Origin of the sequence: Photobacterium sp. CCB-ST2H9, from assembly GCF_023151555.2 — a bacterium.
GTDB lineage: Bacteria > Pseudomonadota > Gammaproteobacteria > Enterobacterales > Vibrionaceae > Photobacterium.
Window position 1 is genome coordinate 1,094,737 of record NZ_CP100425.1, and the last position, 115,343, is coordinate 1,210,079.

114 protein-coding genes and 3 tRNA genes (2 of these 117 only partly in view) are annotated in these 115,343 nt (G+C 51.5%); 91 read left to right on the forward strand and 26 right to left on the reverse strand.

The genetic code is table 11. The features are described 5' to 3' along the window. The 8 genes from sdhC to sucD form a co-directional block, all read left to right on the forward strand. A protein-coding gene (sdhC, locus tag L4174_RS05300; protein ID WP_248143818.1) for a succinate dehydrogenase cytochrome b556 subunit crosses the window boundary here: on the forward strand, positions 1–348 show its 3' portion. It extends 33 nt beyond the left edge of the window; the window shows 348 of its 381 coding nt (coding positions 34–381); its start codon lies off the left edge, out of view; its stop codon occupies positions 346–348. Further along, the gene (gene sdhD, locus L4174_RS05305; protein WP_248143819.1) at positions 342–689 is read left to right on the forward strand and encodes a succinate dehydrogenase, hydrophobic membrane anchor protein; all 348 of its coding nucleotides are present in this window, start codon (positions 342–344) and stop codon (positions 687–689) included. Before sdhC ends, sdhD begins: the two co-directional genes overlap by 7 nt. Then, on the forward strand, positions 690–2,456 hold the full coding sequence (sdhA, locus tag L4174_RS05310) for a succinate dehydrogenase flavoprotein subunit (protein ID WP_248143820.1): 1,767 nt from the start codon (positions 690–692) through the stop codon (positions 2,454–2,456). It abuts the gene before it with no gap. Positions 2,457–2,470: 14 nt separating this feature from the next. Continuing rightward, complete coding sequence (locus L4174_RS05315) at positions 2,471–3,184, forward strand: succinate dehydrogenase iron-sulfur subunit (protein ID WP_248143821.1); 714 nt, start codon at positions 2,471–2,473, stop codon at positions 3,182–3,184. A gap of 99 nt (positions 3,185–3,283) precedes the next feature. Further along, positions 3,284–6,097 (forward strand): 2-oxoglutarate dehydrogenase E1 component, encoded by a 2,814-nt coding sequence (gene sucA / locus L4174_RS05320; RefSeq protein WP_248143822.1) that lies wholly within the window; start codon positions 3,284–3,286, stop codon positions 6,095–6,097. Between the two features lie 32 nt (positions 6,098–6,129). Then, the gene (odhB, locus tag L4174_RS05325; protein WP_248143823.1) at positions 6,130–7,344 is read left to right on the forward strand and encodes a 2-oxoglutarate dehydrogenase complex dihydrolipoyllysine-residue succinyltransferase; all 1,215 of its coding nucleotides are present in this window, start codon (positions 6,130–6,132) and stop codon (positions 7,342–7,344) included. A 128-nt stretch (positions 7,345–7,472) separates the two neighbouring features. Then, a complete protein-coding gene (sucC, locus tag L4174_RS05330) occupies positions 7,473–8,639 on the forward strand; it encodes an ADP-forming succinate--CoA ligase subunit beta (protein ID WP_248143824.1) in 1,167 nt (388 codons plus the stop codon). 2 nt (positions 8,640–8,641) lie between these two features. After that, positions 8,642–9,514: a succinate--CoA ligase subunit alpha gene (gene sucD / locus L4174_RS05335; protein WP_248143825.1), complete on the forward strand. Its 873-nt coding sequence runs from the start codon at positions 8,642–8,644 to the stop codon at positions 9,512–9,514. 136 nt (positions 9,515–9,650) lie between these two features. Here sucD and L4174_RS05340 read toward each other — a convergent pair whose 3' ends face one another. Together L4174_RS05340 and L4174_RS05345 are read right to left on the reverse strand one after the other, a co-directional pair. Then, the gene (locus L4174_RS05340) at positions 9,651–10,199 is read right to left on the reverse strand and encodes a hypothetical protein (protein WP_248143826.1); all 549 of its coding nucleotides are present in this window, start codon (positions 10,197–10,199) and stop codon (positions 9,651–9,653) included. 189 nt (positions 10,200–10,388) lie between these two features. Continuing rightward, the gene (locus L4174_RS05345) at positions 10,389–11,381 is read right to left on the reverse strand and encodes a 2-hydroxyacid dehydrogenase (RefSeq protein ID WP_248143849.1); all 993 of its coding nucleotides are present in this window, start codon (positions 11,379–11,381) and stop codon (positions 10,389–10,391) included. A 177-nt stretch (positions 11,382–11,558) separates the two neighbouring features. On the opposite strand from L4174_RS05345, the gene L4174_RS05350 reads away from it, so the two are divergent. Together L4174_RS05350 and L4174_RS05355 are read left to right on the forward strand one after the other, a co-directional pair. Then, entirely contained in the window at positions 11,559–12,878 is a 1,320-nt protein-coding gene (locus tag L4174_RS05350) for a DUF945 family protein (RefSeq protein ID WP_248143827.1), read from the forward strand. A 150-nt stretch (positions 12,879–13,028) separates the two neighbouring features. Beyond that, positions 13,029–13,445: a CBS domain-containing protein gene (locus L4174_RS05355; protein WP_248143828.1), complete on the forward strand. Its 417-nt coding sequence runs from the start codon at positions 13,029–13,031 to the stop codon at positions 13,443–13,445. A gap of 149 nt (positions 13,446–13,594) precedes the next feature. Here the strand turns inward: L4174_RS05355 and L4174_RS05360 are convergent, their stop codons facing one another. Together L4174_RS05360 and L4174_RS05365 are read right to left on the reverse strand one after the other, a co-directional pair. Then, positions 13,595–14,590, reverse strand: coding sequence for a tyrosine-type recombinase/integrase (locus L4174_RS05360; RefSeq protein WP_248143829.1), 996 nt, complete (start codon positions 14,588–14,590; stop codon positions 13,595–13,597). Further along, the gene (locus tag L4174_RS05365) at positions 14,587–15,354 is read right to left on the reverse strand and encodes a S24 family peptidase (protein ID WP_248143830.1); all 768 of its coding nucleotides are present in this window, start codon (positions 15,352–15,354) and stop codon (positions 14,587–14,589) included. Before L4174_RS05365 ends, L4174_RS05360 begins: the two co-directional genes overlap by 4 nt. A gap of 112 nt (positions 15,355–15,466) precedes the next feature. On the opposite strand from L4174_RS05365, the gene L4174_RS05370 reads away from it, so the two are divergent. The 21 genes from L4174_RS05370 to L4174_RS05465 all read left to right on the forward strand — a co-directional run bounded on the left by L4174_RS05370 (position 15,467) and on the right by L4174_RS05465 (position 29,344). Further along, positions 15,467–15,703 (forward strand): hypothetical protein, encoded by a 237-nt coding sequence (locus L4174_RS05370; protein WP_248143831.1) that lies wholly within the window; start codon positions 15,467–15,469, stop codon positions 15,701–15,703. Positions 15,704–15,714: 11 nt separating this feature from the next. Further along, positions 15,715–15,903, forward strand: a complete 189-nt coding sequence (locus L4174_RS05375) for a hypothetical protein (protein ID WP_254589102.1) — start codon at positions 15,715–15,717, stop codon at positions 15,901–15,903. Continuing rightward, a complete protein-coding gene (locus tag L4174_RS05380) occupies positions 15,903–17,684 on the forward strand; it encodes a replication endonuclease (RefSeq protein ID WP_254589114.1) in 1,782 nt (593 codons plus the stop codon). The genes L4174_RS05375 and L4174_RS05380 overlap by 1 nt, the downstream gene beginning before the upstream one ends. Next, the gene (locus L4174_RS05385) at positions 17,684–17,992 is read left to right on the forward strand and encodes a hypothetical protein (RefSeq protein WP_254589115.1); all 309 of its coding nucleotides are present in this window, start codon (positions 17,684–17,686) and stop codon (positions 17,990–17,992) included. Before L4174_RS05380 ends, L4174_RS05385 begins: the two co-directional genes overlap by 1 nt. Beyond that, positions 17,985–18,479, forward strand: a complete 495-nt coding sequence (locus tag L4174_RS05390) for a hypothetical protein (protein WP_254589116.1) — start codon at positions 17,985–17,987, stop codon at positions 18,477–18,479. Before L4174_RS05385 ends, L4174_RS05390 begins: the two co-directional genes overlap by 8 nt. After that, positions 18,445–18,957: a hypothetical protein gene (locus L4174_RS05395; protein ID WP_254589117.1), complete on the forward strand. Its 513-nt coding sequence runs from the start codon at positions 18,445–18,447 to the stop codon at positions 18,955–18,957. The genes L4174_RS05390 and L4174_RS05395 overlap by 35 nt, the downstream gene beginning before the upstream one ends. Next, on the forward strand, positions 18,920–19,702 hold the full coding sequence (locus L4174_RS05400; RefSeq protein ID WP_254589118.1) for a hypothetical protein: 783 nt from the start codon (positions 18,920–18,922) through the stop codon (positions 19,700–19,702). The genes L4174_RS05395 and L4174_RS05400 overlap by 38 nt, the downstream gene beginning before the upstream one ends. A 130-nt stretch (positions 19,703–19,832) precedes the next feature. Continuing rightward, positions 19,833–19,958 (forward strand): hypothetical protein, encoded by a 126-nt coding sequence (locus L4174_RS24030; RefSeq protein WP_256549311.1) that lies wholly within the window; start codon positions 19,833–19,835, stop codon positions 19,956–19,958. Beyond that, the gene (locus L4174_RS05405; RefSeq protein ID WP_254589119.1) at positions 19,949–20,860 is read left to right on the forward strand and encodes a major capsid protein P2; all 912 of its coding nucleotides are present in this window, start codon (positions 19,949–19,951) and stop codon (positions 20,858–20,860) included. Before L4174_RS24030 ends, L4174_RS05405 begins: the two co-directional genes overlap by 10 nt. A gap of 9 nt (positions 20,861–20,869) precedes the next feature. Next, on the forward strand, positions 20,870–21,136 hold the full coding sequence (locus L4174_RS05410; RefSeq protein WP_254589094.1) for a hypothetical protein: 267 nt from the start codon (positions 20,870–20,872) through the stop codon (positions 21,134–21,136). 2 nt (positions 21,137–21,138) lie between these two features. Further along, positions 21,139–21,321: a hypothetical protein gene (locus L4174_RS05415; protein WP_254589093.1), complete on the forward strand. Its 183-nt coding sequence runs from the start codon at positions 21,139–21,141 to the stop codon at positions 21,319–21,321. After that, a complete protein-coding gene (locus tag L4174_RS05420; RefSeq protein ID WP_254589092.1) occupies positions 21,318–21,590 on the forward strand; it encodes a hypothetical protein in 273 nt (90 codons plus the stop codon). The genes L4174_RS05415 and L4174_RS05420 overlap by 4 nt, the downstream gene beginning before the upstream one ends. Before the next feature lies 1 nt (position 21,591). Then, positions 21,592–22,050: a hypothetical protein gene (locus L4174_RS05425; RefSeq protein ID WP_254589091.1), complete on the forward strand. Its 459-nt coding sequence runs from the start codon at positions 21,592–21,594 to the stop codon at positions 22,048–22,050. 3 nt (positions 22,051–22,053) lie between these two features. Then, positions 22,054–22,875 (forward strand): hypothetical protein, encoded by an 822-nt coding sequence (locus L4174_RS05430; RefSeq protein ID WP_254589120.1) that lies wholly within the window; start codon positions 22,054–22,056, stop codon positions 22,873–22,875. Then, positions 22,868–23,365 (forward strand): hypothetical protein, encoded by a 498-nt coding sequence (locus L4174_RS05435; protein ID WP_254589121.1) that lies wholly within the window; start codon positions 22,868–22,870, stop codon positions 23,363–23,365. Before L4174_RS05430 ends, L4174_RS05435 begins: the two co-directional genes overlap by 8 nt. After that, positions 23,362–23,709, forward strand: a complete 348-nt coding sequence (locus L4174_RS05440; RefSeq protein WP_254589122.1) for a hypothetical protein — start codon at positions 23,362–23,364, stop codon at positions 23,707–23,709. The genes L4174_RS05435 and L4174_RS05440 overlap by 4 nt, the downstream gene beginning before the upstream one ends. Next, complete coding sequence (locus tag L4174_RS05445) at positions 23,660–24,091, forward strand: structural protein (protein WP_254589123.1); 432 nt, start codon at positions 23,660–23,662, stop codon at positions 24,089–24,091. Before L4174_RS05440 ends, L4174_RS05445 begins: the two co-directional genes overlap by 50 nt. Then, the gene (locus L4174_RS05450) at positions 24,091–24,507 is read left to right on the forward strand and encodes a hypothetical protein (protein WP_248139363.1); all 417 of its coding nucleotides are present in this window, start codon (positions 24,091–24,093) and stop codon (positions 24,505–24,507) included. The genes L4174_RS05445 and L4174_RS05450 overlap by 1 nt, the downstream gene beginning before the upstream one ends. 384 nt (positions 24,508–24,891) lie before the next feature. Then, complete coding sequence (locus L4174_RS05455) at positions 24,892–25,971, forward strand: hypothetical protein (RefSeq protein ID WP_248139364.1); 1,080 nt, start codon at positions 24,892–24,894, stop codon at positions 25,969–25,971. Beyond that, positions 25,971–26,534 (forward strand): hypothetical protein, encoded by a 564-nt coding sequence (locus tag L4174_RS05460; protein WP_248139366.1) that lies wholly within the window; start codon positions 25,971–25,973, stop codon positions 26,532–26,534. Before L4174_RS05455 ends, L4174_RS05460 begins: the two co-directional genes overlap by 1 nt. A 332-nt stretch (positions 26,535–26,866) precedes the next feature. Further along, entirely contained in the window at positions 26,867–29,344 is a 2,478-nt protein-coding gene (locus L4174_RS05465; protein ID WP_248139368.1) for a zinc/cadmium/mercury/lead-transporting ATPase, read from the forward strand. A gap of 171 nt (positions 29,345–29,515) precedes the next feature. Here L4174_RS05465 and L4174_RS05470 read toward each other — a convergent pair whose 3' ends face one another. Further along, positions 29,516–30,793, reverse strand: a complete 1,278-nt coding sequence (locus L4174_RS05470; protein ID WP_248139369.1) for an MFS transporter — start codon at positions 30,791–30,793, stop codon at positions 29,516–29,518. A 546-nt stretch (positions 30,794–31,339) separates the two neighbouring features. On the opposite strand from L4174_RS05470, the gene udp reads away from it, so the two are divergent. Further along, positions 31,340–32,107, forward strand: coding sequence for a uridine phosphorylase (udp, locus tag L4174_RS05475; protein WP_248139371.1), 768 nt, complete (start codon positions 31,340–31,342; stop codon positions 32,105–32,107). Between the two features lie 77 nt (positions 32,108–32,184). Here the strand turns inward: udp and L4174_RS05480 are convergent, their stop codons facing one another. Continuing rightward, a complete protein-coding gene (locus L4174_RS05480; RefSeq protein ID WP_248139372.1) occupies positions 32,185–33,351 on the reverse strand; it encodes a Card1-like endonuclease domain-containing protein in 1,167 nt (388 codons plus the stop codon). 272 nt (positions 33,352–33,623) lie between these two features. On the opposite strand from L4174_RS05480, the gene treR reads away from it, so the two are divergent. From treR to treC, 3 genes are all read left to right on the forward strand, one after another. Continuing rightward, positions 33,624–34,580 carry a trehalose operon repressor TreR gene (gene treR, locus L4174_RS05485; protein ID WP_248139374.1) on the forward strand — a complete coding sequence of 319 codons (957 nt, stop codon included), beginning with the start codon at positions 33,624–33,626 and terminating at the stop codon, positions 34,578–34,580. 311 nt (positions 34,581–34,891) lie between these two features. Then, complete coding sequence (gene treB / locus L4174_RS05490) at positions 34,892–36,325, forward strand: PTS trehalose transporter subunit IIBC (protein WP_248139376.1); 1,434 nt, start codon at positions 34,892–34,894, stop codon at positions 36,323–36,325. Positions 36,326–36,374: 49 nt separating this feature from the next. Beyond that, positions 36,375–38,075, forward strand: a complete 1,701-nt coding sequence (gene treC, locus L4174_RS05495; protein WP_248139377.1) for an alpha,alpha-phosphotrehalase — start codon at positions 36,375–36,377, stop codon at positions 38,073–38,075. Positions 38,076–38,147: 72 nt separating this feature from the next. Here the strand turns inward: treC and L4174_RS05500 are convergent, their stop codons facing one another. Next, positions 38,148–38,786: a LysE family translocator gene (locus L4174_RS05500; protein ID WP_248139379.1), complete on the reverse strand. Its 639-nt coding sequence runs from the start codon at positions 38,784–38,786 to the stop codon at positions 38,148–38,150. A 139-nt stretch (positions 38,787–38,925) separates the two neighbouring features. Then, positions 38,926–41,106, reverse strand: coding sequence for a YccS family putative transporter (gene yccS / locus L4174_RS05505; RefSeq protein WP_371929377.1), 2,181 nt, complete (start codon positions 41,104–41,106; stop codon positions 38,926–38,928). A 152-nt stretch (positions 41,107–41,258) separates the two neighbouring features. Between yccS and helD the strand changes: the two genes are divergently transcribed. After that, positions 41,259–43,343: a DNA helicase IV gene (gene helD / locus L4174_RS05510; protein ID WP_248139380.1), complete on the forward strand. Its 2,085-nt coding sequence runs from the start codon at positions 41,259–41,261 to the stop codon at positions 43,341–43,343. A gap of 24 nt (positions 43,344–43,367) precedes the next feature. Here helD and L4174_RS05515 read toward each other — a convergent pair whose 3' ends face one another. From L4174_RS05515 to L4174_RS05525, 3 genes are all read right to left on the reverse strand, one after another. Continuing rightward, a complete protein-coding gene (locus L4174_RS05515; protein ID WP_248139381.1) occupies positions 43,368–44,348 on the reverse strand; it encodes an alcohol dehydrogenase catalytic domain-containing protein in 981 nt (326 codons plus the stop codon). A gap of 303 nt (positions 44,349–44,651) precedes the next feature. Then, a complete protein-coding gene (locus L4174_RS05520; RefSeq protein ID WP_248139383.1) occupies positions 44,652–45,110 on the reverse strand; it encodes a methylglyoxal synthase in 459 nt (152 codons plus the stop codon). Positions 45,111–45,264: 154 nt separating this feature from the next. After that, on the reverse strand, positions 45,265–46,065 hold the full coding sequence (locus tag L4174_RS05525) for a hypothetical protein (RefSeq protein ID WP_371929395.1): 801 nt from the start codon (positions 46,063–46,065) through the stop codon (positions 45,265–45,267). 279 nt (positions 46,066–46,344) lie between these two features. Between L4174_RS05525 and L4174_RS05530 the strand changes: the two genes are divergently transcribed. Then, complete coding sequence (locus L4174_RS05530) at positions 46,345–46,788, forward strand: RNA-binding S4 domain-containing protein (protein WP_248139387.1); 444 nt, start codon at positions 46,345–46,347, stop codon at positions 46,786–46,788. Positions 46,789–46,961: 173 nt separating this feature from the next. Here the strand turns inward: L4174_RS05530 and L4174_RS05535 are convergent, their stop codons facing one another. Further along, positions 46,962–47,303: a hypothetical protein gene (locus L4174_RS05535; protein ID WP_248139388.1), complete on the reverse strand. Its 342-nt coding sequence runs from the start codon at positions 47,301–47,303 to the stop codon at positions 46,962–46,964. A 323-nt stretch (positions 47,304–47,626) separates the two neighbouring features. After that, entirely contained in the window at positions 47,627–48,133 is a 507-nt protein-coding gene (mobB, locus tag L4174_RS05540) for a molybdopterin-guanine dinucleotide biosynthesis protein B (protein ID WP_248139390.1), read from the reverse strand. Between the two features lie 120 nt (positions 48,134–48,253). On the opposite strand from mobB, the gene L4174_RS05545 reads away from it, so the two are divergent. The 24 genes from L4174_RS05545 to L4174_RS05660 all read left to right on the forward strand — a co-directional run bounded on the left by L4174_RS05545 (position 48,254) and on the right by L4174_RS05660 (position 64,931). Next, entirely contained in the window at positions 48,254–48,763 is a 510-nt protein-coding gene (locus L4174_RS05545; protein ID WP_248139392.1) for an O-acetyl-ADP-ribose deacetylase, read from the forward strand. A 246-nt stretch (positions 48,764–49,009) separates the two neighbouring features. Beyond that, complete coding sequence (locus tag L4174_RS05550) at positions 49,010–49,504, forward strand: hypothetical protein (protein WP_248139394.1); 495 nt, start codon at positions 49,010–49,012, stop codon at positions 49,502–49,504. Between the two features lie 79 nt (positions 49,505–49,583). Then, the gene (locus L4174_RS05555; protein WP_371929378.1) at positions 49,584–50,705 is read left to right on the forward strand and encodes an endonuclease/exonuclease/phosphatase family protein; all 1,122 of its coding nucleotides are present in this window, start codon (positions 49,584–49,586) and stop codon (positions 50,703–50,705) included. Positions 50,706–50,719: 14 nt separating this feature from the next. Further along, entirely contained in the window at positions 50,720–51,334 is a 615-nt protein-coding gene (locus tag L4174_RS05560; protein WP_248139395.1) for an alpha-ketoglutarate-dependent dioxygenase AlkB, read from the forward strand. A 94-nt stretch (positions 51,335–51,428) separates the two neighbouring features. Further along, positions 51,429–52,556, forward strand: coding sequence for a DUF3541 domain-containing protein (locus tag L4174_RS05565; protein ID WP_248139397.1), 1,128 nt, complete (start codon positions 51,429–51,431; stop codon positions 52,554–52,556). A gap of 71 nt (positions 52,557–52,627) precedes the next feature. After that, positions 52,628–53,245, forward strand: a complete 618-nt coding sequence (locus L4174_RS05570) for an NUDIX hydrolase (protein ID WP_248139399.1) — start codon at positions 52,628–52,630, stop codon at positions 53,243–53,245. Positions 53,246–53,295: 50 nt separating this feature from the next. Beyond that, positions 53,296–53,892, forward strand: coding sequence for a DUF2238 domain-containing protein (locus L4174_RS05575; RefSeq protein ID WP_248139401.1), 597 nt, complete (start codon positions 53,296–53,298; stop codon positions 53,890–53,892). A gap of 2 nt (positions 53,893–53,894) precedes the next feature. Further along, positions 53,895–54,209, forward strand: coding sequence for an NIPSNAP family protein (locus tag L4174_RS05580; RefSeq protein ID WP_248139403.1), 315 nt, complete (start codon positions 53,895–53,897; stop codon positions 54,207–54,209). After that, the gene (locus tag L4174_RS05585; RefSeq protein ID WP_248139405.1) at positions 54,206–54,673 is read left to right on the forward strand and encodes a GNAT family N-acetyltransferase; all 468 of its coding nucleotides are present in this window, start codon (positions 54,206–54,208) and stop codon (positions 54,671–54,673) included. Before L4174_RS05580 ends, L4174_RS05585 begins: the two co-directional genes overlap by 4 nt. A gap of 324 nt (positions 54,674–54,997) precedes the next feature. Beyond that, positions 54,998–55,321 carry a hypothetical protein gene (locus L4174_RS05590; protein ID WP_254589124.1) on the forward strand — a complete coding sequence of 108 codons (324 nt, stop codon included), beginning with the start codon at positions 54,998–55,000 and terminating at the stop codon, positions 55,319–55,321. 201 nt (positions 55,322–55,522) lie between these two features. Beyond that, on the forward strand, positions 55,523–56,377 hold the full coding sequence (locus L4174_RS05595; protein WP_248139408.1) for a hypothetical protein: 855 nt from the start codon (positions 55,523–55,525) through the stop codon (positions 56,375–56,377). A 325-nt stretch (positions 56,378–56,702) separates the two neighbouring features. Further along, positions 56,703–57,188 (forward strand): DUF4260 domain-containing protein, encoded by a 486-nt coding sequence (locus L4174_RS05600; RefSeq protein WP_248139409.1) that lies wholly within the window; start codon positions 56,703–56,705, stop codon positions 57,186–57,188. Positions 57,189–57,259: 71 nt separating this feature from the next. Continuing rightward, positions 57,260–57,817, forward strand: a complete 558-nt coding sequence (locus L4174_RS05605) for a GNAT family N-acetyltransferase (RefSeq protein ID WP_248139411.1) — start codon at positions 57,260–57,262, stop codon at positions 57,815–57,817. 179 nt (positions 57,818–57,996) lie between these two features. After that, positions 57,997–58,413, forward strand: coding sequence for an ester cyclase (locus L4174_RS05610; protein WP_248139413.1), 417 nt, complete (start codon positions 57,997–57,999; stop codon positions 58,411–58,413). Between the two features lie 164 nt (positions 58,414–58,577). Then, the gene (locus tag L4174_RS05615) at positions 58,578–59,015 is read left to right on the forward strand and encodes a hypothetical protein (protein WP_248139414.1); all 438 of its coding nucleotides are present in this window, start codon (positions 58,578–58,580) and stop codon (positions 59,013–59,015) included. A gap of 123 nt (positions 59,016–59,138) precedes the next feature. Further along, positions 59,139–60,095, forward strand: a complete 957-nt coding sequence (locus L4174_RS05620; RefSeq protein ID WP_248139416.1) for a PHB depolymerase family esterase — start codon at positions 59,139–59,141, stop codon at positions 60,093–60,095. Positions 60,096–60,098: 3 nt separating this feature from the next. After that, positions 60,099–60,347 carry a hypothetical protein gene (locus tag L4174_RS05625; RefSeq protein WP_248139417.1) on the forward strand — a complete coding sequence of 83 codons (249 nt, stop codon included), beginning with the start codon at positions 60,099–60,101 and terminating at the stop codon, positions 60,345–60,347. Positions 60,348–60,419: 72 nt separating this feature from the next. Continuing rightward, positions 60,420–60,860 carry an acetyltransferase gene (locus L4174_RS05630; RefSeq protein WP_371929379.1) on the forward strand — a complete coding sequence of 147 codons (441 nt, stop codon included), beginning with the start codon at positions 60,420–60,422 and terminating at the stop codon, positions 60,858–60,860. Between the two features lie 268 nt (positions 60,861–61,128). Then, positions 61,129–61,425, forward strand: a complete 297-nt coding sequence (locus L4174_RS05635) for a hypothetical protein (RefSeq protein WP_248139419.1) — start codon at positions 61,129–61,131, stop codon at positions 61,423–61,425. Between the two features lie 15 nt (positions 61,426–61,440). Next, positions 61,441–61,980: a phage tail protein gene (locus L4174_RS05640; protein WP_248139421.1), complete on the forward strand. Its 540-nt coding sequence runs from the start codon at positions 61,441–61,443 to the stop codon at positions 61,978–61,980. Positions 61,981–61,994: 14 nt separating this feature from the next. Further along, positions 61,995–62,516 carry a phage tail protein gene (locus L4174_RS05645; protein ID WP_248139422.1) on the forward strand — a complete coding sequence of 174 codons (522 nt, stop codon included), beginning with the start codon at positions 61,995–61,997 and terminating at the stop codon, positions 62,514–62,516. A gap of 12 nt (positions 62,517–62,528) precedes the next feature. Next, positions 62,529–63,059 carry a phage tail protein gene (locus L4174_RS05650; protein ID WP_248139424.1) on the forward strand — a complete coding sequence of 177 codons (531 nt, stop codon included), beginning with the start codon at positions 62,529–62,531 and terminating at the stop codon, positions 63,057–63,059. A 37-nt stretch (positions 63,060–63,096) separates the two neighbouring features. Then, on the forward strand, positions 63,097–64,386 hold the full coding sequence (locus L4174_RS05655; RefSeq protein WP_248139426.1) for a S8 family serine peptidase: 1,290 nt from the start codon (positions 63,097–63,099) through the stop codon (positions 64,384–64,386). A 17-nt stretch (positions 64,387–64,403) separates the two neighbouring features. Further along, a complete protein-coding gene (locus L4174_RS05660; protein WP_248139427.1) occupies positions 64,404–64,931 on the forward strand; it encodes a GNAT family N-acetyltransferase in 528 nt (175 codons plus the stop codon). Between the two features lie 9 nt (positions 64,932–64,940). Here the strand turns inward: L4174_RS05660 and L4174_RS05665 are convergent, their stop codons facing one another. Next, complete coding sequence (locus tag L4174_RS05665; protein ID WP_248139429.1) at positions 64,941–66,227, reverse strand: sulfotransferase; 1,287 nt, start codon at positions 66,225–66,227, stop codon at positions 64,941–64,943. A gap of 121 nt (positions 66,228–66,348) precedes the next feature. Between L4174_RS05665 and L4174_RS05670 the strand changes: the two genes are divergently transcribed. Both L4174_RS05670 and L4174_RS05675 read left to right on the forward strand, forming a co-directional pair. Then, entirely contained in the window at positions 66,349–67,389 is a 1,041-nt protein-coding gene (locus tag L4174_RS05670; protein WP_256549381.1) for a TIGR03032 family protein, read from the forward strand. A 254-nt stretch (positions 67,390–67,643) separates the two neighbouring features. After that, a complete protein-coding gene (locus tag L4174_RS05675; protein WP_254589125.1) occupies positions 67,644–78,458 on the forward strand; it encodes an Ig-like domain-containing protein in 10,815 nt (3,604 codons plus the stop codon). Between the two features lie 70 nt (positions 78,459–78,528). Here L4174_RS05675 and amrA read toward each other — a convergent pair whose 3' ends face one another. Together amrA and amrB are read right to left on the reverse strand one after the other, a co-directional pair. Further along, positions 78,529–79,143, reverse strand: a complete 615-nt coding sequence (gene amrA, locus L4174_RS05680) for an AmmeMemoRadiSam system protein A (protein WP_248139435.1) — start codon at positions 79,141–79,143, stop codon at positions 78,529–78,531. Then, entirely contained in the window at positions 79,097–79,900 is an 804-nt protein-coding gene (amrB, locus tag L4174_RS05685; protein ID WP_248139436.1) for an AmmeMemoRadiSam system protein B, read from the reverse strand. Before amrB ends, amrA begins: the two co-directional genes overlap by 47 nt. Positions 79,901–80,040: 140 nt before the next feature. Here amrB and amrS point away from each other — a divergent pair, with 140 nt between their 5' ends. From amrS to L4174_RS05705, 4 genes are all read left to right on the forward strand, one after another. Beyond that, the gene (amrS, locus tag L4174_RS05690) at positions 80,041–81,159 is read left to right on the forward strand and encodes an AmmeMemoRadiSam system radical SAM enzyme (protein WP_248139438.1); all 1,119 of its coding nucleotides are present in this window, start codon (positions 80,041–80,043) and stop codon (positions 81,157–81,159) included. 89 nt (positions 81,160–81,248) lie between these two features. Then, the gene (locus L4174_RS05695) at positions 81,249–81,557 is read left to right on the forward strand and encodes a glutaredoxin domain-containing protein (RefSeq protein ID WP_248139440.1); all 309 of its coding nucleotides are present in this window, start codon (positions 81,249–81,251) and stop codon (positions 81,555–81,557) included. 66 nt (positions 81,558–81,623) lie between these two features. Beyond that, a complete protein-coding gene (locus L4174_RS05700) occupies positions 81,624–82,076 on the forward strand; it encodes an OsmC family protein (protein ID WP_248139441.1) in 453 nt (150 codons plus the stop codon). Between the two features lie 47 nt (positions 82,077–82,123). Beyond that, entirely contained in the window at positions 82,124–82,762 is a 639-nt protein-coding gene (locus L4174_RS05705; RefSeq protein ID WP_371929380.1) for an MOSC domain-containing protein, read from the forward strand. A gap of 56 nt (positions 82,763–82,818) precedes the next feature. Here the strand turns inward: L4174_RS05705 and L4174_RS05710 are convergent, their stop codons facing one another. The 3 genes from L4174_RS05710 to L4174_RS05720 all read right to left on the reverse strand — a co-directional run bounded on the left by L4174_RS05710 (position 82,819) and on the right by L4174_RS05720 (position 84,528). Further along, complete coding sequence (locus tag L4174_RS05710; protein ID WP_248139443.1) at positions 82,819–83,019, reverse strand: hypothetical protein; 201 nt, start codon at positions 83,017–83,019, stop codon at positions 82,819–82,821. A gap of 173 nt (positions 83,020–83,192) precedes the next feature. Then, the gene (locus L4174_RS05715; protein ID WP_248139444.1) at positions 83,193–83,843 is read right to left on the reverse strand and encodes a LysE family translocator; all 651 of its coding nucleotides are present in this window, start codon (positions 83,841–83,843) and stop codon (positions 83,193–83,195) included. A gap of 16 nt (positions 83,844–83,859) precedes the next feature. Beyond that, entirely contained in the window at positions 83,860–84,528 is a 669-nt protein-coding gene (locus tag L4174_RS05720; RefSeq protein WP_248139446.1) for a hypothetical protein, read from the reverse strand. Between the two features lie 123 nt (positions 84,529–84,651). On the opposite strand from L4174_RS05720, the gene L4174_RS05725 reads away from it, so the two are divergent. Beyond that, positions 84,652–85,566 carry a LysR family transcriptional regulator gene (locus L4174_RS05725; protein ID WP_248139448.1) on the forward strand — a complete coding sequence of 305 codons (915 nt, stop codon included), beginning with the start codon at positions 84,652–84,654 and terminating at the stop codon, positions 85,564–85,566. A gap of 74 nt (positions 85,567–85,640) precedes the next feature. On the opposite strand, the gene L4174_RS05730 is transcribed toward L4174_RS05725, so the two are convergent. After that, positions 85,641–86,915: an amino acid deaminase gene (locus L4174_RS05730; RefSeq protein ID WP_248139450.1), complete on the reverse strand. Its 1,275-nt coding sequence runs from the start codon at positions 86,913–86,915 to the stop codon at positions 85,641–85,643. 169 nt (positions 86,916–87,084) lie between these two features. On the opposite strand from L4174_RS05730, the gene L4174_RS05735 reads away from it, so the two are divergent. The 6 genes from L4174_RS05735 (at position 87,085) to L4174_RS05760 (ending at position 93,313) form a co-directional block, all read left to right on the forward strand. Further along, positions 87,085–87,948 carry a MurR/RpiR family transcriptional regulator gene (locus tag L4174_RS05735; protein ID WP_248139452.1) on the forward strand — a complete coding sequence of 288 codons (864 nt, stop codon included), beginning with the start codon at positions 87,085–87,087 and terminating at the stop codon, positions 87,946–87,948. Positions 87,949–88,004: 56 nt separating this feature from the next. After that, positions 88,005–89,441 carry an amidohydrolase family protein gene (locus tag L4174_RS05740; RefSeq protein WP_248139454.1) on the forward strand — a complete coding sequence of 479 codons (1,437 nt, stop codon included), beginning with the start codon at positions 88,005–88,007 and terminating at the stop codon, positions 89,439–89,441. Positions 89,442–89,505: 64 nt separating this feature from the next. Continuing rightward, positions 89,506–89,898 (forward strand): RidA family protein, encoded by a 393-nt coding sequence (locus L4174_RS05745; protein WP_248139456.1) that lies wholly within the window; start codon positions 89,506–89,508, stop codon positions 89,896–89,898. 257 nt (positions 89,899–90,155) lie between these two features. Beyond that, complete coding sequence (locus L4174_RS05750; protein ID WP_248139458.1) at positions 90,156–91,646, forward strand: sodium:solute symporter family protein; 1,491 nt, start codon at positions 90,156–90,158, stop codon at positions 91,644–91,646. Between the two features lie 125 nt (positions 91,647–91,771). Beyond that, a complete protein-coding gene (locus L4174_RS05755; protein WP_248141597.1) occupies positions 91,772–92,665 on the forward strand; it encodes a sugar kinase in 894 nt (297 codons plus the stop codon). A 15-nt stretch (positions 92,666–92,680) separates the two neighbouring features. Continuing rightward, on the forward strand, positions 92,681–93,313 hold the full coding sequence (locus tag L4174_RS05760; protein ID WP_248139459.1) for a bifunctional 4-hydroxy-2-oxoglutarate aldolase/2-dehydro-3-deoxy-phosphogluconate aldolase: 633 nt from the start codon (positions 92,681–92,683) through the stop codon (positions 93,311–93,313). Between the two features lie 5 nt (positions 93,314–93,318). On the opposite strand, the gene L4174_RS05765 is transcribed toward L4174_RS05760, so the two are convergent. Then, positions 93,319–94,131 (reverse strand): hypothetical protein, encoded by an 813-nt coding sequence (locus L4174_RS05765; RefSeq protein WP_248139461.1) that lies wholly within the window; start codon positions 94,129–94,131, stop codon positions 93,319–93,321. Between the two features lie 347 nt (positions 94,132–94,478). Between L4174_RS05765 and L4174_RS05770 the strand changes: the two genes are divergently transcribed. From L4174_RS05770 to L4174_RS05785, 4 genes are all read left to right on the forward strand, one after another. Further along, positions 94,479–94,552: transfer RNA gene (locus tag L4174_RS05770), tRNA-Cys, on the forward strand. Positions 94,553–94,555: 3 nt separating this feature from the next. Continuing rightward, positions 94,556–94,631: transfer RNA gene (locus L4174_RS05775), tRNA-Gly, on the forward strand. Between the two features lie 70 nt (positions 94,632–94,701). Continuing rightward, positions 94,702–94,788: transfer RNA gene (locus L4174_RS05780), tRNA-Leu, on the forward strand. Between the two features lie 359 nt (positions 94,789–95,147). After that, on the forward strand, positions 95,148–95,741 hold the full coding sequence (locus L4174_RS05785; protein ID WP_248139462.1) for a cysteine dioxygenase family protein: 594 nt from the start codon (positions 95,148–95,150) through the stop codon (positions 95,739–95,741). Between the two features lie 97 nt (positions 95,742–95,838). Here the strand turns inward: L4174_RS05785 and L4174_RS05790 are convergent, their stop codons facing one another. Then, entirely contained in the window at positions 95,839–96,525 is a 687-nt protein-coding gene (locus L4174_RS05790; protein ID WP_248139464.1) for a hypothetical protein, read from the reverse strand. Positions 96,526–97,154: 629 nt separating this feature from the next. Here L4174_RS05790 and L4174_RS05795 point away from each other — a divergent pair. Together L4174_RS05795 and L4174_RS05800 are read left to right on the forward strand one after the other, a co-directional pair. Beyond that, complete coding sequence (locus L4174_RS05795; protein ID WP_248139466.1) at positions 97,155–97,898, forward strand: hypothetical protein; 744 nt, start codon at positions 97,155–97,157, stop codon at positions 97,896–97,898. A gap of 27 nt (positions 97,899–97,925) precedes the next feature. Then, a complete protein-coding gene (locus tag L4174_RS05800; RefSeq protein WP_248139468.1) occupies positions 97,926–98,531 on the forward strand; it encodes a hypothetical protein in 606 nt (201 codons plus the stop codon). A gap of 170 nt (positions 98,532–98,701) precedes the next feature. Here the strand turns inward: L4174_RS05800 and L4174_RS05805 are convergent, their stop codons facing one another. After that, entirely contained in the window at positions 98,702–99,688 is a 987-nt protein-coding gene (locus L4174_RS05805; RefSeq protein ID WP_248139469.1) for a zinc-dependent alcohol dehydrogenase family protein, read from the reverse strand. Between the two features lie 85 nt (positions 99,689–99,773). Next, entirely contained in the window at positions 99,774–100,199 is a 426-nt protein-coding gene (locus L4174_RS05810; RefSeq protein ID WP_248139471.1) for a hypothetical protein, read from the reverse strand. 548 nt (positions 100,200–100,747) lie between these two features. Here L4174_RS05810 and L4174_RS05815 point away from each other — a divergent pair. The 7 genes from L4174_RS05815 to L4174_RS05845 all read left to right on the forward strand — a co-directional run bounded on the left by L4174_RS05815 (position 100,748) and on the right by L4174_RS05845 (position 108,336). Next, positions 100,748–101,995, forward strand: a complete 1,248-nt coding sequence (locus L4174_RS05815; RefSeq protein WP_248139472.1) for an SGNH/GDSL hydrolase family protein — start codon at positions 100,748–100,750, stop codon at positions 101,993–101,995. A 378-nt stretch (positions 101,996–102,373) separates the two neighbouring features. Continuing rightward, positions 102,374–103,231, forward strand: coding sequence for a glutathione-dependent disulfide-bond oxidoreductase (gene yghU / locus L4174_RS05820; protein WP_248139474.1), 858 nt, complete (start codon positions 102,374–102,376; stop codon positions 103,229–103,231). A gap of 253 nt (positions 103,232–103,484) precedes the next feature. Next, positions 103,485–104,399: an alpha/beta hydrolase gene (locus tag L4174_RS05825; protein WP_248139476.1), complete on the forward strand. Its 915-nt coding sequence runs from the start codon at positions 103,485–103,487 to the stop codon at positions 104,397–104,399. Between the two features lie 66 nt (positions 104,400–104,465). Then, positions 104,466–105,392: an alpha/beta hydrolase gene (locus L4174_RS05830; RefSeq protein WP_248141600.1), complete on the forward strand. Its 927-nt coding sequence runs from the start codon at positions 104,466–104,468 to the stop codon at positions 105,390–105,392. 80 nt (positions 105,393–105,472) lie between these two features. Then, the gene (locus L4174_RS05835; protein ID WP_248139478.1) at positions 105,473–106,147 is read left to right on the forward strand and encodes a flavodoxin; all 675 of its coding nucleotides are present in this window, start codon (positions 105,473–105,475) and stop codon (positions 106,145–106,147) included. After that, a complete protein-coding gene (locus L4174_RS05840) occupies positions 106,137–107,057 on the forward strand; it encodes an AraC family transcriptional regulator (RefSeq protein WP_248139479.1) in 921 nt (306 codons plus the stop codon). The genes L4174_RS05835 and L4174_RS05840 overlap by 11 nt, the downstream gene beginning before the upstream one ends. A gap of 142 nt (positions 107,058–107,199) precedes the next feature. Beyond that, positions 107,200–108,336 carry an NADH-dependent flavin oxidoreductase gene (locus tag L4174_RS05845; protein ID WP_248139481.1) on the forward strand — a complete coding sequence of 379 codons (1,137 nt, stop codon included), beginning with the start codon at positions 107,200–107,202 and terminating at the stop codon, positions 108,334–108,336. Positions 108,337–108,368: 32 nt separating this feature from the next. Here the strand turns inward: L4174_RS05845 and L4174_RS05850 are convergent, their stop codons facing one another. Next, positions 108,369–109,277: an AraC family transcriptional regulator gene (locus tag L4174_RS05850; protein WP_248139483.1), complete on the reverse strand. Its 909-nt coding sequence runs from the start codon at positions 109,275–109,277 to the stop codon at positions 108,369–108,371. A 366-nt stretch (positions 109,278–109,643) separates the two neighbouring features. Here L4174_RS05850 and L4174_RS05855 point away from each other — a divergent pair, with 366 nt between their 5' ends. The 4 genes from L4174_RS05855 (at position 109,644) to L4174_RS05870 (ending at position 115,098) form a co-directional block, all read left to right on the forward strand. Beyond that, positions 109,644–110,903 carry an efflux RND transporter periplasmic adaptor subunit gene (locus tag L4174_RS05855; RefSeq protein WP_248139485.1) on the forward strand — a complete coding sequence of 420 codons (1,260 nt, stop codon included), beginning with the start codon at positions 109,644–109,646 and terminating at the stop codon, positions 110,901–110,903. Between the two features lie 13 nt (positions 110,904–110,916). After that, on the forward strand, positions 110,917–114,096 hold the full coding sequence (locus tag L4174_RS05860; RefSeq protein WP_248139486.1) for an efflux RND transporter permease subunit: 3,180 nt from the start codon (positions 110,917–110,919) through the stop codon (positions 114,094–114,096). Next, a complete protein-coding gene (locus L4174_RS05865) occupies positions 114,093–114,440 on the forward strand; it encodes a hypothetical protein (protein ID WP_248139488.1) in 348 nt (115 codons plus the stop codon). The genes L4174_RS05860 and L4174_RS05865 overlap by 4 nt, the downstream gene beginning before the upstream one ends. A gap of 226 nt (positions 114,441–114,666) precedes the next feature. Continuing rightward, a complete protein-coding gene (locus L4174_RS05870) occupies positions 114,667–115,098 on the forward strand; it encodes a MerR family transcriptional regulator (RefSeq protein WP_248139489.1) in 432 nt (143 codons plus the stop codon). Positions 115,099–115,153: 55 nt separating this feature from the next. On the opposite strand, the gene L4174_RS05875 is transcribed toward L4174_RS05870, so the two are convergent. Continuing rightward, positions 115,154–115,343: the 3' end of a type 1 glutamine amidotransferase domain-containing protein gene (locus tag L4174_RS05875; RefSeq protein WP_248139491.1), read on the reverse strand. It continues 533 nt past the right edge of the window; only the last 190 of its 723 coding nucleotides appear in the window; its start codon lies off the right edge, out of view; its stop codon occupies positions 115,154–115,156.

The window sequence follows — 115,343 nt, forward strand, 5'->3', positions numbered from 1 at the left end:
GACCTACAGACGATTCGCTTTCCGCTGACAGCGATCTCGTCTATCCTGCACCGTGTATCGGGCGTGATCACTTTTATTTCCCTTGCCATCCTGCTATGGCTGCTAAACCTCTCTTTATCTTCTCCTCAGGGATTTGCGGAAGCCGCTGAAATTGTCGACAGCTTCTTCGTCAAATTCGTCCTTTGGGGTGTGCTGACAGCACTGTTCTACCACATTGTGCTGGGCGTACGTCACCTCATCATGGACATGGGATATTTTGAAGAGCTTGAATCGGGAACCACGAGTGCGAAAATCAGTTTTGCAATTGTGGCGGTTCTGGCCGTATTTGCAGGAGGCCTGGTATGGTAAGCAACGTTTCCACTGTCGGACGTAATGGTGTTCACGACTTTATCCTTGTTCGTGCAACTGCGATTATCCTCACTCTTTACACCATTTATATGGTGTGCTTTTTCGCTTTTGGCCCTGAGCTGAACTATGAAACCTGGACGGCGTTCTTTTCACAACTGAGCACCAAAGTCTTCACGATGCTGGCTCTGGTATCTGTGTTGATTCACGGTTGGATCGGTATGTGGCAAGTGCTGACAGACTACATTAAACCTGCGCTGCTGCGTGCTGGTCTGCTGCTCGCGATTGTCGCTGTGCTATTTGGTTATCTGTTTTCTGGTTTCTTTATTTTGTGGGGTGTGTAAGTGAGCATTGCAGTTCGAGAGTTTGATGCCGTAGTCATCGGTGCTGGTGGTGCAGGCATGCGTGCAGCACTACAAATTTCTGAGCAGGGCCTGAAATGTGCGCTGCTTTCTAAAGTATTCCCAACCCGTTCTCATACCGTATCTGCGCAGGGTGGTATCACCGTTGCGCTGGGTAACTCCCATCCGGATAACTGGGAATGGCATATGTATGATACCGTGAAAGGTTCTGATTACATCGGTGACCAGAACGCGATCGAGTACATGTGTAAGAATGGTCCTCAATCTGTGATTGAGCTGGAGAAAATGGGATTACCTTTCTCCCGTTTTGACAATGGCCGTATTTATCAGCGTCCATTCGGTGGTCAGTCGAAAGAGTTCGGCGGCGAGCAGGCTGCACGCACAGCTGCAGCGGCTGACCGTACCGGCCACGCATTGCTGCATACGCTGTATCAGCAAAACATTAAGCATAAAACAACCATTTTCTCTGAGTGGTATGCCCTGGATCTGGTGAAAAACCAAGATGGCGCAATCCTGGGTTGTACAGCTCTGTGCATGGAAACCGGCGAGATTTGTTATTTCAAATCGAAAGCGACAATTCTGGCAACTGGTGGTGCAGGCCGTATCTACCAGTCAACGACGAACGCGCATATTAACACCGGTGATGGCGTGGGTATGGCACTGCGTGCAGGTGTTCCTGTTCAGGACATTGAAATGTGGCAGTTCCACCCAACCGGTATTGCAGGCGCTGGTGTTCTGGTGACTGAAGGTTGTCGTGGTGAAGGTGGTTATCTTCTGAATAAAGACGGTGAGCGCTTCATGGAGCGTTATGCACCAAATGCGAAAGATCTGGCGGGTCGTGACGTGGTGGCACGTTCGATGATGGTTGAGATCCGTGAAGGTCGCGGTTGTGATGGTCCATGGGGCCCGCACATTAAACTGAAACTGGATCATCTGGGTAAAGATGTTCTGGAATCACGTCTGCCGGGTATCCTGGAACTGTCCCGTACCTTTGCACACGTTGACCCTGTGAAAGAGCCGATTCCGGTCATTCCAACCTGTCACTACATGATGGGCGGTGTACCGACTCAGGTTTCCGGTCAGGCAATCAAGCAAGATGCAAACGGCCAGGATGTTGAAGTTCAGGGTCTGTTCGCCTGTGGTGAAATTGCATCGGTATCTGTACACGGTGCTAACCGTCTGGGTGGTAACTCCTTGCTTGATCTGGTGGTCTTCGGCCGTGCAACTGGTTTGCACCTGGGTGAAACACTGGCGGCACAAGCGGAAGCACGTCCGGCAACTGAATCTGACATCGAAGCTTCTCTGTCACGTCTGAATCGTTGGAACAACACTCAGAAAGGTGAAGATCCAGTTCAGATCCGTAAAGACCTGCAATCTTGCATGCAAAACAACTTCTCGGTCTTCCGTGAAGGTGCAGCAATGGCTGAAGGCCTGAACCAGCTGAAAGAAATCCGTGAGCGTCTGAAAGAAGCGCGTCTGGATGATACGTCTTCTGAGTTCAATACACAGCGTATCGAGTGTCTGGAGCTGGATAACCTGATGGAAACCGCTTACGCGACGGCTGTTGCAGCGAATTACCGTACTGAAAGTCGTGGTGCTCATGCACGTTTCGACTTCCCTGAGCGTGATGACGCGAACTGGCTGTGTCACTCAATTTACAACCCTGAGACTGAGCAAATGTCTAAGCGTGACGTAAATATGACCCCGGTTCATCGTGAAGCATTCCCGCCGAAAGCGCGGACATACTAAGGGAGGTAAACAACATGAAACTGAATTTCTCTATTTACCGTTATAACCCTGACGTAGATAACGCGCCACACATGAAAGGGTACACGCTGGAAGTGCCAGAAGGTTCCGACATGATGGTACTGGATGCGCTGATTCTGCTGAAAGAGCAGGATCCGACACTGGCATTCCGTCGTTCTTGCCGTGAAGGTGTTTGTGGTTCTGACGGTATCAATATGAACGGTAAGAACGGACTGGCTTGTATCACGCCGTTGTCAGCACTGACAGACAAGAAAACAATTGTCATTCGTCCGCTGCCGGGTCTGCCTGTCATTCGTGACTTGATCATTGATATGGACCAGTTCTATACCAACTATGCCAAGGTGAAGCCGTTCCTGATTAATGAAAGCGAGCATCCGCCAGCACGGGAAAACCTGCAATCGCCGGAAGAACGTGCGCATCTGGATGGTCTGTATGAGTGCATCATGTGTGCTTGCTGCTCGACATCGTGCCCGTCTTTCTGGTGGAACCCGGATAAATTCATCGGTCCGGCTGGTCTTCTGGCAGCTTACCGCTGGCTGATTGACAGCCGTGATACGGCGACTGAAGAGCGTTTGTCTGATCTGGATGACGCATTCAGTGTATTCCGTTGTCACAGCATCATGAACTGTGTCAGCGTTTGTCCGAAAGGACTTAATCCGACGAAAGCGATTGGTAACATCCGTTCGATGCTGCTGAAGCGCGCGGTGTAATTCAAAAGAATTATCGATATGCCAGCTGAGTTTCAGCTGGCTTTTCAGCCCGGTGAACGACCGGTGCAAGTGGCGATAACAAGTGGTTAAGGGAAAACAATGCAGAACGGCGTTATGAAGGCTTGGCTCGAGTCTTCACATCTGGCTGGCGCCAACGCAACTTATGTAGAAGACCTCTACGAGTTGTATCTAAGCGACCCAGAATTAGTTGACGAAGAATGGCGTCACGTTTTTAGTGAATTGCCTGTTGTGAATGGTGTTGCCGTCGAGCAGCCGCATTCACGTGTTCGTGATTACTTCCGGCGTTTAGCGAAAGAAACGACCTTTTTAAGTGCTAGCGTCAGCGATCCTGATGTTGATGCCAAACAGGTGAAGGTATTGCAGTTGATTAACGCATACCGTTTCCGTGGCCATCAGCATGCAAACCTGGACCCGCTGGGATTATGGCAACAGGAACGAGTTCCGGACCTGGCTCCTGCTTTCCATAACCTCACAGCGGAAGATTTTGATCAAAGCTTCAATGTCGGTTCGTTTGCCTTAGGCAAAGAGACAATGAAGCTTTCTGAGATCTATGAGGCGCTGAAAAAAACCTATTGTGGTTCGATTGGTGCTGAGTATATGCACATTACCGACACGGAAGAAAAACGCTGGATTCAGCAGCGTCTGGAATCTGTGATTGGTCAAGGCACTTTCACTCAGGAAGAGAAATTAACGTTCCTGGACGAACTGACTGCCGCTGAAGGTCTTGAGCGTTATCTGGGTGCGAAATTCCCGGGTGCCAAACGTTTCTCGCTGGAAGGTGGTGACGCGCTGATCCCGATGATGAAAGAACTGATCCGCAGTGCTGGTAACAGTGGTGTGCGTGAAGTTGTCATCGGAATGGCCCACCGTGGTCGTCTGAACATGCTGGTGAACGTTCTGGGTAAAAAGCCACAGGATCTGTTTGATGAGTTCGCGGGCAAACACGGTGAGTCCTGGGGGACCGGTGATGTGAAATATCACCAGGGTTTCTCTGCAGACTTTGCAACACCAGGCGGTGATGTACACCTGGCTCTGGCCTTTAACCCTTCTCACCTGGAAATCGTCAACCCTGTGGTTGTTGGTTCTGTGCGTGCCCGTCAGGACCGCCTGGGAGACAGAGACGGTTCTATGGTTCTGCCAATCACCATTCATGGTGACTCTGCGATCGCGGGACAGGGTGTGGTTGCTGAGACGTTCAACATGTCTCAATCACGCGGCTACCGTGTTGGCGGTACGGTCCGCATTGTGGTGAATAACCAGATTGGTTTCACAACCTCAAATCCTCATGACACCCGCTCAACTCAGTACTGTACTGATATCGCGAAGATGGTTCAGTCACCAATCTTCCACGTCAATGCAGACGATCCGGAAGCTGTTGCATTTGTGACCCGTCTGGCGCTGGATTTCCGGAATGAATTCAAGCGTGATGTTGTAATTGATCTGGTCTGTTACCGCCGTCATGGCCACAACGAAGCGGATGAGCCGAACGCGACCCAGCCGCTGATGTACCAGAAGATCAAAAAACACCCGACACCACGTAAGATCTATGCTGATGCACTGGTTGATGAAACGTGTATCAAAGCAGAAACTGCAACTGCACTGGTGAATGAATACCGTGATGCACTGGATCGCGGTGAATGTGTGGTGAAAGAATGGCGTCCGATGACGCTGCACTCTGTCGACTGGTCTCCATATCTGGGTCATGACTGGACGAAAGAGTGGGCAAATAAAGTCGGCAGCCAGCGTCTGCATGAACTGGGTCAGCGTATTTGCCAGTACCCTGAAAGCCATAAACTGCATAGTCGTGTACAGAAACTGTACAACGATCGCCAGTCAATGGTTGCCGGCGAGAAAGACGTCGACTGGGGTATGGCTGAGACTCTGGCCTACGCAACACTGGTTGATGAAGGCCACCGCATCCGTATTACGGGTCAGGATTCTGGCCGAGGTACCTTCTTCCACCGTCATGCGGTTCTGCATAACCAAACGGATGCCAGTACTTACATGCCGCTGGCGAACATCCATGACAAACAAGGTCCGTTCCAGGTTTTCGACTCCGTCCTGTCGGAAGAAGCTGTACTGGCCTTTGAATATGGTTACGCAACGGCTGAGCCTGGCGGTCTGACAATCTGGGAAGCACAGTTTGGTGATTTCGCCAATGGTGCGCAGGTTGTGATTGACCAGTTCATCAGTTCCGGTGAGCAGAAGTGGGGCCGTATGTGCGGTCTGACCATGTTGCTGCCTCATGGTTATGAGGGACAGGGTCCAGAGCACTCCTCTGCACGTCTGGAACGTTATCTGCAGCTTTGTGCTGAGCAGAACATGCAGGTCGTGATTCCTTCCACACCAGCGCAGGTTTATCACATGATCCGCCGTCAGGTACTTCGCCCGATGCGTCGTCCGCTGATTGTGATGTCTCCGAAGTCGCTGCTGCGTCATCCGCTGTGTACATCCACCATGGATGACTTGTCTGAAGGTAATTTCCAGCCGGCGATTGGCGAGATTGATGCGTTGGATCCGAAACAAGTAAAACGTGTTGTCCTGTGCTCAGGCAAGGTGTATTACGATCTGCTGGAACAACGTCGTAAGCGCGAGCAGACGGATGTTGCCATTATCCGAATTGAGCAACTGTACCCATTCCCGAAAGAGGATGTGGAAGCTGCTCTGGCTGATTATCAGCATGTGACTGACTTCGCATGGTGTCAGGAAGAGCCGCAAAACCAGGGTGCCTGGTACAGCAGCCAGCATAACTTCCGTGCCGCTCTGCCTGCAGGCGCGCAATTAGAGTATGCCGGCCGCCCAGCGTCAGCTTCACCTGCCGTTGGTTATATGTCAGTACACTTGAAACAACAGAAAGCGTTGATTGACGACGCTCTGAACACAGAACAATAAGCCCAGAGCTGGAACAAAAAGGACAAACTGAGATGACAATCGAAATTCTGGTTCCTGATTTACCTGAATCAGTAGCAGACGCAACCGTAGCAACCTGGCACAAGAAGCCTGGTGATGCAGTCAGCCGTGACGAAGTTCTGGTCGATATCGAAACTGACAAAGTCGTACTGGAAGTGCCAGCGCCTGAAGATGGCATCCTGGAAGCGATTTTTGAAGAAGAAGGTACTACGGTACTGACCAAGCAGCTGCTGGGTAAAATCAAAGCCGGTGCTGTTGCCGGTGAACCGACGAAAGATGTACCGGCCAGTGCTGAAGCTTCTCCGACTAAACGTACAACCGCGTCGCTGACAGAAGAAACCAATGATGCCCTGAGCCCAGCGGTTCGCCGCCTGATCAGTGAGCATGGTATTGATGCTTCTGCAGTGAAAGGTACTGGCGTGGGTGGCCGAATTACCCGTGAAGATGTTGAAGCTTTTGTGAAAGGCGGAAAATCTGCATCTGCTGCTGCACCAGCTGCTGAAGCGAAGGTTGAGGCACCACTGGCTCATCGCAGCGAAAAACGTGTTCCGATGACTCGTCTGCGTAAGCGTATCGCCGAGCGTCTGCTGGAAGCGAAAAACAGCACAGCGATGCTGACAACGTTCAACGAAGTCAACATGAAACCAATCATGGATCTGCGTAAGCAGTACAAAGACATCTTCGAAGAGCGCCACGGTATTCGTCTGGGCTTCATGTCTTTCTACGTGAAAGCTGTCGTTGAAGCGCTGAAGCGTTTCCCTGAAGTGAATGCGTCGATTGATGGTGATGATGTTGTTTACCACAACTTCTTCGATGTCAGCATTGCAGTATCGACGCCACGTGGTCTGGTTACTCCGGTTCTGCGTGACTGTGACAAGCTGAGCCTGGCTGAAATCGAGAAGGGCATCCGTGAACTGGCGATCAAAGGCCGTGACGGTAAGCTGACTGTTGATGAGCTGACCGGCGGTAACTTCACCATCACAAACGGTGGTGTATTCGGTTCTCTGATGTCTACACCAATCATCAACCCGCCACAGGCTGCAATTCTGGGTATGCATAAGATCCAGGATCGTCCAATGGCGGTAAATGGTCAGGTTGAAATCCTGCCGATGATGTATCTGGCCCTGTCTTACGACCACCGTCTGATTGATGGTAAAGAGTCTGTAGGCTATCTGGTGACCATTAAAGAGCTTCTTGAAGACCCAACACGTCTGCTTCTGGACGTGTAATTACTGTGCTTGACTCCGCCATCCGCATGGGTGGCGGAGTCAAGCCAGAATGACTGAAGAAGAAATGCCCAAGAGCATTTCAATGGATATAACACGTCCCACAGGGATTAGAGAACGGATAGAACATAATGAATCTGCACGAATATCAGGCAAAACAACTGTTTGCTGAGTATGGCCTGCCAGTTCCTGAAGGCTATGCATGTGATACCCCACAAGAAGCTGCTGAAGCAGCAGGTAAAATCAACGGCAACAAATGGGTTGTCAAATGTCAGGTTCACGCTGGCGGCCGTGGTAAAGCGGGCGGCGTAGAACTGCACGACACCAAAGACGGTGTTAAAGAATTTGCTCAAAAGTGGCTGGGTAAAAACCTGGTAACTTATCAGACAGATGCGAATGGTCAGCCTGTCACTAAGATTCTGGTTGAAGAAGCGTCGAACATTGCCAATGAACTGTACCTGGGTGCAGTAGTCGACCGTGCAACCCGCCGTATCGTTTTCATGGCATCCACTGAAGGTGGTGTTGAAATCGAGAAAGTTGCCGAAGAAACACCGGAACTGATTCATAAAGCTGCCATCGATCCGCTGGTCGGACCGCAGGCTTACCAAGGCCGTGAACTGGCATTCAAACTGGGCCTGAAAGGCGACCAGATTAAGCAGTTTGTCAAAATCTTCATGGGTCTGGGCGAAATGTTCGTTCAGTACGATCTGGCCCTGCTGGAAATCAACCCGCTGGTCATCACTGGCGAAGGTAACCTGTTGTGTCTGGACGGTAAAATCAACATCGATTCCAACGCACTGTACCGTCAGCCAAAACTGCGTGAAATGCATGATCCTTCTCAGGAAGATGCCCGTGAAGCCCACGCTGCACAATGGGAACTGAATTACGTCGCTCTCGACGGTAATGTTGGTTGTATGGTGAATGGCGCAGGTCTGGCCATGGGTACCATGGACATCGTGAACCTGCACGGCGGTAAACCAGCAAACTTCCTGGATGTTGGTGGCGGTGCAACCAAAGAACGTGTCGCAGAAGCATTCAAGATCATCTTGTCTGACGACAACGTCAAAGCTGTTCTGGTGAACATCTTCGGCGGTATCGTACGTTGCGACATGATCGCAGAAGGTATCATCGGCGCTGTGAAAGAAGTCGGTGTGACCGTGCCGGTCGTTGTTCGTCTTGAAGGTACTAACGCTGACCTGGGTCGCGAAGTACTGGCTAAGTCTGGTCTGGATATCATTGCTGCTGAGTCGCTTACGGATGCAGCTCAGAAAGTTGTTGCTGCTGCGGAGGGCAAATAAGAATGTCTGTATTAATTAACAAAGACACCAAAGTAATCTGTCAGGGTTTCACCGGCGGTCAGGGTACTTTCCACTCTGAGCAGGCAATTGCATACGGAACGCAGATGGTTGGCGGTGTATCTCCGGGTAAAGGCGGTACAACTCACCTGGGTCTGCCAGTATTTAATACAGTTCGTGAAGCCGTTGAAGCTACAGGTGCAACGGCATCTGTGATTTATGTACCGGCACCTTTCTGTAAAGATGCAATTCTGGAAGCGATCGATGCAGGTATTCAGCTGATCGTGACGATCACTGAAGGTATCCCTACAACTGATATGATCGACGTGAAAGTGAAGCTGGAAGAAACTGGCGTTCGCATGATCGGTCCAAACTGTCCGGGTGTGATCACGCCTGATGAATGTAAGATCGGTATCATGCCGGGTCACATTCACAAGAAAGGTAAAGTAGGCATCGTTTCCCGTTCAGGTACGCTGACTTATGAAGCTGTGAAACAAACCACTGACGAAGGCTTCGGCCAGTCAACTTGTGTTGGTATCGGTGGTGATCCAATCCCAGGTTCTAACTTCATTGATATCCTGAAACTGTTCCAGGAGGATCCTGAGACAGAAGCGATCGTGATGATTGGTGAAATCGGCGGTACTGCTGAAGAAGAAGCAGCTGCATTCATCAAAGAGAACGTGACCAAACCAGTTGTTTCTTACATTGCGGGTGTTACTGCACCTCCGGGTAAACGTATGGGTCATGCGGGCGCTATCATCTCTGGCGGTAAGGGTACAGCAGACGAGAAATTTGCTGCACTGGAATCCGCGGGTGTGAAGACTGTGAAGAGTCTGGCCGAGATTGGTAAAGCACTGCGTGAAGTCACTGGCTGGTAATCAGCGAGTCCTTACGGAAGATGAAACCCGCCAAATGGCGGGTTTCTTTTTGTCTGCGGCTCAGGAAGTCGCTTGCTTTAAAACAAAAGACTCAGCCATTGGCTGAGTCTTTTTGAAAAAGAGGTGACAGTGTTTCTTAGTATTTGAAGCGCGTGGTCAGCATGATCTGATCGCCGTAGACATCGTTGATACGGCCTTCTGCACCAACAGAGAACAGTTCGGTCGCATGGAAACGTCCATAGATGGAACCAAATGTCTCTTCAATTTTGTGGACGTTGATGTGACCAACTTTCGCACCGACTTCAAGCTGCGGACCTAACCATTGACGTACGCCCAGGTTTACTTCCATACCTGTTTTACCAACGGTCTCGTCAAAGCGGTCACGGTTCTTGATGTTGCGCGCTTTCAATTCACCGGTCAGATCTGCCCAGTTGTTTATAGGAGCATGGAAGCCGACGCCTAAGGCGATATCCCAGTCGTTTTCGAACTCAGAATCTACGTGGCCAGTTAAATGAGCATTCGGATGGATAGACTTGCTGAAGCCTGCACCATAGGTCAGCGGGCTCATACCAATGCGCACTTCAGTATAGTCATAGCTGAAGTTGCTCATTGTATTTGCTGGATTTGCTTGTGCTGCAGAAATGCATGACAACATCAGTGCAGCAGCGGTTAACGTTTTACGCATGAATCTTGATCCAAAGGACAAAAATGAATTGGATTATTTTAATCAACTCGTCCCTGCAATAACAGGTTGGCAAGGGCATAACTGCTGTATTCCAGGGACAATAGAGCAAAAATGTAGCAAAAATCACATATTTGTGATCGTTGACAAACTTTTCAAAAACGGAATCACCTGCACAGATACAGGATTTTTTTATTGTACAAGTTCGTTGCCCGACTGTTCTCCATTTGCAAAACGACTGAGATTCGTGAGCGTCGTATCGGCAATATTCGCCAGTGCTTCTTCGGTCAGGAAGGCCTGGTGTCCGGTGAACAGAACGTTGTGGCATGAGGATAGGCGACGGAAAACATCATCCTGAATCACGTCATTGGATTTATCTTCGAAGAACAGATCTTTTTCGTTTTCGTAAACATCCACACCCAGAGCGCCGATTTTCTGGCTCTTCAGAGCTTCAATCGCATCTTTGGAGTTGATCAGTTCGCCGCGGCTGGTGTTGATGATCATGACACCATCTTTCATTTTGCCGAACGAAGCAGCATTCAGCATATGATAGTTTTCTTTGCTCATCGGGCAATGAAGGGTAATGACATCTGCTTTGCTGTAAATGTCTTCAAGCGTGGTATAGGTTGCGCCCAGTTTTAAAGCTTCCGGATTCTCGAATGGATCGTAGGCCAGAAGGTTCATCCCCAGTCCTTTCAGGATATGCATGGTGGCGATACCAATCCGGCCGGTACCGATGACACCAACGGTTTTACCGTAGAAATTGAAACCGGTCAGGCCATCCAGCGAGAAATTTGCATCCCGGGTGCGCTGGTAAGCACGGTGAATTTTCCGGTTCAGACTCAGCATCAGGCCGATAGTGTGTTCTGCAATGGCCTGAGGCGAATAGGCCGGTACACGCACAACCTGAACACCATACATTCGGGCTGCATCTAAATCGACTTTATCAAATCCGGCGCAGCGCATGGCAATGATACGCACACCCAGCAGAGACAGCGCTTCAATCACAGGTTTACTCAAATCGTCGTTCACAAAAGCACAGACGGCATCGTAGCCGTGGGCCAGTTTAACCGTTTGAAGATTCAGCTGAATGTCAAAGAAGTCGAGGTCCAGGTTAAATTGCTGGTTACTTTTATTGAATGAAATCTGGTCGTACTTTTTTGCACTGAACACGGCGACTTTCATCATGGTCTCCCGGAGAAGTAAAATTGTGATCCAACCGCAACTTTCCCACAGTCAATGGCGTAAGACAAGCAGAATAGTCGTGTCGTTAGGGCGATAAAAGTCCTTGATCCATAGAGCAAAGATAGGGTTTGTAATACACTCTTTGCATTCAACCCGAAATAATCATTGGAAACAGATATGTTAGGAAAAGTTGGTGCGGTTGCCGGTGCGGTGGCTGTCGCATTGTGCTGGCCATTAGCCGTCGGTCAGATTGGTGAACGTATTTATCAGGACACAGTCGGAGAGTACGACAGTCCTTATGTTGAAGTGACAACGGAAAGCTACGATCGCGGTTATCTGAGTTCGCATGCCATTTCTAAAATTGCGCTCAAATCCAGTTGGAAAGATCTGTTTGAAGAGCAGGGCTGGCCAACTGAATGGCACATTGCCCATGACATCCGGCATGGTTTGTTTGGTCTGTCGTCTGACAGTACGCTGGTCGTTGATGACGCCGTGGCGCCTCAGGTGACAGCTTGGTGGGGAAGTGATGCTGTACCACTGACACTCAAGACAACCACATTACTGACCCGAAAAACGGACCTCAGTTTAACGCTGAATCCTTTCGTCTATCAGGATGAGGAAGGCAATACCTTCAAGTCTGAGCCCTGGACTTTCACCGGAGAAGTCTCTGCTGACGGTAACGGTCATTTCAGCTATGCCCTGAAAGATGCACAATTGAAAACAATCACCGATGAAAGCATGCATGTGTCTGGCCTGCAGGGCGGCGGTCAAGGCCGATGGGATGGTGGTTTCTGGATTGGTGATCAGCACCTTCAGCTGGATAAGCTGCGGTTTACGAATCACCTGACCGAACAGTCTGTTGACCTGGACACCATCAAAGTGTCTTCGGTTAATACATTGATGCAAGGTGAGCAAGCGGCCGAAGAGAAGGCAACCACCAATACGACACTGAATAACAGAAACCAGCTGAGTGTGTCTTCTCTGCTCAGTCTGGACGGTAAGCAGTACCAGAATTTCAATGTGGATTTGCTGCTGGCGGATCTGAATTATGACGCAGTGACTCGCCTGAGTGTCATGGGTGAAGATCTGGACGGGGAGCTCACGCAGGAGCAAGCTCAGGATGTCATACTGGCGCTGGATTTACTGATTGCCAAAGGGTTGATGGTGAATCTGAAGGACATCAGCATTGAGGCACCGGAAGGGCCGGTTGCCGGGCATGTCCGGCTAACCGTACAGCCCGGTTTAGCGAGAGCTTCTCAAAATCTGTCGCAAATTTCTTCAAAACTGGATGGTGAATTCTATTTGGAATTTCCGTCTGTGTTGTTGAATACCGTTGAAGGCATGGAAGCGCAAACTGAACGACTGGTGCAGAGTGGTGTGCTCACCCTGAAAGAAGACAGAGCTTATCTGTCGCTCAAACTGGAAGGTGACAAGGTGATTCTGGGGAATGGTGACCAGTTGCCATTGACCATGTTCATGAGCCTGCTTCTTTCTTAAGACCGATTCATCGGCAACAGCAATGCATAAAATAGAATGTTTCGATTTAGACATTTTGCTGAGATCGACGACACTTAAGTTATCGGCGCAGGGATAAGAAGTAAGTGAACGTCCTGCCTGCGAGTCTAAGAAAATCATTCAGGGGGATGCATGGAGTCTATCAAAGTCAGAGATTACATGAATACACGGCCAGTCACTTTCGAAGCTGGTATGTCACTGTCTAAAGCTTTGGACAAAATGCTGACATCCAAGCAGATTGGCGGGCCTGTAATTGATGAATATCGAAGAGTCGTGGGCTTTGTGTCAGAACAGGATTTTATTCAGAAACTGTTGAAGGTCGGTTATCACTGTCAGGATACTCATACCGTTGGTGATGTCATGCGAACGGAGGTACTGACGGTCACTCCGGACACCAGCATCATCGAGCTGGCGGACACTATGTCCGGTCAGAAACCGAAGCTTTACCCGGTCGTTGAGGGCGGGCGTCTGGTTGGCATTATTACCCGCCGGGATGTGCTGTCAGCGATTAGTGATCAAATCAGTGACTGTTTCAAGCATCCGGTTTAAGAACTGACAGTTTACACATCAACAAGGCGCCTCCGGGCGCTTTTTTATATGGTTCACGATGGTCTGTTGTGGTTTAACAGATTGATTTTGATTGGTTTTTGTTGGGTTTGTTTGTCGTGGAAGTCCATAAAAGGCTATGTTTGTGGACATTATGTGGACGCCATATTCTCTATTTTGCTTAATGGATTGAGGTGTACCGCATCAAGAAGGTGATCGGGGGCTAAGTGTGCGTATGTCATTGTTTGCGATATATTCGCATGACCGAGAATGTCACGTAGAGTTAGGATGTTACCGCCTCCCATAACAAAGTGGCTTGCAAAGGTATGCCTTAGCACATGTGCTTTTTGTCCTTTAGGTAAGCCGAAATCAAGCTTATCCAATATGTCATACAGTTCTGCCTGTGGATCGTATGAAAAAACATCACTTCCTGTTTTAGGATATATGCGTTCATACAGTTCTTTACTGATTGGAACTGTTCTTGGTTTTCCTGTTTTAGTATTAGTAAACCGGATACGGTACGGGGATAGATTTGTTGCTTTTAACGTGACAGTTTCTCGCCATCTTGATCCTGTTGCTAAACATATCTCGACAACTTTTCTCAGTTCATCATTGTGGTTCACTGCACTAAGCAACTGATTAATTTGGCTATCAGTTAAGAATGTCATTTCACACGGAACTATTTTTGGAAGTTTAAAGCCTTTGATAGGGTGTTTGCCTGTGTAGTCTCCAGTAGAAATAAGAACAGTGAACACATTACTCACGGTACTTATCAAGCGTCGGACGGTTGAAGCTTTATTTCCTTTTTCAAATCGGAAGTGCACCCAGTCGGAAAGTAACTTAAAGTCGATTTTGTCCGCTGTAGGGTCACCTAATTCAGAACATATTAACTGAAGCTTTTCTAAGTAGTTATCAGAAGTTCTTTTAAATTGACCTGATTTTTTCCACCATATATCAATCAGTTCAGATAACTTTCTGTTATCGACTGGAAGGCCAAGCCACTCTTTGTTATGGGCCTTTGCAAGAATATGTTTTTCGTAAGCTAATGCTTCGGATTTCTTATCAAATTTCCGTCTGAAGCGTTTGCCATCCCTCCCGGCTGGTCTGATATCGACCAGCCATTTATCCCCATCTTTTTTGATGCTCATAGAGACCTCATCACCATTGCAGCACGGCCGATGACTTTAAGGCGTTTAAGATCATCACCTGCCATTTCAAAGCTTTCGTAGTTCGGGTTGTCTGATACTACGGTGTAGCTTTGCTTTAAAATGTTCCACTTTAGTCGTTTCACATAAACCATTTCATCAATTCGGATGACATAGACCCCGTCTTTGACAGGTTCAGTTAGTTCTCTGGTGTCAACAAGAATTCGATCACCATCGTCCATTGTCGGCAACATGCTTTCACCCGAGCAAAAGACGATTGCGGAATATTCAGGGAGAAGGCCAAGGCTACGAACAAGGGCTGTAGATACAGTAAACACGCTAGTTTGATACTCTGTATTGCTAAGACAGCCAGCACCAGCGGCTGCTTGTACGTTAAATTCTGGAATGTCTATGGTGTCTGCTTCATGAACAGGTAAAGCTTCAAAAATTGCTGAAGCGTTGGGTTCTTTTGAATCAAAAAGTGAAGGCTTCTTGTACTCAAGCTCTCTGTACTTGTCACCTGTTTTCCTTAGGCTGTTTATTGTTTCCGGTAAGTGGTTTTTTTCATACTCTGAACCATGCAAGTCAATTAAAGTTTTTTGCGCATTCTCATGAAAGTTAGAGATATGGTACTCCACCGCGCTACCTTTACCCTGAGCTTTTCTTTTTAACCAGTTGTTTCTATTTGCCTTTACGCTTACTCCTTGTCGGCTGCTTGGCATGCCTTCTATCTCAACTAGTTCTGTTGACAAAAACCACTCACGCATAATTCACAATCCTTTTTTGTTGACTTCTGTTTTCCTTAAGATCTATTATGAATGGCAACTAAGGAAAACAAAGTGACTTTATTGGCAATAAAGGTCAATGATAGGTGAAAAAATGAAATCAGAAAACAACATCCGTCAACATTCTGCGCCATTTGTTACCCCTCAGATGTATGCAGAGATAACCGGGCAGACCCTTGATGCTGTTCGCGGCCAGATAAAACGGGGCATGTTGCCTTTATTGAAGCGTGAAAGACACGAACGAGGCTTGAACTTCATCAACATGAGAGCGCTTGAGTTATTGGCTTTAGAGCAGGCTGAACAATATCAAGATTGGAAGTCAGCAATTTAAGGAGGGTAGTCATGGATCCGATTCACGCCCCTTGCCCCGACATGGCTGGGATGGTCAATCCTGACCCGAAGAAACGCCAGCGTGCCCGGTTCCTGCTGGGAAAATTGCGGGAAAAGCACGGGATACGAAAGCGCACCTACACACCCCGCCCGCTGAATTACAAATGTACGCCGTCCGGCTGTTATGAGGTTCAAGAGTAATGCAACACGGTACTGTTTTTACTCGTCATTTCTTAAAGCGACTTCCGCAAATCGTCCGTCAGGATATCCGCACCAAAATAGCCAGCCGCCAGCAGCGCGGCGGGGCTACCCGTGACAATCTCGACCGCTTCGCCGATGAGGCGGTCAAGTTCGGTCTGAAAGTCGCGCCCTTCATTGAAGACAAGTTTTCCTTTGTGGACTTCCGCAACCGGGTCAAGTCCGAGCGCCTGACCCACCACATCCTGATGAAAGATGAGGCGGTGCGTAAGCTGGCCCGTCTGGTCGCTGATGAGAATATGCAGGCAATGCAGGACATTGACCCGCAGGTTTTTGACAGCTTTCTGTCTGCCATGAAGCACATCTATTCAGTCTTGGCTGAGAACCTTCGCGCCATTTCCGTCAACCCGCCAGTCATGCCGGGCGACAAGATGGAAGAAGAACGGGCCGAGCAAGAACTCACGGCTTCAGTGCTGAAAATGCAGTCTGAAGAATGGATTGAGCGCCGCCTGATGCACCTGCGTTCCCAGTACATCGAGTACGCACAGATTGCCCTTGAGCGCGTTGGCGACAAGGGGCACCAGTCGAAATACATTTCCTATCCGTCGTTCCAGAACTGGAAGAACAAGCAGCGTGAAGCGGAGCGGTTCATCCAGAACACCGTCGTTTACAACGAGGCCACCGGGGAGCACTTCGACCTTGAAGAAGTGATCAAACGCACCACGGCCAACCCGGAAAACCGCCGGATTGAAATGATGGTGCGCTCCCGCGGCTTTGAAGAGCTGGCGCTGGATTTAGGTTATACGGCGTTGTTCCTGACATGGACGCTGCCAAGCAGATATCACCGCAACTCGAAGAAGTGGAACGGCGCGAGCGTCAAAGAAGGCCACGGTAACCTGATGCAGCAGTGGGCGCAGGCCCGTGCCCTGATTGCCAAAGAAGATATTCACTACTTCGGCTTTCGCGTGGCAGAGCCGCACAAGGACGGCACCAGTCACGGCCATTACTTCCTGTTCTGCCATCCGAAAGACAAAGACACCCTGATTAACATCATTTCCGGCGTCGCAACCGCTGAAGACCGGGACGAGCTGGGACAGGATATTTCCCCGCGCTTTGACGTCAAGGAAGCTGACCCGGTCAAGGGCGGCGCGACGGCGTACATCGCGAAGTACGTTTCCAAAAACATCAACGGTCAGCACATGCCGGAAACCGAAGCCGAAGAAAGCGCGTTTCGGGTTCGGGCGTGGGCGTCCGTGCACCGTATCCGCCAGTTCCAGCAGTTCGGCGGCGAACCTGTGTCCCTGTGGCGTCATCTGCGCCGGGCTACTGAAGAACAAACCCGCATTGATCCCAAACTCGAAGCCCTGCGACAGGCGGCGGATTCCTCCAAGTGGTCGCTGTTTTGCCAGCTCGCCACCGATGCCCGGCTGGCCTATGAAGAAAAACAAAACCAGTACGGCGAAACCGTGAAGAAAGCCATCGGCTTTCACTGGTTCTCTGAAGGGGTGAGCACCTTTATTGCGACCTGCAGCGAGACTTACCGATTAGTGAAAAAGTCTGAGTTGGGGGCGCTTTTAGAGTCGCGGAGCGGCTCCCCTTGGAGCACTGAAAATAACTGTAACTCCCAGCTCGGAGAGCACCTTCAACGGGTGACCGGATGGAGCCTTGCCGGGGTGCAGTGCCTGATAAATCCCCTGTTGGCCGGGGCCAAAGTGCCAATTGATAAAGACTGCCAGCTCAAGCTGGCAAACAACCGAATCGTGATGACCAGAGGAGAACTGTGATGATTCAAACCATGACCGCCGAGCAGCTACGCCACGCAGAAAAAGCCATTGAGACCGCTGAAGCCCTGTCAGTGGAGGTGAAAGCGGAGATAGAAAAGCTCAAGGCACTGGATATGAAAGTGCTGGTGAAAAAGGTCTCTGCCGTGATGTTCAGCGGCGGCTCCCTGAGCTTGGAGGCGATCGGCCTGCCGGGTGATTTCTTCGAAAAGCTGGAAATGCTCGACGGGATCAGCGCGAAAGCTCGTGCTGGCTATCGGGCCGAAGTGCAAGCCCGCTTGGCACAAATGGCCGGGGGCGAAGATGAGTAAGAACCCGACCCGCGGCTATATCCGCTGCACCGTGCCGGACTGTGGCGAGGTCTGCACGGTTCACATGACCGGGGAGCACCGCCTGATGGAATCCGGCGAGCCGCCGAAGAACCCCCGCAACATCGGCAAGCTCTATTATCGCTGCCCCCGGTGCGGGAACAGTACAAACAGCAGTGCCATGCATGAATACATTGAAAAGCACAAAGTGGAAACGGTTCAGGAACTGGGGGAAACACCCATTGAAACAGTCAGGGAAACCGTTCCGGCTTCGGTTCAAACTGTTCACGAAACGCTCCCCGTGAGCGTTTCCCAAACCAGTGATGACGGGTTTCCAGCGTTAATGGAGCCTGAGAAAAACACCCCGAAAATCCACTGGAAAACCCTGTATCCGTGGTTCATCGGGTTATTTGTACTGGTAATGATTTTGATTGGTCTGAGTAAAGGAAAGAAAGATGACAGCGACAGCGGAAAACTTGCAACAAACTGAGATGTTCGATCTCCCGGAAGAGCAGCCCACAGTGGATGATTGGTCGGACTGGGGCGCGGCGATTCAGCAGCTTGAATCACAGGAAACCCCGGAGCCGGATGACGTGGCGCAGGACGCCGCCAACGATGACGACGCGGCAGAAGCGGCGGTTGATTTGCTGGACTTGGGTTTTGTCCTGTCTGAGCAGGCGATCAGCTTTGCCATCGGCATGGACTTTGAATACGACGAGAAGGCCAAGGGCAAGGTGCTCAAAGCCGCCGGGCCTTTGATGCAGAAACACGGGGCAACGTGGCTGAACTGGCTCGGCCAGTACAAAGAAGAAATCCTCTTCTTGGTGGCCGTGGTCGGTCTGGGCGGCGTCACGGCCCGTCAGGTGAAAGGGCTTCGGGCGGAGAAGCGCGCCCAACTGGCCGCAGCGCAGGAACAGCAGGAGGTGGACGATGGCGAAAAAGCCGATCCTGAACTTGCCGCGGCCTAAGAACTCGAACACCCATCTTGACCCGTTGCACCGGGTCATTATCGGCGGCACGGGTAGCGGAAAAACCTCACTGGTCAAGCACGGGAAATTCATCACCGCCAAGGCGCAGGCGGTGTTCTTTGACCCCTATGAGAATTACGCCGGAAAACCCTTTCAGGGCCAGCAGGTGCGGGGCTACCACTCGAAAGCGGATTTCCTCAAGGCACTGGTCAAAGCCCGTCAGTGCCACCGCGCATTTAAGATTGCCTACATCCCGGCGGACTTAGTGTTTGAGGAGCTGGAATTCTTCTCGGCGGCGGTGTGGTCGGTGCTGGATGGCCGCAAAGCCTCCCTTGAAATCTGCATTGAAGAACTGGCGTCCTGCTCGCCCACGGCGGGCACCCTGAAGGGGAAAACCGGGGAGCTGTTGCGCGGTGCCCGTCAGTATGGCGGCATCGTCACCACGGTATTCCAGCGAGGGCAGGAGGTGCCGAAAACCATCACCACCCAGTCCCCGACATGGTACCTGTGCGCGGTCAATTCGATGAATGATGCGAAGTATTTGTCGGATGCGAAATCCGTGCCTGTGGCAGATATTGCGGCCTTGCGCTCGGCCAAAATGAACAAGCTGGAAATCAACAAACCGATCGCTGATTTCATCCACGTTGAGGACGGGGTGGGCAACTACCGCAAAGGGGCATTGAACTGCCAGACAGGCCGGAAAGTTTCCCTGACCTACCGAAAAAATAGCCCAAAAGCTGAGTGACCTCACTCACATCTAAACCTATAGGTTAAACGCCCAACCTATAGGTTTCTTCTCATTTTCAACCCTGCCGAAAGTCGTTTTCATAGCCCTGCCAATACGGCGCTATCTTCCAACCACACAAAGGAACGCTATGAAAAAAGAGCACAAAGTGTTGCTGATGACAGTACTGGTCACGCTGGTGATTATCGCAGTGATCAACAACGTCTCCAGTCTGAAAAAAATCAAAGAAACAATCTACGGTAACGGGTGGTTTTAATCATGAGTGTTGTTGCAGTAACGCCAGAAGCGCAGGCGCAAGCTATTGCCAATTACAAATACCAAGGGGTCAAGAAACTGAAGCTGTCGAGCTTCAGCGGCGTGACCTATAACGGTCGCTCAACGCTGACGGTGCCGACAGGACAGACGTTTGATGCGTTCATGTTTAACACCAACCTGCCCCTTGAACGGCTGGAAATCACGTTTCGCCTGAACAGTAACGCCTTTATCAGCGGTATTCCGGCGACCTTCTTCCAGACGCTGGAGCAGTACAAGCAGATGGACGTTCCCGCAGCCCTTGCACCGCAGGGTGAGCAGGTCTTCATCGTGTCTTTTGCCGACCTGTCCCTGAAGCTGAAAGACGGCCAGCAACTGACCTCACTGGTCACCATGCTGGGCGAGTCCCTTCAGATTCAAGTGGATATCGGCGCGAAGCAGGACGGCGACCCGGAAATGCCGACCCTCGAAGTGATCGCTGAGGTGAACACCCCGCAGGCGGTACGCATGTACCTGCCGCGTATCGAGCGCTTGCAGATTGATATGCCAGCGCAGGGCACCAACACCTTTAACACCCTGCCGAACGACATGAAGCGCAGCATTCGCCGCATGCACTTCATGACCGACGCCATCGAAGAGCTGGAAATCAAGCGCGATGACAACGTGGCCTATGAGACCACCGCATGGCGTGAGTGCTACATGGCGAACCGTAATGATCTGATGTGGCAGCAGGGCATGTTCCATCTGGACTTTCTGATGCGCGGTTTCATCCGCAATGAAATGTTCCCGACGGCACGGGCCAAAGAGCTGCTGTTCACCTTCAAGACCAGCAAGCCTGCGGGCAGCGTGACCGTGATTACGGAATATCTGGACGTTGAGCGCACGGCGGCACAGGTCGCGGGCTAAGGGGGCTGAATGCTGGATTGGCTGAATAATGCTGTCGATAAGGGCAGTGAAATGCTGGGCGGTGCATGGGACGACACGACGGACTTTGCGGGCAATTGGTGGAATGAATACCTTGCCAGCAAACCGACCCCGAACAGCACCCAAGACCCGGTTGCAAACGAGACGGGCAATACGGCCAAAATTACCCAGCCCCAACCCCAGTCAATGTCTTATGGCTGGATCATCGGCGGGGCGGTTGTCCTGCTGTTGGTCATCGTTCTGATTATGCGGAGGTAGACATGCCATTAGTCCCTTTATTAATCGGCGGTGGGGTGTTGTGGGGCAGCGGTGCCCTTGTGGGGGGCTCCCTCGGGTATACCGCCGCCGACGGAACCAAGTACTTGAGTGCAGGTGTTGTGGCCGTGGGGGTCATCGTGCTGGTACTGGCGTTTATTTATTTTCGTAAGAAGGGGGTGTTGTGAGTGATGCATCTTCAGGAGGCGGTTTAGCCAGTCTGGCCGGGACGGCCGCCGGGGCCAGTATGGGCTTTCCCGGCATGGATATGTCCGGGGCGTTTGGTGCGCTGGAGTCGGTAAGTGACAGCGGGCCGATGACTACGACCAACGGCCCGGTTGAAATGAACTTTGAGGCGGGGGGCGTGACCTTCGGGGCCAAGTCCACGAACTACACCCTAATTGTGGTCGCGATTGCCGCCATGGTGCTGCTGTTTTTCTACATGAAGGGGCGCTGATATGGGTCTCCTCAGTTCAAAAAAGAGTACCAACCAGAACATTAACCAGAGCACCAACACCTCCAACAGCATGGGCGTGAGCGGTGACAACAGCGGGATGATGCTCAGCGGTATCAGTGGCACCTTGACCATGACGGATCACGGTGCCATGGAAGCGGCGGGGGAAATGGCCAGTGATGCCATGACCCTTGGCTCGAATGCGTTGGCGGCGAACAGCTCCGCGTTGAATGATGCCTTCACTTTCGGGCTGGAAACCTTCAACGGGGCGCTGAATTCCCTCGGCGGCATGGCATCCAACCAGAGCAATCTGGCGACACAGTCCATGCAGCTGGCGAACAGTATCAACGCCAGCGCGAACACCGGGGGCGCCAGTGATATCGGGCAACTGAACACCCGCGTCATGATGGCCTTTGCGGCGGTCATTGGCTTGGTGCTGCTGGTTGTTTTGCTCAAGAGGTAACGGATGTATCAGACACAGAAAATCATCGAAGTACAGCTACAGGCCGGAGAGAAAATTATCTCGGCTGTCAGTCAGTACCTGCTCATTCGTGACTGCTCCCACACCGTCACCTTGCTGGCGAAAACCCAGAACCGGGAAGTGGGCACCGAGCTGAAGAAAAATGATGTGGTGCCGCTGGGTGGCTTCGAGACCATCGAGCTGTACAACCATCATCAGGCAGCGGTCACCCTCAAGTATCAGCTGACTGATATCCCGGTGAACACCCAGTCTGACGCGGTGGCAATCAGCGGCGCGGTGGAAGTGCACAGCATTCGCGAACCCGTGACGGTCGATGCCATTCAGCAGACGGTGCCCGTGTCGTTTTCAGCCCCGGTGTCCGTTGGGAACTGGCCCGCGGTGCAGCCTGTGAGCGGAAAGGTCATCGTAGGCAATTTGCCGGATGTGCAGGCGGTGCAAGGGGAGGTGGCAATCACCAATCTTCCCGACGTGCAAACCGTCAGCGGTCAGGTGGATATTGGGAATCTGCCAAAGGTGCAGCAGGTCAGTGGGCTGGTTGCGGTAGCGAGCAGTGACAGGCTGGTCAGTGCCGCAACCACGTTAGACCCGGCGGCCAGTACCCAACTGATTGACGCAGACAGCAAGCGTCAGTCGGTGCTGGTTCAGACCGACCGGGGCTTGTATATCGGCGGGGAAGGCGTGGACAACCAGAGCGGGATTTATATCGCCGCGGGGGAGTCCATGACGCTGGAGACCGGGGCGGCGGTGTTCGCCTATGCGGTGGAAGGGGCCACTGTCCGGACACTGGCGGAGGTGCACCATGGCTAGGTTACACGGTGGCAGCGGCGGGAGCTGGAAAAGCGGCGATATCAAGATTCATAACGGCACGCTTGAATCTATCCCGCTGGGCTGGGTGCTCTGTGACGGTGAAAACGGGACACCGGATATGTGCGACCGGGCGGTCGTCGGGGCGGGCCGGGCTTACAGCCCGAACCAGACTTTTGGGGCGGACAGCCGGGCGACAGGAAATCACACCCTGTCATCCACCCAGTTGCCCAGCTCGTCCATGACCTATCAGCGCACCAGTAACTTTCAAATCTCCGGCATCACCAATGCGGGGGTTGCCAATCGGTCGATCCCGAATAACGGCTGGAGTGTGTACGCGGAGACCGGGCGTTCATCGCCCCGGACACTGGGTTTACGGCTGCACAATGCCAGTACCCAAGTGAGCACACCGGGCGGCGGGCAGTCTCACAACCACGGCAACGTCGACGTGCGTCAGCAGTCGGTGGCCGTCATCTGGATTATGAAGTTATGAGAATTACAGCAATTACACAGGATCAGCTCATCGTCATTGATGGCGTGCCCGCGTTCCTCGGTCAGATGGGCGGCTTTGCCATGCGCCAGGGCGAGTGGGCGATTGATTACAACACCCTGACCGGGCTGGGTCATATCGAATACACCGATAACCGCCCGAACCAGACCATTAACAGCGCCGTGTTTGATGCGGCCTATGCGTGGCTGATTGACGAGCACACACGCTATGTCGCGGCCATAGCCGAACAGGAAGCAGCAGAGGAAGCAGCACGCAATGAGCAACAGCAAGATCCTATTGATACTGAGTTTGATTCTACTGGGGATGGGAACCATGACGTTTTATAAGCCGCGCGGCATTCGTAACAACAATCCGGGCAACATCGAGGACAACGGCACCGCATGGCAGGGCCGGGTCGGCAGCGATGGTCGCTTTGTGATTTTCGATTCACCACAGAACGGCATCCGGGCACTGGCCCGGACGCTGAAGACCTACCGCAACCGTCACGGCCTGACGACGGTGCGGGGCATTATCAACCGCTGGGCGCCGCCTGTGGAGAATGACACCACGGCCTATGTGAACCACGTCGCCGGGGCGCTGGGTGTGTCTCCGGATATGTCGCTGTCAGAGGCGGAAACCATGGCCTTAGTGCCCCTGATTATCCGCCATGAAAACGGCATGCAGCCCTACAGCGACCGGGTGCTGAAGGCTGGCATTCAGGCCGCGTAATGCTGGGTGCATTGATGAGCCTCATCACGGGTGGCGTGGCAGCTTGGCAGCAGCACAGCCAGAACAAGGCGGAGGCCCTGAAGCGTAAAGACGAGCTTGAGCAGGCCAAGCACGCCGCCCGGCTCAAGCGGCTGGAGTACGGCGACGAGCAGGCGGCCAATCTGGATGAGCTGAGTCTCAAGAGCCGGGGCTGGAAAGATGAATTCATCCTGCTGGTTGTGTTCACGCCCTTGGTGCTGTGCTTCGTGCCGGATTATGCGGTGTACGTGGATGCAGGCTTTCAGGCGCTGCGAAGTATCCCTGAGCCTTACTGGTACGTCGTCGGGGCCATCGTCGTGGATGTACTGGGGATGCGCTCTATGGTGCGCTACCTGCTGGAATTCTTCTCAAACAAATTCAGAGGGAAACCGACTTGATAGAAATACTGCAACAACTAACGGCAATGGGCTTACCGCCCACCATGATCGCGCTGCTCATCGTCCTGTACAAGCAGGACAAGCGCTTAACAATATTGGAAACGAACGTACAACTGGGGAAAAAGAATGGCTAAGACAGGACTAAAAAGTAACGGCACACTGAAGAAAGGCTACCGCTTCGCGAAAGGGGGCAGGGTGGTGAAAGCGAAGAATGCGACGGTTAAGCGGAAAAAAGCACGTAAGTAAAGACACAGCCCGTTAGTAATTGCGGGCATCATTTTTAGATAAATGCTAACTAAAATCTAATAATTTGATATCAACTAAGCCCACTCTCATAATGTATGTTTTAATATAATTAAAAATCGGTGAAGTGTGGAGGCAAGGATGAGCTTTCTTCAGCAGAGTGATAGACGAACAGTCTCGTTTTGGGATGTTACAGTTAAAGGTTACTCACGGAAAAGAAAAGTTAATGTGGCTGAACCTTTGGATTTGAAAACGTTGTTCCTGCAACTTCAGAAACTTAGGATATCAAATTTTCGCACTGGTCCACTTGAATATGAAGTGAAAAGTAAAAGAATTTCTGTATGGCTTGATGCAATAAGTTTTGATAAGGACATGGTTACATTGCTATTTTTGATAATGGACGATAAAGCTGCTAAACAGACTTATCGAAACTTGAAAACAAAAAGAGTACGCCAAGCTATAAGGTATGAGGATGAAAAGAGTGAGTTTTCTGCTCATGTTATAATATCCTTAAATTCAGACCCAAATGTTCCTCATATGTACCCTTGTATAGTTGAAGATACTCCTAATGCCTCCATGAATCTATTGATTTCAGCGCTGAATCGATTTCTAAAAGATACTGCATTGAAATATGAGAAACATTTTTTGCAAACTCATCCTGATGGTTCCTTTGATTCAAAAGGTCAGCCAGTTATGATGAAGACATATTCAAAGTTGAGTGCTACGGGTCATCCGGGGGAAGATTTTAAAAAATCTTTAAGAGAAGGGAAAATTTCAGGATTGTTTGCAATAACTAAATTTGAAGTTGACAAATCTATTGATTCAACAAACATAGTAAAACCGATAAGAAAAGAATTAGCGTTTTCAGTGTCTAAAGGAGTGGCTGATGTTGACAATTACACATATCTCGAAAGAGTTAGAAATTATTCTTTTAATGAAAAGTGTGATGTGTTGAAAGTTCAGTTTAAAGATCAAGATGAAAATTCATATACTTTAAATGTTGATCCTGCTTCAGGTGGGTTATTAGATGAGAGAAAGTTTATAAAAAGATGTGTGTTAACAGGTTTTAGTTCTGAGTTAAATACATCAATTAATGGTCAGTTTAATTTTGAATTAATTAGAAAAGCAAAAGAACTATTGATTGGTGAAATAGATGTGGCTGTTGGCGACATAGATGACCTAGATTTAGGTCCAGATGCATTATCAGTAGGGGTAGTGTAATGAGGCTTAAATATATTGCCTATCAATTGCTTAGGCCTTTTTCTTATCTTGAAATTAGTCACAAAGCAAAAGTGGTATATGATTGGTATATTCCAATAACTCTATCGTTGATTTCTTTGGTTTATGGATACTACTTTATTGGGTTGAATGATATTTATCGAAATAATTCTAGCTTAATATTGGAACTAATATCTTTTGTGGGAAACTTGCCGGGATTTTATATTGCAGCGTTAGCGGCAGTTGCAACATTTAATAGAGCTGATATGGATCTAAGCTTGCCAGAACCAGCTCCTGAAATAAAGACATTGATGAGAGGTGGAGAAGAAACAATAAAATTAACAAGAAGAAGATACCTATGTCTACTTTTTGCATTTTTAACAAGTGAGAGTATATCGCTTATTGTGCTATCTAAAATAGCTCTTTCATCAAATTTCAATTTCAACAATGATGTTGTTTACTGGATCGGGATAGGATTTTTCTTTTTGTTTTTTTGGCAGTTATTGACAGCAACACTTTATGGGCTGTTTTATATGGGAGATAAAATGCATGAACCTAGACCCTAAAAATATCCCTACCAGAGCTTAATTGATTACACCTCGGCTCTGATTCGGTCGAGTAAGAGTAACCCAATGTAGTTTGTTGAAGGTTTACAAGACTCTTAAGACTAAGTAACAAGGCTAACTGTGGGCGATTTGTGGACACATCTGGAATTAAATCCTTTTAAATCAACCTTTTAAGCTTAAATAAAAAGCGCCTCCGGGCGCCTTTTGTGTCTTCGGCCGGAAATAGCCGTGCACATAACTTCAGAGAAAAAACAGACTTGACCTTGGAGTCGCCTCCAAGGTTTATAGTGAAGTTAACACAAACCAGCATTGAGTCTTTGAAGGAGAAAAGCATGTGTCATCAATGTAATAACAAAAAAATGCATGTTCACAGCGTCAAGCCTGCAGGTAACAAAACCAGTGTCCGCATTGAGCAAGGAATGGCCTCTGCATCAGCAGTCTCAAGCAGCACCTCAGTGTCTGCCGGGACGGACGACTGTTGCGGCGGAGCCTGTGGCTCAGGTGATGCTGAGGACAGTGACCCCGCCAGAGGTCCCAGTCAGCATCAGCCTGTTCGAGTGACTGAACCGAAAGTTTCGTCACTGTCTAGAATCAACCATCTCAAACCCGCCCGTTTAGCACCAGACTCAGCTATTTTGAGTCCGGACCTTCGCTTCGAACGTATTACGGATGACGCTGCCGAGACATCAGCCTTTGATGACATCCCATCAGGCTCAGATCTGCAATTGAGCTGGCAAATTCAGGGCATGGACTGTCCGAGCTGTGCCGGGAAACTTGAAAAAGCCGTTCGTTCGGTCGAAGGTGTCAGACATGTCTCTGTTGCTTTCGCCACGGAAAAACTGCTTGTGTCAGGGGCATCTGCCAGCCTGATGGCGGATGTTGAAGCGGTAGCAAAAGCTACCGGATTTCCTTTGTTGCGGCCGCAGGAGAAAGAGGCTGAATCGGGAAGTATTCTGAAAACATACGGTATGTTGATTCTGACGACGGTACTGGTTGTTCTTTCCTATCTGATTTCGACACAGTCTGAGTTGTTTGGCCTGGCGGCATTTACGGCCACTACCCTGGTGGGATTAGCGCCGATTTTGCGTAAAGCCTTTCAACTGGCAAAAAATGGTTCTCCTTTCTCAATTGAAACTCTGATGAGTGTGGCAGCTGTCGGTGCGCTGTATCTCGGGGAAACGGCTGAAGCGGCAATGGTGTTGCTCTTGTTCCTGCTGGGTGAGCAGTTGGAAGGTTATGCGGCCTCCCGCGCTCGCAGCGGTGTGAAGGCACTGATGGCATTGGTGCCGGAAACTGCAAAACGGGTCAATGCTGACGGCACGATTCAGGACGTCGCGGCAGATCAGCTGCAGCCGGGTGACGTGATAGAAGTTGCACCTGGAGCAAGATTACCTGCGGATGCGGTCTTGATGGATCAGGCGGCCAGTTTTGATGAGAGTGCGATGACCGGAGAATCCGTACCGGTGGAGCGTTTTTCAGGAGAAACCGTGCTGGCGGGTTCCTTGTCGGTGGAGCATCTGGTTCGCCTGAAAGTTGTCTCTGAACCGGGCGAGAACGCCATCGACCGTATATTGCATCTGATTGAAAATGCAGAAGCCAGTAAAGCACCGATCGAACGTTTTATTGACCGTTTCAGCCGCTGGTATACGCCGGCGATGATTGTGCTGGCAACCCTGATTGTGCTGATCCCGACACTGTTCCTGGGACAGTCCTGGGATGAATGGCTGTATAAGGGTCTGACTTTACTGTTGATTGCCTGCCCTTGTGCTTTAGTGATCTCCACACCGGCTGCAATCACGTCGGGGCTTGCCGCAGCGGCACGACGTGGTGCTTTGATCAAAGGCGGGGCAGCTCTGGAGCAGTTAGGGCAGGCTCAGGTGGTGGCATTTGATAAAACCGGTACCCTGACTCAGGGCAGACCTCATGTCACTGATATCCTTGCCTGGAAGGGAGAAACCTCTGATGTGCTGGCGCAGGCGGCAGCCGTGGAAACGGGGTCTTTGCACCCGCTCGCGAATGCCGTGATCGAGAAAGCACAACAAAACAGTGTGCCTGTGATTGCCGCAGAAAATCGCAAGGCACTGCCGGGTCGAGGTATTCAGGGGATTGTGAACGGCCACACCATTCAGCTGCTGGCACCGGATCGTCTGGATGATGACATCATGTTATCCCAGTCACATCTCGACGATATCGCGCGACTGGGTGATGAAGGGAAAACGCTGGTGGTTGTACTGCGCGATCAGGTGCCTGTCGGACTGATTGCCTGGCGGGATAATCTGCGTGAGGATGCCATGGATGCCGTGAAGCAGCTGGCCGCGATGGGCGTGAAGTCCTTGATGCTGACCGGGGACAACATGCTTGCCGCCCGGGCGATTGCCGCTGAAGTGGGGGTGGATTTCAGAGCCGGGCTCATGCCGGAAGATAAAGTCAGAGAAGTGGCTGAGTGGAGTCACCATCAGCGGGTGGCAATGGTGGGCGACGGCATTAATGATGCCCCAGCCATGAAGATGGCACATGTCGGCGTCGCCATGGGCAGCGGTACGGATGTTGCTTTGGAAACCGCAGATGCAGCGCTGACGCATAACCGCCTGAGTGAACTGCCCGAGATGATCAGTCTGTCCCGTAAAACACTGGCCAATATTCGCCAGAATATTACGCTGGCCCTGGGGCTGAAGCTGATCTTCCTCGTGACGACCTTGTTCGGCTGGACCGGCCTTTGGCTGGCTGTACTGGCAGACAGCGGGGCAACCGCGTTAGTGACGGTGAATGCGCTGCGGCTGTTAAGGTTTAAGCCGGCCCCGAAAGAATGAGTATTCACGAGTGCTCCCAGGCGTGATGGCTGAATTCAGCCTGCTCAATGGAACCAACCAGCTGTCCGGAGTTCGGCTCTCCGGACAGCTGTCGTTTGTATCAATCCGACAGTTTCAGCATGTGATTGTCCGGTGCTAAGGGGAAATAATAAAACCTCAAACCTGAGAGGGTTACACTGCGATTGTTGCGCGTTGTTTTTTGTCTAAACAGATGAAGAGCAGAATAACCAGGCCGCATAAACCACTCATGATCTGAAAAACAGCCGGTCCTCCCCAGTGATCCAGCATGATTCCGCCGATGTAAGGCGCGCAAACATAGCCCAGAGCGTTCAGGGCGGCTGCCCCATAGTAGGTGCCTTTCAGGTGTGCAGGTGCGATGTTATCGATCTGAATCGTCATGAGCGGGAAGATGATGGTCTGGCCAAAGCTCATGGTGACAGCGACGGCAATCCATCCCCAGTACATTGTCACCGAATTGTACGCACAGAGTATTTGAGCGAATGCGAAGAAAACAATCCCAATGATCATTTTCAGATGGATCGAGAGTGACGCAAGCTTTTTCATGAAAATAAACTGGAATGCAATGGTAACGAATGAATTCGCTGCGACCATCATAGAAACTAAAGACATCAGGTTGTCTGCATTTTCAATGGTCAGGTACTGAATTAAAGTCGAGTCTTGCTGACCATAAATAAAGAGTATGATGATGTTTGAAATGATTATGAGCAATAATAATTTATCATGCCAGAGCGATTTGAATATTTCTCGTAACGGTGGCTGACGGGAGTGATGAATTTTCTCCGATTTTATATTTTCTTCTTGAGGGGCATTCATCCAACATAAACACATCGCGATGAGAAAAATCAGATATGAAAACGCGGTGATGAAAAAGTTCGAAGGTTCTCCCGCGATACTCAGCCACACTCCGGTTAACGGTCCGATTGCACTGCCGATATTGATGGCAAAATAGCGAATATGGAAAGCAAACTCTCTTTTATTTTTATCATGGATAACATCGCTGAATAATGCGGAAATGGTGGGTTCCCACATTGCACGGCCAATGGATGAAAGTCCAATCGCAATCAGATATCCCCATACAGAGTCGAAAACAGCTAACATGCAAAACGCAATGATGTTCAGGATTCCGCTGAGTAATAAAATTAATTTTCTTCCGATGAAATCAGAAATAACACCAACAATCAGCCCAAGGCAGACAGAAATAATGCCTGCGATTGATAAAAACGTACCGACTTCACTCGCGGAAAGGTGGTGTTTCTGAATCAGGATGATCGATATATACGGCCATACCATATAAAAGCTGCCCCGTGTCACGAAGACACCAAAAAGCAGCACCCAAATGAATTTGGGAAGCTTATTTATTTCATTCCACATCGGATTTACCCGTTTCAATGTACTTGTGTTTGTTGATTCAGCACCGGCTGGCGTCACATCGTTTCCATCATGAAAATATTTTTCACAAAGTTGAAGAAACAACCTGAATTTTGCGGGCAAAAACAGTGACTGCCTGAAGCAGTAATAAACTACACTTGTGATACTAAACGCATAACTTAATCAAGTGTTTCTCGAATGTAAATTACAATGAGTGACATTATTTGATGCTGGATGAACTTTACTCAAAATGAGTTCTTTGTTTTCAGTGGCCTAATCGGAAAAAAACAGCCTGAAAACAGCGGAAAAAACACCAAAGGGGCCGGGAAAACATTCGGCATTCAGCAGTATGGCTCAGCATGTTGCGGGTGAGTGTAACGGTTGCTGATGCACAGATAGTTGATGAAACTTACCCCACTTTTACATTCACAATGTGATCTATGATCTCTTTTTCGATTTCGGTTACATTTTGCTGTCATATTGTTGTGATCACCATCAATAATGTTGGTGCGGCAATGGGCTATGGTTAGCGGGTATTCGAGAGTTCAAGTTGTTGAATAAGATCCAGGCCACCACAGAGTGAGCCACACAATAAAGGATAGAATTATGTCTGAGAACGCTGTTTTCCATCTGGGTGTTACGAAATCTGACCTTCAGGGTGCTGAGATTGCCATCATTCCAGGCGATCCGGCTCGTGTTGAAAAAATCGCGAACCTGATGGATGAGCCAGAATTTCTGAACAGTGCTCGTGAGTACACCCTGTACCGTGCGAAGCTGGATGGCCAGTCTGTTGTTGTGTGTTCTACCGGTATCGGTGGCCCGTCTACGTCGATTGCTGTTGAAGAGCTGGCGCAACTGGGTGTGCGTACCTTCCTGCGTGTCGGGACAACAGGTGCAATTCAGCCAAACATTAATGTTGGCGACATGATTGTGACCACAGGTTCAGTTCGTCTGGATGGTGCCAGCCTGCATTTTGCGCCAATGGAATTCCCGGCGGTTGCTGACTTTGAAGTTGCAACGGCAATGAAAGAAGCCTGTGATGCAGAAGATACTGCTGTCCACACGGGCGTGACTGCTTCTAGTGACACCTTCTACCCAGGTCAGGAGCGTTACGACACATTCTCTGGCCGTGTTGTTCGCCGCTTCCAGGGCTCTATGAAAGAATGGCAGGACATGGGTGTACTGAACTTTGAAATGGAATCAGCAACCTTGCTGACCATGTGTGCAAGTTCAGGTCTGCGTGCAGGCTGTGTGGCGGGTGTGATTATCAACCGTACACAGAAAGAAACGCCTGATCACGCGACACTGAAAGAGACAGAAGCCCGCGCGATTCGCGTTGTGGTTGATGCTGCCCGTCGTATGCTGAAAAAATAATTGTTCTGAATTGATTTAGAGCTGAAACAAAAAACCGATGCCTGGGCATCGGTTTTTTTGATCTGGACTGAAAGTGATTACAGCATTCGGTTGGCCTGACCACCTGCAGCTTTGAACCAGGTGTGCAGATGTTGTTCCAGATCGCCCAGCTGTTCAGGGCCGATAATGGCCAGTCCCAGATCTTCAGCACGGACCAGATCGTGATGACGCAGCGGACGGAAGCTGACCAGCATTGCCCTGGCTTGCAGGCCACCGAGCAAATCACGCAGCGATTCCAGTTTATACAGGGTATCATCACCGTCGTCGCGCATGCCCTTGGTTTTACATTCAATGATGTGCAGTTTGTTGTTCACCACGGTTGCGACATCCAGTTCGTTCCGGACTTCACGGTCGCCAATCTGACGGTAAACCTGAACACCAAGTGAGTGATCCTGAATGGTCGGCAGTTTGCTCTGAATGGCTCTTACCGTACTGTGGACCAGGTTCTCCAGCCATTCGCCGTTGGCAAACCGTCGGGCTTCTTCGTGTTTGAACGTCAGGACACCCTTGTCGTAGCTCGCCAGTCCAGTTTCCTGCAGGTCATTGATCAGCTGGGCAAGTTCTTTGTAACCTTGCTGTTTTTCGCTCAGTTCGACGTCCAGTTTCTGTTCTTTCCGGCAGGTGGTCGCCAGATAGTTCAGGGTTGCCAGACCCGGTCCGAGTTCCAGTGCCGAACTGGCCCAGCGCTGTCCTAAATCCCACAGTTGCTGGTTCAGTGCTTCCGGGACCATGGTTTCCGGAAGTTCTGCCCGTGCACCGAAAATGGTCAGATAGTCGGTTAACTGAATCCGGTCTTCGACCTGTTGTTGTTCCCGGTCTGACGGGAACAGCCAGCACATTTCATCGCTGAAAGGCTCAATCACATAAATGGGCCACTGATAACTGCGGAAAACCTCATAGGCAGACAGCAACCGGTGGCGCAGACCGCAGCTGGCATTGAACCAGACTTCGCAGCCGCTTTCTTTCAGGCGGGCAGCCAGTTCATTCAATCGGCTGCGAATCGTTGTGATATTGATAGAGTCGGGAATCGTAAAAAATTCGGTCTGGATATCGCGGGGTGTCAGAATGGAGCTCAGTCGCTCAAAAGTTTCCCGCTGTGATTCGGTACCAATAAAGATCATTTTCCCGGCAGGAACACCGTGGTCTAAAAGCGGGGTGATCAAGCGGACCGGGTCCTGATCAATAATGCCAACATGAGTAATCATAATTATCCTTTTGTGCTTCGGCTGATACCGGCAAAAATGAGGGAACAGAAAACGGCCGGTACCTGCTTCGGAGTAAGCTTTTATTTTATATGGGTGCATGGAAAACTTTTTTCAAGCACTTAAAAAAAGTATCGGTTATCTCAGGAGTTTTTGTTGGCATCCTGTCAATTTGTTGCATTTTTTCTGTAAGGTACTGTTGCAGGTCACTGGCAAGACAGTGACAATACGGCGTTGACAGACAAAGCCTTTTGCATGGCGCACGAAAATATTCTATGGCACAGAAACTCACCATTCTTGATATAGCGAAGCTGGCCGGCGTGGGTAAATCCACTGTTTCCCGGGTGCTGACGCAAGATCCCCGGGTCAAACCTGCGACCCGTAAAAAAGTCGAAGAAGTCATTCGTGATTCAGGCTATGTGCCGTCGAAATCAGCGCAGTCGATGCGTGGAGGCTCCAGCAAAGTGATTGGCGTGGTAGTGTCGCGACTCGATTCACCGTCTGAAAATAAAGCGGTCCGAGGCATTCTGGCCGTGATCTATGCGGCCGGTTATGATGCAGTGATCATGGAAAGCCAGTTCAGCGCTGAGAAAACCCGCGAGCATCTTGCCGTGCTGGAAAAGCGCAATGTGGATGGGGTGATCGTCTTTGGCTTTTCGGGTTTTGACGACACGATCCTGAATGGGTTTGCACAGCGTGCTGTGGTGATTGCCGTCGATACCGATTCGGTTTCATCCGTCAGTTACGACAATCAGGGGATGATCCGTCTGGCGATGCAGCAGCTGGCTGAGCAGGGGCTGAAACAAATCAGTTATATCGGTGTGGATCCCGCCGACCGGACCACAGGACAGTTTCGTCTGGATGCTTATCTGGCCGCCTGCCGGGAGCGTCAGATTGAGCCCTGTTATCAGACAGGCGAACTCAGTTACGACAGTGCCTACAAGCTGACGGATAAAGTCCTGAATGCGCAGACGCAGGCCATTGTCTGTGCCAGTGACACACTGGCGATGGGCGTCGCCAAGCGACTTCAGGAAATTCAGCGGACAGAGGTGATTGTCTCTGGCGTGGGGGCAACGGATCTGCTGAGTTTTATGTTTTCCAACACGTTCAGCATTGACCCGGGTTACTTCGATGCGGGTCAGCGCGCAGCCCAATTGTTATTGCAGCATTTGCAGCAGGGGGCTGCTATTACCCATCTGATCCAGCAAGCCAGCGCACCTTCCAGTTCCTGACGATCAGAAATTCAGGCCAAAGCTAACTCAAGCCAGAGCTAACTCAAGCACACTTTTATCAAGGTCCCTGCGTTCGCATCAGTGGACGCATTCTCGACAAGTCTGCGAACACTGTCGTGAACGTGATCCGGGTTTTATGTCTATCCTCAAACAGGACACAGTTCGTGAGTTGTCACACAGTTTGGGAACATTCCCATTTTCAATTCTTTTTGTCAGGTTCATCATTAGTGGTGTGTTTTGGGAACATTCCCAATTTAATAAAGACGATAACAACATCCCCCTGTGTACCTACGACTTAAACGGATATCGGCATGAGTAAAATCGACCAACAGCAGATAGAACAGCTCGTCGCTCGCATCGGCGGCGAGGCGAACATTGTCAGTGTCAGCCACTGCCTGACCCGGCTGCGCTTTGTGTTACAGGACCCGAAACAGGCCGATACGGCCGGGCTGGAAGCTTTGCCTATGGTGAAAGGCTGTTTTACCAATGCCGGTCAGTTTCAGGTTGTGATCGGAACCGAGGTTGATCAGGTTTACAAGCAAATGAATGCCATGATGGGCGGCAAAGCAGCCAGCAAAGATGAAGCGAAAGTGGCTGCCCGTCAGAACATGAGTTTGTTGGAGCGCGGTATTTCCCATCTTGCCGAAATCTTTGTACCGTTGCTGCCAGCCATTATCACCGGTGGTCTGATTCTGGGCTTCCGCAATGTCATTGGCGACATTGCCATGTTCGACGGCAAGACACTGACGCAAATCAGTCCGTTCTGGGCGCAGGTGCATGCATTCCTGTGGCTGATCGGCGAGGCAATTTTCTTCTTCCTGCCGGTCGGCGTGTGCTGGTCAACCGTAAAAAAACTGGGTGGGACGCCGATTCTGGGGATCGTGCTGGGGGTTACACTGGTGTCTCCTCAGCTGATGAATGCGTATCTGATCGGGAAACAAGTGCCGGAAGTGTGGGACTTCGGCTGGTTCGTGATTGAGAAAGTCGGGTATCAGGCGCAGGTCATTCCGGCGATGCTGGCGGGGATTGCACTGGCCTTTATCGAAACACGGCTGAAGCGCATCATTCCGGATTATCTCTATTTAGTGGTTGTGCCGTTTATCTCTCTGATTACCGCGGTGGTGCTGGCTCACGCCCTGATTGGCCCGTTTGGCCGGATGCTGGGTGATGGGGTGGCTTATATTGCTAAAGCCGCTATGACCGGCGACTTTGCAATTTTGGGTGCTGTACTGTTTGGTTTCCTCTACGCGCCTTTGGTGATCACGGGTATTCACCACACCACCAATGCTGTGGATTTGCAACTGATGCAGGACATGGGCGGCACGCCAATCTGGCCATTGATTGCCCTGTCGAATATCGCACAGGCGTCGGCTGTGGTCGGTATTATCATCATCAGTAAGAAAGAGAACGAGCGTGAGATTTCCGTCCCGGCGGCTATTTCAGCCTACCTGGGGGTCACGGAACCTGCGATGTACGGCATCAACCTGAAATACAAGTTCCCGATGCTGTGCGCAATGATCGGCTCAGCACTGGCCGCAGCGATCTGCGGTGCATCCGGCGTGATGGCGAACGGCATTGGTGTCGGCGGTCTGCCGGGTATCCTTTCAATTCAGCCGCAGTACTGGCTGGTTTATCTGCTGGCGATGGTGGTGGCCATTGTTGTGCCGCTGGTTCTGACGCTGGTGATGTACAAACGCGCTGCGGCAAAAGGTCAACTGAACAATCAACAACCACAAACAGCATAACGTCATTGAACGGCAGCAAAGCTGCCGTTTCTTTTCAAGGCTAGGTCACATGACAAAAACAACTCAACCCTGGTGGCGGACAGCCACGGTTTATCAGATTTATCCGAAAAGCTTTGCTGACAGTGGAGACAAAGGCACCGGCGATCTCAATGGGATCACGCAGCGGTTGCCTTATTTGCAGGCACTGGGAGTTGATGCCATCTGGCTCACACCAGTTTATGCATCGCCGATGATTGATAACGGGTACGATATTTCCGACTACTACAGCATCAACCCGGATTTCGGCACCATGGCCGATTTTGACCGCCTGCTGGATGAGGCCCGTCAGCGGGGTATCCGTATCATCATGGATATTGTTGTCAATCACACCTCCACAGAGCATGCCTGGTTTCAGCAGGCGCTGGCAGATAAACACAGTCCGTACCGGGATTACTACATCTGGCAGGATGCAGTAGACGGCCGGGAACCGAATAACTGGCAGTCGAAATTCGGCGGGAACGCCTGGGAATGGCATGAACCCACACAGCAGTATTACCTGCATCTGTTTGCCAGAGAACAGGCGGATCTGAACTGGGAAAATCCGAAAGTTCGGGAGGAAGTGAAGCAGGTTATCAGCTTCTGGGCTGAAAAAGGGGTCGATGGTTTCCGGCTGGACGTGATCAACCTGATTTCCAAGCAGCAGGATTTCCCCAGCGATGACCACGGAGACGGACGCCGATTTTATACCGATGGCCCCCGTGTTCATGAGTATCTGCAGGAAATCAGCACGGATGTGTTTCAGAAATACGGGTCAGTCACCGTGGGTGAAATGTCATCGACAACACTGGAACATTGCCAGCAGTACTCGGCGAAAGACGGTAAAGAGCTGTCGATGGTTTTTAACTTCCATCACCTGAAAGTGGATTATCCGGACGGTGAAAAGTGGAAACTGGCCCCGATGGATTTTCTTGCGCTCAAGCAGTTGTTCAGCCACTGGCAACACGGATTGCACGATCAGGGCTGGGGCGCACTGTTCTGGTGTAACCATGATCAGCCGCGAGTGGTCAGCCGCTTTGGGCAGGATGGGGTGTACCGCGAACAGTCCGCCAAGATGCTGGCGACCTCGCTGCACATGATGCAGGGCACACCTTATGTGTATCAGGGCGAAGAGCTGGGGATGACCAACCCGGGCTTTAGCCGGATTGAGCAGTATCGCGATGTGGAAAGCATCAATATGTTCCGTATTCTGACCACAGAACAGGGACTGAGTGAAGCGGAAGCCCTGGCGATCCTGGCTCAGCGTTCCCGGGATAACTCCCGGACACCGATGCAATGGGATAACACGAGGCATGCCGGGTTTACTCAGGGAACGCCCTGGATTGATGTAGCAGAAAATTACCCCCGCATTAATGCCGGGCAGGCGCAGGCTGATCCGCAGTCCGTTTTCCATTACTACCGAAAATTGATTGCGCTGAGAAAACAGGTGGCGGTGATTGTTGAAGGCGATTACACCGATTTGCTGCCTGAGGATCAAGCGCTGCATGTATACCGTCGCCGGACCGGGGAACAAACCCTGATCTGCCTGAATAATTACTCGGCAGAGCTGGTGGATTTCGACCTGAGTACTGTCATTGTTGCGGATGGCGCGCTGGATTTCAGCCGGGGGAAAACGCTGCTGTGCAATTATGAGGATGCAGAAGCCTCAACGGTCAGCCTGGCCGGCAAACTGTGTCCTTACGAAAGTCGTGTCTGGCTGTTTGAAACGGCTTGATGCGAGAGGAAAATAGTCTGAATCAAAGAAGAAAGGCCTCCCGGTTGGGAGGCCTTTTTTTGAACAGAAGGTTCAGGCTTGCGGTAACTGGGAAAGCAGCAGCCACAGCGCCAGCAAGATAAAAATACAGCCCATGAACTTGTTCTGGTTCGCCCGGAACTTTGCGTTTCTGAGCAGCGGCTGTCCCAGTGTGCCCGCCAGGACCACCAGCAGTAGATTGAATGCCAGTCCCATGACGTTCAGCACCAGTCCGAGCGCCAGCATTTGCTCTCCTGAACTGGCTTCAATCTGGCCGGAGACAAACTGAGGCAGAAACAGGACGAAAAAAATCAGTGCTTTCGGGTTCAGCAGGTTACTAAAGACTGCACGACGATATAAGGCGCGTGCCAAGCCTTTCTGTGCTTCCACAGTCGGCGATTCTGCCGGCTGGCTGCGCAGGCAATCCCAGCCCATTTTCAGCAGGTAAGCTCCGCCCAGATAGCGCAGTGCTTCCAGTGCGATGGGGCTCATGGCAATCAGTGCCGATACCCCCATGGCGGCCAGAAACGTCAGAATCAGGCCTGATGTGGCATTGCCAAGACTGGCAAATAATCCGACCCTTTTGCCATAGCTCAGGCTTGAACTGGCAATCAGCAGCATGTCTGGCCCGGGCACCAGCAACAGAGCTACCACCGCAGTCAGGTACAGTGGCAGTGTCGTGAAATCAATCATGGTATTCAGTCAATTGAACAGGAACGAGGAATGGGCTGGATTCTATACCATTACAGGCATAACTGAAGATAAATTATGCCTGAAGTGGTTTGATTGGCTGAATATGTATCAGTTTAAGGTTGATATCGCTACTGCAGATTTACTTGCCAGTCATGTCGGCCTGCTGGGTTCTGGCGGCCAGTTTATTGGCCATTGAATGCAGTTCCGGCAGCATCCGCTGGATCAGAAACAGCTGTTGCAAAATCAGGCGGACAGACTGATCGTCGCCTTCTCGCCACGTTGCCAGTGCCTGTTCCAGACTGCTGTCCGTTTCCGGTGGCGGGGCGCAATGTTTGTCTGCCAGTTGCTGTGCCAGCGCTTCCAGCTGGAGATGGATCTGGCTGTGTGCCTGGGCGATCAGCTTGTGAGTTTTGTGTTCATCGAGCTGAGTCCGGTGTGCGCCCAGCGTCGAAATGTAATTCAGCATGGCATGGTTGAGCGTGAGAAAGCGAAAGCATTCTTCGATGGCCAGCCGGTAGCGGCCCGGTTCGGCCAGCATATTGCTGATGGCCGTGCTGAGCTGAGCATCCGTGTTGTGGGCCTCTCGGCGGGCGACCCGGTAGCTCAGGCTGTCTTTCTTCCCAATGCGGTACTGGCCGATGATCTGCGCCAGATAATCCCGGTTGGTGGTGACAGCCGCAGCCATGATTTTGTGCAGCCGGCGGGATTGCCAGTCAGGCAGAATAAAAGTGACCGCCAGTACTGCGAGCACACAGCCGACCAGTGTATCGCCCAGACGGGGCAGCATGACCGCAAACCCGGCGCCTAACTGGTTAAAGCAGAACAGAACCAGCAGGGTGATAAAGCCGGTTGCCAGCGTATATTGCTGATTGCGCAGAATAAAGAAGGCGACCCCGGCAAGAATCATAAGCACCAGTTGTCCTTCCTGACCCGGAAACAGATACAGCAGAGGCAGACCAATGAGCAGACCACCCAGTGTTCCGATGATCCGCTGAGTCAGCTTCTGGCGGGTCGCGCTATAGTTGGGCTGACAAACAAAGAGCGTGGTCAGCAGGATCCAGAAGCCGTGCTTGAGGTCCAACAGCTGGATCACGCCGTATCCGACAGTTAACGCAATGGCGATGCGGATTGCATGGCGGAACAACTGACTGTCGGTATGCAGCTGACTTTTCACCCGCTGCCATAACCCGGCCAGTGTATGGGCTTCAGAGTCTGCCAGCTCAGTGTCTTCCTGTGGCTCGCTGACATCCGGGTTGTTGAGGTTCGTGAGCTGACGTTCGACGGTTGCCAGATTACTGAACAGATAATCCAGCTGAACCAGAAACGATCGCCAGTCCGGATTTTTCTGCGCTTTCAGGTAATCCAGCGATTCCTTCAGTTCATCCAGCGCCAGGCTGTTGTCGAGGCTGTGGCGATAGTGGTGTCCCATCGCCAGGCAGTGGCTGATCTGCCGGCACGCCGCAGCTTGCTGGTGCATCAGATCCTGAAAACGGAACAGGATATCGCTGCGGCGAAACGCTGCGGCTAAATCCTGATAGCGCTGGTGGGAAGAACTGATTCGCTCGTGAATATCCTGAGCGTGAAAGTACAGACTCAGAAAACGATGCCCGCGCTGATTCGGCTGGACGCGTTTGGCCCGGTTCAGCAGCGTCATCTTGACCTGATTCAGTGCGGAAACAACTCTCGCGTTACTGCCGGCAGCCTGAATACGCAACTGCTGGGGATCCAGATTCTCAACCGGCCGGAACCAGCGGCTTTTGTCATCCAGATAATCGGCCAGAGCTTCAAAAACGCTGGCCAGGCTGTGCTGGACAGCCTGATTCGGCCAGAGCATCTGCCAGATCAGGGAAAGCAGCCCGTAGCCACTTGCACCGGCCAGCAATAAGACTGGCTGGAACCATAAATCCTGACTGTTTTCGGCGCCGAGCATGGTGTAAATCGCCAGCAGCAGCGAAGCAAAAGCAATACTGGCATAGCGCGTGCCCATCGCGCCCAGCATCATGAAGGTGAAGCTGGATGTGAACAAACCGATGGCAAAAAGAACGGGCGAGTCAAACAGCAGCTCGACCGACAGGGACGCCACCAGAAAGCACAGCAGCGTCATGGTCAGGGCTTTCAGTCGTCCGGTCAGGTTGTCATCTGTTTCTGCCAGCGCCGATGCAATGATGCCGAGGACTAATGGGGTGACGGCTGTCGTCGCATTTAGATACCAGCAGGGGATAACAGCACAAATCAGGGCGATGGCAACACGGGCACTGAGCTGGAAGCGTTCTTTGGCCCAGTAGCGACGAATGGGCATGAGCAGGGAGCGTTTTATCATTGCATATCCGGTAAGTGCCGAGACAGAACACAGTTTTGAAGCGGCAGACATTTTTGTCTCAAATTTTACGTAAATAAGGTGCTTACCGCTATGGTCTGTGTACAGATCTTGATAATCTTCTCGCTCGGTAAAACAAGGTGTCAGGATACAACATGCGATTAACAGCCAATTGGCTTGCACAATGGTTGGTGCAGGGAGATTTTTGCAGCATTGAACTGGGGGAAGAGCAGGTGCTGCTTGAGAGCCTGGAAGGAAGCGAAGTCCTGTCGTTCGATGACTGGGACGGCTCCGTGACGCTGCACCGCGGAGTGATGTGGGGGGCCTTGGAACTGACCTCAGCCGATCAATCCGCCAGCTGGACCATCCATGGCCTGCCCTGGCAAGCCTGCAAAGACTTCGCTGAACACCTTGTCAGCACTTACCGTCACTGGGCCCGGGGCCGGGTAGAAACGTTAGATCAGCATCTGCCGAAGATGCTGTCTGACATTGATGCTTTTATGACGGAGCCCGGCTATAAGCGCCGCTCTGCTCACCTGAATTTACAGGATTCTTTGCATACGGCTCTGAGAGAAGCCGGACTGACCGATGAACTGGCGGCGTCCTTCCGTCCGATGGCCTTCGAGCGCATTTCTCCCTGGCTGGAAGATGATCCGGCGTGGGTTGAGGAAGCCAACCAAACCTGGATGCAAACGGAAACTGAGAAATGGTCTTCCTGGTTTGACCGCATTGAATCGTCGCCGCTGAATATGTCTCAGCGTCAGGCTGTATTGCTGAATCAGGACCATAACCTGATCCTTGCCGGTGCCGGTTCGGGAAAAACCAGTGTTCTGGTCGCCCGGGCCGGGTACCTGCTTGCCAGCCAGCAGGCGGAGCCGGGTGAAATCCTGTTGCTGGCTTTTGGCCGAAAAGCAGCCGAAGAAATGAGTGAACGACTGACCGAAAAAGTCGGGCGTGGGATCCGGGTGGCGACCTTCCACAGTCTGGGATGCCAGATCATTCAGGCCGTCGAAGGGGAATTACCTGCGGTGTCTCCTCTGGTCCTCGACGAACAGGCGCGTAACGAGTGGCTGTCGGCCTTACTGAAAGATCAGTGGCAGAATGAGGCTGCCGCCAAACGCTGGCAGAAACATCTGACCCAATGGCGTTTGCCGGGTTTCCGGGGGGATAACTCGATGGAGGCGCAGGCCCGGAGCGAAGAGTTACTGAACTGGGTCTGGCGCCACCTTGAACTGATCGGACAGCACGGCGGGAATAAATCCGTGTTGTCGGCGCTGGTGGACAGTGCACTGGGTCATGACGACAAAGCGCAGATGAAAAGTGAACTGGCGCTGTTGTGGCCCTGTTATAAAGCGTACAGCCAGCACCTGAAAGCCAATCGTCAGATTGATTTTAATTCAATGATCCAGACCGCCACTGAATATGTGAAACAGGGTAAGTTTGTACCGGAATGGCGTTTCGTGATGGTGGACGAATATCAGGATATTTCGCCGCACCGGCTGGCGCTGATTGATGCCATTTGCCAGCCTGTAAGGGAAGGCGCACTCGCACCCACGCTGTATGCAGTCGGGGATGACTGGCAGGCGATTTACCGCTTTGCCGGAGCGGATGTCAATCTGACCACGGGATTTGAACAGCGATTTGGTGCCAGTCATGTGATGGAACTGGATACGACTTACCGCTTTAACAATATGATCGGTGAAGTTGCGAATCTGTTTATTCAGCAAAATCCGCAGCAGCTGAAAAAGTCACTCAAGAGTTTCAAAAAACAGAAACGCAAAGCGGTGACGCTGCTGGCGCAGGATTTGCTGGAACAGGAACTGGTTCAGCTGGCTTCAAAAGTGAAGAAAGAAGTCACGGTACTGCTACTGGGGCGGAATCATGACCACCGGCCGGAAAAACTGGCGGACTGGCAATCGCAGTGGCCGCAGTTAAATCTTCAGTTTATGACCTGCCATGCCAGTAAAGGTCGTGAAGCTGATTTTGTGTTCGTGCTCAATGCCAACCGGGGTGTTTTCCCGGCACCGGACAGAGACCGGGGTCTGCTGACCTGCCTGCAATCCGGCGGTAATGAAGGGATTGCCGATGCGGAAGAACGCCGGTTGTTTTATGTGGCAATGACCCGGGCCAAGGAGCATGTGTGGATTTGTGCCAACCCGGAAACCATTTCTCCTTTCATTCATGAAATGATTGAGGATCGTTATCCGGTCAACAATAAGATCAAAAAACCGGGCCGTTAGTCTGCCCACAGGTCAGCACCTGAACTAATCCAGCACCACGACCAGTTTGCCGCTGTGCTGCTGGTTGTACAGCTGCGTCAGCCCGTCTTTCAACTGATCAAAGGGAAACAGCTTATCCAGCATCGGGTCCAGTTTCCCTTCCGCGACCAGATTACTCAGGCTGTTTCCGATATCGGCCAGATGACGGATATCCTCCGGCGCACCATGGGCATAAGTCCCGTGGAGCGCCACTTCGTGCATGCTGATGGCTTTCGTCGTTGCGAGCAAGGGCACCTGGTTAAACTGGTCAGCGACCATCACAATCTGCCCGTTGTATCGGATCAGCGAACTCATCAGACTGCCCGAGCGGGCGGAGACGCAGTCAATTACGGCGTGCAGCAGTCTGTCTTCAGTCAGTTCAATAAGGCGTAATGCGACATTTTCTTTGTCTGCATCAATCACGGCATCCACGCCGTAACTTTGTAATCTGGCATGATGCTGCTTGGCCGCAATGGCATAAACGGTGGCATCGGCCAGCTTGGCCAGTTGTGCCGCAAAGCCCCCGACGCCACCGCCTGCACCGGTGATCGTTATCCGTTGTCCCGGGGCCAGACGAAGCTTGTCATGAACGGCCAGCCAGGCGCTGTAGCCTGCAGAAGGCAGCGCTGCAGCCTGCTCAAAGCTGACGGAGGCCGGTAAACGGCTCAGTGCGTCGGTTTTGCAGCAGACATATTCCGCGAATCCGCCGCACTGGCGCGGGTCGAGGAAGGTAAAGACCCGGTCCCCGGGCTTGTATTGTCTGACCCGGGATCCGACAGACTCAATGGTTCCCGCGATATCCATCCCCATGACCTGTGGATAATCCCAGGTGGCATACCCCCAATGGGCAAGTTTGTAATCGATGGGATTGAGGCCTGCTGCGGCAACCTGAATCCTGACTTCTGCCGGACCGGGTTTGGGGCGGGTTGTTCGGGTCAGTTGCAGACAATCCAGTCCGTTGGGTTCTGTCAGGGTCCAGGCTTTCATAGGCCACCATGAGGTAACAGTTTGTTTTTGGTATTGATTGAAAGCATATACCGAAAAATGGGGCTTTGCCTGCCGGGGAGCCTCGCGCTGAATCGGGAGGATGGGTTCATGTCCGGACAGGAGAAGCTGGAAACTCAGAAACCGGATTGGTGTTGTTGCGGCATGCCCCGGATCCCCGCTTTCGCGGGGATGGCGTTGATTGGTTGAGGAAAACGACTATCTGACGATGTTCAATTAGCTGCCGGTTTCAAAATCGGTATTAAACGTGAAGGGGGCTGAGACCGGACGTATCATGAGCTGAGATTAAGAAAGGCGCTCAGCCAGATAGGCTTCGTAATCCGGGATCTCAATCAGCACTTCCTGATCCATCATGCTGGATTCGATCATGAAGTTGGCGCTGGCACGGTTGGTGGCAACCGGGATATTCCAGACCGCGGCAATTCGAAGCAGGGCCTTGACGTCCGGGTCGTGCGGAACCGCATTGAGCGGGTCCCAGAAGAAGATCATCATGTCGATTTTGCCTTCGCAGATCAGGGCACCCAACTGCTGGTCGCCCCCCATCGGGCCGCTGAGCAGGCAGTTCACAGGCAGTCCGGTTTGCTTGGCTAACAGGTGCCCCGTTGTCCCTGTTGCATAAAGGGTATGCTGAACCAGCTTTGTTTTGTGCTCCTCAACCCAACGCTGCAAATGACTTTTACAGTTATCGTGTGCGACAAGGGCAATGTGTTTGCGGGCCTGCATCTGGCGGGTAGTTGCTTGCATGGGTTACTCCGTTAACTCGGTAAAAACGTCGTTTAAAGAGATACTAAGCGCGCTGTCATTAACTTGTCCAGAGAATATCCGCGACAGGGAGGGCAGCGTCGCAGAAGCCGTCAAAATGAAGGCGATTCCCTTGCCATACCTGAATCATAGCCCGCTAATCATGATGATGAGAGATCAGCTGATCAAAACGTTCATGACCATGAAGGGTTTCAAAATCAGCCTCGTCACGCGCCAGTTCTACCAGAAATGCGCTGCCCTGAATGGCTCGCTCAAGATCCGAGACGGCCTGATCTTCGGCACCCAGACAGGCGTAGGCACAGGCTCTCTGATACAGTGCATTTGCATTCGTACCGTCGACTTCCAGAACCCGGTTACAGATACTCAGCGCCCAGTGGAATTCACGGATTTCCATGGCGGCGTCGGCTTTGTGAGTTAAAGCTTCCAGATCGCCCGGCCGCAGCTTGAGAATTTCATCATAGACTTCCATTTTTTGCTCGGCCGTTTGAGAGCTCTGTGCCCGCAGCCAGAGGTTGTGAACCTCGTTGATGATTTCAATCTCTTTATTGTTCTGCGCGATAATGCGGGTTTTTCTTTTCAGATCTCGTTCCAGCATCTGGAATTTCTTCTCATACTGTTCGGTGATTTCCTGCAGCTGCTGATCGGCCATTTTTTTGGTATTGACCTTGATTTCTTTCAGCGATTGCCAGCCGACCAGGGCAATCAGCGAAGCTGCACCTGCGATCAGATAGAAAAAGTAAGTGACGGTCACGTTCGCGTAGTTGAGCGATTTGTCGGCAACGGCCAGTTCCCGATCGGTGAATGAAACCGTCAGGCGACGTTCCAGATCTTGCTGATCCTGGCGCAGGGATTTCAGCTCATCCATGATGTACCTTTCCATCAATGGCTTATCCAGAGTCGGTTGTTCCGAATAGGGAACCTCTTCTTCTTGCGCCATGGCCGGAAGGGCAAAGAGGAGACAGAAGGCAGTGGTGTACAGCAGTTTCAGCATGATGTTTTCCTTGTCACTGAGTCGCAGAGTGAAAGTTGTTACAAGCATAACTGATTGAGAACGCTATCTCTAATCTGTGGCTTCAAACCAAGATATTCTCTGCGTTTCGAAGATTTTTCATGCACTCACATCGTCCGGAGGGGGTTCCGTTCGTTAAAGAGGGGCTGACTGCGGGCCGGGAATGGTATACTCACGTCATACGCGGTTAATTACAGGCAGAGTGTCGTGAGTCAGGATCAGGAAATTGAAGTCGAAGCCCTTGGGATAGAGGTCTCCGCCCAACCCATTGAGCTGTATAAAGTGTTGAAAATCGCCAATGCTGTGGGTGGTGGCGGTGAAGCCAAAATGGCCATTGCTGAAGGCTACGTGGCCGTGAATGGTGAGCTGGAACAGCGCAAGCGCCGGAAAGTCTATAACGGTGACGTGATTGAATTTAACGAGGAGTTTTACGTTGTGCTGTGTGATCAGCCGGTGACAGAAACGGTCAGTGAGCCGGTTGTGAAGCCGAAAGCAGAGAAGGCTCAGCAACCCGCGAAAAAACGTCCAGCCAGACAGGCAAAAAATAAAGCGGCAAACAAGGGCGGGAATGCAAAGTCCAAAACCCGTCAGCCTGCAAAGATTGGAAAAGATGCCGATCAGCAAACCGGGCGAAAACGCCTGATGTTCTGATTGAGAGCGGCAATATTTTCTGGCTCAGGCCAAATCGGTTGTGCTGAATCAATTGCAGCCGGTTTGGAAATTCCTGAGCCAGTTGTTACAAGCCAATCGAATAAAATCAGCTGTCTCAGACTTTATTACAATTTACTTTTATTTATCCATGTTTGATTTGATTTAATGATGGATTAGTAAATATAGATGTCGTAAATTTTAGGGTGTTTTCCTCCCCAATATTCACCGGATGTACAACCAGCAATCCAGAAACTGACTTTTTTCTGTGCCATATGTGCAGCTAACAGGGCACTGTAAAAACGGTCGCTGGATTTTGAATCATCAAGTTCAGCAATATAGGAACCTGACTTCTCGCAGTTTTCTGTATTGACTATTGGTTGTGAAAAGGTGACCCGGACGAAATTGCTGCCGGGTTTCACATAGAGTTGGGTAATGTATCCCTGAGCCGACATTGCATTTGCTAATGCCATTCCCGGAGTGAATAGCAATAAAAATAAAAAGATCATTTTTTTCATGACAGATTCCTTTGTGAAATAACCAATGTATTTATCAGTAAAATGAAGGCAGGTGGGCAGAATACCGCTGTGTTGTGACAGATTTAAGGTAATCTGGAGCGGGATTCTACATTATGATTACGGAATGAAAAGAAAACTTTTCAATGAGAAATAAATTGAACTCAAGACAGGTTATTTATCTTTGAACGTGACTGTTCAATGTCATCAATATCATTTCAGATGTCCCGAAAAAACAGGCTGGTTGTAAATAAGGCGTGGATACATCGCAACCTGTTTTTTATGGACGTCATTATCTTGATGCATACCTTGATGAAGCCATCCGTTTATTTCATCCACTTCACAATAAAATCCGCGATCGTTTGGGGCTGGTTTAAATCCAGAACCGGCAAGGGATGAACTTCATCTGGCTCACAGGTAGCCAGTGCAATGATGTGATGATCCTGCGGGTAGAGCAGAGGTTTGCCGTAATCCGGACGATGAATTTCGATTTTGGCGATGGGCTGATCACGAAAACCTTCGACCAGAATGATGTCCAGCTGGCTGTGATCCAGCTGCTGTAAACATGCCTCAAGCTGAGGCTCTCTTTGTGCAGGCTCCGGATATTCAAAGAAAAGAATATTCCGGTGGGGTGTCGCCAGCAGTAATTGATCGCTTCCGGCATGACGGAGCCGGTAGCTGTCTTTTCCGGGGGTGTCCGGTTCTACATCATGATGACTGTGCTTGAGCAGGCCGACCCGCAACCCATGCGCTTTCAGGCAGGGGATGATCTGTTCAATGAGGGTTGTTTTGCCTGAGCCGCTGAACCCGGCAAAGCCGATGACAGGTACCATAGTCACTCTTTGGTCTGTTTTTGTATGAGAGACACTAAAATAACATGATAGTGATGGCCGACACAGTCGTGCGTGAGCGGAAATCACGATGGACTGTGACAGATCAAACCGGAGGCACACATGGCGGATTTATTGGTGTGGCAAGGCGATATCACGACGCTGGCTGTGGATGCAATTGTGAATGCTGCCAACAACAGCCTGCTGGGTGGCGGCGGTGTTGATGGTGCAATTCACCGCGCGGCTGGCCCGCAACTTCTCGAAGAGTGCAGGCGTTTACATGGGTGTAAAACCGGAGACGCAAAAATCACACCGGGGTATCAGTTACCTGCCAAGTGGGTCATTCATACGGTGGGTCCGGTCTGGCACGGAGGCGGGCAGCAGGAAGCGGAAATTCTGGCAAATTGCTACAGAAACTGTCTGGCACTCGCCGATGAAGTCGGCGCCGTCACGATTGCTTTTCCGTGTATCAGTACCGGCGTTTATGGGTTCCCGAAGGCGCAGGCTGCTGAAATTGCCGTGGCAACCGTCCGGCAGGTGCTGGAAATTCAGGCCACGCCTGACAAAGTTTATTTTGTTTGCTTCGGGCAAGAGGATACGGCGATCTATCAAAGCCTGTTACGGTTGGGATGAATGTATCATTCCTGCGTCAAGCAAATGAATTGACAGGTAAAGCGGTGAGTGGCGTCTAAAGTTAAACAAGAATAGTGACACATGAAGATAGCCAGCATGGATTCGTTCACAGGGTTCGAACGGCAGGAGCCATGTTGCTGAAACGAAGCAGCGTCCGGGCAGGTAAGCCTGCACCTTTGGTGCGGGTGACGGAAGGAGCCAGAGTGCCGGCAGGCGGACAATAAAATAAGCATCAGGGAGAGTGCAATGTGGGCAACACTCGATTTTGAAGCGTCAGGATTATCTGATCAGTCTTACCCGATAGAAGTCGGATACGTTCTGCCTGACGGCAGTGGCCAAAGTATTTTGATTAACCCGCTGACTGCAGGCGATGTCTGGCAATACTGGGACAGCTATGCAGAGCAGCGAATCCATCAGATCCCCCGTTCTGAGCTTGAGCAGCATGGGATGCAGGTGCTTGAGGTCTGCCAGCATTTAAACAGTGTGCTCGGACAGCTGGATTATGTGTTTTGTGACAGTCAGTGGGATTTATTCTGGCTGGGCCGTTTGTATCATGCCGCACATATGCGGCCGTCATTTATTCTGACGGAAGTCGGTCTCTGGCTGCAGCAGGAAAATGGCATAGAACGCGCCTGTTTTCAGCGTGCGCTGGAAGAGTTGGGGCCGGCCAGGCACCGGGCGATGCACGATGCCCGTCAGATTTATCAGGCCATCAGCAGTCTGGTGAAAATTCCCGGCTGACGTATGCCGCTGGAGCCAGCTTGCAACTCAGCGTACAATTTGAACAGGCTTTTGAATTTCAGTCTGTTGGGAGTACGTTGTGCCGACACCGACCATACGTATCGCTGTTTTGAATGCAGCGATGTCTGACCCCGAACCTGGCCGGATGAGACAAACACTCGCCGAGCCGGGTGATGTCCGGATTTCCCGTCTGGCCGCCATGATTCAGCGCATACAGCCGGATGTATTACTGCTGTGCGAATTCGATCACCCCGGAGAGGGCGGAGATGACGGCAGTCTGGAAGACTTCTGTCGTTATTATCTGGCGGAGCCTCAGCACGGTCAGGTCCCCGTGGATTATCCCTATCGCTATTGTCCGCCATCGAATACGGGCTTGCTGTGCCAGGTTGATCTTGATGGTGACGGAGCACTGACGCTGCCTCAGGACGGACAGGGATTTGGTTTTCATCATGGTCATTTCGGCTTTGTCGTGTTGTCGCGTTATCCCCTGATTGAAGCAGAGCTTCGAAGCTGGCAGACGTTTTTATGGCAGCACATGCCAGAAAACCTGATGCCGGATGAGTATTACAGCGCAGCGGCAATGAATGCGCTCCGATTGTCTTCAAAAAACCATCTGTTGCTGCCGGTTCAGATCGGACAGCAGCGCTTTCAGTTGCTTTGTGCGCATCCGACGCCGCCGGTGTTTGACGGTCCGGAACGGCGGAATGCCCGCCGTAACCATGATGAACTGCGTCTGTTGACGGATATCATCGGGAATGAAAGTTATCTGGCAGATGATCAGGGACGGCGAGGCGGACTGTCTGCCGATGAGCCGTTTGTGCTGCTGGGGGATCTCAATGCCGATCTGCATGACGGTGAGGGAATGGCGCTGGCACTGCATCACCTGCTGTATCACCCCCGGATTCACCGCGCCGTGAGTGAAGGTAAATTGACGCCCAAAAGCCTGGGCGGCCGGTTTTTCCGCCCGTGGAAACTGCGACGTGGCCGAAGCTCGGAATGGACCCATCTGGGCGGCTTGCGACTGGATTATGTGCTGCCGTCCACAGACTTTTCGGTCATGAACAGCGGTGTGTTCTGGCCGGATAAGAAAGATCCGCTTCTGAAGCTGGTGGCAGGGGAAGACGGCAGGGAACGCGCTGAAATCAGCTCGGATCACCGGCTGGTGTGGGTGGATGTGCAATTGCCTGTGAATACAGGCTGATCAAATAAAAGCTGATGATGAATCTGGACTTATTTACCCCGGCACCTTCACAAGGGGAATGGATTGAAATTGATGGCGGCCGTTTGTACTGGGCGCCGGCATTCTTCGAACTGACTGAATCTGACCGGTATTTTGCGGCACTGCGTCAGTCACTGCACTGGAAGCAGGAGGCGATTGCACTCTATGGCAGGCAGGTGTTGCAGCCTCGTTTGCAGTCCTGGTGCGGCGAAGCGCAATACAGTTATTCCGGGTTGACGATGCAGCCAGAACCGTGGACGCCGGAACTGCTGGCAATCAAAATGGCTTGCGAAACTGCGTGTCAAAGCCAGTTCAATTCGGTACTCGCCAACCTGTATCGCAACGGGCAGGACAGTATGGGCTGGCATCAGGATAATGAGCCCGAGCTGGGTCCACAGCCGGTCATCGCCTCAGTGACATTTGGAGAAAGCCGGCGATTTTTACTGAAACATAAACGTACGGCTGAGAAAATTGAATTCCAGCTTGGCCATGGTTCTCTTCTGGTCATGGCTGGCCAGACCCAGTCCAATTGGGCGCACAGTGTGCCAAAAACACAGCAGCATTCAGGTGAACGGATTAACCTGACTTATCGGTGGATTTATCACGTCTAAACGTGCTTTCGTCCGGGCCTGAAATGACATTTGGCTGACTTCAGCTCGCCATAGCTTTGCTATGTTTATGTCATTCATACATAAAGGGATTGTTATGAAAACGGTGCGCAGCTCTATCATCTATCTTCTGATTGCCTTGCTGTCATTGCCGGGGTGGTCGGCAGTACAAATCTATCCTCAGCAGAATCATGCGGTTGTTCAGCAACAGGTGCTGCCTGCTTATGCTGAGGATGCAGCCCTGATTCGGCATACCTTCGAAACCCGGCTTTATATGCTGCCCGCTTTTAAGATGGGCCATTATGGTTTGCGAATGTACCGCCAGACTTTAGACCCAAAATATAAATCGGCGGTGTGGGCAGACATGGCACGGGTGGCGGACCGTCTGAATGAAGTCAGTGAAGACATCTACACACCAGCGCAAGTAAAGGCTTACTCCGATGCGCGTGAAGCCAGATACAGTCAGAAAGAAGGGGCGCGCAGTGAGCTCAGGTACCTGGCGACCCGCAAGTATCCCGAATATTATTTTTTGGGTGTCGATTTACTGGGTTCAATGGCACGGGCGAATGAATACGGTCTGAAACATAAATCTGATCACAAGCTGCGGGAGATTCTCCGCCGTTACGACTTTGCACGGTATGCGACTGATCCGGAGATGATTCGGGCCTGGGCAGCTCAACTGGCGAATCAGGTTTACTGGCTCCGTCAGCTGGGAGAGCAGGATGTGGTGGAGCCTTTTATTACGGCTTTCCGTGCGACCTATCCTGACAGCAAAGACAAGCAACTGAGTGAGCAGCAGTACATGAACAAAATTTATGGGATGACGCATATCCTGTTTGCGGCTTCGTCCTATTATCAGTATCAGCTCAGGGAAAGTGACTTTCAGTGGATTTACGATCACTTTCGTCACAACATCGATCATATCCTTCTGCACACCAAAGAAGATGTGATTGCCGAGGTCGGTATCAGTTTTCTTTTGGCGGGTCTGGAAAAAGATCCGGTTGTTGAAAAAGCGCGAAAAGCCATTCAGAAAGCCATCGACCGAAAAGCGGGTATGGTGCCATCGGTGAAAGGGGAAACCGAGCTTGTGGATAGCGAGCACCGTAACACCCTGGCGATTATGCTGCTGGACTGGCGTGGCGCGCATCCAGCCCCTGTTTACCAGCGGCAGCCCGGAATGTTTACCAATTTACCTTATGGTTTGATGCCCGGAAATCAGGAATAACGGCAGTGCGTGTGCTGATGTAGTGTGTTATTGTGCATATTCTGTAATGAGGCACGAGAACTGAGATAAGAATGACAGACCCGTTGGTATGGGCAATTCAGCTGCAGGCAATCGCCCAGGCGGGTAAAGCTTACACAAAAGATCCGTATGATCTGGAACGGTTTGGCCAGATAGAAGCGATTTCCCAGCAAATGCTGGCTGAACTCAGTCATGAGCCATTGGCAAAAATTCAGAATCTTTTTATTCCGGAAACGGGATATCCGACGCCGAAAGTCGATTTGAGGGCGGGTGTGATTCGTGAAGACCGGATACTGCTCGTGCGAGAGCGGGAAGATGATTGCTGGACCTTACCGGGTGGCTGGGCTGATGTCTGTGAGACACCGTCGGAAGGGATCGTTCGTGAAGTGATGGAAGAATCCGGTCTTCTGGTGGGCAATCCCAGACTGGTTGCAATCAAAGACAGAGCCGTACACCCTTATCAGCCGGCGTATCCTTATCATATTTATAAGTTGTTTTTTCTCTGTGATTATATTTCAGGTGATCCGAGTGAGAATCTTGAAATCTCGGAAGTCGCTTTTTTTGATCGCCATTCCATTCCGCCTCTTTCTCTCAGTCGGGTGCTGGCAGAAGATATTGCCATGATGTTTTGTCATGATGATGATATCCGTTTGCCGGTCCGGACAGATTAATTACACTCCGATACAAGTTTTTATTTCACACTGATAACAAAGGCAAGACGATGAAATTTATCTGGCTGGCTATTTTTGCTGCTGTACTGATCTGGTCGGGTATTGAACCCAAAGATACATTCACCTGGTTTCTGGAAGTCCTTCCGGCCATGATTGGACTGGTTCTGATTGTTTGGACATACAAGACATTCCGGCTGACACCGCTATTGTATGGGCTGATTTTACTTCACTGTATTGTCCTGATGGTCGGTGGTCATTACACGTACGCGGAAGTGCCATGGTTTGACAATCTTTTTGGGGCCGAACGGAATAATTACGACAAAGTCGGACATTTTTTTCAGGGCTTTGTGCCTGCCATTCTGGCGCGTGAGATTCTGATCCGAAAACAAATCATCAACGGGGCATTCTGGGTGAGCTTTGTTTCGGTCTCGATTTGTTTAGCCTTCAGTGCATTTTATGAACTGATTGAATGGTGGGTGGCTCTGGCAACCGGGGAAAATGCAGAAGCATTTCTGGGGACCCAGGGTTATGTCTGGGATACCCAGTCTGATATGGGATTTGCTTTACTGGGCGCACTTAGTGCCATTCTACTTCTTTCTCGCTGGCATAACGGCCAGCTCGCGACAGTCTCTGTGAAAAGGATTTAAATATGGTGACCTGTTATTTACGTTACGTGATTGACCCGTATAAAGTGAAAGAATTTGAAGAATATGCCCGGATGTGGATCCCGCTGGTGAATCAGTTTGGCGGTCAGCATCACGGCTATTTCCTGCCCTCAGAAGGTGCAAGTGATATCGCACTGGCGTTGTTTTCTTTTCCGAGTCTGGCGGCATACGAAGCGTATCGCAATCAAGCCAAAGATGATCCTGAGTGTATCCGCGCGGTTCAATTTGCGGAAGAAACCCGGTGTTTTCTGAGTTATGAACGAAGCTTTTTCAGTCCGGTTTTCGGGGAGAGTCAATGAGTATTCGTATCGCAGATTTGTCTGATGCGAAGGCCATCAGCGAACTGATTCAACCCGCATTACGACAGCATGTTTTGCCAACCGTCGCCCCTCAAGTCCATGAGATGTTGCTGAACACGATGTCGGCGCAAAGTATTACGAATTATCTGAATCAGGGGTATCGTTATCATGTCGCTGAACAGGTGTCGGGTGAGATCATTGGTGTGGTTGGCATGAAGGAAAACAGCCATCTGTATCATTTGTTTGTGCGTGATGATCATCATGGTAAAGGGCTTTCACGCCAGCTCTGGGAAACAGCGAAAAATGCATGCCTGCAGCATGGAAATCCGGGGCAGTTTACAGTGAATTCCGCATTGAATGCTGAACGTGTCTATCAGGCATTCGGTTTTCAACGTGTCGACGGCATCCGTGATCGGGACGGCATGCTGGATGTGCCAATGGTGCTGAATCTCAGTGTTGGATGAAATCGGATACTTCTTATCATCATTGAAGATGTCATCTTAGCCTGGCTGCAGTCTTCCGGCAGACCAGGCTTTAGAAGCATAATTTTGTCCTAATCCACAGATATCTCAAGAAAACTCTAAAGATTAATGAAATTAAGGGCATATCATCTTATTATGCTCGCGATTTCGCATTTGCTTTCGAACTGTAGCGTACTTCGGGAGCGTGAGTATGCACTTTGGCTTGGTGTTCTCTCTAAAAAGAGGACTCAGTTTTTGTGCGGATATGACGCATTCGTGCAAGGTTGTTTTAATGATTTTCTCCGATTGACATTGATTAAGGGCTATATGATGAAAAAAATGATGAAATTGTCACTACTGCTGGCATGCACCGTGTATTCACAGGCAAGTCTGGCTGAAATTTGCTCTCAAAATTATAATGAATTGCCTGGTCTGGTCGGCCTTGATTCTGCATCAGGAAATATTTATGCAACAACAAGATCGAATACGAATGAATGCTCATGCTCTGAAGTTCGTTTTACAAAAGAAAATACAGATACAGATACCGCACTCAGCATTTTGCTGGCAGCCAAAATGGCGAATAAAAAAGTCAGAGTCGATTTAAAAGATAAGAATGACTGCAATACAGCGTATCGGGTTTATGTACATTGATTTAAATTTGAATCAGTGAATATAACATGTAATAAAAATTATGTGTTCTGATTTTTCAGAGCACATATCTATATAATAATGACGATTAAACGTTACTTTAGATAGTCAGTGTGTCTGTTTGTATTATGGTCTGAAACTTTTAAAAGGATGAATAAAAGTATCATGCAGTGATGAAAATCCACACTATGATTTGGAAGTTTTATGCATATTTTTACACTGAAAAAATCTTATGTGAATAGGATAAAATTTGTTTTTTTGCTCAGCTTTTTATTGCTTATTTTAGTGAATCTTTGGCCGTTTCTGCCCGATGAAAAAATTGGTGATCCTGAAGAAACTTTTCAGATGTCTTTATGCGCGAGTATTTTTCTTGTTCTTTTCATGGCCTATGCAGGGTATGAATTCCGGAAGTTATACCAATATGATATTGAGTGTGATGATAATGGCTTATGGCATAAATATAAAGGAAAAGACAATGGTTTTGTGTCTTGGCTGGATATATCAGAAGTAAAAGAAAAATTTATCACGCAACGCTTGGATATACATGATTTTAGTGGGAAGAACATCATTCGTGTTTCCTATGATTTGACTGAATATGATTTATTGAGAAGCCATATTGTCGAAAGCATGCCAGCAGAAGGTGGTGACTACGACAGAGATGTATTCAAAAAAATTTTTGGCTATCATCTTTTCATGATATTTGGCACAGTCTTCGTTTCAGCCCTTATGATCATGTGGGCTGAGACATCAGATTCTATATTTCTTGGTTATACAGGGCTCGCCTTTATTTTGGTGGTTTTTTCTTATGAGTATTTAAAGACACCGACAGGTATCTGCTTGGGCAATCACGCTATCGAAATTCGTTATCCTTTGTCAAAAAAAGAAATGAAATTTCATGAAATTCAGGGGGTTCATCTAGTGGATCAATTTGAGAGAGGTCACCGTATTCCTGAAGTATGGGTTGTCTCAAAGCGTAGAGATAAACCTTTCAAGCTGAGATCATTTGGGGTTGATGCCAATGTGCTGTATAGAGCAATTCTGAAAAGGATACCGTCCTAAGTTCCTTCACTGTTTCTGTTGGCTCAAAAAAACAGAAAAGGTTGATGGCGCAGCGCATGTGAGAAACGATCGGGAACTAGAAACATCAGGCTTTATCGTTTGTTCAGTCTCGCTGGCTCAGGTGTCTGGCCTGTCGGTTGGGAATGGATACTGAGAACACATTCTTGACGTCTGAGTGAAGTTGATAACAGTTTTTATTGTGATCTTCCTGAAATCACAGATGTATTTGTTTCGTATCATGCCGAATTGAAATACGGCATCCGGCATGTGCAGAAAACAGCCCGTGGTGATCTTCGTCAAGTGCAGTTTTATGTATGGATAACGAATGTCGAACAACTTATCGCAGAAAAGTTTCATCAATCACGGTCATACTATACTTCGCCTTTTCAATCGCACAGGAAGATGGGAAATGTCATCAGCAACCGGAAATGTTCGCACATTGCTTCGAATGGAAGGATTGTGCCTTTTTGTCATCTCATTACTTGTTTATGCGCACTTTAACATGTCGTGGTCGACATTTGCCTGGTTCATCTTTGCACCAGATCTTGCCTTGTTCGCTTACCTTTTTCATTCGAAGCTGGGCGCAATTGCTTACAATCTGACTCATTCGCTGGTCGGTGCATTGACCATGATTGCCGTTGGTTATTTGAATGCATCGGATCTGTTGATTCAGGCTGGATTAATCTGGTGCGCGCATATTGGTTTTGATCGTGCGCTGGGTTATGGCCTGAAATATGCGTCGGGCTTTCATTACACACATTTGGGACAAATCGGAAAGCGTCCGATCACAGCGCAGGAGAACCAGCTCTGATGCTGAGATTCAGGTTGATGCTGTCTGGTGAATTGGCCAGTTGAAAACTGTAAATAAATTGGGAGGTTTTCGTGAATATAGAACTTCAATTAGCGACAGAACATCACCTGGATGGGTTCTTTGCTTATTTAGATAGACACCTTCGGGAAAATGGAATCGGTTCGACACCATTCTTTCAGCCGTTATCTGCCGAAGCGTCGAAATTGACGCCAGAGCTGGAGCAGCGTTTCAGGTTGGCAGTGCCTCGTGAGATTGATGAGCTTGGCTGGCGGAAGCTGTTTATCGCAACAGAGGGTGATGCAGTGATCGGTCATATTGATATCAGGCCGTATCCTGACCGCCATACTGAGCATCGGGTGTTGCTGGGGATGGGGGTTGACGCTGCTGTCAGAGGACAAGGTTTAGGAACCCAGCTCATTGCTTTTCTCATCGACTGGGTCCGAACCCATACGGCCATTGAATATATCGATCTTTGGTTTCTTTCTGAAAATCATGCAGCGAAAGCGCTTTACCGAAAGTGTGGCTTTATCAAGTGTGGCGAAATTGAAGATAAGTTCCGAATCGATGGAAAATCACATGCTTACACCATGATGTCCCTGACGGTGAACCGAAATTTTAATGCCGCGTGATCCGTCAGATGACAACTCGCATTAAACCTGGTGATGCGATTCATTGTGTTGCGTGACTGATGGGCTGAAGTCTGTTGATCACCCAATGATTTCAAGAGGGATGTGTAAAAGTGAGTCACCAAAGATCCCTGTGATGGTTCACACTCATAGTCCGGTTTTCTCAAAAATAGGATGTCATTATGAGTGGGTTGGCTGAACAAGCGCTGCAGTTCTTTGATGCGTGTGAAACAGGGAAAGGTTGGGAAGTTTGTAAAACCTATTGTCATTCCGATGCGACTTTTTCAGCGCAGGCTGCGGCGCTTGCTGATATCAGGACAATTCAGGGGTATACCGAATGGACGAAAGGTCTGTTTGGCCCGATACCCGATGGCCACTATGAGCTGCGTTTCTTTGCCGAGGACTCAGAGCGTGCCTGTGTGGCGGCTTATGCGGTCTATCACGGTACAAATACCGGACCGGGTGGCCCGGTTGATCCGACAGGTAAAACGGTGGCGGCGGACTACGTATACGTCATGCAGTTTGAGGGAAACCTCATCCGGCATATGACAAAAATCTGGAATGATGGCTTTAGCCTCCAGCAGCTGGGCTGGGTCTAAAGTTTTTATTCCGGGGCATGCACAATGTGCATGCAGCATACTTCCGTTAAAAAATGGCACGCTTGAACCGCCAAGTGTGCCTTTCTTTATGGATGTGAATTTCCATCATTCATTGATGAATATTGTTGTTCCTATTTCAGGATAGTTTTAAAGAAGGAAAAGAGATGCACCCGAACCGGCACGCGATTGCTTTTGGAAGTCTTGTATTTTTAATGGTTGTGATTGTTGGCAGTATTTTACTGACGCTGTGGGCCTGGCCTCAGTACAAAGTGTATAAGCAGGAAATGGATGGGATTGCGGCGCTGAAAGAAGCGGAATGGAGCAAAAAGATTCTGATTGAAGAAGCAAAAGCGAGAGAACAGGCTTCACTCATGCAGGCAAAAGCCAGAATTACTCTGGCGAAAGCTGAAGGCCAGGCCGATATAGAGCGGGCAAAAGCTGCAGCTGAAGCGAACCGAATTATTGGCGAATCGCTGAAAAATAATGAAGAGTATCTTCGTTATGTGTGGATCAAAGGGCTTCAGGACGGTAAAGGGGAGCGAATTTATATTCCGACAGAAGCCGGTTTACCAATTCTGGAAGCAGGCAAAGCACAAAACTGACAGTCAGCACTTCACCTGAGTTGCTGAGACTGTTCAGATGAACAATACGCCGAATGCTGCATCATATTGAAGCAGAGTTATATTGATGCAGCGTTTAATTGAATCATCAGCATGGAGGAATCAGTGCGTCAGTCAATCTCAGCTTTATTCGTCATCTTTGCCGTGCTGTTCATCCCGGTCGCAGCAAGTGCACCGTCGCTCAACAATCGGGCAGAGAAGGCTTCAGGTGTCGTGCAACAGTCCATCATGATTGATGGATTGCAACGCAGTTATTATGTTCACTTTCCATCGGTTTCCCGGACACCGGCCAGATTGCCTCTGGTGCTGGTGCTCCATGGCGGCGGAAGAGGGAATGGTCTCACGCCTGCCCGCTATATGGGATTTACGGCATTGGCAGACCGCGAACATTTCATTGTGGCATACCCCAATGGTGTAGATGCTTTTTGGCGTGACGGCAGAGACCTGACATTTCGTGGTGATATTGAAGGACGAGTTGATGATGTTGCGTATATTTCTGCGCTCATCGATCGTTTTGTTCATCAATATCATGTTGATCCGAAGCGGGTGTATGTCACCGGCATTTCCAACGGCGGTATGATGACCTTGCGCTTGGGATGTGAACTCAGTGCTAAATTGGCCGCCATTGCCCCGATTGCGGCCAATACTCCCAGGCGCATATACAATACCTGTCAGCCAGCAGCTTCGCTTCCTGTCCTTGTGATGAATGGTACGGCAGATCCTCTGGTACCTTATGATGGCGGGGATGTCCGTTTTTTTCGTCAAAGGCGGGGGAAAGTGGTTTCAACGCAAGAGACAGTGTTGTTTTGGCGACAGCAGAATCAGTGCCGTGGTATGCCAGAAACCCGACAATTACCGGATCGGGACACAGGTGACAGTTCGCGAGTGACCCGGACAATTTATGGAAGCTCATGTCCGGTGGAAATGTATACGGTCATTGGTGGCGGTCATACTCTGCCGGGCAGTGACTTGCCCGATCTTCCCCGGATTTTGGGACAGAAAAACAGAGATATTGACGGAGCAGCAGTCATCTGGACATTTTTTAAAAATCATTCGAGATAATTGATGATGAAGTTCATTGCCATGTTTGGATGGATATTCTTGATTGGTTCGCTTGCCCTGTTTGCCAGTGACTGGTTTCCGGTGAGTGTATCCTCCGAACCATTTACGTCATTCTCCGGGACCGACGACTATGCGCGTGTGGTTTCAGGTCATGACAGCGAATGGGAACTCCTGGCGGAGATGAAACTACCAGCTTTATTCACTGGCCTGCTGATGATTGTTTATGCTTGGTACCGCGGCCGTTCAAAGTAAATTGAAAACTATTTAAATGGTTCTTTGGAAAATAAATGTTGATAGCTTTTTCAATGAAATGGTTTGGTAAGCATGATGATGAAAATAGAACAAGCGAAAAAGAAAGATCATCAGAAATTGATAGAGATTTGGGAATCTTCCGTCAGAGCGACTCACGACTTTCTGAAGGAATCTGATCTGCAGGCCCTGAAGCCGCTCATTCTGAATCAGTATTTCGATGCGGTAGACCTGAAGTGTGTCAGAAACCCGGATGGGGAAATCATGGGATTTTGTGGTGTACATGGTGACAATATTGAAATGCTTTTTGTTTCACCGGATGTCCGGGGCAAAGGTGTGGGTTCTGCATTGGTGCATCATGCCATTCATGTTCAGAGTGTAAAGAAAGTGGATGTTAATGAGCAAAATGAACAAGCGTTAGGGTTTTATCAGCATTTGGGGTTTACGGTGACCAGCCGTTCGCCGCTGGACGGGCAAGGTAACCCTTATCCTATATTGCATCTGGTGCTCTGCTGATCGTCTTTCCTCCTGATTCATTCAATCTCCCCGACATACGCTGCGAACGCTGACGGATACATATCGACTCATCAATCCATTGGTTGCCGGGTCGTTTTTTATCGCGATATCAATACTGTATGTTTTCTCTGTATATCCAGATGTGTTTGTATGATCGAACATCAAGTTTTCATGATCCGTTTTGTTGGAGGGGATTTCTTGCTCTACACCTAATGGGTGGAAACTGAAACATCCATCAGCAGTAAATGTAATTGTGACGGGAGGCGACATGGAGCAGTTTACTTTCGAACGACTGGAAAAAATGGTCGGCGAAAAAATATCAGTGGCATTGGATGACAAGACAACCCGAAATATTGAGATTACCGGTGTGCAACGGACAAACATGCAAAATAAGGCGTGGGATTCTTTTGCGTTGTATCTCAATTGTGGCGATTTAGAGGGTGGTATAGCACAGGGTACTTATTTATTCAGCCACCAGAAATTAGGTGAAGCAGCACTGTTTGTTTCCCCGAATTCTGAAAAAGAGCTGGAAGTGATTTTCTCCCGGAAGGCAGTCCAGTCTTAATCAGCAGAGGTGAGTATGGAACCTTATATCGGTAATATTCAGATGTTTGGGGCATTTTTTGCACCCAGGAACTATGCGTTGTGTAATGGCCAAATCCTGGATATCAACCAGAACCAGGCACTCTATGTGCTCTTGGGAAATACATTTGGCGGCACCCCGCAGTTGAATTTCCAATTACCGGATTTACAGGGGCGAATGCCGGTCAATCCCGGAACCCTCAAACCTTCAAACACGAATCTGAGTCAGGGACAACTTGGCGGCTTGGAGTCCGTTGCCTTGCTGCAATCAGAAATGCCTGCTCATAATCATGTCGTGAATGCTTCATCACAAGTGGGCGACTCGCCAAGACCAAATAATAAAAAGCTGACGCAGCCGACGGTCTTTGCAGCATCAGCCCAGAATACATCTGTTTATTCGTTACCTGCCAATCTGGTGAAGATGAATGGGCTGGCAATCGGTGCAACCGGTGCCGGTACTGCGCATAACAATATGCAGCCAAGTACCGCCGTGAATTTTTGCATTGCTTTGACCGGTATTTTCCCGAATAGAGATTGAAATGGAGATTATTTATGTCTACACGTTTTCTGTCGGAAATTACGCTTTTTGCGGGTAACTATTCACCTGAGCAGTGGGCATATTGCTACGGTGATGTGGTGCCTATTGTGAACAATGAAGCGCTGTATTCGTTGCTTGGAACCACCAATGGCGGGGATGGTCGCACAACATTTGCTTTGCCTGATCTTCGGGGGCGCGTGCCGGTTGGGATGGGGCAGGGCAAAGGGCTGACACTCAGAAATCAGGGGAGTCGGTTCGGAGAAGAATCTGTGGTTCTTGACATTAAAAATCTGCCGGAACATACGCATTCACTCATCGCTTCTTCTGACAGCGCCGTCTCACCTGAACCCTCTTCCTCTTTTGTCCTGGGGAAAGCAAATCAGTATTTTGCCAATCCGGCGGCAGAAGACATGGTTGCTATGAAAACGGACGCGATTGCATCCACGGGCAGCGGCCTGGCGCACAATAATATGGCACCCGTGCTGGCGCTGAATTTTATTATCTGCACAGCGGGTGTTTACCCGCAAAGAAGCTGAGGGGATGGCAAGATGAGTGAAGCATTTTACGGCGAAATCATGATGATGCCTTACAACTATGCGCCTCGTTACTGGGCCGTCTGTTACGGGCAGAAAATGAGCACTGTACAGAACCAGGCTTTGTTCTCCGTGATTCAGAATATTTTTGGTCCATGGGACCCGAACTATTTTTATCTGCCGGATCTCAGGGGCAGGGTACCTATGGGGGCAGGCCGGGGACCGGGGTTAACCCCATATCAGATTGGTAATGTCATCGGGAGTGATCAGGTTTCATTGACCGATCAACAGATCCCGCCTCACACCCATCAGTTGTCGGGTACCTTTAAACCAGGTTCTACAGATGTTGCACAGGGAGCCGTACCGGGTCTGTTGACGGATAGCATCACGGTTGAAAACCGATACAGTACAGGCGATGTTGATACCAAACTGAATCTTGGCAGTCTGGATATGGCGGGTCAGAGCCTTCCGCATGAAAATATGCAGCCGTATCTGGCCATTAACTTTTGCATCTGTATTGACGGGGTTTATCCGGTCCGTTCATGACGATGTTCAGGCTGTGACTGTCATTAAGGTATTTGGAATGCGCACAATCAGCATTTACTGGCTGATTGTGCTGTTTGCGATCTTTGTAGCGGGTCAGGCTGAGGCCCGCAAGATCTGGCCGGCATCGCTGACGGTGCAGTATCAGGGACAACCGGTCAGGTTGTCTTTTGAAAAGCTTCAGCAGGATGAGCCGGTGTATTCGCATCCTGCGATGGGGAACGCAGGTCTCCGGCTGAGCCATCGGGTCTTGTTTCGTCATGATAAATCACTGAATTTCAATCAGCTTGATGCCCTGAAAGACCGGCGAGTGGCCCGGGTGTTTGAGCTGGAGTCCGCCTATTGGTCCGTGGTGTTGACACAGGGGGCGGCAGACTCTCTGAGTCTGGTTGAGTCGTTACGGCATGCAGACGGGGTGACGTTGGCTGAACCTGATTTCCTGCAAGTTCGGCTGCATCGAAACCGGGAACCTGTATTTTCACCCAGCGTTCAGGCGAAAGCTGTCAGAACTCAGCTGTCTCTGACTCATTGGCCTGCGCAGGCGGGGGCGGGGATGCGGGTAGCTGTGATTGATGCGGCTTTCAGTCTATCGGATCCAACGCTGCAGCCAATGTTAGTGCTGTTTCATTACGATGTGGATCATCGTCGTGAACTTCCGCTGAACGCAAAAGCGTTAGCGGCGTTTCAGTTCGATACGCTACATGGCGATGGTGATTTAGCGATGATCTGGTCGCGGCATCCGGATTTTACCGGGCTGGCGCCGGATGCCAGTGCCATTTTATTACGCCGGGATAAAAACTGGACCTCAGATATTCTGATTGCGTTGCAACTGGCCTTTCTGAAGGATGCAGATTTGATTCAGGCAGCCTGGACATTGCCATTCACGCAGCAAGCGCTAACGGATGCGTTGCTCATGCTGAAAGCACAGGGGCGACATGGCAAAGGGCTGGTCGTGGTTGCTGCAGCCGGAAATCAGTCACAGAATCTGGATGCGAGTTTTGCGCTGGCGGCACAACCGCAGGTGCTGGCTGTGAATGCGGTAAGTGCGGGTACACAATGGCCCGCAACGGGCCGCAATCTTGCCACTGCCGTTGAAGTTCCCTATCAGGTTTATTCAAGTGCAACCCAGACATACAGTCTGGCGTATTCAAACACCTCTGCAGCCACGGCGGCAACCACGGGTGTACTGGCTGCCGTGCTGAGTGTTCAGCCCGCGCTGACGGCTGCTCAGTTACATTATTTGGTGTGCCAGTTCAGTCAGCCGGTTCTGGATGCACAAAGCCTGATGCAGCATGTGCAAAGGACGCAGAATCAAAATGTAAGGCTTTGATACAAGGAAGAAAACAGATGCAATTACAGGATTTAAAACTGCCGGGTGGTTTACATGTCCGGCCTTCGAACAGTTCGGCGGCAGACCGTATATTTCTGGAGCAATTACATAACGAGCGACGGGATGATTTGCGTTTGATTGACGGTGAACGTGATTTTATTGAGTCGCTGATCGACATGCAGTTCAAAGCCATGAATCAGGGCTATGGCGATCAGTTTCCTGAAGCTCTTTATTTTGTGATTGAGTATCACAAAGAAGCGGTTGGCAGAGCGGTGCTGGATTTTTCTCAGGGCAAGGTGCATCTCATTGATATTGCTTTTAAACGGGAAGCCAGAGGGCATGGTCTGGGCGAAGCCGTGATCCGGTCATTTATGTATTCAGCGAATCAGTTAAAGGCGCCCATGATGCTCTCGGTTCAGCAGATCAATCAGGGCGCAAGGCAGCTTTACCTGAAACTGGGATTTACCATTGAGCAGGCAGAGCCGCCTTATGAGCGGATGATTTGGTATCCGCCCAGCATGCGACCGGTCTTCGCTGGCGTATAAGCCAGCGGATTAAACCGGGTAACCAAATCGGGCAAACAGTTCCGCATTTGGCTGAAAAAAGGCTTCTGCGACAGCCCGCTCATTGTCCGTCAGCCTGGCGATTTGCGTCGCATTACGATTTTCCAGCGCAGACTTCTGACCCTTCACCCATCGTGGCGGGATGAAGTCGATGTCTTCAAACGCCGGAATAAATTTGCGGATTGTCTGCGCAGTCGCTTCCGGTGAATCGCAGACGTCTTCATAACGAATCAACAGGTGAGGAGATTGGCACTGCTGCAAATTTGCTTCCTGCTGCCGGAAGCACCACAAAACATGTTGTGCTGCCAGGGATTCAACCTCTGGTAAATCCCGTCTGGCCCGGACGACTGATTCAAACATGGCGTATGGATTACGGATCAGAAAGAGGAATTTCGCATCATCAAACTCCTCAGCTAACATCGCCATCCGGGCAATGTTACAGGGCGATTTTTCCACAAAGATACTGGCAGTCCCGGATTGCGGCGTTGCCACGCCGGACCAGAGGTTGCGAATTGCCGGCCAGTCGTAAGCTTTGGAGCACTGAAGTTTATTCAGTGTATTGAATTGGCTCCAGACAAAATGACTGTTATCTCGGTTGGGATTCGGTCCGGCAAACCCGGCAATATAATGACCTTCACCAGGCAGGGTAATGGCATTTTGACAGTCGCTGAGCGCAGCAGACATGAGGGATGATCCGGAATTGTTCGGGCTCAAGATAAACAAGTGGCTGCTGGCGTTTTGAATACGTTTGACGGGCCTGGCATCGAAAATCAGGTGAATCCTGTCTTCATCAGAGGGATTGACCACACGGTGTAATCCAAGATTATTGATGTCGTACATCACCCCGGTTTTAAAATGGAATGGTTGCTGATCCAAATAAAACATGACGGCATCATTGGTCACTATTGGCACATGAACGCGGTGGTACCGGGCAAATATCGGTGCGCTGTCACTGTGTTCCGCAATTTCAGCACCTGCCGGTAATTTGGCAAACATCAGTTTCGCAATATCCAGTTTGGAATAACCATAGTATTGCGCGAAACGGGCAAATATCGGGGCCAGCAAAGGCTGCATGACCGATAATAATTCCGTATTAGTTTCAGTAAATTCATCGGTTTTAAAATACAGCACCAGACTTTCCGTCTGTTTGTGCACTGCATAGGTGTTTTGGCGATAAGTATTTGCCTTCCAGGCGGAATCCGGTAATTGTTTCAAATGCCGGGTGATTTCGGTGATATCGACATCACCAATTCGGATGCAGGCTTTATCGAGACGCATAATTTACCCGTGAAAGTCAGAATGAAATATCTGAGTCTGTATATATTGTAAGCACCATATCTTTATTTCCGGATAAAAATCAATCGCTATGACTGACCAAGAAGTGAAACTCAATTACGTCATGACCAGTTGTGCTCGTTTTCCAATGTTGCTGCATTCTATGAAAAGCAGTTTATTGGTGAGTGCTCATCATCTGGATTGTCTGTTTGTCATCAGCAGTGATGGGGAAACCCTCCGGGTTGAACATGTCCGGGTTCCTCAGTTACTCGGGATTGCATTGCGTGACGATCAGCAGCGGTTATCTCTGGCTGCAGCCCATCAGCTCTGGGAATACCGGCAAGTAATGTCATCTTCGGAACTGGTGATATCTCCGGGTCATTCGACGGCGCGGGATACCATTTTTTATCCCTGTGGTTCCATCATGACGGGTGACCTGAATACACATGATCTAGCCTGGGGAAATGAAGCGCTGTTCATGGTGAACACCAGATTTAATTGTATTGCCAAAGCAGTTTACGGGAAAAGTTTTGAATATGTCTGGCGGCCGCCGTTTATTTCAGAGCTGGTTGCTGAAGACCGCTGCCATCTGAACGGGCTGGCCATGAAAGACGGTTCGCCAGCTTATGTCAGTTATTTTGCAGCTTCGGATGTTCAGTACGGCTGGCGGGAAGGCAGTAGTTTCGATGGTCAGATTATGCGGATTGAGGATAATCAGACCGTGCTCAGTGGCCTGTGTTTGCCCCATTCGCCGAGACTTCATCAGGGATATCTGTATTTTTGTGAATCCGGTACCGGGCGGCTGTGGCGTTGTTTAGAGTCAAGTTTGCCTGCCACGAAAGCGGATCTGGAGCTGGTGGCCGAGTTTGATGGATTTACTCGCGGACTCCGGCTATTTGGTGAAATGGCTTTTGTCGGGTTATCCAGAGTCCGGAAGGCAAAAGACGGTTCTTCCCGGCACACGGATATGCCGCTTCTGGAGAAAAAAAACGAATTACTGTCCGGCGTGAGCGTGATTGATATCCGCAATGGTCATGAAATTGCACGTTTGGTGTTTTCAGGCGATTTAAACCAGATTTATGACGTTGAATTGCTGTTTGGCAGTAATAATCCACTATTCATTGACGTATATTCCGACCAAAGAACGGAATATTTTATGCTTTAAACGTCATTTTTGTGGTGAAATGAAATCATAAAATATTCTGATATGTCATATTTTTGATATGCGCTTCTTGCACATTCATCATCCTCTGTTTCAATAGCTACTAGTTGCACTAATTTCCATATTTTTTTGGTTTGAGTTCTCAACCGGGTTTTTCATTGAGTACTCAGTTGAGTCGCTGTTGTTCGCGCCCATGAATGGAAGATGTGATGCGGACATCACGCTCGTTTTTCGCATCACACTATTGCAGGCAGATTATGAACAACGGACTGATGATGTCGCAATTGGCTCATGCTACGCGACAGTTCTTCGCAGGCTCGGATGAGGTGAGCGCTGAAATACTCTCTCTTCATCCCGTGAAACAAGATAATAAACGCTGGATATCGACGCTGGCTTTAGGTTTGGCTGGCAGTCAGCTCCTTATCGCGAGCGCCTACGCAGAGGCGACACAGCCTGTGCCTTTTGAATCAACTCAAGCGGAACCAACCGCCATTTCTCAGCCGGCCTCTTCCGGGCTTGAATTTGATCTGAACACTTTTTTATCCCAAACCCAAAATCTGAATCCAGGGCTTCAGGCATCGAAACGTGTCGTCGGTGAGCTGTCACCATTTTCGGACGGAGCTTCCGGCTCACAGCCCGGAGAAGCCATGCTTGCGGCCGGGGAATGCTATCTCTATGTCTGTACCAATAATCCCGGCCAGCTCTGTAATACGGATGCGGATTGTAATACGTCACCACCATCCAACAATGCCCCCTCGAATATCAGTCTGACGTCTTCCAACATCAATCAGTCTGCGACGGCTTCCGGCGCGGATGTGGGCACCTTGTCGACGACTGATGCTGACAGCGGGGACTCACACAGCTATTCACTGGTTTCGAAAGGGAGCAGTGCTTTCGGCAGCTGTACTTCAGATGCAGATAACAGTCAGTTTCAAATTAACGGTGCGATACTGGAAACCGGGAGCGCATTGTCTCCTGGTAGCTACAGCATTTGTGTTCAGACGTATGATGGCACGACCACTTACCAGAAACCGTTCACAATTTCCGTTGCCGATGATGTTGCACCTTCAGCACCTTCGACGCCGGATTTATCTTCATCCTCAGATACCGGTACTTCTGACAGTGATAATCTGACCAAGAATGTCACTTTGACCTTTACCGGCACCGCTGAAGATGGCAGTACAGTGGAACTTTTCAGTGATCAGTCAGGCAGTACGCCATTGGGATCCTCGTCGGTGACGGGAGGAAACTGGAGCATCACGACCAGTACGTTATCCTCAGGCGTGACCCATGTGATCACAGCCAAAGCCACAGACAGCAGTAATAACCAGAGTGTGGCGTCATCCGGACTCAGTGTCACGATTGATACGACGTCGCCTACCGGACACAGCGTTGCGCTGGATAAGAGTCAATACAACAGCAGCAATGCCGGCAGTGCCGCTTTTACCTTCTCCGGTGGTGAGGTAGGCACACAATACAGCTATTCCGTTACTTCCAGTGGCGGTGGAACAGCAGTGACCGGGTCAGGAACACTCAGTAGTGGCTCGCAGACGGTCTCAGGCATCGACGTGTCGGGCTTATCCGATGGCACACTCGTTTTGTCCGTCACATTGACCGATGCTGCCGGGAATGCGGCGACGGCTTTGGCCAGTACCGCAACCCTGGATACAACAAAACCTGGTATTACCATTACGAGTGATAAGTTGGCTCTGAAGCTGGGTGAGGCTGCTACGCTCACCTTCACCCTGAGTGAAAGCAGCAGTGACTTCTCGGCCGGGGATGTGATTGTGTCCGGCGGTACGCTGTCGAGCTTTACCGGCAGCGGCACCAGCTACAGCGCCACTTTCACGCCGGATACGAACAGTACCGCAGGGGCGACGGTGGATGTGGCCGCCAGTGTGTTTACGGATGCAGCGGGGAACGGCAACACCGCCGCGTCCCAGCTCGCCATCAGCGTCGATACGCTGCAGCCGATGATCACCATCACCAGCGATAAGTCGGCCCTGAAACAGGGTGAAACCGCGGCACTGACCTTTACCCTGAGCGAAAGCAGCAGCGATTTCGCGGCCGGGGATGTCATTGTCTCCGGCGGCACGCTGTCGAACTTTACCGGCAGCGGCACCAGCTACAGCGCGACCTTTACGCCGGATGCGGACAGTACCGCAGGCGCGACGGTGGATGTGGCCGCCAGTGTGTTTACGGATGCCGCGGGGAACGGCAACACCGCCGCGTCCCAGCTCGCCATCAGCGTCGATACGCTGCAGCCGATGGTCACCATCACCAGCGACAAGGCAACCCTGAAGCAGGGTGAAACCGCGGCACTGACCTTCACCCTGAGCGAAAGCAGCAGCGATTTCGCGGCCGGGGATGTCATTGTCTCCGGCGGTACGCTGTCGAACTTTACCGGCAGCGGGACCAGCTACAGCGCGACCTTCACGCCGGATACGGACAGTACCGCAGGGGCGACCGTGGACGTGGCCGCCAGTGTGTTTACGGATGCCGCGGGGAACGGCAACACCGCCGCGTCCCAGCTCGCCATCAGCGTCGATACGCTGCAGCCGATGGTCACCATCACCAGCGACAAGGCAACCCTGAAGCAGGGTGAAACCGCGGCACTGACCTTCACCCTGAGCGAAAGCAGCAGCGATTTCGCGGCCGGGGATGTCATTGTGTCCGGCGGTACGCTGTCGAACTTTACCGGCAGCGGCACCAGCTACAGCGCCACTTTCACGCCGGATACGGACAGTACCGCAGGGGCAACCGTGGACGTGGCCGCCAGTGTGTTTACGGATGCCGCGGGGAACGGCAACACCGCCGCGTCTCAGCTCGCCATCAGCGTCGATACGCTGCAGCCGATGATCACCATCACCAGCGATAAGTCGGCCCTGAAGCAGGGTGAAACCGCGGCACTGACCTTCACCCTGAGCGAAAGCAGCAGTGACTTCTCGGCCGGGGATGTGATTGTGTCCGGCGGTACGCTGTCGAGCTTTACCGGCAGCGGCACCAGCTACAGCGCGACCTTCACGCCGGATGCGGACAGTACCGCAGGCGCGACGGTGGACGTTTCAGCCAGTGTGTTTACGGATGCAGCGGGGAACGGCAACACCGCCGCGTCCCAGCTCGCCATCAGCGTCGATACGCTGCAGCCGATGGTCACCATCACCTCCGATAAGTCTGCCCTGAAACAGGGTGAAACCGCGGCACTGACCTTCACCCTGAGCGAAAGCAGCAGCGATTTCGCGGCCGGGGATGTCATTGTCTCCGGCGGTACACTGTCGAACTTTACCGGCAGCGGTACCAGCTACAGCGCGACCTTTACGCCGGATGCGGACAGTACCGCAGGGGCGACGGTGGATGTGGCCGCCAGTGTGTTTACGGATGCCGCGGGGAACGGCAACACCGCCGCGTCTCAGCTCGCCATCAGCGTCGATACGCTGCAGCCGATGATCACCATCACCAGCGACAAGGCAACCCTGAAGCAGGGTGAAACCGCGGCACTGACCTTCACCCTGAGCGAAAGCAGCAGTGATTTCTCGGCCGGGGATGTCATTGTCTCCGGCGGTACGCTGTCGAACTTTACCGGCAGCGGCACCAGTTACAGCGCCACTTTCACGCCGGATACGGACAGTACCGCAGGCGCGACGGTGGACGTTTCAGCCAGTGTGTTTACGGATGCAGCGGGGAACGGCAACACCGCCGCGTCCCAGCTCGCCATCAGCGTCGATACGCTGCAGCCGATGGTCACCATCACCAGCGATAAGGCGACCCTGAAGCAGGGTGAAACCGCGGCACTGACCTTCACCCTGAGCGAAAGCAGCAGTGACTTCTCGGCCGGGGATGTGATTGTGTCCGGCGGTACGCTGTCGAGCTTTACCGGCAGCGGCACCAGCTACAGCGCGACCTTCACGCCGGATGCGGACAGTACCGCAGGCGCGACGGTGGACGTTTCAGCCAGTGTGTTTACGGATGCAGCGGGGAACGGCAACACCGCCGCGTCCCAGCTCGCCATCAGCGTCGATACGCTGCAGCCGATGGTCACCATCACCAGCGATAAGGCGACCCTGAAGCAGGGTGAAACCGCGGCACTGACCTTCACCCTGAGCGAAAGCAGCAGTGACTTCTCGGCCGGGGATGTGATTGTCTCCGGCGGTACGCTGTCGAACTTTACCGGCAGCGGCACCAGCTACAGCGCCACTTTCACGCCGGATACGGACAGTACCGCAGGCGCGACCGTGAATGTGGCCGCCAGTGTGTTTACGGATGCAGCGGGGAACGGCAACACCGCCGCGTCTCAGCTCGCCATCAGCGTCGATACGCTGCAGCCGATGATCACCATCACCAGCGATAAGTCGGCCCTGAAACAGGGTGAAACCGCAGCACTGACCTTCACCCTGAGCGAAAGCAGCAGTGATTTCGCGGCCGGGGATGTCATTGTGTCCGGCGGTACGCTGTCGAACTTTACCGGCAGCGGCACCAGCTACAGCGCCACTTTCACGCCGGATACGGACAGTACCGCAGGGGCGACCGTGAATGTGGCGGCCAGTGTGTTTACGGATGCCGCGGGGAACGGCAACACCGCCGCGTCTCAGCTTTCTATCAGCGTCGATACGCTGCAGCCGATGATCACCATCACCAGCGACAAGTCGGCCCTGAAACAGGGTGAAACCGCGGCACTGACCTTCACCCTGAGCGAAAGCAGCAGTGATTTCGCGGCCGGGGATGTCATTGTGTCCGGCGGTACGCTGTCGAACTTTACCGGCAGCGGTACCAGCTACAGCGCGACCTTTACGCCGGATGCGGACAGTACCGCAGGGGCGACGGTGGATGTGGCCGCCAGTGTGTTTACGGATGCCGCGGGGAACGGCAACACCGCCGCGTCTCAGCTCGCCATCAGCGTCGATACGCTGCAGCCGATGATCACCATCACCAGCGACAAGGCAACCCTGAAGCAGGGTGAAACCGCGGCACTGACCTTCACCCTGAGCGAAAGCAGCAGTGATTTCTCGGCCGGGGATGTCATTGTCTCCGGCGGTACGCTGTCGAACTTTACCGGCAGCGGCACCAGTTACAGCGCCACTTTCACGCCGGATACGGACAGTACCGCAGGCGCGACGGTGGACGTTTCAGCCAGTGTGTTTACGGATGCAGCGGGGAACGGCAACACCGCCGCGTCCCAGCTCGCCATCAGCGTCGATACGCTGCAGCCGATGGTCACCATCACCTCCGATAAGTCTGCCCTGAAACAGGGTGAAACCGCGGCACTGACCTTCACCCTGAGCGAAAGCAGCAGCGATTTCGCGGCCGGGGATGTCATTGTCTCCGGCGGTACACTCAGTAACTTTACCGGCTCTGGTGCCTCATATACCGCGACACTGACACCGGGCACAGACGGAAATATCACCCTGGATATCGCCAGCGGACGGTTCACCGATCCGAATGGCAACGCAAATCTGGCCGCGACACAGTTGGTGCTGACCTATGACGGCACTGCACCGTATATCAGCACGTTGAGCCCTGCAGATGATGCGACGGATGTCAGTTATAACAGTCATCTGGTGATTACATTCAGTGAAACGATCCAGGCCGGTGCGGGCAGTCTGAGTCTTGTCGATGCAACGACGTCTGCCACGCTGGCTACTTACGCGATGACGGACAGTGAAGTGAATCTTTCGGGTGACCAGCTGACGGTTTCGCCATCGCAGTCTTTTGTGCCGACACACACGTATTATGTCACCATGACGAATGATGCATTATCGGATGTCGCCGGAAATGCATTTGCCGGATTCAGCAGTGAAACCTTCTTCAACTTTACAATTGCGAATGCGCAGCCAGTTGCGACGGACGACACTGCATCTGTGGCGGAAGATAACCTGATTGCGATTGATGTGCTGTCGAATGACAGCGATACCGACAGCCTGCTCAATCCGGCCAGTGTGACTGTGGTGACCGCGCCTCAGCACGGCAGCACCAGCATCAACACCGGCACCGGGACGATCACTTATACACCGGATGAAAACTTTACGGGTACGGAAACCTTTACCTATCAGGTTGAAGATATTTACGGGGCGGTATCGTCGGCTGCGACGGTGACGGTCACTGTCACACCGGTTGCCGATGCGCCTGTGGCGACGGCGGATGTCGGCAGTACGGATGAAGATACGCTGGTCGAGCTTGATGTACTGGCGAATGACAGTGATGTGGATGTCGGGGATACTCTGCAGGCGTCTACGCTGACGATCGTTACGCAGCCTGCGCATGGTTCTGCCAGTGTTGATAACGGGAAGATTCAGTACCAGCCCGAAGCGAATTATGCGGGTACCGATACACTGACTTATACCGTGGAGGACAGCACCGGGCTGGTTTCTAACGCCGCTTTGGTGACCATTAACGTCGCAGGTGTCAATGATGCGCCTCAGACCGTGGCCGATACGCTGGCAGTCGATGAAGATGAAAGCGGTGTTGTGGATGTGCTGGCGAACGACAGTGATATTGACGGTTCACTGGCGCAAGACACTGTCCAGGTGATTACTCAGCCGCAAAAAGGGCAGGTCAGTGTCGCCACCGATGGCAAGGTGACCTATACACCAAATGCCAATTACTTCGGCAATGATAGCTTCACTTATGTGGTCCAGGATGACCTGGGTGCGACGTCATTGCCAGCGACGGTGACGGTCACTGTGGCCAGTGTGAATGATGCGCCGATTGTGGCAGATGACACGGCCACGTTGCTGGAAGACACGCCGCATACGGTAAATGTCCTCGGGAATGATCAGGATATCGACGGCACGATTCAGGCAAATTCCTTAGTGATTGTCACTCAACCAGCGCAGGGCAGTGTGAGTGTGGGCAGCAACGGGGCCGTCGTGTATACCCCGGCGCTGAATTTCAGCGGTGAAGATCAGTTTACTTATCAGGTAAGCGATGATCAGGGCGCGGTATCGAATATAGCCACTGTGACCATGACGGTTCAGGCGGTGAATGATGCGCCGGTCGCCAATGATGACCAGTCGACGACGCAGGAAGACACGGCTGTTGATATTTCGGTGATTGCCAACGACAGCGATCTGGATGGTTCACTGGATCTGAATTCGATTCAGATTCTGACGCCGCCTCAGTTTGGCCAGTTGCTGGATCTGGGCAACGGCAGCCTGCGTTACACCCCGGATGCCAATCAGTCCGGAGATGACAGCTTTACGTATACGATTGATGATAACGAAGGCAGTGCATCGAATACGGCCACGGTGTCTGTGACGGTGGAAACGGTCAATGATGCGCCAACCATCAGTGGGACACCTTCGCTGAGTGTGGATCAGGACCAGAGCTATGAATTTCAGCCGACAGCATCGGATATCGAAAATGACGGGTTAACTTTCAGCATTACCAATATGCCGGCCTGGGCCAGTTTTGATCCTCAGACCGGACGGTTGTCTGGCGTGCCGGATAATGATGCTGTGGGTCAGTACACCAATGTGATCATCAGTGTGAGTGACGGTGATAAAACCACAGCGTTACCGGCATTTACGATTACGGTGAATAACGTCAATGATGCGCCTGAAATCAGCGGCCAGCCGCAGGACCAGGTCTCAGAAGACAGCGCGTACAGTTTTATTCCGCAAGCAACGGATATCGATCAGGATGCGCTGACCTTCAGCATTCAGAATAAACCGGAATGGGCCAGTTTTGATCCCCTGACCGGGCAGCTGTCCGGTACGCCGGATAACAGTCATGTCGGAACCACCAGCGGGATTGTCATCAGTGTCAGTGACGGACCGGAAACGGCGTCTCTGCCAGCCTTCAATATCACGGTGGTGAACGTCAATGATCCGCCGGAAGGGGAAAACCTGACTGTTTCGCTGGCAGAAGATCAGACGCTGTCGATTGTGCCTTCAATGACCGATGTGGACAGCAGCTCGCTGAGCCTGCTGGTCACTGCATCGCCGCAGCACGGCAGCCTGACGGCACAGAGCGGCCTGACGGCACAAAGTGGCGGCTGGCTGTATACGCCGCAGGCTGACTATAACGGGTCCGATACTTTCAGTTATCAGGTAACGGATGGTGAGCTGGTCTCTGCGACTTACACGGTGGCGATTTCGGTGACGCCTGTGAATGACGTGCCTGTCATTCTCTCGGACAGCTATCAGTTCAAAGCCAATGCGCAGGGCCGGTATGTGCTGGATGTGCTGAGCAATGACAGCGATATTGATCAGGATCCGTTGTCTCTGCTCTGGGCGACAACCGAGAAGGGCACGACCTCCATTGAGAACGGGCAGGTAATTCTGACTACGACTCAGCAGGGGACCTTGTCTCTGAAATATGGTGCCAGTGACGGAGAAGCCGATCAGCAGGTCGGTCTGGTTACCGTGGTGATTGAATCGGCCGACAGTCAGCCGCCGGTGATTCAGGCACCAGCGGATGTTGAGGTGAATGCGACAGGCCTGTTTACCCGGGTCAACCTGGGCGTTGCGAATGCCACGGACAGTCAGGGCAAAGCACTGGCGGTGTCTGTGGTCGACCGGAAACCGTTCTTTAAACCGGGCAAACACACCGTGTACTGGCGTGCCGTGGATGCCAGTGGTCGTGAGTCGCAGGCCAGCCAGCAGGTTGTTGTGCATCCTCAGGTTTCGATTGCCAAAGATGGGAAGGCCACAGAAGGCACGACGCAAAAGGTCCGAGTCTATCTCAACGGTCCTGCACCTGCGTACCCAGTGACTGTGCCTTACACCGTATCTGGTACCAGCGACAGCAGTGATCATACGCTGACCGATGGTGAAGTCGTGATTCAGAGCGGCACCGAAGGGATCATTGAATTCGACGTTCTGAGTGACGCGTTACCGGAAGGGACAGAAACGCTGGAAATCAGCCTGTCTTCGTCGGTGAACCTTGGCAGTAAATCGCACTATTTCCTCAGCATTCTGGAGGAAAATGTTGCGCCCTCAGTATCGACTGAGGTTGCGCAGGACACCGAATCCCGGCATGTCATTGATGCTTCCGGAGGATCAGTGACCGTGACGGCCAGCGTGACGGATCCGAACGCGGCTGACAGTCACAGCTATCTGTGGGAAGCCAGCGACAGCGCCATGGCGAACCTGAGTACTGAAGATCATCAGTTCATTTTTTCACCGGGCGCCTTAACGCAGGGTATGTACACCCTGACACTGACCGTGACGGATAACGGTTCCCCGAATCTGTCGGTGAAACAGGATATTTATCTGGAAGTTGTTGCGCAGCTTGCCCAACTGGGCAGCGGAGACAGCGACGGGGACTTGCTGCCGGATGATCAGGAAGGTTACTCCGACGGAGACTCGGACGGTATCCCGGATTATCTGGACGTTATTACGGACTGTAATGTTGTTCAGGAACAGGCGGTCGTCTCTGATCGTTATCTGGTCGAAGGGGATCCGGGGGTCTGTCTGCGCAAAGGGATGACCGTCGCCGGAAATAAACTGGGCGGTGCGCAGCTGCAGACGGATGAAATTCCGTCAGACAGTGGCGCTCAGAATATCGGCGGTGTCTTTGACTTTGTTGCCCATGGATTGCCGGTGGCAGGACAAAGTTACCAGGTGGTTTTGCCGCAGCGTCTGCCAATTCCGGCCAATGCGGTTTACCGGAAATACACGGAATCGCAGGGTTGGGTGAATTACATTATCGATGCTCAGAACTTTGTCTCTTCCGCGCCGGGTGAAGCCGGTTACTGCCCTCCTCCGGGGGATGTTGAGTGGCAGGCTGGTCTGCACGAAGGGGATTGGTGTGTGCAGCTGACCATTCAGGATGGCGGTCCGAATGATGATGACGGTCAGGTGAATGGCAGTGTGATGGATCCGGGTGGTGTTGGTGTTCCGGTGAGTGCAAACCAGCTGCCGCAAGCGCAGGACGATAGTCTGTTGCTGAACCGGAATGGTGAAATCACCATTGATGTGCTGGCTAATGACACGGATGCCGATCATGATCCGCTGACGTTGATGGCGTCCTCGGTCGATTTCGGGACTGCCACGCTGGTGTCGAATCAGGTGCACTATTCCGCCCCGAACGGTTTCTATGGGGTGGCGACCATCAGTTACAGCATTTCGGACGGCATGGGCGGCACGGCCAATGCCGAGGCGAAAGTCACGGTGCTGAACAGTGATTACCCGGTTGCCGTCAACGATGCGGTTCAGACCGACGATCAAACGGCGGTGGTAATTGCGGTCCTTGGGAACGACAGCGATGCGGATGGTGACAGCCTGTCTGTGATTGCGGCAGTAGCTGACCGGGGAACAGTCTCTGTGAATGGTGATCAGACCTTAACCTTCACACCGGAGCCGGGTTATGCCGGTGACAGCATCATTACCTACCGGATTCAGGATGCAACCGGACTGGAAGCCAGCGCTCAGGCGCGGGTGACAACAACGCTCAAGGAGGGCATGGTGGTGAAAAACCGGGGTGCCGGTACATTCTCGGCAATGATGTTACTGCTGCTGGGCGGCTTTGGCCTGATGCGTCGATGGGGCGGTCGTGTGCTCGCACTGGTTCTGAGCTTACTGACCTTCAACAGCCAGGCCGCCTGGTATGTCGATGCGGAAATCGGGGGCAGTCAGGCCAGTGAGCGCAATACTCAGCCAGCCGACACCACGGTGTCTCAGGATGACAGCGATATGGCCTGGTCCTTGGGGATCGGCTATGAAACCCGCAGTCAGTGGCTGTTCACTGCACGCTATCTGGATCAGGGAGAAGGGGAAGCGACACTGACGCCCGATGGTATGACAGCCAGTGATTATCATCAGCAAGTGTCTAAGGCGACTCCGGCACTGACGTCCGGGGTCGCACTGGATGTCCGGTATCCTGTCCTGGCGGATAATGACTTCCGGCTGTTGCTCGGTGGTGGTGTGTACCGTTGGGAAGTGGATTACAGCAGTACCTATCAGGGGGAGACGATCAAGTCGTCAGATTGGGGGGTTGATCCCTATCTGACGGTCGGGATCGATTATCGTCTGCATCCGGCCTGGCTGGCGGGCGTGAAGTTCAACCGTTACTTTATTGACATCAACGATATCAGTCAGACTTCTCTGACCCTGACTTACCAGTTCGGGCAGTAGTCTTCGCGGAGAAACGAAAAATGCTGGCTTCGGCCAGCATTTTTGATCGGGAGAGCGAGTCAGACGGGCATTACGCCAGTGGCGTGAAATATTTACCTTTCATCTGAGTGATCGTAAAGGTTTTCACCCGGACATTGGGAGACCAGTGATTCATCGGCCAGCCTGCTTTTTGTTTCAGGGCTTTGATGAAAGCTGAAGGCTTTGGCAGTTTTTCCCAGACCTGCGGCAGAAACACGGCCTGAGAATAATGCTCTGTCAGGATGACACCCACCTTGTGCTGCTCCAGATAGGCCAACAGTTCTTCTTCAGAAGCTACTGAAAGGAGCTTGGGTTCAGAGAGTACGGAGACTTCAATGGTCAGGGAATCCAGCTGCTCTTCGGTGAGCGGCATGAATCGTCTGTCCTGATAGGCACTGTCTCTGGCTTTGTTATGGACTTCTATTACCAGCGGCTCATTGGCCGTGACGGTGCCCAGACAGCCCTGGAGCTGACCATCGACTTCAAGCGTGACAAAACAGGCACCGTTAGCCCGCAGCTTGCGGTGGTAGAGATCCAGTTGCGGCGGCATCGGCAGATCATCGGAAAAATGGCTGCGGATCGCCTCCCGGGCAATATCCAGCAACTGCGTCATTTCTCCCTTATTCAGGGCCGGTTTCTCTGGGGGAAGACACGAGGTAACTGACATATCCAACGACTCTCTCCTTATCTCCGGCCTCCATGTCGCCGGAGTTTTTGTATTCAATTTGTGTTAAGTAATAGCCTCTTTGCTTCGCCAGTAATAACAAGGTGTTGATCCCGGTTGAGCCGCAAGCCTGTTGCGGGGAAAGGCTGGGATCGAACTTTTCAATCACTTTCAGAGTCCGGTGATCGATATCCTGTGCATCTGCATAGGGGTGGTAATGGCTCAGATCACTGCTGATGACCAGCAATGTGTTGTCCTGCCATAGGGGATCAATGATCTCCGCCAGACGTGCCGGGGAAATATCTCCGGTGAGTATCGGCAGCAGGGTAAACGCCGGCAGGCAATGCTGCAGGAAGGGTAACTGCACTTCCAGACAATGCTCCAGCTCATGTATATGATCTGAGATAGCAATATCATCGAATCGTGACAATTTTTCAACAGACGGCGTGTCAATCTGGACTTCACCTAACGGTGTGGCGAAATACTGATCACCGGGCAGGGCGCAGCCATCAAAGGCATAGTAATGACTGGGGCCAACCAGAATTACTTTTTGATACACATTTCCGTTTCTTTTCAGCCACCGGTAGGCCCTGGCAGCGACTTTACCAGAGAACATATACCCCGCATGCGGCACGATCAGTGCTCTGGGGAATGATGTCACTTCGTCCGGGGCAACCAGCCAATGATTCAGCTGCTTGCTCAGTTCCAGCGGCGAAGCCTGATAAAATCGACCGGCGACAGCAGGGACTCGAATGGTCATCGTCTGGTCCTCTATCTCCGAACTGGTTCTGAAGGATGTGATTGGTTCACGCCACAGGCTCTGCCTGATACATCAGGCGGGATCTGGCGGAGACCAACTATATTTAAGTATAGAAAGGATTAATTTCGCGGAGCATCTCCATGGCGCAATCTCACCGGATGCAAACAGACCCGCTTTCCGGAAGCCCTCCGGCGAGCTGGCCAACCACACACTGGCATCAGTTAGATGACGGTCGTGTGGTTTGCGATGTCTGTCCAAGGCATTGCCGGCTCCGTGACGGCAAGCGGGGTGCCTGTTTTGTGCGGATGGCTGAACATGGTCAGATTGTGCTGACGAGCTACGGCCGCTCCAGCGGGTTCTGCATCGACCCGATTGAGAAAAAACCGCTGAACCATTTTTACCCGGGCAGCTCAGTTTTATCGTTCGGAACCGCCGGATGTAATCTGGGCTGTAAATTCTGCCAGAACTGGAGCATCAGCAAGTCGCGGGAAATCGATACCTTAGGGTCAACCGCAATGCCAGAGCAAATCGCACGGGCAGCGCAGCAGTACGGCTGCGATTCCATTGCGTTTACCTATAACGACCCGGTCATTTTCATGGAATACGCCATGGACTGTGCAGACGCCTGCCATGCCCACGGGATCCACAGTGTGGCGGTGAGTGCCGGTTATATCTGCGATGTGCCGCGGCAAGATTTTTATCAGAAAATGGATGCGGCCAATATCGACCTGAAAGCCTTCACGGAGCGGTTTTATCACAAAATATGCAGCGGGCATCTGGCACCTGTACTGGATACGTTGCTCTACCTGCGTCATGAAACCCGGGTGTGGTTCGAAATCACCACCTTGCTGATCCCGGATGAAAATGACAGTCCGGCTGAAATCGAGGCGATGTCACGGTGGATCATGGAGAATCTCGGCCCGGAAGTTCCGTTGCATTTCAGTGCATTTCATCCTGATTTTAAAATGATGGACAAACCGCCGACCCCACCGTCAACCGTCAAACGGGCAAGACAGATTGCTCTGGATGCCGGACTGAAATACGTCTACGTAGGTAATATTTTTGATGAGGCAGGGGACAGTACCTACTGTCCCGGCTGCGGTGCGAAGGTGGTTGCGCGAAACTGGTATGCGCTGGGCGATTATGAACTGACCGACAAAGGTTGCTGTCAGCACTGCGGCTATCAGCTTGCCGGACGGTTTACGACGCCCGGTGAAAGCTTCGGGCGCAGGCGGATTCCCATCCGGATCAGTGCCTGATGGTGATAAAAGCAACAAGCTCGTCAATTGGGTTTTACTCCGGTGCGGCTTTGCATTATCTTACCGCTTTCCGTAAAGCCGAACAGAGAATGTCCCGCATGACTATTGAAGCATTGCATCAGTTTCAGAATCTGGTGATCACTCAGCCGAACTGCCCTTACTGTGTGAGAGCGAAAGCGATCCTTGACGGACGTGGAACAGACTACACGACACTGGTGCTGGGTCAGGATCTGGAAAAGACCGAGATGGTTGCTTTTATTGAGCAGGTGGCAAACACCACCGTGCGGACCGTGCCGCAAATAATCCTGGATGGCAGATATATCGGGGGGCATGATGATCTGGTCGCGTTTCTGGAGCGACAGGTTGATCACGACGCGCTCAGTGATTTCGAATTGTGATGAAAAAGGCTCCCGTCGGGGGCCTTTTTCTTTATTGATGTTTTTTTCAGTAAGGAGACGGATGAGATGAGCTTTCATGTAAGAGTTATCTGGCAAGGCAACAGTCAGCCCGGAGAAGCATTCAGCCGGGATCATCAGATTCACTTTGGCAGCGGCCAGCAGGTTCAGGGATCATCTGCACCGGAATATCAGGGCAGTGCCGATAAAATTAATCCGGAAGAAAGCCTGATGTCGTCGCTGTCTTCCTGTCATATGCTGACGTTTCTGGCGATCGCGCATCTCAAGCGTCTGCCGGTTGCCAGTTATCAGGACAGCGTGACCGCAGAACTGGGGCAAAACGAGGCTGGTAAAACCAAAGTGGCTGTGATTGATCTGAACCCGCAGATCACCTTCGCGGAAGGGATTGACGTCTCCCCTGAAGTCCTGGACAAAATGCATCAGAAAGCGCACGCGAATTGTTTTATTGCGAACAGCTTGAATGTGACTGTTCGATTGCATGGAAAGGAGTTCGAGCATTGATCAAAGCAGAGACAAGCATATCGCTCACCGGCCTGTATACAGGAACAGTGACACAGAATTACGGTATCACCACAGCGATGGCCAAGCAGCCGGTGACCGGCCGGATGTATTTGTCGGAGACCGGACTGGAAGGTGATGAATGCGCCGAGCCGAAATTTCACGGTGGTACGGAAAGGGCGCTGCATCAGTATCCGCTCGAGCATTATGCTTTCTGGCAGCAGAAGTATCCTGAGCGCGAATGGGTGTCGTCGGGGATGGGCGAAAATATCAGTACGCTGGGGATGACGGAAGACAATGTCCGCATCGGCGACCGGTATCGCTGGGGTGAAGCCATCATCGAAATCAGTCAGCCGCGTTCGCCTTGTTTTAAACTGAACTGTCGCTGGGATTTACAGGGCTTTTCAGAAACCATGCAGACCACTGGCCGTTGTGGCTGGCTGTATCGTGTGATTCAGCCCGGTTTTATCCGTGCGGCAGCACCTTTGGTCCTGATTCAGGCCGGGGATGAGCGCTTTACCGTCAAACGGGTGCTGGACTGGTATTTCAACGATCCGATGAATCCGGATAAGTTACGTCTGCTGCAGACGTGTGAAGCCCTGTCGAAGAGCTGGCAGAGCACTATCGCCAAGCGACTGGAAACAGGTGAGCTCGAAAACTGGCATTTCCGCCTGAACGGGAAAGCCTGAAAAACAAAACGGGCCGAATGACGGCCCGTTGATTCTGTGATGTTTGTGAAGCTGACTCAGGTCAGCGCATAGCCAATCAGACCGGCGATCGCCAGGCAGGCACCACCGAACACGCCAAATTCAATGCGCTTTTCAACGACGCATTCAACGTCTTCTTTTCTGACAGTCAGCATACTGAAAATGCAACCACCGGCCAGCGCTACGGCTAATACGCCCAGGCTGAACAGGATAGCCGAAACAAAATCCATCAATTCCATATCAATCCTCTTTTGGACTTACCCAATCAATTTGCTTGTTGCGTGCTTATTGGTGAATGGGTCTGTCCGGGGGAATGGACAGACCTGCACGTCTCGAATGCGGGGCGAATCATACACCGATTGGCGGGCGCTGTAATCCCGGAGGTGTAATCAAAAATGACGGGCGAATGGGGTCAGGCAAAGGCCAGCCTTGCCGCAAAAGCGATCAGGACCACACCCAGAGACCGTTCAATCAGATGCATTTGCCGTTGGAACCAGAACCGGGCTTTTTCAGCGGAAAACACCACGCTGACCCCCATGAACCAGATCGCATTGACGGAACACATCCAGGCGCCATAGAACATCTGTACGGCGATGGGGGTATCGATGCTGACCACATTGGTCATGACCGCCAGGAAAAACAGGGTGGCTTTCGGGTTGGTGGCATTGGTGAGAAAACCAATGCTGAAAGCCCGTTTCAGCGACTGTGTCTCCGCCGGGGTATCCGGATTGTTCGCTGCATCTGTTGCCGGTCCGTTGTCTTTGGCCGGTTTGCTGCGGCAGAGCTGAACACCCAGATAAACCAGATAAATTGCCCCGAGCACTTTGGCTGCGATAAGCAGCCACTCGGAGGTGTGCATGAGTGCGCTCACGCCCAGCAGGGTATACAGGACATGAATGCCCAGCCCGCAGCCGATGCCCAGTGCGGTCATCACACCATGGCTGCGGCCAAATTTCAGGCTCTGTCTGACCGTCACCACAAAATCAGGTCCCGGTGCCACGACGGCCATAAAATGGATCAGGGCCAGAGAAAGAAATTCCGGCCAGTATTCATTGATCATCATTCACATCCTTATTGAATCAGGCCGCCACTGGAATGTGGTAGCGCACCTGGAGGTTCCCTTGCTGGAACTGGGTGGAAATCCGGATATCAGCAGGCAATTCACTGGTATTGCTGATATGTGTGCCCAGGCAGGGCAAAGTGGTCAGTTCGCCGAATCCGACCCGGCGTGTTCCTGTCTGATCCGTACTGATCTGAACCGGAAGTCCGGCAGCGATCAATCGGCCCAGGTGCTGCGCAATGGTCTGTTCATCCAGCTCCACGACATGTGCCTGTGGCGCGAACTCAACATGACAGGTCTCGGGCCAGTGATTCGCTCGGACCGGTTGCCAGCCATTTTGCAGACCAATGTTACCGATCAGATGTCCCAGGCTGTGCAGGCAACTGTGTAATTGCCGGGCTTCCTTATCCAGAGCCATGGTTGTCATGCCGGTAGGCAGGGCATGATCAAGGATATGCTGAATCTCGTTGCCCACTTTGCGGGTGTGCAGAACCTGTGCCCGTTCACCACAATGCGTGATGATCCGGCCGGTATCTCCGGGCTGCCCTTCATCTTGCGGATGAAAGACGGTTTTGTCCAACACGGCGATCCATTGCCCATCTTCCTGAAAACAGGCAAGAAGCTCGGCCTCACAGTAGAGCTGATTGGTGCTGAGATATAACGCTTGTGTTGCCATCGAAGATGCCATGAACGCTTTCCGTGAATTGCTGGAATTGTTGTGATAGGCAGCATTGTAATCATCCGGACTGTGCATGATAATCCATCATCAATTCAAATAACTTTTGCGTATAACGCACGAATCAGAGGCAGCATGAGCAGCAACAAACACATTGGTCTGATGCAGGATATGGCAATTTTTGTCTCTGTGGTGAAAACCGGCAGCTTTTCAGAATCGGCAAGATTGCTGGGCGTCTCACCTTCTGCCGTCAGCCGGACCATCAAACAGCTGGAGCAGCAGCTTGGCGTTTGCCTGTTACAGCGTACGACCCGGAAACTGCGGCTGAGTGAAACGGGCAGAACGGTGTATGAACGCTGTCTTCAACTGGACGAGGCAGCCAGAGAAGTGGTGTCGCTCTGTGAAAGTCAGGACAGCTCTGCCCGGGGTGTCGTGAAGGTTGCAGCTCCGAAAGCAGTGGCGCATTCTCTGATTCATCCCTACGTTGCTGAATTTCTGCGGCTGTATCCGGATATTGATGTGCACCTGGTGCTGGACGATCAGGCGCTGGATCTGATTGAACAGGAAATTGATATTTTGTTCCGGATCACCCGTCAGCCGCCGCAGGGGCTGATCGGACGCAGTATGATGCCGATTGTGCACGTGCTCTGCGCATCTCCGGAGTATCTGGAGCGCAGGGGGATGCCCGTTCATCCGAAAGAATTAACCGGCCACAGCTGTATTTCTTTGGGAGAGAATGAAACGGATTCGAAATGGCGGTTCCGAAAAGGAGACAGCAAAATCACGGTGCCGGTCACCGGACGGTACAGGGCTAATCATTCGCGGGTGCGGCTGGAAGCGGCAGAGCAGGGGATCGGGATTGCCAGCTTGCCGGTCTTTGTTGCTGAAGGAGCTATTGCGGAAGGCAAGATTATTCAGGTCTTACCCGAGTGGGAATTTGAAACAGCCTACACTGGTGATTTATGGATGTTATATCCGGCGACGCGCCATATTCCGGCCAAAGTGAGTTTGTTTGCGGACTACATTGTGGGCAAGTTAGGGAAGTCGTGAATTTCGTCTGATCTGAAGGCTGGGCGCTACGGCGAACTGGTAAACAGCCATCCTGTAGGATGGCTGTTTGTGGATCAGAAGCGGGTATCCACGAATCGGCCGACGGTGTCCGTGTCGTCGGTAATACAGAGATAGCGCCATTTATCGAACGTCAGGCACGGATGAGAGGTTGAAAACACCAGTATGTCTCCCACCCGCAGATCGGTCCCGGCCGGGACGTTCACAAAGGTATGCTGATCCATGATGGCGGTCGCTTCCAGACCACTGACCGTGATTGGCTGACCGTCCCGGAATCCGCGTTCAACGATTGGCAGCCCGGCATCGAACGCAACGTCCCGTTTCCCCATCCCGATCACCGCTTTACAGGGCTCCGGCACGGAGAGAACGTAGGCCCAGAGTTCCAGGGCTGATTCCAGATCCCCGCCCAGTTCGCAGGCGTATCCCTGATTGGCTTTCGCACGAGCGATGACCTGATGCTGGGCATCCTGGTAAATCCCGGTGTCATGGATCAGATAACAGCCGGGCCGGATGACGGCATTCAGATGGGGATGACCCGCAAACTCTTCAGCCACAATGTCATACCAGGCAGAGCCTGCGCCGGTTACGATGGGGTGGTCAACCGTGATCAGCTTTTTCTCGGTCAGCTGTTCTGCCAGCAACACGGCATCGCGCAGGAATAAACGGATGTGATCTTCTGCATCAGCGCCGTGAATGACACCCTCATACACTTCAATGCCATGCAGAGATAAGCCTTCCGCCGCCTGAATAAACCCGGCCAGAGTTTCTGCTTCTTCGTGGTTTCTGCAGCCGCAGCGGCCTCCCGGTACGCCATATTCGATCAGGACGTTCAGGGTCAGCCCTTCAGCTGAGAAGTATCGGCTGAGCTGAGCGGCATTGTCACAGGAGTCGACGCAGCAATAGAACCGGACGTCATGCTGACGGATCAGCCGGGCGATCAGGGCCATATTGGCTTTTCCGACCAGCTGGTTGGCCATCAGAATGTTTTGGGCCCCGGCAACGGCTGCGGTTTCAGCCTGTGCGGGGGTTGCAACGGTGATCCCCCAGGCACCGGCCTGCAGTTGCTCGGTAAAGAGCGACGGCGTCATGGTGGTTTTGCCGTGGGGTGACAGTTTGACCTGATGGTGGTTGGCGAACTGTTGCATCCAGTTCAGGTTATTGTGAATCGCCGATTCGCGAAGGACCGCTGCCGGCAGGCAGATTTCTTCGTCAATCAGGCTGTACCGACCCTCACTTTTCTCATGGACCCAGACACCCTTGGTCCCAATCGGAAAGTTTTTGTGATCGAATTCTTGGTATTTACTAACATGCTTTTTGTTTGCTTGAGGCATTGGTTATTCTCCTAACATAGCCATTATCCCTTTATACATAAGGCTTGTGGCGAGATGATAGTATTCTTGATGTTAGAAACTATCAAACATCTTGTGGTGAATTGTGCGATTTCTCACTGTTTGATTCCCACCGTCTCACTAAGATTCAACCCAGAGAGGAAAGGTCACCGTGACCATTGAAGTGGACATCGTTTCCCGAATTACTGAGTGCTTCCCACAGTTAAGAGAAGCAGAAAAAAAAGTGGCCCGCCTGGTGGTGGACGATCTGAGCAGTGCGGCGACGGCCAGCATCACGGAACTGGCAGAAGAAGCCGGGGTAAGTGAAGCCACCATCACCCGCTTTGCGAAGGCGGTCGGCTGTAAAAATGTGCGTGACCTGAAAATGAAGCTGGCGCAGTCACTGGCGGTCGGACAGCGGTTCATTCATGAAAGCCCGGATGAAACGGGCATTCAGGGGGTGTATGAGTCGATTAAGAACGTCATCAACCTCAACCGGAAAATCGTGAATGAAGCGGATGTCGCCCGGGCGGTAGAAATGCTGCTCAACGCGCGGCAGGTTCTGTCGGTCGGCATGGGCGGTGGCTCAACCATCATGTCGCAGGAATTGCAGTTCAGGCTGTTTCGGATTGGATTTGCCGTCAGTGCCTATAACGACGGCTTGCTGGCCCGGATGGTGGCCTCGACCGCAGACAGTAAAGACGTGATGGTAGCGCTGTCAGTGACGGGCTACACCGCAGAAGTGGTCGAACCGGCATCCATTGCCAAACAGTACGGGCTTAAGGTGATTGCGATTACCGCGCCGGACTCGCCGCTGGCAAAAGTCAGTGATGTGGTGCTGCCGCTGGTGACCGATGAAACAGATTTTATTTATAAACCCTCAGCCTCACGCTACGCCATGATGGCGCTGATTGATGTGCTGTCGACAGAACTGGCCCTGCGCCAGAAACGCCGTTCCCGTGATCGCCTGCGTCGGCTGAAACTGGCGCTGGACAGCCACCGCGGTGGTGAAGATCGACAGCCGCTGGGGGATTAGCCCGCCAATTCTGAAAGAAGGTGGCGGATGCGAGAAACGAACGAAAAGGAAAACGTATGCAGTTTGAGACCGTATTCCGCCAGGTCAGCATCATTGATGGCACCGGCGCGGATGCCTACCGCGCCGATGTTGCCATTCAGAATGGCCGCATCGTTCAGATTGGTGACCTTGCCGGTTGTGCCGCGCATCAGGTGATTGACGGCCGTCATCAGGTACTGGCGCCGGGCTTCATTGATGTGCACACCCACGACGACACCCATGTGATCCGTTTTCCTGAGTGTCTGCCAAAAATCAGCCAGGGCGTTACCACGGTGATTGTCGGTAACTGCGGTATCAGCGCGTCTCCGGCAGTGCTGGCTGCTGATCCGCCCGATCCCATGAACCTGCTGGGCAAGCGGGAAGATTTCCGGTACCCGGCTTTTGCAGACTACGCCGAAGCAGTACGTCAGGCGCAGCCCGCAGTCAATGTGGCGGCGCTGGTGGGTCATACCACCTTGCGCAATCAGGTGATGGATGATCTCTGTCGCGCCGCGACGCCGCAGGAAATTGTTGCCATGAAGGCCCTGCTGAAACAGGCCATGCAGCAAGGTGCGCTTGGCCTGAGCTCCGGGCTGGCTTATGCCTCCGCCAAACAGGCACCGGCTGAGGAAGTGATGGCGCTGGCGGAAGCACTGGCGGCTTTCAACGGTATCTATACCACCCATATGCGCACTGAATTCGAACAGATTCTGGATGCAATGGACGAAGCATTCCAAACTGGCAAGCACGCCAGAGTCCCGGTGGTGATTTCACATCTCAAATGTGCAGGCGCAGGCAACTGGGGCCGGACGGTGGAAGTGCTGGACCGGATGGAATCTGCCGCGCAGTGTCAGGATGTGGCCTGCGACTGTTACCCGTATTCTGCCAGTTCCTCGACGCTGGATCTTAATCAGGTCACAGAAGATATCAATATCTTCATTACCTGGTCAGAAGCGTTCCCGGAACTGGCAGGCAAGATGCTGAAAGAGATTGCGGCGGAGATGGACCTGCCGCTGATGGACGCCGCCAGAGCGCTGCAACCGGCCGGGGCGGTGTATCACTGCATGGATGAAGCCGATGTCGAGCGGGTACTGAAATACCGTCTCACCATGGTGGGCTCTGATGGCCTGCCGAATGACCCGCATCCGCACCCGCGTCTGTGGGGGGCATTTCCCCGGGTGCTGGGCTACTACACCCGCGAACGCAAGTTGTTCTCACTGGAGCAGGCCGTTCACAAGATGACCGGGATGTCGGCCCGACGTTTCGGGCTGAAAGACCGGGGGATCATCGCCGAAGGCGCTTTTGCGGATTTGGTGCTTTTTGACCCGGCCACGATTGAGGACGCTGCCAGTTTCGAGCACCCGATTACTGCCGCAAAGGGTATTGCGCTGGTCATGGTGAATGGCCGGATCAGCTATCAGCAGGGCAGTGTCAGCCCGGAACGTCATGGCCGCTTTCTGGCCCGGCATCAATGATGAAGCACACACAGAATTATTCAAAGTCACAAGGCTAATCAGCCCTCAATTGGAGAAAACAATCATGACGATTATTCGTTACGGCGTGGAAGGCGGGACAGGCACCGGCGGGCAGCATCTGCCATTTGCACGTGCGACGCAGGCTGGTGGATTCCTGTATGTTTCAGGCCAGACACCGATGACAGACGGCGAGGTGGTTGAAGGCGGTATCGTCGATCAGTCACGCCTGGCGATTCAGAACTGTCTCAACATCATGGAAGAAGCCGGATACGGCCTGGCCGATGTGGTCCATGTGAAAGTGGTGCTGACCGATGCCCGTTATTTCCAGTCGTTCAACAAGGTCTTTCAGGAGTTTTTTGGTGAACATCCGCCAGCCCGGATCTGCATGGTGTGTGATCTGGTGGTGGACGTCAAAGTGGAAGTGGATGTGACCTGTTACCGAGAGGATCGCCGTTAATCCGGCCCACAACTCGGACTTGGATTCGGTCAGTCATACGCTGAACGGACCAGCTGTCTCTTGAGCCTGCAGGATCTGTTGCAAGAATTTTTCTGTGCTGAAATCTCAGGCAGAAGCAAAGAAAAAGGGCTGGCAAAGTACCAGCCCGTAAAAAGCAAATGACTGAAATTCAAAGTCAATTTCAGTCATACACGGGATAACCGAATGTGTTTATCCCCAAGCAAATAAAAGCAATGGCGGATTATAAGAGGTAAGGAATGAACAGTACACTCTTTCTCACCGGATTCGGTGCATATGTGGTGTTTATGATCTGGCTGGGCTGGTTTGTGTCCCGCTCTCAGAAATCAGGGGAAGATTTTCTGCTGGGCGGACGTGGCCTGCCATTGTTCCTCGTACTGGGGACGACCGTGGCAACCATGGTGGGTACCGGCTCCAGTATGGGCGCAGTCGGTTTCGGATACCTGAACGGCTGGGCCGGTGCGTTATACGGAATCGGGGGTGCCCTGGGGATCTTACTGCTGGCCTGGTGGTTTGCCCCGGTCCGTAAGCTGAACTTCATGACCATGAGTGAAGAACTGGCCTACTATGTTGGCGCCAACAAGGTGGTGAAAAACGTTGTGGGTGTGCTGATCTTCGTGGCCTGTATCGGCTGGCTGGGCGCCCATATTCTCGGCGGCGGCCTGTATTTGGCGTGGATCGCGGATATCGATCTGAATACTGCCAAGATCGTCATTGCTGCGGCCTTCACCATTTATGTCGTCATCGGCGGTTATACCGCGGTGGTCTGGACCGATACGATTCAGGCGATTGTTCTGTTCTTCGGCTTTATTCTGATGGCGGTACTTTCCGTTCAGCAGATCGGCGGGCTGGAAAACCTCTATCAAGCCATGGATCCGGCAGCGGTGAGCCTGCTCGGCATTGAAAAGCTGGGCGCACTGCCTGCGCTGTCGCTGGCGATGGTGGTCGGTGTCGGAATTCTGGCTACGCCGTCTTTCCGCCAGCGTATTTACTCGGGTAAGGATGTGTCCACGATTCGCCGCTCTTTCGTCATGTCCGGTGTACTTTACCTGTTTTTCTCAATTATTCCGGCAGTCATCGGGATGTCTGCCCACGCCATTAACCCGGAACTGAACAACGCGAACTATGCGTTTCCTTATGTCGCCGCAACCGTGCTGCCGGTCGCCGTGGGGATGATTGTGCTGATTGCGGGTCTGTCTGCCACCATGTCGAGCGCCAGTTCCGATGCAATTGCCGGGGTGTCGATCATGCTGCGTGACATTTTTATCCTTTTTACGGGCAAAGTGCCCTCAAAAGACAAAATGGTGTTTTACTCCCGTCTGTCGCTGGTGATTGTCATTGGCATGGCCCTGCTGTTCGCGCTGACTTCGAATGACATTATCAGCTATATCACCAAGATGATTTCCACCGTGATGTCAGGCATGTTCGTCTGCGGCATGCTGGGGCGGTTCTGGTCCCGGTATAACTGGCAGGGAGCACTGGCAACGCTGGCCGGGGCTTCAGCGGCATCTTTCTCGGTGATTCTGAATGCGGACTGGAATGCCTACTGGGGAAATCCCTGCATCCCGTCGGTGCTGACTGCGCTGGTGGCCGGTGCAACTGTCAGCCTGCTGACGCCTGCCAATCAGGTGAGCCCGGCACAGGCCAAAGCCATCCTGGATGCCGAGCGTGAAGCGATGGAAAACACTGTTCAGAAGGACATCAGTACAGAGGCTGCCTGCGCGAAATAAATCGCTAAAACTTGTGAAAATGCAGGTCTTTGTGATGAACCAAGGCCTGCATCATGAATTAGGCTTGTAGAAACAGTCCAAGAAAGAAAGGGACCGCTGTGAAAATTGCATTTTTTGGTGAATGTATGGTCGAGCTGAGCGGCCAGCCGTTACGTCGCACCTTTGGTGGTGATACCTTAAATACGGCACTCTATCTGGCCCGGCTCGGACGTTCTCGCCGGTTGGATGTCAGTTACGCAACGGCACTGGGAAAAGACAATATCAGCCAGGATATGCTGTCTGCCTGGCAGGAAGAATATATTGATACGCGTCTGGTGCGTCGGCTGGACGAGAAATTACCCGGACTCTATCTGGTGGAAACTGAGCCCAGCGGCGAGCGCCATTTTCACTATTGGCGCAATGACAGTGCCGCGAAGTTTTATTTCGCGACCGGAGTTACCCCGCTTGAACGGGCCATTGATAACAATGAGTTTGATGTGTTGTATATCAGCGGCATCAGTCTGGCGATTCTGGCGGAAGATGCCAAAGCCATTCTGATTACACTGTTGGAAAAACACAAAGCGACCGGCGGTAAAGTTGTGTTCGATAACAACTTCCGGCCGCAACTGTGGACAGCCAAACAGGCTCAATACTGGTATAAGCAGGTGCTGCCTTTTGTGGATATCGCCTTGATCACCGAAGATGATGACCAGAAAGTGTGGGGCGAGGGCGATGTGACGGAACGTTGCCGCGATTTTGGCTGCGCTGAAGTTGTGATTAAGCGCGGCAGCCAGCCGTGTCTGGTGGCGACGGATTTACAGTCTGACCATCCGGGGATCAGTGAAGTGGCTGCCAACCCGGTTCAGACGGTGATTGATACCTGCGCGGCAGGCGATTCATTTGCAGCGGGTTATCTGGCAGGCCGGCTGAGCGGAGAAACAGCCACGGCATCGGCAGAACTGGGTCACCAGCTGGCTGCGATTGTGATTCAACACCCGGGCGCGATTATTCCGCCCGAGGCTATGACAGAGATGATGTAAAGGAGTTAGAAGTTCATGTCTCAATCCCTGATTGAAAAGTTAAAACAATTGAAAGTTATCCCGGTGATTCAAATCAACCGGGTGGAACAGGCAGTTCCGCTGGCGAAAACCCTGGTAGAGAACGGCCTGCCCGTGGCAGAAGTAACCTTCCGGACTGACGCGGCAGCAGAAGCCATCCGCCTGATGCGGGAAGCTTATCCAACGCTGTGTATCGGCGCGGGTACTGTGCTGAATGCGGCGCAGGTGGATCGCGCGCAGGCAGCCGGTGCCGAGTTTATTGTGGCGCCGGGTCTGAACCCGAATACAGTGCGTTACTGTCAGGAGAAGGGGATTGTGGTGGTTCCGGGCGTGAACAACCCAAGCCAGATTGAACAGGCGCTGGAACTGGGTCTGAACTTTCTGAAATTCTTCCCGGCGGAAGCCTCCGGCGGTCTGAATATGGTGAAATCACTGCTGGCACCTTATGTGGATGTCAGCCTGATGCCAACCGGCGGCATCAGTAAAGCCAATATTCGTGACTATCTGGCCGTGGATCGCGTGCTGTGCTGTGGCGGCACCTGGATGGTCGCCCCGCAGCTGATTGATAACGGTGACTGGGAAGAAATCGGTCGTCTGGTGCGTGAAGCAGTCGCGCTGGTTCGCGACTGACCCTTTCAGAGCCCTTTGGGTGTAATGGTCGCTTCGGTGTTGAAGCGGCTTTTTTCATCCGGAAAACTGCACATTTTGATTTGTCCTTTCGGATCAAACATCAGCGATAACTTATCGGGTTTCGCCTGGCTGAATGCTGCGATGCAGCGTTTGCCTGTCACTGTGGTTTGTGACTCCTGACCGGCACTAATCACCACATCCACGCCCTGTACGCTTTTTAACAGCTCCGGGGAAAAGCGTGTCGGATACTGACTCAGCAGCACGATATTTCGGATCCCTTTCACCTGAAGCCGGTCAACACTGTTTCTGAGCAGCGTCAGATCCCGCTCGTGCAGTTCTTCACTGCCCGGGTAAGGGTTAATCAGCGCCAGAAAAGCAACCTGATTATTGCCATACCAGCGAATGAAAGCGTCTGCCCGGCCTTTATAGCTGTTGTAGCTGTAAACTTCGTCCCCGTTCTGGCGAAGGCCGAAATCGATATTACTTGCCAGCACCGGATAACTGGCCTGAGGCAGCAGGCTGGCAGAATCACTGTAGGACTTTGTTTCCGGGGTGATTGCCGTAATGTAAGAAAACGGCTGTTGTTCCACCTTGGGATTATGCGCCGAATAAAAGGTCATCCCTTCTTGTGCGGGCATCGCAATGACATCCAGATCAGCCTTGCCGGGAGAAGGGGGGAGTTGTGTCAGAAACCGGATGTGAAGATGTGTCTCAGCTGGCTCGGCAGGCGAACAGGCAGCGAGTAAACAAGACATCACGACTGGGACATAAAGACTGAAACGGCGCATAAAAAATTGAAATGTGATCTGGGTCGCCATTCTGTTCTTTTTGCCCGGAAATGACAAGCCTCAGACAAAATTGCAGGCCTGCCAGAAGGGGAAAAACCCAATTTCTTTTCAAAAATCACGACCGCGTTCAACGAATGAAACGCGCTAACTCCCTCACACACCGATAAAAAGTCACCCTTTTAGCTTTGTCTGATGGGTAAAAAATGAGAAGAATGACCTGTTTTGGGTGTAAAATAATCACTCAGTTCAAATTGATGAATTTTGCTGTTGACTCGATCTCACCTTTGCGTAGAATGCATCCCGTACCGCAACGGAGGGTAACGACGAAGCGGTCATGATAAAAGCCAAAACAACAACCCAAGCGGTTGATTGTCGAAGGCGCGTTGGCAGAGTGGCTATGCAGCGGATTGCAAATCCGTGGACCTCGGTTCGACTCCGGGACGCGCCTCCATTTGCGACACTAGCTCAGTTGGTAGAGCGCAACCTTGCCAAGGTTGAGGTCACGAGTTCGAACCTCGTGTGTCGCTCCAAATTTTGTCTGTATCGATTCAGATGTCGGTACAAAGATGGTGTCTGACCCATCGCAATCCAGAATTGCGTGCCCTGGTGGTGGAATTGGTAGACACAAGGGATTTAAAATCCCTCGACGTTCGCGTTGTGCCGGTTCAAGTCCGGCCCGGGGCACCATCAAAATCAACGGCTTACAGGCTAGCGTTTGTAAGCCGTTTTTCTTTGTCTGCATTTTTTAGTCTGCTCATTTACCTTTCTATTTTTCAGGGAATTTTTCTCGTTTCTGCATCTTCCTTCTGCCTGTTGCAGGGGTTTGATGAACAGTTTGTCAGTCAATGCCTTTTGTTTTTCCTCGAAGTTCTCCTCGAAGGGCAGCATGCAAACTTCAGAGTTGTTAATTGTATGTTAATTCGTGATTGTGTTCACCGAATCCAATACTTCAGTAAGCCGGACGCGAAAGAAAGTGGTCTACTGACCGTGTGAAACAGGAATAAGACATAACAATAACGAATAAAACAACAGGTTAGGAGAACACGATGCAACCTTCAACGACACATCATCAGATGGCCCCCGCTCTTACTGCGTTACTGGATGCGGACTACCGTTTTAACTATCAGGAATTTCTGGCTCATGTTGAATTAGCCGACAAACCGCTGTCTCTGGCCACCATTCGATTTATGCTGGAAAAAGTCGAATTCAACAGTGACGAGGTAAAACAGTTGGTGCAGTTTGATCAGGAGACGTACTCAAGGCGCCGCTTGTTTGGCAATGATCATTGTGAAGTGTTGATCCTAAGCTGGCTGAATGGTCAGCGGAGTAAAATTCATGACCACCTTGGCAGCGCTTGCGGGGTTAAAGTGCTGCAGGGGCAGGCGACAGAAACTCTGTTTCAGCCAGCTGTGAATGGTCACATTTACGCGACCCAGTCGACGCACTATCCAACCGGTGAGGTGACGGTGAGTCACGACAGTGATATTCACCAGATATCCAACCTGCAAGGCGGGGATGAACCTTTGGTGACACTGCACATCTATTCCCCGCCGTTGAAACAGTTCTATCTCTACCAACTCGAAAGCGGGACCGCAGAGCTGCTGGATCTTCAGCATGACTCCTGGTTCTATGAAATCTGAAGAAGCTTGGTGGCGAATCATCGGATCTACGACACGTTGTATTGCTTGCAGATCCGATGTTGTCTTGGTCAAGGAAACGTATACTTAGGGTTTTAAATTACGCCTGCATCAGGTGATCCAGTTCTTCCACCTTCTTTTCAAGCTGGTCAATGGAGTCATCCTGATTCCGTTCATTCATTTGCAGCTTCAGTCGTTCAATATGCTGTTTCAGCGTTTCAACAACATCGGCTTGTATCCGATCTTTGGCATCATGACCGAATGATTTTGCTTCCTCTATCAGTTGATCTAATTCATTGTCCAGTTGGTCCGCTGTTGGTTCAGCAGTATTATCGACCCAGTTTGAGAAGGAACGGTCAATACTTGAAGCGAACGACTGCAGGCTCTTGCCAAGCTGATTTTGCATCTCTTTAGCAATCCCCGTGAATTTTGTACTGCCCTGAATCACTTGCCCGTCTTGAATAAATGTTCCCGGCTTGTCATTCGAAATGAGTTTAATCATCTGTGTCTCTTTGGCCTTGGCATTGTCTGTGATGACAAACAGAGCAGAATCAGTTGCCAGCGATTGGAAGGCTTCATCGACAGTCACATGCACTTCAAAATGACCCTGTTCGGTGTAGATGATTTCATTGACCTTGCCAATGACTTGGTCGTCATGCATTAATGGCGCATTGTTTTTCAATCCATTCACAGCATCGTAGCGAATCGAAAAATTCACACCAGATTCGATACAACCGGCCAGAAACAATACAACTAAGCTAAAACAAAATTTACCTAAAAGTCTCATCAGACGACTACTCCAACACATTTTTCTACAGCGTTTAACAGGGCGCAGTATGTCGGTTTCGGGCTAAATTGCAATGCTGAATGTATTGCCAACAGGTGGAGCAATATTCTATTGAAACTTATTTGGTTCACTGAAATGTTAGGAAATGCTTGTAAATGAATAGATTAAGAAAAATGCTGTAGAGGGGATTTCAAGTACGCTGATTTGGTTGTTTTATCAACAAATCCAATGGTTCACGGTTCGACTGGCTTAATCGAAATTTACGGCTTACGCATGAATGCTTGATAGCCGTTTCTCTTGATGTACGCCGTGTTGAATATCAGGATAAACCGCTGTCTCTGGCGACCATTCGCTTTATGCTGGAAAAAGTCGAATTCAACAGTGAGGAGAATAAGTATTGTAAGGTGACTGTCTTTTTTAAAAGTTTAAATTCCCTGAGAGGAATATCTTCATGTTATTTAAATCCATACTCTCATCATGTCGCCCCAATATTTACTGCGCTTCTTGAAAGCGGTTACCTTGTGTGGATTATTTCAAATCATTATTCTGCGCACCAAGTGTCACAGTGAAATGCTGGAAAATCGGCAGTACATCTAAAGTGAAATTTGTTATTAAATCGTGGGGTTGGCATGGCTAAGCTAAAAAAGAAGAGAGACGATATCGTCACCTGTAACTTGAATATCTGGCACAAGCCTGTGGGTTGGGTATTTTTCCTGGCGTCTGTTGTATTGATCGTGCTGTTTCCTTATTTTCCGGTTCAGTACCTGACGGCTTTACTGAGCCTTTGGTCCGTATTACGAAAAAAAGAAATGGTCTGGCAAAAAAGGGAGCGTCAGTGGTCTTACCGAGTTCGACGTTTTTTTCTGTGGCGCCAGACCAGCCATCAGATGACAGACCGCGATGCATTGATTTTGTATTACGAAAAGCCGGTTGAGGAAGAAAGAGATGGCACGATCATGACGAGTTATGGCAGGTTTGAACTCGAGTTCGAACCGGAATCCAGTCGGTTTGATCCGGATGGTCAATCTGAATATCAAGCTGGAGTTCAATATCGATTAAAAAAATTCGATCAAGATGCCAAAGCGCCTGAGTTAACGGAGATGATGAAACAAATTATCGGGATCTACCGTGCCAGTAATCTGGATGTCCAAATCGTTTTTGGATTGACAGATCTGGACGATGAAAGATATATGGCAATCAAAACAGCGCTTGGCTTAGATCCGACTCGCATCCCATTGGATGAAGCATTCAAGCGTACTGATGAAACGCTGGACGATAGCGACATGAATGCCGCTCATTATGAAGTGAAGCGATACAGGCTGAAGCCTAGTCAAATAAAACATGAAACGAAATCGGCAGAACACCGCCAATGATGTTGTCGTATGACAGGCGAGATGAAAATGACAAAACAAACAAAGCAAACAGAACACACAAACGATAGTGTCATCTGCAACTTAAAGGTCTGGCATAAGCCATTTGGCTGGTTTTGGACGATTGGGTTCGCCATCTTTCTGCCTGTTACATCGCCTAGCCCCTTACAGGCTGCATTTGGGTTGCTGGGGCTGTGGTCTGTGTTGCGAAAAAGGGAAATTCTCTGGCGTGTCAACGAGGCGCAATGGGTCTACCGAACCCGAAACTTTTGGAAGTGGCGTGAAGTTCAATATGACATGACTGCGGATGATACGCTGACACTTACCTGGAATAGAAGGGAATCGTCTTCGTCGCTCTTCACTCTGAGATTTGAACCGAAGTCGGCTCAGTTTATTCAACGTCATCGAATCTTAGATAGTTATGATTTAGAAGTGTTACCGACACACACAGGTGAAGTTGAATTAACGGCAACAATGAAAAAAATCGGTCGTATTTATGGTTCCTGTCATATCGGCCTGAATGCAGACGTTGTGTTCAATGGGCTGAACGATCAAAAAAGTAAAGCCATTCATGATGAACTTGGCATCGACTTTTCGCCTGTTCAATCCGATGAGAAGCAATACGATCCCGGATGATGCCTGTGAATCAGTCATTCAGAATAAAGTGTCTGTCCTGATTTTTACTCCCTGAAATTGAAGAGTAATCTCTGTTGGTCTGTTGATTTTTCAGTTCAACCGGATATCCATTCAGCCGCCTCGGTGGCGGTTGAATGGCGGTGTAAACATTGCTCAGTGAAGCAATACCATTACATCGTCAAAATAATCTTGCCCTTTAATGCCGCACGATGATTTTCAATCGTCTCCAAAGCCACCTGAAACTGTTCCAGAGGGAAGTACTGGTCTACATCCAGCGCGATCTTGTTGGACAGAAAATGCTCGAGCATCATGTCAAACTGTTCTCTTCGGACGGCTTTGCCTGCCTGATCTTCCCAGTACCGTAAGAAGAAATTACTGAACTGAATCTGCTGCCGTTGCTGATATTCGAAAAAGCGCTTTTCATACACGGCCAGCGACAAGGTACCGTAGGTGATATATCGTCCCTGAGCGCCAAGCGTCTGAATCAATTCGGTGCAGGCAGGACCGCCGATTGCGTCCAGTGCCACATTGGGTTGCGGGAGGCCATATTGCTTGAGCTGCGATGCCAGATTTTCATGGGCGTTTAAGACAGGTACAGTCTGATACGGATAGGATTCAGGCCGTGAGGTGATGGCAATGAGGGTAAATCCTACGGTTGAAGACAACTGCGCGAAGATTTTGCCAATTGCAGAGCTGCCTGCATTGATGATGACGACATCCTCCGGCGTGAGGCGGGCCACTTCCGTGGTCAGAATCCAGGCCGTGAAGGCATTGATATAGAGCTGGGCCGCATAGCCGTTGTCGATATCCGGCGGCAGGTGAAATAAGTTATCCGGATGCACATCTGCATATTTCTGCCAGGTTCCCTGCGCCGCAACGAGCACCTTTTGTCCTGAAACAAAACGGGGACAATCAGACGCGATCACATGACCCACCGCTTCAAACCCCGGCACTCTCGGCGGCTGATGATTCCGGCGGTACTGACCAACACCATGAATCGATAACAGATCACTGGGGTTGATATTCGCAGCTTCGATCCGGACTCTGACAAGACTCTGGTCCCGCGATGTGCAAGGCATTTGTTCCAGCACCAGCACATCCTTGGGTTCACCAAAACTGACCTGATTGATGCGTGTGTTGTGATTGTGGTGCGTCATTGAGGTTGCTTCTTCGTCGTCCGCTGAAAATAGTACGAGCTCACTGCCGGGATTCGTTTTGCTGAACCCAAACGGGGGCAAACAATTAATGATGGTTCAGTGTTGCGATGATGACTTCCCGGTCCCGGGGCTCAAATTGATCGAAAATCTCGTCACCACTGATCTGCTGTGCCTGATGAGCGAATTGTGCAGCTTTGCTGGTGTCTCCGAGCTTCAGATAGGCTTTGGCTGTGGTCAGAAAGAGGAGGGGTTGTTTCTGGTCACGGCACCAGCTTAAAGCCTGGCCGGAGACGGTAATGGCGAGCTCATAGTCTTGATGTTCAAGTAAGACAGAGCCATAGCCGCTTTTGATCCAGAAATTCAAATCATCATCGGGCAGGTGTTCATCGGCGTATGCGGAAGCTTGCTGCCACATGTGTAAGGCTTCAGAAAGAGTCCCGTCTAATTCTAGAAAAAGTGCTTTATTTGCGAGCTCAAATGCATGGTCAGCATGCGGATTATTTTCTGTCATTATCATTCACTTTGTTATTTCAGCCTGCGTTCGCAATGGGGGATATCCAGTGTGAAATCGAAGCAGATATTCAGGATAAGAAGCGTTATTTTGCTGCAGAAGTCCGGTTCAGCGATATTATAATCTCAAATAAATGATTGATCCTTTCAAATTCACTGTGGTGATGTATTCAAGTGAGCTGGATATCAGTCGTGCAACAGCGGCGGATAGCTGATGCATTAAATGTTAAAAAAATGAAACAAAAAATTCAGAATAAAATTTGATTTTGAATGCACCACTTCGTTTATTTTCAAAGCGGAACAGCAGAATATCAGTAGTCAAAAGACCTGATTTTTAATGTGTGTATCCGGTTGTTTTTCATCATAAAAGCTTCATAAATCTCATGTCCTCCCGTTCCCGGGATATCGCAAGAAATCGCTTATAAAGCCGTCACCCTTTGAACTTGGTTCCATTTTTGTGCTTCTAGTTGCAGTGCATTTTTGACACATTCCATTAACATCATCTATAGGTCATACCTCTTACCACTGACAATGAATGTATGGCTCACAATGAAAAAAACACTTTTACTGACACTTTTGCCATTTTCTGTACTTGCACAAAGTGCTGAAGTTGAGAACACAAACCAACCGCTGACGGCTGCGCAAATTCAAGAGGTACAAAGCAGTAACACTTACACTTATGTGCGTTGCTGGTATCGCCCGGCACAGACACATGATGATCCGGCAACCACCTGGGAGTGGGCCCGGGATACCAACGGAGATTATTACAAACTGAATGGTTACTGGTGGTCCGGCTGGTCGTTTAAAAATATGTTCTACACCAGTACGTCGCAGTCTGAAATTCAGCAGCGTTGTGCCGAAACACTAGGCGTAACCCACGATACGGCGGACATGCTGTTTTATGCGGCGGACAACAGCTGGTCGTATAACCATACTGTCTGGACCAACGATCAGGGGCCGGTGAACGGCATCAATAAGGTCGTGGCATTCGGCGACAGTCTGTCGGATACCGGCAATCTGTTCAACGCTTCGCAATGGGTTTTCCCGAACCGGAATTCCTGGTTCCTGGGCCATTTCTCCAATGGTTTTGTGTGGACTGAGTATCTGTCGGACAGCCTGAATCTGCCGCTGTATAACTGGGCAGTCGGCGGTGCGGCGGGTTCGAACCAGTATGTTGCACTCACGGGTGTGGCAGAGCAGGTCACGTCTTATCTGGAATACATGCAGCTGGCGAAGAACTACAATCCGGCGAATACGCTGTTCACGCTGGAATTTGGCCTGAACGATTTCATGAACTATGACCGGACGGTTGCGGATGCAAAAGCGGATTACAGTGAAGCGATGCAACGTCTGACCGCTTCCGGCGCCAATAACATTTTGCTGATGACTCTGCCGGATGCGACCCGTGCGCCGCAGTTTAAGTATGCCACTCAGGCTGAAATTGATAAGGTCCGGGCAAAGCTTCTGGCCTTTAACGAATTCATCAAAACAGAGGCCAAAAGTTATCAGGACAAAGGCGTGAACGTGGTGTTGTTTGACGCTTATGCCCTGTTCGAAAAGATCACGACGGAGCCACTGGCATACGGCTTTGCAAATGCCAAAGATGCCTGTCTGGACATCAACCGAAACTCAGCCGCGGATTACCTGTACAGCCACGATTTTACGGCTGATTGTGCATCGCACGGCTCAGATAAGTATGTGTTCTGGGGTGTGACCCATCCGACGACGGCGACGCACAAGTTCATTGCAAATGCGATGTATCTGCCTGCAGTGTCTTCGTTCAATATCCAGCCATAATCGGCTGATCATTCAGGCGGGACGACTCAGTGCATGTCGTTCCGCCTGATTTTTCCGAATTTCCAAGACGCGCGGCCTGCCTTTGTTCAGGGGCTTGTTCGTCATGACTCACTTTCTTTGACCAGCCGATCAACCCAAAGATTTTGCTCACTGTCTGCCTTTTTAGTTTTGGTCCGTTGTGGGATTGTGCAGCGTGGGTACCGGCACTGACAGTTCATTCGGATGACTTGCCGGAAACTCGCGAAAGTTCATCAGGTTATATTTTTTTGTGACTTTTCTATCACTAACCGTTCTAATGAATCACGGCCGTAAACTTTGATTCGTCACGCGCCGCCCCGATATTGAACAGATGAGTCTATCGAAGTGAGGTAAAACAGGATGGCAAACCAATACGTACCCCCGAAAGTCTGGACCATGGACTGCGAAAATGGCGGCGAGTGGGCAAGCATTAACCGGCCGGATGCCGGGGCCCGGTATGAGAAAGAACTTCCGGTCGGCGACCATCCCCTTCAGTTATATTCGCTGGGAACGCCGAATGGTCAGAAGATCACCATCATGCTGGAAGAACTGCTGGCTTTGGGTGAGTCCGGCGCCGAGTATGATGCGCATCTGATCAATATCGGCGACGGCGATCAGTTTTCTTCCGGCTTTGTGGGTGTGAATCCGAATTCCAAGATCCCGGCACTGGTGGATCGCTCGGGAGAGACATCCATCAATGTTTTCGAATCCGGTTCAATTCTGGTGTATCTGGCAGAAAAATTCGGCCATTTTCTGCCGACAGAGATTGCGGAACGAACTCAGGTCCTGAATTGGCTTTTCTGGCTGCAGGGTGCTGCGCCTTTCCTGGGCGGTGGTTTCGGTCATTTTTATGCCTATGCTCCGGAAAAGTATGAGTACCCGATTAACCGTTACACCATGGAAGTGAAACGTCAGCTGGATGTACTGGATAAACAACTGGCAAACCACACCTATGTTGCCGGTGAGACTTACAGTATCGCTGATATTGCCATCTGGCCCTGGTACGGCAATGTTGCACTGGGACTGGCTTATGATGCGGCGGAGTTTCTGGATGTACAGCGCTATCAGCATGTTCAGCGCTGGGCTAAAGCGATTCTGGAACGTCCGGCAGTTCAGCGTGGCCGTATTGTCAATAAGACTTCAGGGGAAGCCTGGGAAGCAGTCCCCGAACGCCACAGTGCCGCAGATATTGATGCAGCACTGAAGCAACGGCCGTAATCCTGCGGATAAATTCTCAATGTGGCAGCTTTGTCTGCCACATTTCTTTCTGGGCAACTGAACACAAATTTACCCCTCCTCTTAATGACTTCAGCAGATCGTCGTCCTCAGTCATCATTTTAGGCAAGTATCGCATCTGAACAGGCAAACGCTCCCCTGGGTTTTTGACCATACTCATCCCATCGCTTGAACAGGACCGGCCTGAAAGACAAGCAATACGTACGGATGAATACAAGGGTAAGAGGTGAGTGTCATGGAAAAGGTGAAATTCAAAAATCTGAATGGTCAGGGTGTCACCATGGCTGCTGTGATCAACTTTCCGGAAGGATTTGATGAGCACAAGAAATATCCGGTTGTGGTTGTCTCTCATCCGGGAGGCGGTGTGAAGGAGCAGGCCTCCGGGCTCTATGCGAAAAAGCTGGCTGAGCAAGGGCTGGTGACCATCGCTTTCGATGCCTCTTATCAGGGGGAGAGTACCGGCGAACCCCGTCAGCTGGAAAACCCTTACATTCGGACGGAAGACGTCAGTGCTGTGATTGATTATCTGACCACTCTGCCTTATGTGGATCCGGAGCGGATTGGTGCGATGGGAATTTGTGCTGGTGCGGGTTATACCGCAAATGCTGCAATGAATGATCGCCGGATCAAAGCGGTGGGTTCTGTGAGCGCTGTAAACATTGGCTCGATGTTCCGAAATGGCTGGGACAACAATGTGAAAGATGAGGATGCGATTCCTTTCATTCAGCATGGTTCTCAGGCGCGGACCAGTGATGCAGGCAAACCCGATTCAGAGATTCTGCCGCTGGCACCGATGCGTAAAGAAGATGCGCCGAACAAAGAGCTGGAAGAAGCCTGGGAATACTATCACACCCCACGCTGTCAGTATCCGACGGCACCGGGTTATATGACGGCCCGAAGCATCAGCCAGATCATCACTTACGATGCATATAACAAAGCCGAAGCATTCCTGACTCAACCGCTGCAGGTGATTGCGGGCAGTGAAGCGGGCAGCAAGTGGATGAGTGATGATATGTATGCGCGTGCAGCCAGTCAGGACAAAGCGTTTCACGTTGTGAACGGTGCGAATCATATGTCTTTGTATGACGTGCCTCAGTATGTGGATGAAGCGGTCTCAGTGCTGGCGCCTTTCTTCCAGTCCAAACTGTAATTTCCCCTGTATTGAATCAATCAGGCTCGGTGTTTCGTACCGAGCCTGTACGGAGCGATGAACATGATCAATATTAAACATGTGACTTATCAGAATCTGGGCTGGGAATCTGCCGCAGACTTGTATTTACCCCCGGCATTCGATGCATCCGTCAAGTATCCGGCCATTGTGAGTACGCACCCGATTGGGAGCTGTAAAGAACAAACTTCCGGCAATATTTATGCTGCCGCTCTGGCGGAAGCGGGTTATGTCGTGTTGGCCTTTGATGCCAGTTTTCAGGGCGCCAGTGGCGGAACACCGCGCTTGATTGAAGATCCTGCAATTCGGGTTTCCGATATTCGTTTTGCCATTGATTATCTGGTCACACTGCCTTATGTCGACGAGAACCGTATTGGTGCGATTGGCGTGTGCGGGGGCGGGGCGTATACCATTCATGCCGCGATGACCGATCATCGGATTCGGGCACTGACTTCGATCACCGGGGTGAATTTCGGCCGACTGATTCGTGAGGTATTCAGTGAGTTTAATCCGGTCGGCGCGATGGAGGCCATGGGCAAGCAGCGGACTGCCGAAGCTCAGGGTGCAGCGCGTCATGTGATTGATTATTTGCCGCCTTCAGTTGAAGCGGGCAAGCAAATGGGTCTGAATGATATTGATGTGCTTGAAGCCACGGAATACTACAAAACCGCACGCGGTCAGCAGCCGAACGGCGCGACCAGCGGCCTGTTCTCGTTCAACAGTGCCGCGATGGGCTGGGATGCATTCCTTCATGCAGAAGTGCTGCTGACACAGCCCCTGCTGGTGGTGATTGGCGATAAACCCGGCGGCTTCGGTGCCTATCGTGATGGCTGGGAAATTTACGGTCGTGCGGCTTCGCAGAAGAAAGAGATTTTTGTCGCGGAAGGCTGGTCTCACTACGATTTATATGACAAGCCTGAACCGGTTGCTCTTGCACTGGAAAAGGTCGTGCCTTTCTTCCGGGACAACTTGTAAGTTTCTGAAGAGGTTCAGCTCGGGTGGCCTGATGCGGATTGAAGCGTCAGGCTTCTGCTCAATGAGAGATGTGAACGCTGATGATGAAATGGTTTGTGTTGATATTCTGTGTCCTGTTGCTGGCTGCTTTTCTGGTGCCATTTGTAGTCACCCGGATTGAAAACCAACAAGTTCAGCAAAACCGGATCCGGTTGAAAGAACCGCAGGCTGATGCGACCAACCCTGATAAGGTTGCGGTTGTTGTCTTTTCCCGATCCGGTAATACGGCCGTACTGGCCCGTCATATTGCCGAGAAGACAGGAGGCGCGTTACTTTTCATTCAAGCGGAAGCCTATGCGCCCGGCTTACCGGGGTGGGTCAATGCGATGAAAGACGCTCGAAGCCAAACCGCCGTCATTACGCCGGAATCGATCGATTTGTCTGAGTTTGAAACCGTGTTTTTAGGCGCGCCGATCTGGTTGTACAGTCCGGCGCCGCCAGTCTGGCAGTTGGCCGCAAATACTGAATTTTCCGGCCAGCATATTGTCTTGTTCAATACGTATAACAGTCATTTTGAGCAAAGTTATATTGATGCGTTTGAGACATTGGTGAAGGCAAATGGCGCGCAATCTTTTGAGCATGTTGCAGTGTTACGGGGCCGGATGGGAAGCCAACTGACCACAGAGGAAATGCTGCAGCAGTTTGAGCAGCATAGACTGGTGAAAAGACAGATGAAAAGACCTGATGAAAAAGCAGATGAACTGAATGATGAATGAGAATCACGCGGACTATTTATCGCTGTCTACCAAGCTTGCCGTGCTGGCAGAGCTGGTCGGTAGCCTTGCCCGGGCAGAAGGGGATCACGTCACGACGGTGCCCGGATTGTCGCTGCATCGCTGGAATCAACCGTCTGAACCTTTGCACTGTATCTATACCCTCAGTGTCGCGCTGACCATTCAGGGCGGAAAGCAGGTTTTAATCGGGGATGTGGTACACGAACTGGGTCCGGGCAAGAGCATGATCACAACGCTGGATTTGCCTGTGGTTTCTCATGTGGTTGAAGCCCGGCGTCACCAGCCCTATCTGGGCATTTTGCTTCAGCTGGATATTGCTCAGATTCTGGCTGTGAATACTGAGCTGGATTTATCACGCCCCCATAAAGGGGATATGTTTCAGTCGGTGTCGATTGAACAGGCTGACGCTCAGCTTTGCGATGCTTTTATTCGTTTGCTTCAGTTACCCATGCAACCCGAGATGCAACCGCATCTTGCGCCACTGATTCAGAAAGAGATCGTGATTCGGCTGCTCACCGGGCCACATGGATTGCACCTGCGGCATCTGGTTAGTGAAGGCTCACCCAGTGAGCATATCTCCAGAGCGGTGACCTGGCTGAAACAAAATTTTGTCCATTCATTCAGCATGGATGAGCTGGCGAACCGGGCGCATATGAGTGCTTCCACATTCCGGCAGCATTTCAGGGCAATGACCGGCACCAGTCCGCTGCAATACCAAAAGCAGCTCCGGTTGCAGGAGGCCCGGGAACTGATGCTGAATCAACAGATGGATGCCAGCCGCGCCAGCGCAATGGTCGGTTATGAAAGCGCTTCCCAGTTCAGCAGGGAATACAGTCGCTTGTTTGGCGCTCCTCCTCAGAAGGATATCCGCAGGCTGAGACATAACAGCTAGTCTGTTGTTCGGCATGGCGCATTCGTCGGATCAGGCAAGATCAACGTCAAAACCGGCAAATCTTAACTGAGACAATTCGGTACGCTCTTCAGATGTCTTGTTACGTTTTCAAAGCATGATGTCAGGTCAAGAGAGGTCCCAAGTGTCTGAGCAAACAAAGTCCTTATTTTCTGCGTTTGATTTTCAAAAGCATTTCATCCTGAGAAACCGTGTCGCCTTAGCCCCGATGACCACCTGGTCGTCGAATGTCGATGGCACGATTTCCGAACAGGAACTGGCATATTATCGCCGTCGCGTGAATGGCGTCGGTCTGGCCATCACGGGTTGTTCTCATGTCATGGCCAATGGAATTGGATTTACCGATGAGTTTGCGGCCTGGGATGATTATTTTCTGCCAAGCCTGACCCGGTTGGCAGCTGCGACCAAAAGTGGTGGCGCACCTGCCGTGCTTCAGCTGTTTCATGCCGGCAACAAAGCGGTGCCTGAACTGACACCCAAGGGTGAAATCGTCAGTGCGAGTGAACTGGCTGCTGCACCCGGTCCATTCAATACCGGGCAGCAAGCCAGCCGCGCCTTAACCGATGAAGAGATTCATGACGTGATTCAGGCTTTTGGCGAGGCGACTCGTCGGGCCATCGAGGCCGGGTTCGATGGCATTGAGCTGCATGGTGCGCACGGTTTCCTGATTCAGAACTTCTTTTCACCTCATTACAATCAACGGACCGACGCATGGGGCGGTTCACTGGAAAATCGCATGCGTTTCCCGCTTGCGGTGGTGAACGAAGTTCAGCGCGTGGTAAAGCAGTACGCGCAACGCCCGTTTCTGGTCGGCTACCGGATTTCTCTGGAAGAAGCGGAATCGGGCGGGCTGCGGATAGGCGATAGCTTCGCTTTGATCAACCGATTGATAGAGCAGGGGATCAGTTATCTTCATGTGTCGCTCAAGGATTTGCTGACCGATAAACCCATCGATGATCAGGATGGTCTCCCGACCGCATCGCTGGTGGCTGCGCATGTAAAACAGCGAGTCCCTGTCATTGCCGCAGGTCAGATCAATCGCCCGGAGCAGGCCGAGCAGGCGTTGCAACTCGGCGTGGACATGGTCGCGATTGGCCGCAGTCTGGTGATCAATCCTGAGTGGGTCGAGATGGCGCAAGGCAGAGTGCCGGCTTTTATGCGGGAAACGCTGCCGCGGGATGCGAAACCTGATCTCACAATTCCGGATAAACTCTGGCAGGTAATTGAACAGACGACGGGATGGTTTCCACTGGAAAAATAAGATTGTTGTGTAGCCCCGTTCAGGGGCTACGACTATATCCGGTCTTCCATCGTTGGTTTGTGGCCTCGCAGGCGGCTGATATCTGTCATGGGCGGTATGCCAAACAGCCGGCTGTATTCGCGGTTGAAGTGGGACGGGCTTTCATAGCCGACCCGATAGCTGGCGGCGGAAGCGTCAAGACCGTCCTGCAGCATGATCCGGCGTGCTTCATTGAGCCGGAGCTGTTTCTGAAACTGCAGCGGCGTCATGGACGTCACGGCTTTGAAGGCATTGAACAGGGAAGACTGGCTCATGTGGACCATATCGGCCAGTTCCTGAACCCGGATCGGTTCCCGGTATCGCTGCTGAATCATCTCAACCACTTTGCTGATGCGGTTGGCCTGCGTGTCCCGAAGCAGGAACTGGCGAAGCTGCACACCCGCCGGGCTTTTGAGCAGCCTGTACATGAGTTCCCGTCTGAGCAGCGGCAGCATGACGGCAATATCTTCCGGATGGTCGAGTAACGTCAGGAAGCGTTTGAAGACCGACAGCATCTCTTCATCAGAAGACACGGTTCTGATGCAGTAAGGACATTTGGTGATGGCTTCGGGCGGCTCTTTCATGGCGATCAGCAAATCGGTCAGTTCTTTGAGATCCAGCGCAATGCTGATGCCGATGTAAGGCTGTTCTTCTGAAGCCCGAAGAATTTCGCCGACCACAGGCATCATGACGGGCACCAGTAAAAAATCTCCGCCTTTCAGTAACAGTTCGCGTGCGCCGGCCGTAATGCGCTTTTCACCCTGCACCAGTAAACACAGCATCGGGCTGTAAATGGTCGGTGAACAGGAGGAATTTTCCGTGCTGTGCATCAGCTTTAATTCTGGCAGCACCGTTTCGGTCAGTCCCGGCCCATCAATATGCCGATTCACCAGATTAATTAATTCTTGTTGGGTCGCCGTCATTCCGTCACTCGTCTTTTTCTGTCCACATGCGACTATAGAGTATAAGGCAAGCCTGGGGCCACCGTTTTGTGGAATGACAGCGTTCGGAGGAATAGGCAAGGATTGTGTAGGAACAGGCAAGACTGGCTTTTTGTCAGGGGGTTTATGCAGTATTTAGTGTCTTTGCTCGGTCTGTCGAAAGTGTGTTGATTCTATGGGTGAAAATCCTGCTTTGTAGAAATAGGCAATCATTCCCGAGGTTTCGACAATATCAATAAGCTGAATGAGACATAGAATGTCAAGGTGACATCTGAACCCTGAGAGGTGGTTCGGTCACGACATTGCATTTTTCGAATTCAGCCTATCAACGTCAGAGAGGATTGCCTGATGATGACTTTCAACCGATTTGGAAACCGCCTTCGGGGCGGCATTTCTGTGATTCTGCTGTCCGCCTCCGGGGCAGCAATTGGCAATGAATCTCCGGCATCGCCTCCGCTTCCGCAAATCAGTGTGGCCCCCGTGATCAGCGAGCGAATCACGGAGTGGGACGAATATACAGGCCGTTTGCAGGCGCCTGTGAATGTCGTCCTTATGCCCCGTGTGTCGGGTTATGTGACCGAAGTGGCTTACCGGGAAGGCGACATGGTTCATCAGGGCGATGTGCTGTTCAGAATTGATGATCGCCTGTTCCGTGCGGAAGTCGAGCGGCTGGAAGCTCAGCAGGTCAGTCTGCAGAGTCAGCTGAAGCTGGCTGAAAGCGAGTTCGTCCGGGCGAAGCGGCTGAATGCAACCAAAGCCATTTCCGCCGATGTCTTTGATAATCGTCAGGCAGGGTTACAGCAGGCCAGAGCAGAGCTGGATGCGCTTAAAGCATCGCTCAAACATGCCCGTCTGCAGCTCTCATTTACCGAAGTGGTGTCCCCAATCGATGGTCGTGTGTCCCATGCACAGGTGACGCAGGGAAATTATGTCACCAGTGGTCAGAGTGAACTGACGACCATTGTGTCGACCGAGCAGATGTACGCCTATTTTGACGTCGATGAACAAACCTACCTGAATTATGTCCGGAATCACCTGTTGCGTGTGTCTGACACCACTGAATCCAGCCCGGTGATGATGGCTTTGTCTGGTGATGCCGGATTTTCATATCAGGGTCATATCGATTTTGTGAATAACACCGTGAATCAGCAGACCGGTTCAATCCGGATGCGTGCGACGTTTGAGAATGAAGCACAGGTGCTGATGCCCGGTCTGTTTGCACGTTTACGTCTGGTGGCCAGCAAACCCTATGACGCCATTCTGATTGATGAAAAAGCGGTGGGCACGGATCTCAACCGGAAGTATGTCCTCAAACTGGATGACGCCAATGTGGTGACTTATCAGCCCGTGACCCTGGGTGAGAAAGTTGCCGGATTGCGGGTGGTGCAGTCCGGTTTAACTGCAGCCGACAGAATCGTGGTCAGCGGTCTGCAGAAGATCCGGCCAAGTATGCAGGTGTCACCGAAAATCGTTGACATGGCGACCACAGAACAACTGGCGGATATCCAACGTCTTCAGCAATGGGGCACCGAAGAAAGCTATGCAGAAAACAGCAATGGTGAGGGAAGCCATGTGCTGACCGCCCGCCAACCGACCGACGCACAGTAATCAGGACGCTTCTATGTTTTCACAATATTTTATTCGCAGACCTGTCTTTGCCTCGGTGCTGTCACTGCTGTTTGTCATTATCGGCAGTATTGCGGTCTGGCAGTTGCCGGTCACTGAATACCCGGAAGTCGTGCCGCCGACCGTGGTCGTGAGCGCAAAATATCCCGGCGCGAATCCCGACGTGATTGCCCAGACCGTGGCCTCGCCGCTGGAGCAGGAAATCAATGGCGTGGAGAACATGTTGTATATGTCTTCGCAGTCCACCGCAGACGGCATGATGACGCTGACCCTGACCTTTGCCATCGGCACCGATGTGGATCTGGCGGTGTCTCAGGTGCAAAGCCGGGTCGACCGGGCGTTGCCGCGCTTACCGCAGCAAGTGCAGCGATTGGGTGTGGTGACGGAAAAGTCATCGCCCAACCTGACCATGGTGGTGCATCTGTTCTCGCCGGATGACCGTTACGACATGCTGTATTTATCCAATTTTGCCAATCTCAAAGTGAAAGATGAGCTGGCGAAAGTCAGCGGTGTCGGCTCTGTCCGGTCGTTTGGTGCGGGCAACTTCAGTATGCGGGTCTGGCTGGATCCGAATCAGGTGGCTGCGTTGCATCTGACCCCGGCGGATATCGCGGAAGCGATCCGTCAGCAGAACCAGCAGGCCGTGGCGGGCAGCCTGGGCACGCAACCGGCAACCCACTCGGATTATCAGTTACTGATTAATGTGAAAGGGCGGTTGTCGACCGTTGAAGAGTTTGAAAACATCATCATCCGCGTGGGTGAGCACGGTGAAATCAGCCGCCTGAAAGATGTGGCCCGGATTGAGCTGGGCGCGGATTCCTACGCGCTGCGCTCTACGCTGGACAATCAGGATGCCGCTGCTATCGGTATTTTCCAGGCCGCCGGTTCGAATGCGATTCAGATCTCCAATGATGTTCGCGAGACGATGGCGCGTCTGGCGGAAGACTTCCCGGAAGGCGTGTCTTACGAAATCGCCTATGACCCGACGGTGTTCGTGCGGGGCTCGATTGAAGCCGTGATTCAGACGCTGCTGGAAGCGGTGCTGCTGGTCGTTGCTGTGGTGGTGTTGTTTCTGCAAACCTGGCGGGCGTCGATTATTCCGCTGGTGGCGGTGCCTGTGTCGCTGATCGGTACATTCGCCTTTATGCTGCTGATGGGATTCTCCCTCAATGCACTGTCACTTTTTGGTCTGGTGCTGGCAATCGGCATCGTGGTGGACGATGCCATCGTGGTGGTGGAAAACGTCGAGCGGAATATCAGCGAGGGCTTGTCTCCGGTTGATGCGACGGTAAAAGCCATGCGTGAAGTGACCGGGCCGATTGTTGCGACCACGCTGGTGCTGGCTGCGGTGTTTATTCCGACGGCATTTATGACCGGACTGACCGGCCAGTTTTACAAGCAGTTTGCGCTGACGATTACCATTTCAACCTTCATTTCCGCGATCAACTCGCTGACGCTGAGCCCTGCATTATCAGCGCTGTTGCTGAAAGGGCATGATGCACCGAAAGACTGGCTGACCCGCGGCATGGACCGTCTGTTTGGCCGCTGGCTGTTCAACCCGTTTAACCGGTTCTTCAGCGCCTTGTCAGATGGCTACGGCGTGGTAGTGCGTAAAGTGATTCGTGCCGGTGCAATCGCCGCTGTGGCTTATGTGGCCTTACTCGGTTTGACGGGCTATCAGTTTGCCACCACACCGACCGGTTATATTCCGGCGCAGGACAAGCAGTATCTGATTGCTTTCGCACAGTTGCCGAATGCAGCCTCGCTGGATCGCACCGATGCGGTGCTGAAAAAGATGTCTGATTTGGCGCAGGCGCAGGCAGGGGTTACGAATACACTGGGCTTTCCCGGACTGAGCATCAACGGATTCACCAATGCCTCCAACAGCGGCATTGTATTTGTGATGCTGGATGATTTTGACCAGCGTCAGGATCCGGCTGCCAGTGCGTATGCGATCGCTGCCCGGCTGAATCAGCAATATGCCGGGATTGAAGAAGCCTTTGTCGCGGTCTTCCCACCACCGCCGGTGATGGGCCTGGGCACAATTGGCGGATTCCGGCTGCAGATTGAAGACCGGAACGGGCTGGGTTTTGAGGCGTTGCATCAGGCAACCATGACGGTGATGCAAAAGGCGGCAGCGACGCCAGAACTGGCCGGGGTTTTCTCAGGGTATCAGGTCAACGTGCCGCAGCTGGATATTGAAGTCGACAGAACCAAAGCGATGCAGCAGGGCGTGAATCTGGATATGCTTTTCCAGACGCTTCAGGGCTATCTGAGTTCAACGTATGTCAATGATTTGAATCTGTTTGGCCGGACGTATCAGGTCAATATGCAGGCCGATCAGGCGTATCGTCAGGATGCGACGCAGGTCGGGCAGATCAAAGTCCGGAATGCGCAGGGCGACATGGTGCCGATTGATTCTTTCATCCATGTGAAAGATACCGCCGGGCCGGATCGCGTGATGCATTACAACGGCTTTATGACGGCAGAGATCAATGGCGGTCCGGCACCGGGTTACAGCTCCGGGGAAGCTCAGGCAGCCATCGAGAAAATTTTGGCTGAAACCCTGCCCAGAGGCATGAGCTATGAATGGACGGAACTGACCTATCAGCAAATGATCACCGGAGACAGCAACCTCTATGTGTATCCACTGGTGATCCTGCTGGTGTTCATGGTGCTGGCCGCTCAGTATGAAAGTGTCCGCTTGCCGATGGCGATTATTCTGATTATTCCGCTGACCCTGCTTTCTGCGCTCAGCGGGGTGGTGCTCTACGGCGGTGATAACAACATCCTGACGCAAATTGGCTTTATCGTGCTGGTCGGGCTGGCCACCAAGAATGCCATCCTGATCGTCGAATTTGCGAAAGAGTTGCAGGATCAGGGGTACTCGGTCAAAGAAGCGATTCTGGAAGCCAGCCGGTTGCGGTTACGACCGATTCTGATGACTTCCATTGCCTTTATCATGGGTGTGGCGCCTCTGGTGTATTCGACCGGCGCAGGCGCCGAGATGCGTCAGGCCATGGGAGTTGCGGTTTTCTCAGGCATGATTGGTGTCACCGTGTTCGGACTCTTGCTGACCCCGCTGTTTTATTACCTGCTGGCGAAGCGGGGGCAGAAACAGTCCGGTGAAGCAAAAACGTCAGCCACATCAGAGCTCCAAGAGGCCATAGGATGAATGACTGGCAGGAACCACTCCTCGGCATCCTGGTGTACTGTGTGGTCAGTCTGACGACGGTGCTTCAGTGTGCGCTGTCTCCCGAGCGGCAGTTTCAGCTTGCTGAGGCTGCTCCGGGGGTGCAACAGCAGGATGATGGTGCCTGGACACAGATCTTCGATGCCGAGGCATTAGCGCAGCTGTCGGTTTCGGAAAGGTCGGAGAAAACGGCTCAGCCGTTATGGCAGCCCCCAGGGCTACCGGTTGGCACCGGGGGGATTGATTCCGAAAGTGCGGGTGTAAAAGCGGCGCACTGTCTGAGATCTTCCAATGAAGCAACCGGTGCAGTCAATCTCGTGTTCTGACGCACCGCATATCAGGTCGTAATCCGCTGAATCACTGTGGCGGGGAGTGACCTGATTTTTTGCTCGTGTTGTGCAGAAGGATTGATTGGGGATTGAATGTACACCTGAATGCACTTGATCCGGAAAAGAAGACAAAAGGCATGACGAGGTATCTGTGTCATCCCGGCTTGAGAGTGGTAACCTTTGATTGAAGGTTCAGGTCAGACAGATGAAAAAGGCGGACACGATGAAAATTGGGGAATTGGCGAAACGCACAGGTGTCGCCCCATCCCGCATTCGTTTTTACGAGAGTATTGGTTTGCTGAAGGTGGTGCAGCGCAAGGCAAATGGTTACCGGACGTATCCGCCGGAAGCCGTCCAGGTACTCCATCTGATATTGACGGCTCAGAAAGCAGGATTCAGTCTGGATGAGCTGCGCATGTTATTGCCATCAGATTTAACACGGTGGGACCACGACTCGCTGGTCTATACTCTCCGTGAAAAAATTCGGGACATTGAAGTCTTGCAGCAACAATTGACAGAAAGCAAAGCGCATTTAGTTCAGGTGTTGGCGGAGATAGAAGCCAAACCCGATGATATGGATTGTGTGACGAATGCCGGGCGGGTATTGTCGCAACTTGGTCTGAGTGAACCGATAACGAAAGAGGATAAAGGCTAACCCGCTGTCAAACATGTTGTTTTTCAGCATGAATGTCAGAGAACCCTCCGCTTTTTCAGTTTGTTGATTCCATCTTTGATGAATTTTCTCTGGTTGTCAGCAGCACAGCGACCTGCTTTGCGGTTGCCTGAGCCGATTGCGGATTCTGACCGGTGATCAGCCGGCCATCCATTTCAACTCGGGCTGTAAATGGCAGCCAGTTTTTCCGGAAGCGTGCACCGCGCTGCTTCATTTCAGATTCTGCG

Bases quoted from the DNA above. Each gene is read 5' to 3' on its own strand.
- yghU (WP_248139474.1), top strand. From the start codon at position 102,374: ATGGCAAACCAATACGTACCCCCGAAAGTCTGGACCATGGACTGCGAA.
- L4174_RS05595 (WP_248139408.1), top strand. From the start codon at position 55,523: ATGCATATTTTTACACTGAAAAAATCTTATGTGAATAGGATAAAATTT.
- L4174_RS05500 (WP_248139379.1), bottom strand. From the start codon at position 38,786: ATGATTGATTTCACGACACTGCCACTGTACCTGACTGCGGTGGTAGCT.
- amrA (WP_248139435.1), bottom strand. From the start codon at position 79,143: ATGTCAGTTACCTCGTGTCTTCCCCCAGAGAAACCGGCCCTGAATAAG.
- amrS (WP_248139438.1), top strand. From the start codon at position 80,041: ATGGCGCAATCTCACCGGATGCAAACAGACCCGCTTTCCGGAAGCCCT.
- L4174_RS05760 (WP_248139459.1), top strand. From the start codon at position 92,681: ATGTCTCAATCCCTGATTGAAAAGTTAAAACAATTGAAAGTTATCCCG.
- L4174_RS05645 (WP_248139422.1), top strand. From the start codon at position 61,995: ATGTCTACACGTTTTCTGTCGGAAATTACGCTTTTTGCGGGTAACTAT.
- L4174_RS05360 (WP_248143829.1), bottom strand. From the start codon at position 14,590: ATGAGCATCAAAAAAGATGGGGATAAATGGCTGGTCGATATCAGACCA.
- L4174_RS05565 (WP_248139397.1), top strand. From the start codon at position 51,429: ATGAAAACGGTGCGCAGCTCTATCATCTATCTTCTGATTGCCTTGCTG.
- yccS (WP_371929377.1), bottom strand. From the start codon at position 41,106: ATGATAAAACGCTCCCTGCTCATGCCCATTCGTCGCTACTGGGCCAAA.
- L4174_RS05640 (WP_248139421.1), top strand. From the start codon at position 61,441: ATGGAACCTTATATCGGTAATATTCAGATGTTTGGGGCATTTTTTGCA.
- L4174_RS05390 (WP_254589116.1), top strand. From the start codon at position 17,985: ATGAGTAAGAACCCGACCCGCGGCTATATCCGCTGCACCGTGCCGGAC.
- L4174_RS05865 (WP_248139488.1), top strand. From the start codon at position 114,093: ATGAATGACTGGCAGGAACCACTCCTCGGCATCCTGGTGTACTGTGTG.
- L4174_RS05345 (WP_248143849.1), bottom strand. From the start codon at position 11,381: ATGAAAGTCGCCGTGTTCAGTGCAAAAAAGTACGACCAGATTTCATTC.
- L4174_RS05580 (WP_248139403.1), top strand. From the start codon at position 53,895: ATGGTGACCTGTTATTTACGTTACGTGATTGACCCGTATAAAGTGAAA.
- L4174_RS05835 (WP_248139478.1), top strand. From the start codon at position 105,473: ATGATGAAATGGTTTGTGTTGATATTCTGTGTCCTGTTGCTGGCTGCT.
- L4174_RS05650 (WP_248139424.1), top strand. From the start codon at position 62,529: ATGAGTGAAGCATTTTACGGCGAAATCATGATGATGCCTTACAACTAT.
- L4174_RS05790 (WP_248139464.1), bottom strand. From the start codon at position 96,525: ATGAGACTTTTAGGTAAATTTTGTTTTAGCTTAGTTGTATTGTTTCTG.
- L4174_RS05415 (WP_254589093.1), top strand. From the start codon at position 21,139: ATGCCATTAGTCCCTTTATTAATCGGCGGTGGGGTGTTGTGGGGCAGC.
- L4174_RS05385 (WP_254589115.1), top strand. From the start codon at position 17,684: ATGATTCAAACCATGACCGCCGAGCAGCTACGCCACGCAGAAAAAGCC.
- L4174_RS05365 (WP_248143830.1), bottom strand. From the start codon at position 15,354: ATGCGTGAGTGGTTTTTGTCAACAGAACTAGTTGAGATAGAAGGCATG.
- amrB (WP_248139436.1), bottom strand. From the start codon at position 79,900: ATGACCATTCGAGTCCCTGCTGTCGCCGGTCGATTTTATCAGGCTTCG.
- L4174_RS05315 (WP_248143821.1), top strand. From the start codon at position 2,471: ATGAAACTGAATTTCTCTATTTACCGTTATAACCCTGACGTAGATAAC.
- L4174_RS05560 (WP_248139395.1), top strand. From the start codon at position 50,720: ATGATGAATCTGGACTTATTTACCCCGGCACCTTCACAAGGGGAATGG.
- L4174_RS05840 (WP_248139479.1), top strand. From the start codon at position 106,137: ATGATGAATGAGAATCACGCGGACTATTTATCGCTGTCTACCAAGCTT.
- odhB (WP_248143823.1), top strand. From the start codon at position 6,130: ATGACAATCGAAATTCTGGTTCCTGATTTACCTGAATCAGTAGCAGAC.
- sdhD (WP_248143819.1), top strand. From the start codon at position 342: ATGGTAAGCAACGTTTCCACTGTCGGACGTAATGGTGTTCACGACTTT.
- L4174_RS05870 (WP_248139489.1), top strand. From the start codon at position 114,667: ATGAAAATTGGGGAATTGGCGAAACGCACAGGTGTCGCCCCATCCCGC.
- L4174_RS05400 (WP_254589118.1), top strand. From the start codon at position 18,920: ATGGCGAAAAAGCCGATCCTGAACTTGCCGCGGCCTAAGAACTCGAAC.
- L4174_RS05660 (WP_248139427.1), top strand. From the start codon at position 64,404: ATGCAATTACAGGATTTAAAACTGCCGGGTGGTTTACATGTCCGGCCT.
- L4174_RS05700 (WP_248139441.1), top strand. From the start codon at position 81,624: ATGAGCTTTCATGTAAGAGTTATCTGGCAAGGCAACAGTCAGCCCGGA.
- L4174_RS05850 (WP_248139483.1), bottom strand. From the start codon at position 109,277: ATGACGGCGACCCAACAAGAATTAATTAATCTGGTGAATCGGCATATT.
- L4174_RS05435 (WP_254589121.1), top strand. From the start codon at position 22,868: ATGGCTAGGTTACACGGTGGCAGCGGCGGGAGCTGGAAAAGCGGCGAT.
- L4174_RS05460 (WP_248139366.1), top strand. From the start codon at position 25,971: ATGAGGCTTAAATATATTGCCTATCAATTGCTTAGGCCTTTTTCTTAT.
- L4174_RS05730 (WP_248139450.1), bottom strand. From the start codon at position 86,915: ATGCCTCAAGCAAACAAAAAGCATGTTAGTAAATACCAAGAATTCGAT.
- L4174_RS05740 (WP_248139454.1), top strand. From the start codon at position 88,005: ATGCAGTTTGAGACCGTATTCCGCCAGGTCAGCATCATTGATGGCACC.
- L4174_RS05600 (WP_248139409.1), top strand. From the start codon at position 56,703: ATGTCGAACAACTTATCGCAGAAAAGTTTCATCAATCACGGTCATACT.
- L4174_RS05655 (WP_248139426.1), top strand. From the start codon at position 63,097: ATGCGCACAATCAGCATTTACTGGCTGATTGTGCTGTTTGCGATCTTT.
- L4174_RS05785 (WP_248139462.1), top strand. From the start codon at position 95,148: ATGCAACCTTCAACGACACATCATCAGATGGCCCCCGCTCTTACTGCG.
- L4174_RS24030 (WP_256549311.1), top strand. From the start codon at position 19,833: ATGAAAAAAGAGCACAAAGTGTTGCTGATGACAGTACTGGTCACGCTG.
- L4174_RS05815 (WP_248139472.1), top strand. From the start codon at position 100,748: ATGAAAAAAACACTTTTACTGACACTTTTGCCATTTTCTGTACTTGCA.
- L4174_RS05375 (WP_254589102.1), top strand. From the start codon at position 15,715: ATGGATCCGATTCACGCCCCTTGCCCCGACATGGCTGGGATGGTCAAT.
- L4174_RS05825 (WP_248139476.1), top strand. From the start codon at position 103,485: ATGGAAAAGGTGAAATTCAAAAATCTGAATGGTCAGGGTGTCACCATG.
- L4174_RS05610 (WP_248139413.1), top strand. From the start codon at position 57,997: ATGAGTGGGTTGGCTGAACAAGCGCTGCAGTTCTTTGATGCGTGTGAA.
- L4174_RS05380 (WP_254589114.1), top strand. From the start codon at position 15,903: ATGCAACACGGTACTGTTTTTACTCGTCATTTCTTAAAGCGACTTCCG.
- L4174_RS05855 (WP_248139485.1), top strand. From the start codon at position 109,644: ATGATGACTTTCAACCGATTTGGAAACCGCCTTCGGGGCGGCATTTCT.
- L4174_RS05860 (WP_248139486.1), top strand. From the start codon at position 110,917: ATGTTTTCACAATATTTTATTCGCAGACCTGTCTTTGCCTCGGTGCTG.
- L4174_RS05570 (WP_248139399.1), top strand. From the start codon at position 52,628: ATGACAGACCCGTTGGTATGGGCAATTCAGCTGCAGGCAATCGCCCAG.
- L4174_RS05465 (WP_248139368.1), top strand. From the start codon at position 26,867: ATGTGTCATCAATGTAATAACAAAAAAATGCATGTTCACAGCGTCAAG.
- L4174_RS05665 (WP_248139429.1), bottom strand. From the start codon at position 66,227: ATGCGTCTCGATAAAGCCTGCATCCGAATTGGTGATGTCGATATCACC.
- L4174_RS05515 (WP_248139381.1), bottom strand. From the start codon at position 44,348: ATGAAAGCCTGGACCCTGACAGAACCCAACGGACTGGATTGTCTGCAA.
- L4174_RS05450 (WP_248139363.1), top strand. From the start codon at position 24,091: ATGCTGGGTGCATTGATGAGCCTCATCACGGGTGGCGTGGCAGCTTGG.
- sucA (WP_248143822.1), top strand. From the start codon at position 3,284: ATGCAGAACGGCGTTATGAAGGCTTGGCTCGAGTCTTCACATCTGGCT.
- mobB (WP_248139390.1), bottom strand. From the start codon at position 48,133: ATGGTACCTGTCATCGGCTTTGCCGGGTTCAGCGGCTCAGGCAAAACA.
- L4174_RS05795 (WP_248139466.1), top strand. From the start codon at position 97,155: ATGGCTAAGCTAAAAAAGAAGAGAGACGATATCGTCACCTGTAACTTG.
- L4174_RS05725 (WP_248139448.1), top strand. From the start codon at position 84,652: ATGAGCAGCAACAAACACATTGGTCTGATGCAGGATATGGCAATTTTT.
- L4174_RS05535 (WP_248139388.1), bottom strand. From the start codon at position 47,303: ATGAAAAAAATGATCTTTTTATTTTTATTGCTATTCACTCCGGGAATG.
- treC (WP_248139377.1), top strand. From the start codon at position 36,375: ATGACAAAAACAACTCAACCCTGGTGGCGGACAGCCACGGTTTATCAG.
- treR (WP_248139374.1), top strand. From the start codon at position 33,624: ATGGCACAGAAACTCACCATTCTTGATATAGCGAAGCTGGCCGGCGTG.
- sucD (WP_248143825.1), top strand. From the start codon at position 8,642: ATGTCTGTATTAATTAACAAAGACACCAAAGTAATCTGTCAGGGTTTC.
- treB (WP_248139376.1), top strand. From the start codon at position 34,892: ATGAGTAAAATCGACCAACAGCAGATAGAACAGCTCGTCGCTCGCATC.
- udp (WP_248139371.1), top strand. From the start codon at position 31,340: ATGTCTGAGAACGCTGTTTTCCATCTGGGTGTTACGAAATCTGACCTT.
- L4174_RS05370 (WP_248143831.1), top strand. From the start codon at position 15,467: ATGAAATCAGAAAACAACATCCGTCAACATTCTGCGCCATTTGTTACC.
- L4174_RS05425 (WP_254589091.1), top strand. From the start codon at position 21,592: ATGGGTCTCCTCAGTTCAAAAAAGAGTACCAACCAGAACATTAACCAG.
- L4174_RS05455 (WP_248139364.1), top strand. From the start codon at position 24,892: ATGAGCTTTCTTCAGCAGAGTGATAGACGAACAGTCTCGTTTTGGGAT.
- L4174_RS05635 (WP_248139419.1), top strand. From the start codon at position 61,129: ATGGAGCAGTTTACTTTCGAACGACTGGAAAAAATGGTCGGCGAAAAA.
- L4174_RS05805 (WP_248139469.1), bottom strand. From the start codon at position 99,688: ATGACGCACCACAATCACAACACACGCATCAATCAGGTCAGTTTTGGT.
- L4174_RS05480 (WP_248139372.1), bottom strand. From the start codon at position 33,351: ATGATTACTCATGTTGGCATTATTGATCAGGACCCGGTCCGCTTGATC.
- sucC (WP_248143824.1), top strand. From the start codon at position 7,473: ATGAATCTGCACGAATATCAGGCAAAACAACTGTTTGCTGAGTATGGC.
- L4174_RS05525 (WP_371929395.1), bottom strand. From the start codon at position 46,065: ATGGCGCAAGAAGAAGAGGTTCCCTATTCGGAACAACCGACTCTGGAT.
- L4174_RS05695 (WP_248139440.1), top strand. From the start codon at position 81,249: ATGTCCCGCATGACTATTGAAGCATTGCATCAGTTTCAGAATCTGGTG.
- L4174_RS05395 (WP_254589117.1), top strand. From the start codon at position 18,445: ATGACAGCGACAGCGGAAAACTTGCAACAAACTGAGATGTTCGATCTC.
- L4174_RS05615 (WP_248139414.1), top strand. From the start codon at position 58,578: ATGCACCCGAACCGGCACGCGATTGCTTTTGGAAGTCTTGTATTTTTA.
- L4174_RS05720 (WP_248139446.1), bottom strand. From the start codon at position 84,528: ATGGCATCTTCGATGGCAACACAAGCGTTATATCTCAGCACCAATCAG.
- L4174_RS05545 (WP_248139392.1), top strand. From the start codon at position 48,254: ATGGCGGATTTATTGGTGTGGCAAGGCGATATCACGACGCTGGCTGTG.
- L4174_RS05675 (WP_254589125.1), top strand. From the start codon at position 67,644: ATGAACAACGGACTGATGATGTCGCAATTGGCTCATGCTACGCGACAG.
- L4174_RS05800 (WP_248139468.1), top strand. From the start codon at position 97,926: ATGACAAAACAAACAAAGCAAACAGAACACACAAACGATAGTGTCATC.
- L4174_RS05590 (WP_254589124.1), top strand. From the start codon at position 54,998: ATGATGAAAAAAATGATGAAATTGTCACTACTGCTGGCATGCACCGTG.
- L4174_RS05755 (WP_248141597.1), top strand. From the start codon at position 91,772: ATGGTCGAGCTGAGCGGCCAGCCGTTACGTCGCACCTTTGGTGGTGAT.
- L4174_RS05670 (WP_256549381.1), top strand. From the start codon at position 66,349: ATGACCAGTTGTGCTCGTTTTCCAATGTTGCTGCATTCTATGAAAAGC.
- L4174_RS05810 (WP_248139471.1), bottom strand. From the start codon at position 100,199: ATGACAGAAAATAATCCGCATGCTGACCATGCATTTGAGCTCGCAAAT.
- L4174_RS05355 (WP_248143828.1), top strand. From the start codon at position 13,029: ATGGAGTCTATCAAAGTCAGAGATTACATGAATACACGGCCAGTCACT.
- L4174_RS05625 (WP_248139417.1), top strand. From the start codon at position 60,099: ATGATGAAGTTCATTGCCATGTTTGGATGGATATTCTTGATTGGTTCG.
- L4174_RS05550 (WP_248139394.1), top strand. From the start codon at position 49,010: ATGTGGGCAACACTCGATTTTGAAGCGTCAGGATTATCTGATCAGTCT.
- L4174_RS05585 (WP_248139405.1), top strand. From the start codon at position 54,206: ATGAGTATTCGTATCGCAGATTTGTCTGATGCGAAGGCCATCAGCGAA.
- helD (WP_248139380.1), top strand. From the start codon at position 41,259: ATGCGATTAACAGCCAATTGGCTTGCACAATGGTTGGTGCAGGGAGAT.
- L4174_RS05630 (WP_371929379.1), top strand. From the start codon at position 60,420: ATGATGATGAAAATAGAACAAGCGAAAAAGAAAGATCATCAGAAATTG.
- L4174_RS05575 (WP_248139401.1), top strand. From the start codon at position 53,296: ATGAAATTTATCTGGCTGGCTATTTTTGCTGCTGTACTGATCTGGTCG.
- L4174_RS05520 (WP_248139383.1), bottom strand. From the start codon at position 45,110: ATGCAAGCAACTACCCGCCAGATGCAGGCCCGCAAACACATTGCCCTT.
- L4174_RS05750 (WP_248139458.1), top strand. From the start codon at position 90,156: ATGAACAGTACACTCTTTCTCACCGGATTCGGTGCATATGTGGTGTTT.
- L4174_RS05350 (WP_248143827.1), top strand. From the start codon at position 11,559: ATGTTAGGAAAAGTTGGTGCGGTTGCCGGTGCGGTGGCTGTCGCATTG.
- L4174_RS05340 (WP_248143826.1), bottom strand. From the start codon at position 10,199: ATGCGTAAAACGTTAACCGCTGCTGCACTGATGTTGTCATGCATTTCT.
- L4174_RS05440 (WP_254589122.1), top strand. From the start codon at position 23,362: ATGAGAATTACAGCAATTACACAGGATCAGCTCATCGTCATTGATGGC.
- L4174_RS05745 (WP_248139456.1), top strand. From the start codon at position 89,506: ATGACGATTATTCGTTACGGCGTGGAAGGCGGGACAGGCACCGGCGGG.
- L4174_RS05710 (WP_248139443.1), bottom strand. From the start codon at position 83,019: ATGGAATTGATGGATTTTGTTTCGGCTATCCTGTTCAGCCTGGGCGTA.
- L4174_RS05410 (WP_254589094.1), top strand. From the start codon at position 20,870: ATGCTGGATTGGCTGAATAATGCTGTCGATAAGGGCAGTGAAATGCTG.
- L4174_RS05715 (WP_248139444.1), bottom strand. From the start codon at position 83,843: ATGATGATCAATGAATACTGGCCGGAATTTCTTTCTCTGGCCCTGATC.
- L4174_RS05430 (WP_254589120.1), top strand. From the start codon at position 22,054: ATGTATCAGACACAGAAAATCATCGAAGTACAGCTACAGGCCGGAGAG.
- L4174_RS05765 (WP_248139461.1), bottom strand. From the start codon at position 94,131: ATGGCGACCCAGATCACATTTCAATTTTTTATGCGCCGTTTCAGTCTT.